We start from the raw sequence: 105,476 nt of genomic DNA, 5'->3' as shown, positions 1-105,476 counted from the left end.
ACTTGATGAGTTAACTCATTATCTAAGCGTTCTATCCGACTCATTCGCTCTGTAATCGTTTGGCTCGCTTCTTGTAAAACAATTTGTTGTGCTGAATGAGGCAAGACCAATTCAGTCAACCAGCGAAGGTGAGGGGCACTCCAATTATCCTTTGTTTTACAATTGATATTGTTACGCAGTAACATGGCTTTGAGTTGGTACTTGGCGTCTTTTAAATCCTTCATTGCCACTTCACGCGCCCGAGATAAGTCGCGTACGGCTTCATCTTCCGGCTCTGGTACATAAATCGGCGTGAGATCTTCAGACTTAAGCAGTTTGGCTAACATCATCGCATCACGCTTATCAGTTTTAATTCTATCCCCTGGTTTTTTAGGTATGAGTGAGGGGGCAACCACATAACAGCAGTGTCTTAGGCTAGTAAGTAAACGGTAAATCCAGTAACCACAAGGACCGGCTTCATACACAAAATGTAAGGTCGCCTCAGGGTATTTAGATTCAAACTGACGAACAAGCTTTTTAATCGCAATCTTACTTGTTGCTTGCCGCCCTAGATGAGTAGGTTTTGCTCCACGTTGGTCTTCAATGTAAGCCACTTCAACGAACTCTTTGTGAGTATCAAGGCCAATAAAAAGTATGTTATGTTTACTCATGCTGCTCTCCTTTTATTAGTTTGTTTAGCGCAACTATTATGGCTCAGGCTTTTAGTTAACCTACGAAAATTGGAGAGCAGCACCTTTAAAGGTGGCTCGTGGGGAGTCATTATGTCTATATGGCAAACCAAGCATGCCCAAACTCAGAGTAGTGAAACTGCTGTCTTTAGCACAGTTGGAACAGCTAAATACGCAACGTGTTTTGGCATATTTAGATAAGCTAAACAGGTGTGAAGATTCATTGAGCAAATCAGATCTTGATGAAGAAAACATTGAACAAGTTCATGGAATTATCTTTAAGGACAGTGAAGAGTGGCAAGCTCAGTATCGTCTAGTAAAATCAGTTTTAGAAAACCGACCAAACATTTGAGGTGTGCGTCACTTGCCATATAACAAAACAAATCAACTTCACCCTTGTCAGGGGCGGACGCCAACTCGCTGGCTCTTTTTGTATTTTAGCCAGCAAGCTGGCGCCGGTTATTTGAAACGTTATATCTACTAGGTGCAGTCTTGAAGGCCATATTCTCTCTTATACTATTATTGCTTAGCAATACTGCCTTTTCAGACGATGAGAGCGGAGTTTCAAATAATCGTCTAAACAAGTACTTCCATACTGACTTAGACTACGAAGCATTCTTCAATGAGCTTAAAGCAGGTTTATTGTCTGGGGATAAAGAAAAAGTTGCTTCATTAAACCTCTACCCTATTAGAGTTAATTATCCTGAAAAAAGTGTCTACTATGATACTGTGGAAGAGTTTATTGATAATTATGACAAAATTATTCGAACAGAAATGCTAAGCAGAGTTGAGAAGCAAGAATTTAGCTCATTGTTTTATAATTACAATGGAATGCATATTGGTTTTGGTGACATTTGGTTTAGTGGTATATGCGTCGATGGTGAATCTTGTGAAAGCCTATCAATAAACGTTTGGGCATATAGTGTTTTATCAATTGAAGAAAAGTAGGTATAACAAAACAAGTCAACTTCACTCCTGTCGGGGTCGGACACAAACTCGCCGGCTCTTTTTCGATTTTAGCCAGCAAGTTTGTGCCGGTTATTTGAGACGTTGAGACTGTAGAAAAACCCCAAATAAGCTCAAAAAAACATCACTTTCACTTCCCCCCGATCACACTTTGTGATCAAATAGGTATTACCAAACAGGCTCAGGAGGCCTTGGTTATGCCACGATTTATGCCCCTCAATTATCAACAACATTCGATGGTGGTGATTAATTATCTCGACCAACTTTAGGCCGGTACGTTAGAACACGCCATTCATTATTTGATTGAAGAGAAGTTGGATTTGTCGGTGTTTTATCCGAAGTATAAAAATGATGCCACGGGGCGCTTGGCTTATGATCCCGCAGCGCTATTAAAGATTGTGTTGTTTGCTTATTCCAAAGGGATAACGTCGAGTCGAGAAATTCAATGGTGCTGTGAAACCAATATCATTTTCAAAGCCTTGTCGTGTGATAGCGTGCCGCACTTTACGACGATAGCGGCATTTATCAGCGGACGTAAAGATGAGATTGCATCAGTGTTTGAGCAAATTTTATTGATATGCCAAACGCAAGGTTTGCTGGGCAATGAGTTGTTTGCGATTGACGGGTGTAAGATGTCATCGAATGCATCAAAGGAGTGGTCGGGGACGTTTAAGGAGTTAGAGGAGAAGCGGGATAAACTAAAGCGCCACATTCGCTATCAATTGGATTTGCACGAGCGCTTAGATAACACCGATACAGCAGAGGAAGCCAAGCAGCAACGCGTTCAACAAACCATCGATACCTTGAATAAAGCACACGATAAGGTTGATAAATTTCTCAATCACAAAGACGCTACGCCGCGGATGGGCACAGGCAAGCGCCCAAGGGAAGTGAAATCCAATATCACGGATAATGCGTCAGCGAAGATGACCACCAGTAAAGGTACGATACAGGGGTATAATGTGTCCTGCACGAAGTGTTACGGCGGTGGATAAAAAGCACCAAGTAATAGTAGATGCACAAGTGTTTGGCAGTGGTCAGGAGCAGCATACCTTGAAGCCCATCCTTGATACTATTCAATCTCGTTACAAACGCTTGGGCATAAGCGACGATATATTGGGCGAGCAAACCATTGTGACCGCAGACACGGGCTTTGCCAGTGAGAGCAATATGGCGTATCTGCATGAGCCCAATATCAACGCCTACATTCCCGATAATCAATTTAGGTCACGAGACCCGAAGTTCAACGAGCAGAAAGCCAAATACGGCAAGCGTCATCAAGACAAGAAAGTCCGCAAGAAAATGACAATCCCTGCCAGTGAGTTTCAGTTTGACCCGGTGAATAAGACATGTATTTGCCCAGCAGGTGAGCAAATAAGCTTTAGAGGGATAAGAGAAAACACCGAAGGTATTCAGACAGCGTACTTCGAAGGGAAATTGTTGCAATGCCGTAACTGTGAGAAGAAACACAAATGTATGCACAACCCCAAGTCAGCAGACCATCGCAAAGGGGCGGGTAGGCAGGTGTCGTTTCGGCTAGCGACGGACAGAGAGCCAACATATACGGATTGGATGACAAATTCATCGGGAATGAATTTGAACAACGTTAGCTGGCCCCGCAGGGGGGAGTCTCATGGATGAGACGAATAACCAACGGGTAGATAGCGACAGAGGCAAACAAATCTATAGCCATCGCATGAGTGTGGTGGAGCCGGTGTTTGGCAATATCGGCACAAACAAAAAGCTCAATCGCTTTAGCTTACGCGGCAAAGACAAGGTGCAAGGACAGTGGCACTTGTTCTGTTTGATACACAATATAGAAAAGCTACACCACTACGGACAGTTAGCGGCCTGAGCTAGGATAAGTCGATATTGAGTACCCATAAAAAACGCCCTTAGACACCACAATCTACAAGGCATAGCGCCGCATTTTTTAAAACGCACCCATAAAAATCCAAATCATTGCAAAATCGGTTTTATCGAGGCAAAGTAGTGCTCATTAAGAAAACACACTCGGTGGTAGGAAATGATGATTGGATATTGGGTTTTTCTACAGCCTCGTTATGTGTACCTAAAAAGTTTGCGATGAAGTATTTTAATGGTGATAGGGTTCGAATGATTCGGCATGCTGATTGGAAACAGGATGCTATAGCAACTATTGTCTCAACAAAGCCTCTTAAGCGAGCACTGCCAGATAATACCGATGATTGGGAATACTGGATTGAATTTGATTTTCCACAATATGATTTAACCGATGAAATGAATGATGATAGGGAACGTAGCTACGATTCCTGCACAGTTTTAGAGCGTTATCTTGAGCCTATTAAAGTAGATACAACATAACAAAAACATTAAGCACGTTCGCTGCCGCTCACTGGGACGCAAACTCGCTGGCTGCTTCGCATTATAGCCAACGATTTCGCGCCCCTTCTGTTAGAAGTCATGTTTCTTAATCGTTGCGTTTCATTGCAACCTTGTAAACTTTTCCTTTGTCTCGTTTTCATACTGAAATCACAGTAACTGTAATGATCTCGTTATTAACTTCGTAAACTAAGCGGTAACCTGCTTGTCTCAGTTTGATTTTGTAAAGTTCATTGGCACCTGATAATTTAGCACTTTGTATATGTGGGTTTTCTATAACTTCAGCTAATTTTTTCTTAAATTGGTTTTGAACTGTTGCACCAAGTTTTTTCCATTCTTTAAGAGCTGATTTTTTAAATTCAAGCTCATAAGTCATTTATGTCTACCTTGATACTTGCTTCATTTTTTCGGTTTTCTGCAATAGCTGATAACTCTAAATCTTCAACATGATCCATCAAAAATTCATAAGTCTCTGCGGGTACGCAATAAAACGCTGGCTCATTTCGGTTTAATACCGCAATAGGGTCACCATTAGCACTTAAGGCAACTTTCATAGGGTTGGCTTTTAATTCACTAATACTTGCGGCGGCTTCAGTTAGTATTCTAGTTGTCATGCGTTACTCGGTGCTTTAAAGTGGTCGTTTATTAAGTCTAATTATAGCGCCCGAAACATAACAAGGCAATGCAACGGACAAAAAAAGTTGGCTTCCCTCACTTCGTTCGTTATTGTAGCCAAACTGTTTTATTGCCGCTGATTGCGCGTTATACCCTTTGAAGGAAAAGGAAACATATTATGATTTCAATAGAGTTTTTACTCACGTCTTTGGTGGTAGTTCTAATTCCCGGAACTGGAGTTTTGTATACCGTTGCAACTGGCCTTTTCATAGGGAAGAGAGCTAGTATTTTTGCCGCAATCGGATGTACTCTGGGCATCGTTCCGGCTCTCTTGGCGAGTTCATTGGGTCTTGCTGCTCTTTTTCATACCAGCGCTCTCGCCTTTGTGGTTGTAAAGTATGTTGGCGCAGCGTATTTACTTTATCTAGCGTGGCAGATGTGGAGATCGTCCTCTCCACTTTCTGTAAAAGGTGAACAACCAAACTCAAGATTTACTGGTATCGTCATAAAAGGATTTCTACTAAACATTTTAAACCCCAAACTTTCAATATTCTTTTTAGCTTTCTTGCCTCAATTCATCCCTAGTTCAGTCGATAGCGCCTTAGTCAGTATGCTTACGCTTGGTGCAGTATTCATGCTAATGACGTTTGCTGTTTTTCTTGTGTATGGTTTTTTGTCAGGCAGTTTCAGCGAGTTAATCGTAAAGTCAGAGAGAGCAAGTATTGCTCTACAAAAACTTTTTGCCACTAGCTTTGCAGCACTTGGTCTCAAGTTGGCGTTTAGTGAACGGGTATAACAGACGCTTAAGTCGTTCGCCAAGAGCGGGCTCACTGGGACACAAAGTTAGTTGCCAAAAGGAAATTTGAATTTGAAGAGTATTATTCTAGGATTGTGTTTACTGAGCTTCGTAGCATTGGCAGATAGTCCACCAGAATGTAATAGTGATTATCCGCTCAATGCGGCTGAAAAAGGGATTGAAGGCTACGTTCTAATGAAGTTTTCTATCAGCAAAGAAGGAAAGCCTGTTGATATCGAAGTGATTAATGCTGAACCGGCGAATGTTTTTGACGAAGTTTCAATATGCAGTCTTTCTAAATGGGTATACAAACCCAAGTTAGTCGACGGAAAACCAGTTAAACAAGAGGGCTTAAAAGTTCAGTTGGATTGGACATTAGAATAAGATGAAAACTAACAACAAAATCAAACCCCGCTTCGCTCGCGTATAGTTGCCATTTATTTTAAAGGTTATTTGCCGTAGTGATATCGTAGTTGCGCAATCATTATAGAATCATCGGATGCTTTATAAACGAATCGGTGCTCATCGTTGATTCTTCTAGACCAATAGCCAGCTAACCCGTGCTTTAATGGTTCAGGTTTTCCAAGTCCTTCATAAGGGCATCTAGATATATCTTTAATTAGCGTATTTACTCTTTTTAGCATCTTTTTATCTGTACTTTGCCAGTACAAATAGTCGCTCCATGCGGTAGATGAAAAAATTAGCTTCATTCAATCAGTTCCTTTTCTGAGCCCTTTCCATCTTCTAATTCGGCAATGGAGCTCAATAATTTCCTAGCGTTCTCAGGTGAACGCAGCAAATAAGTTGTTTCTTCCATTGCTTGATAATCTTCTAGAGACATCATCACAACAGAGGGTTGAGTCTTTCTTGTAATAATGACGGGAGCATGATCATTACATACTTGCTCCATCGTTGTTGCAAGTTTAGCCCTTGCTGCGGTATAACTTATAGCGTCCATAATTGCTCTCTGGTACAGTTAGTTGTACATAGTATAACGACAAATAACAAAAACTTGAAGCGGACAAAAATAAAAAGCAATTTTCGCTGTTTAAGTGAGTATTATATGCCTAGGAGCGCTAATGTCAGTAATCGCTAATACACCTAAACCTCCATACTTTGCTGTTATTTTTACATCCACAAGAACTGAGGATGATAACGGTTATGGAAAAATGGCTGATAGAATGGTCGAGCTAGTCGAGCAACAACCTGGATTTTTAGGTTTAGAATCCGCAAGAGAAGATGTTGGTATAACGGTTTCTTACTGGGCAGATCTAGATTCAATTAAAAATTGGAAAGCGAACTCTGAACATTTAGATGCTCAAAAAGCTGGTCGCAAGTCTTGGTACGATTCTTTTAAGGTTCGAATTTCAAAAGTAGAACGAGATTACGGCATATAATAAATTGTTAGCTTTATTAGGTAGTTAGATATGGATGATATGTTTTTATTAATTTCTCTCGTTATTATTATTGCTATCGATTCCGTGTTTGGCCTTGGCATATCTAGTCGGTATAAAACAAAAACGGTCTTTGATATCGAGTTTTGACGAAACAGCATATAATGACCCTCGACGTGTTGCGCAAATTATAGGGTTTGGTGTCTTTCTGACAGGCTTTTTTACTGCTATTTCAGTCATAGCTTGGGGGATGGGTATGATTTCACTTACCCATGTCGGCATCGTCTTTTGCATTGCCGTTGCTGCGCCTTTGTTTACTAGTTTGTATACTCAGCTCGTTTGTACTTGTGAAAAAAGCTAACAAAAAAATTGAAGCGGACACTGCCAAGAGCGGGTAGCCCCGCTTAATTTGGTGTTGAGGCTGTAGAAAAAGTAGACTTCGAATTTAGATATTAAAAGTGCTCTAATTTTTGAGCTGTTTTCGCGTTGCTACGTGAATATCGGATAGGTTGAACCATTAAACAGCATAAATAATTGACGTAGAACACGATATTTTTATGACGTTTTAGTTTTTCTACAGCCTCGTTATGTTTCGGTTGATACTGATTGAAGGTTCAAGTGTTTGGTAAAGGGTATAAAGTCTTTGTCAGCAAATAGCAGTGGGATACGTTTATTTATGCAAAATGTTGCAATTATAACGTCAGCGGTTTTTCTTATAGTTATGCCACGCTTTCTTAACACTCGATAATTTTCAGCTGCATTTATCGCTATTTCTGGTGAAAGCATACTAAACTGAGGTAATACTTGTAGGTGTTCTTTCGCTGTTGCATAGTCTTTGTCAGAACGAAACCCTTGAAGTATCTCTAATAAGATTAAATCACCAATGGCCACACTATCATTACTCAAAGCTGTATCTAACAAATTAGTTTCTTGTGTCTCAACACCATTAAAGTAATCAATCCAAACACTAGTGTCTACCAATATCATTCACTAGTTCTCATATCATTAAGATCGCCTTCCCAATCTAACCTTCCTCTAAGAGAGCGAATCTTAGCTTGCTTTCTGAGTCTGATTAATGCTTTCAGGCCTTCTTCTACAGCTTCTTTTTTGGTTTGTAGACCAGTCGCACTAAGCGCGTCTGCCATTAATTTATCGTCGATGACAATGTTAGTTCTCATGTTGCACCTATGTGTAAAGAATGGTAAGTTTATACACATTATGACTCAGTTGAAAAAACATAACAATAGATTGAAGACGGATAAAAATAATAGAGCAAATTTTTACCGCTTAATCAGGTGTTGAGACTGTAGAATTAGTCGTTTTTGACTCCCTGAACTCGAATTTTAGGCGGCTAAAATCAGAGCGAGTGAATTATAGAAGATATAAAACACGCCAAGCAGCTAAAGCAGATATCATAGACTATATTGAACCGTTCTATAATCAAAAAGGGCGCCATGCTACGCTGGGCAATATATCGCCAGCGGAATATGAGCTAAACTATTTAAAAACAGCCTAACTGGGTGTCTAAGATCATTAGACCGTTACAGTCAGTGTGGTGTCGGGAAAAAGGACTCCATCCCGAACAAATTAACCTGTGGCGCCAAGCCTGCCCTCAATATCACTGAAGTTGAGAAGCATGCAATGACCATTTCTTAAACAGATCTGAGGTTAAGTAGTAAAGCCCTTATTTGTACACCCTTATTTCCAGTATAAATCAGTAATAAGGGCTATTTTTATGTAATGCCTAGTAACTTTTTATACTGCGCCTTTTTTTGGGCAATATGAGGGCCATTGGGTTTCAGTGCTTGTGCAGTGCATATGAGCTCATATGCTAAGTTAAGATCTACCTGTTCAAGCGATATTGCCGCTTCTTTCAGATGCGCAGCTGCTTCTATTTTTTTGCCATGGACTGCTTTTCTTTCATATGCATTAAATACGGACAACGCTTTTTTATCATCGACGTACTTTAACAAATTCCGTAATACCTTTAATTCAGTGGATGAACTCATTTTTATGGTATCTAAAGTTTTGTTGTACCTTTTGATTATCAGCTCTCTCGCGGCGTCGATATCAGGCAATAAATCATATTTAGCACACCACTTTTTAAACGTTGTATGGCGTTCACTAAATGCGCTAATAGCAATAGTTTCTGAACGTTTTGTCTCTGTAGGAGATATGTATCCATTTCTATTATTTTTAAATGCTGACTTGATGTTCCCTGCTCTCTTAGGCCGTCCGCGTAATAGCAACGAAATATATTCTTTTTGGCTTCTATACAATCTGTGCACTACAAAGAAATCTTCAGTTTTATTTTTGAAAAACGGTTCCCTTACTGCAGATGCATTTTTGTGATATTGCGGAAAATCCCATGTTCGGCCATCTGCCAAGTAGTATTTCTCATCTGGTACATAAACATTATGGATATCGACAGTACTTATTGGTAAGTGAGTAGCAAATAAGGTCTTCACTTGCCTTAGAGTGCGCCCTTTTAAATCCTCTTCATAAATGGAAGAGAAGGGTTTTTCGTTCGTTTTGCCCAACCAATTAAAAGAAAAGATATTTTTGCCAGGGTGACGTTTCAAAAAGTCTTTTACTGATATATCTTGATCTTTAGCGATCCAAAATTCATCGATATCCAAATACATTAAGTGGGTAAATTTGTTTTTCCGGGCACTTTCTAGCGCATCTGCATACACATGTTCCTGAGGGAAGCTCTTTCCATCAGCAAAATAAGTATCTGAGTCTATAAAATTAACGCTACTAAGCGTTTTAAGCTTATTTGCGATTTCCCATGTATTGTCAGTGGTATTGTTGATATGTATGTCTATTGAATCAAAGCCAACATTAAGATGATGAAATATCCATTCTGGTAAATAGGCCGCTTCATCTTTGGCAATAGCGACGAGTTTTACTCTCATTAATGAGTTGTCCTTAAGCTGTTGTTTTGCATAACGTTCGATTTGTAGAATTATACCTTAAGTTATATACAGATTGCAGGGCTGTTGAAAGTATTTCGGTAATTTTGAATAGTTAAAGATTTCGTGAATAAGTAAAAGATTCCGACTATAATCTCAGTATGGATAGCCCATACTGAATATCAAAAAAAAGGCATAAATGACAAAAGGTTATTGGATAGTAAGAGCAGATATTACCGATGCAGAAAAATACAAGGAATACGCTGCAAAGGCACCCTTGGCTGTAGCAAAATTTGGTGGGAAATTTATTGTTCGCGCAGACGAATCCATACTTGTAGAAGGAGCTACTCGGTCCCGTAATACCCTGATTGAGTTTCCATCGTATCAAGCCGCTATAGATTGCTGGGAGTCGTCAGCGTATCAAGATGCTAAAAAGTTAAGATTGAATGGTGGCGATTTGGATATCGTCATCATTAAAGGACTTACCTAAACAACGATAACCTTGCTAAATCGCAATGTTACGTTGTACATGATTTACGGAATTTGTATTTAGTGCAAGCCTTTTTAAAGACTTGCACTATAAACAGTATCTGTTTTCAAAGTGCTCTACATTGACTGAGCGCTGCGTTTCATATCGATATTTATGATTGGCTTTTTGTTAGTGCCTGATCAATATCAGCCAAAATGTCATCAATATGTTCAATACCGACCGAGATTCTTACCATGTCGTCACTCACGCCAGTACTTGCGAGTTCTTCAGAATTGAGTTGACGGTGAGTTGTACTTGCTGGGTGGCAAGCCAGTGATTTTGCATCGCCAATATTTACCAAACGTAGAATGAGTGCCAGCGCATCTATGAATTTAGCCCCAGCGACAGTACCACCCTTTATACCAAAACTAACGATACCAGCCGCTTTTCCTGCACAGATTTTGTTGCACACGTCGTTGTATTTGCTATCTGGCAGTGCTGCATAATTTACCCAACTGACTGCCGCATGTGATAGTAAATGACCCGCAACTTTTTCAGCGTTTTCGCAGTGCCTTTCCATTCTGAGTGCTAGTGTTTCAAGGCCTTGCATAATATTAAACGCACTTTGGGGTGACAATGCAGCGCCTGTATTGCGCAGTGGCACAACTCGACATCTGCCAATGTATGCAGCATCGCCAAGCGCTTCTGTATAAACGACACCGTGATATGACGGATCTGGCGTAGTCAGCATACTAAACCTGTCTGCGTTAGCCGTCCAATCGAAGTTACCTGAATCAACAATAATTCCGCCGACGGTAGTGCCATGCCCGCCGATATATTTGGTGAGTGAGTGGACAATTATGTCAGCTCCAAAATCAAATGCTCTGCATAAGATTGGTGTCGCTACAGTGTTGTCCACTATTAGAGGGACGCCCGCAGCATGTGCAATATCTGCCCATTTTTGAATGTCTACAATGTTACCAGCCGGGTTACCAATTGACTCACAGAAAACGGCGCGAGTATTACCATCAATGGCATTTGCTAATCCATCAAAATCATCAGAGCCAACAAATTTTGTTTCGATACCTTGTCTTGGAAAGGTATGAGCAAAAAGGTTGTATGTACCGCCATACAGCTGACTTACACTTACTATGTTTGTTCCTGCTTCTGCAATGGTCTCAATCGCATATCGGATAGCTGCCATACCAGAACCTACTGCTAATGCACCAATACCACCTTCTAATTCTGTAAGACGTTGCTCAAGGACGGCATTTGTCGGGTTCATTATTCGGCTATATATATTGCCCGCTACTTTTAGGTTAAATAAGTCGGCGCCATGTTGTGTATCGTCGAAAGTAAATGAGGTGGTTTGATAAATGGGTACTGCCGCTGCTTTTGTGGTTTCTTCACTTTTATAGCCTGCGTGAAGTGCAATTGTTTCTGGTTTCATGTCCTGATCCTTACGCTTGTATATGTTGTTTACAAAAATGATAGATGGAAATGGCTTAACTACTCTAAAGCAATCGGTATAATCTTCAACAAACCATCAATAACTTCGTTGTGAGTCATTTGTTTAAACCAGTCATGGCATTTGCGTTAGTTAGCGTGTTAACTGTTTTTGGCGCCATATTCGCCGAGAGTGCCGCGTGCGCGAAAGAAAATGCCACTAAGGCTGACAAGCGCATCAAAACAGAAATATCGCTCACTGTGGCTGTAGCTAGTAACTTTTTTGTTCCTTTACAACATTTGCTTGAATTGCCTTCAGCGCCCAAAGAACTAAATGTAAAGCTCGTTGTTGGTTCAAGTGGTTCACTTTATGCGCAGGCGATTCATGGCGCACCATTTGATATATTTCTTGCTGCGGATAAAGATAGGCCGCAAAGCTTAGCAAAGAAGCAGAGTAATCGAGCAGTCCCTTTTACCTATGCTTATGGGCGTTTAGTGATATACCCTGCGGAGCAAGGCATGCGTCTCGCCAAACTCAATGAGGCAAAACGGGTGGCTATTGCTAACCCTAAACTTGCGCCATACGGACAGTCTGCACATGCTTTTTTAGCTAAGCAAAATATAAGTGAGCCTAAGATAGTTTACGGTAACAATGTGTCCCATGCTTTTCAGTTTGCAGATACTGGTAATGTGGACTTTTCGATTACGGCGGAATCCTTGTTAATACATGCCTTTGCTATTTCGAAAAAGCAAAAATACCGTCGTTATCTATCACTGCCCGCCAACACTTATCCTCAGATTGAACAGCAAGGTATTATTTTGATAGGAAATAAGCGCGATGCTCACTTGTCAGCGGCAGAAGTCTTTGTCGACTTTCTGTTGTCCGGAGCTGCGCAGTCTAGATTGAGTACCTTAGGGTATGAACCCGTGAGCTCTTCAGTCCCAGGTAAATTGGGCTTGTTGAATTTTATGGTAGGGAACAAAAATTGACAGACTATTCTGCCATAGCATTAACGTTTACCTTAGCTAGTTTAACCGTTGTGATTCTGATTTTTGTTGGGTTGCCATTTGCATGGGCGTTAAGTCGCTATCAAGGAAGACTAAAACCTTATATTGAAGCACTTATTTCACTTCCACTTGTGCTACCACCCACGGTGTTGGGTTTCTATTTGTTAGTGGCATTCTCGCCAGATACTGCGCTAGGCACTTTTTGGATAATGCTGACAGGTGAGCAATTTGTATTTAGTTTTGCGGGTATTTTGGTCGGTTCAATCATATATTCCATGCCTTTTGTCATGCAGCCGTTAAATGCTGCATTTGAACAACATGCAAGTAATACATTTAGCGTTGCGACTACCTTGGGAATTAGCCGTATAAAGACGTTTTTTCTTATATTATTGCCACAGATTAAACCGTCTATCATCACTGCTATCACATTAGGTTTCGCGCATACCTTGGGAGAATTTGGTTTAATCCTAATGATTGGAGGGAATATTCCAGGAGAAACTCAAGTGGTTTCTATTGCCTTGTTTAACCACGTTGAAACGCTCAATTATGCAAGTGCACATGAACTTGCGGCCATATTGCTAGTTTCAAGTTTTGTAGTGCTCGTGTTGTTGTATCGTTTTAATCGACTCGCTAAGCCGTCTTTATCATCTCCCGCAGAAAAGCTACCTAGGCATACCAAAGGAGAGCATGAGTGAATAAAGTTTTACATCTTATGCTGAAAGTGAATGCGCATTCATTCGCAATAGATACTGAATTGGAGATAGATTTATCTCGTGGTCCAATTGGATTAATCGGTGTGTCAGCGTCGGGCAAATCGACTTTTTTGAAGTCTATTGCAGGCATTCAGTCATGTGAATCGCTAAGTGCATCATTTGCGGATTGGTCTTGGGAAGGCGGCGCCGGAGAGGCCAACCCCTGCACATATGTGTCAAACACGCATGGTTTATTTGAACATTTGTTAGTTAAAGATAATTTGCAACTCGTGGTGGACCACTCAACATTCTCAAACATAAAACCTATAGCATATGAACATATTGTGTCGCAGCTTAATTTAAGTGATTTGTTAATAAAATCTGTATCAAGTTTGTCGGGAGGAGAAACACAAAGAGTACTCATTGCGCGAGCACTGTTGTCAGGCAAACCGATATTACTCTTAGATGAAGTGTTTACAGCGATGGATTGGCGTACTCGCCAATATGTATTGCAATTGCTTCCTACATGGCAAACCGACTATGGCCGATGTTTTGTCATTGTCAGTCACGCCATTCATGATTTAGCGCAGTCATGTGCAAGTGCTTGCTTAGTAAAAAGTGGCGTGTTCAGCAAGCAATATGATATTAACTTAGCTTTGCAGCATTATTTTGAAGATAATGAAGAACATTTATTCTCAAATGTTGAGGTGCAATTTAGGCAAACGGATGACGTTTTTTGCGTACATGAATATGTGCTCTGTGGTTCGGAGCAATCAATATTTGTTAAAACAGCGCACCAATCTAAAATATGCGCTAAGCATATTGCTACCTTGCAAATCGATGCTGACAAAGTGAGTTTACGATATCCCTCTACTGTAAAATCTTCAATCTTAAACAGCTTGCAAGGTACTGTAGTTGCGCTTCAAGAACAAGCAGATAAGGCAACAGTCACTTTGGATGTCGACGGGCAGCTATTCTATTCGACCATATCAAAAAAATCACTGCATACTATGCAAATCGAATTGGGCAAGACCTTGGTTGCTGAGTTCAAAGCGTAAATTCGTATCGTTTGCCATCTGAACATATATCTACGTCGATATACGAATACCAGAATACCCATTCGTTGAGATAAACGCTCTAATTCGCTGAAATACCATATTTACTAGCTCAAGGTACAGTTATACCACGCTGTATGTTTCTCTATGATCGCCTAAATATTGGCAAATATCACAAGTATGCACATGAAATTACGTTTAGTGACAGTTAGTGAGAATGAGCAACAATTGCCAGAGTTTATTGAGAGAGCCTAATTATGCAAATGAACAAGGGATTGTTCCGGGAACAAGCAATACGTCATCAATCGGCAAAATTAGATGGTGAAGTGACTATTGCGCAGCCATTGCGAACAAATGTCCTATTAACTAGTTTGTTGCTTGTCGTCGTTGCGGTTTGTGTGTTTTTATTCACGGCTGACTTTAATCGAAAAGCAACCGTGCAGGGCTATTTAAAACCGAAAGCTGGATTAGCAAAAGTTATTAGCCCTAGACACGCAGTCATTAAAGAAATATTGGTTGAAAACGGTCAGCAAGTGAGCAAAGGTGATCCGTTAGCAGTATTGCAATCATCTACTGTATTGGCTGATGGGAACAACCTTTCGACGATACTCAGCGAATCGTTGAGCGCACAAATATCCGCATTGCGACAACGCAAAGCGGAGTACTTTTCGCAACAATCGATTCAGCATTCTTCGCTAGAAGAACAATTAAGCATTCATCATAAAGAAGCCACTGAAAATGACGCGTTGGCGAGGATACTCTCATCTCGGTTGGACATTCAAAACGCGCAGTTGGATCAGATGCTAACACTATCAAGTGAAGGTGCTGTAAGCCGCCGCGAACTGCAAGCGCAACAAGATAGCGTACTAGCAGTGAAGCAGCAGTTGTCAGGCGTGTTTACGCAACAACAACAGCTAAATTTGCGTATTAGCCAGATAGAAAATCAGTTTGCGCAGTTGCCGTCAGAAACGGCGCGTCAGGAAGCCCGGTTTGACGCTGAAGAAACAAGCCTTTTGCAGCAGAAAACAGAGGTCAATGCAAATAACCAAATATTAATTACTGCGCCCGTTGCTGGTCGAGTGACCAATTTTGCGCAGTCTGCTGGTGAAAATGTCAGCGCGCAAGCGGTGCTTTTAGCGATATTACCCGAAGGTACTCCGCTACAGGCTGTGTTACTAGTGCCAACAAGGGCTTTCGGTTTTGTGCAGGATGGACAACAAACTCGGATACGGTTTGACGCTTTTCCGTACCAACGTTTTGGTTTATTTGCTGGGCAAATAAGTCAGGCTGCGCGGCATATCGTCTTGCCTGGGGAAATGTCATTACCTGTCAATATTCAAGAGCCAGTTTACCCGGTTGAGGTGACGCTTTCTCAGCAAACGGTTCAAGCTTACGGGAACACAATGCACCTGCAATCAGGGATGCTTTTAAGCGCAGACATTGTACTTGAACAGCGTAGTTTACTGAGTTGGGTGCTAGAGCCGCTCATGAGCCTTAAGGGGACGCTGTAATACGTTTAGTTGACTAATCACTTATTACACTTAAAAGGAATTGAAATGAAACAAGCCGAAAATAAACAAATATCGACGATTGAAACAGTCTCAGCAATGAGTGAGCTGACGCACCTCGGTGATACGACCACGGTGTGCGGAGGCAGTAAATACATAGGTACAATTGACAATGGTATTTTTGAGTTACTTGGTAGTAGTCAAAATCGTTTCGCCGTTTGGCGTCAGTATCATCAAAAGCATGGTCAATGGCCGCAAGGCTTAAGTGAATTTGTGAGCATGAATGCTGATGGTTTAGCGCAAAAACATCCGTTTAATCAGCATTTTTTTACTCTGTTTAAGTAGACGGATATATAATGATTTATCAATCTGAAGCTGCAGAATGTGGCCTTGCTTGTATGGCGATGGTAGCGAATCACTTTGGGCACAAAGTTGATTTGACAACGCTTCGAAATAAATACAGCGTGTCGTTTAAAGGTGCAAATCTTCAACAATTGATGTCTTTGGCTGAACAGCTTGAATTTACTAGTCGTGCGTTGAAATTAGATTTAGATAATTTAAAAAACCTAAAAACGCCATGTATCTTGCATTGGGACATGAATCATTTTGTCGTACTTAAACGTGTAAAGCGAGCGAGCATCATCATTCTTGATCCGGCCATGGGTGAGCGCACAGTATCTATGGCCGAGGTTGACAAATCTTTTTCTGGAGTAGCGTTGGAATTGACGCCAAGTACCGAGTTTAAGAAAAAAGATGAGCGTGTCACGCTCGGTATTACGTCATTTTGGCACAAAATTGACGGGCTAATTCCTTCATTAAGTAAACTCTTTGTCTTGTCGCTTCTATTGCAGCTATTCGCAATTGCTGCGCCATATTATACCCAACTTGTCGTGGATGAAGTGTTAATCAGCCACGATAAATCATTGTTGGCAGTACTTGCGCTGGGGTTTGGTTTCTTGATGTTGGTACAAACGCTTACCCAAACCTTTAGATCGTGGGTCGTGCTGCATCTTAGTTCGGTGATGAGTGTTCAAATGTCTACTAACTTAATGCACCATGTCGTCAATTTGCCCCTTAGTTATTTTGACAAAAGGCACATGGGTGATGTGGTTTCGCGTTTCGGCTCTTTAGGCGCCATTCGTGACCTACTGACTAATAAACTCGTCGAGGGAGTGATTGATGGCTTAATGTCAATTGCGGTGCTCACCATGATGTTTTTGTATGACACAACATTGGCCTTTGTTGTTATTGCTGTCGTGGTATTGTATGCAATTTTGCGCTTCGTTCTATATAAGCCACTGCAACAGCTCACCGAAACCAGTATCATGGCATCAGCAAAAGAGCAAAGTAACTTCATGGAAACCGTGCGTGGTATGCAGAGCATAAAGTTGTTTGGACAACAAGCTCAGCGCCTAAACCTGTGGCAAAATCGGTACACCGAGGCAGTAAACCAAGAATATAAGCTCGGGCAATGGGGGATTTCTTATGAAACCATCAATGCACTTTTGTTTGGTGTGGAGAACATCCTGATTGTGTATTTAGCGGCCAGTGCCGTAATGGCCGGAGATATTAGTGTGGGTATGTTATTCGCTTTTATGGCTTACAAAAACCAATTTACCAGCAGAATGTCAGCACTAATCGGCAACTTGATAGATATCAAAATGACCGGATTGCATCTAGATCGAGTGGCAGATATCGCCTTGACAGAAAAAGAGAAAGACGGCGCTACTACACAGTTTAGAGAAATATCCGGTCAATTGAGTTTGAATAATCTACAATTTCGTTATGCAGACAACGAACCATTGTTGTTTGATGATCTTACCCTTGATATTAAAGCTGGCAGTCATATTGCTATTGTTGGCCCGTCTGGCACGGGGAAAACGACCTTAATGAAACTAATGCTAGGATTACTTTCGCCAGAAAGCGGAAAAGTCGAATCTGACAGTGTCCACATTGAACAGCTAGGTTTACGGCATTATCGCTCGCAAGTGGGCGCAGTTATGCAAGATGACCAATTGATGTCTGGTACGCTTGCAGAAAATATTAGTTTTTTTGACCCGCAAATGGACATGCAGCGCATAGCTGAATCAGCGCAATTAGCTGGTATTCATCAAGATATAGTTGCTATGAATATGGGCTACAATGCTTTAGTCGGCGATATGGGAAATGCCTTATCAGGTGGGCAAAAACAGCGCTTGTTGCTGGCTCGGGCGTTATACAGGAAACCGAAAATCCTGTTATTGGATGAAGCAACAAGCCATCTTGATTCAGCTTTAGAGCACTACGTGAACCAAGCAATGTTGCAACTCGATATGACTCGTATTGTAATCGCGCATAGAACCGAAACAATTTTGAATGCAGATACTATTTACCAATTAAATGAAGGTAAATTAACGGATATTACAGAGGAATATCGACAGATATTCATGCCAAAAGACGCAAGTTAAATGAAGGCGTTGGTAGACTGTTTTGACTTGTTCAACGCGAGCTACTGCCAACGGTTGGCGGCGTCTGTATCTTTTATATTTGCGTCTACCCAGCGCTCACCAGATTGTGTAAGCTCTTTTTTCCAAAAGGGCGCTTGGGTTTTTAGGTAATCCATTATAAATTGGGCTGCATCGAAGGCTTGTTCACGGTGTGGTGAGCTTGCGCCAACAAATACGATTTGTTCATTTACTTGCAAATCACCTACGCGATGAATCACGCTTACGTTGCCTAGTTGCCAGCGCTCTTTGGCTTGATTGACGATACCCTCAAGTGCACGTTCAGTCATACCTTCATAGTGCTCTATGTGCAAGCCTTTAACATTAAACCCTTGATTGAAATCTCTTACAAGGCCTGTAAACATTACCACTGCGCCATCTGAAGCGTTTTTTTCAATAAGGCGTTGATATTCTCTTCCTACATCAAAATCATGTTGTTGCACTGAGATCACGTTACCCTCCTGTCACAGGTGGGAACAACGCAATTTCATCGGTATTGCTTATGGGGGCTTGTTTACTGCAAAGGGTTTGATTAACCGCCACCAATAGGTCTTTGCGTTGTAACGCTTCCTGCCAATCCGAGTGTTGACTCACCAAATGCTCTATTAACCATGTAACATCTGCGTTGGATGGAATATGTATCTCCATTTCAGCGCATTTAAGTTGTTCTCTAAGGGATGCAAAAAACTTTATACAAGCCATTATTTAGCATCACTTTCATTTGGATGGGTCCAATCACCAGTTTTTCCACCCGTTTTACTCAATACACGAATACCTTCCATACGCATGGCTGGGTCTGACGCTTTGCACATATCAAATAAAGTGAGTAAGGCTACATTTACTGCCGTGAGCGCTTCCATTTCAACCCCGGTTTTGCCTGACAACTTGCACATTGATGTGACGCGTAAACGAGAATTCTCAGGTTCGATATCAATCCCTACGTCTACTTTTGAGAGCATGAGTGGGTGGCAAAGGGGAATAAGGTTACTGCACTGTTTCGCAGCCATAATGCCAGCAATTTTAGCCGTCGTAATAACATCCCCTTTTTTATTTTGGTGATGAATAATTTCGTCAAGTGTTGCGGCGTTCACGTAAATAAAGCCTTCTGCGGTGGCAATACGCGTTGTTGCCATCTTAGCCTCGACATCGACCATATTAGCATTGCCTTGGGTATCTACATGTGTGAGTTTACTCAATGTTGGCCTCGTGATAGCAAATGGCCAACAAAGTTACATGGTTTGTTGGTGCTATTTAGTTGGGGAGAAATGAGCGCCCAACCGGTTTTACAAGCGCCGGTAGAGCCGGGCAAGCAAAATATCGCGGTGTAATTCGATAGACCCGCAAGCGCGCGAGATTGGATGGTTGATGTCCCAATTTCATCGTAACTCTTCGCTCTGAATAATTCGCCAAAACCGTCGACTGTTTTGTCAAATAATGGGCTGATTGCTTCAGGTGTAGAGTCTCTAAACGTAAAACCGGTGCCCCCTGTCGTAACGATCGCTGTAATGCGCTCGTCGGCAATCCACTGTGAAATAATTGCACGCATTTGATAAATATCGTCTTTTACTATGGTTTTAGCCGCAATCTTATGGCCGTCATTTTCTATTGCTTCAACGAGATATCTGCCACTGGTGTCAGTATCTTCGTTGCGGGTGTCTGAAACGGTAAGTACCGCAATGTTCAAAGAAGCTTGTTCGCTCACTTTTTGTCCTCTTTAAGCCGTTTAATTCTGTGCCTGGCGCCGTGCTACTTGATAGTCACTTGGTTGGTTAATATTAATCCAATCGCCGCAACTATTGTCTAGTTTTTTTGCCTCAATTGCGTTGTAAAGCATACGTAGTGAAGGCCCTTTAGCATTTTTCGGTGGTAATATTGTGTTTAACCAGTTCAGGGCATTTTCAGTGTCATAAATAAACACAGGTAAATACAAATTCCCATAGTAGCAACTGGTTTTATGTGTTTGTCCATATTCTATTAGTTGCTGTAGTGCTGATGATGGCATGAAAGGCGTATCTACTGCGCTTACTAATAACGGTGTGGTACTCATATCTTTTTCAAGCCATGATAATGCTGCGTGAATACCGCTTGTAGGGCCCTTGTCAGTGTGAATGTCAGGAATGCAATTTGTTAATGTATTGTGGTTTATGAGTACATCCTCACAAGCACATGACAACAATAAGCGTTTGGTATGCTCAATAAACGACAAGCCATTAATATCTAATAATGCCTTGTCTTCACCCATACGACTGGATTTACCGCCAGCAAGAATCAGCCCCTTCATTTAACCGCCGAGCATCGCTAAGTGCGTCGTTGCGCCAGTGAATCGTTCATGAAGCTCATGCGATAGCTTTTTTATGCCCATTGCATTTTGCAATACTCGCGTAGTCGCTTCAATATCTCCGGAAATAAGAGATTGGCGGAGTGAAATCCCTTGTTCAGCAAACAGGCATAGATGCAATTTACCGAGTGCCGAAACGCGTAAGCGATTACAAGTGTTACAAAAATCTTTGGCGTAAGGCATGATAAGCCCGATACTGCCAGCATAATCGGGATGTTTATAGACTTTAGCTGGGCCAGCAAGCGCGTCTCTTGGCTCTTCTATCCAGCCACGAGAAAACAATTGTGTTTGAATGAACGCGCCAGACAAGTGATTTTTTTCAAAATATTCAGCGTTGTCACCCGTTTCCATTAATTCGATAAAGCGAATCGATATCGGGCGCGATTTTATATATTTGAAGAAAGCGTCGAGTTGTTGAGGCGTGTAGTCTTTTAGTAATACGGCATTTAGTTTTACTTCTTGAAGTCCTAGCGCAGTGGCTTTATCAATGCCGTCTAAAATACTGGTGAGTTGTTTAGAACCTGTAATACTCTCAAAGGCTCTAGGGTCGATACTATCTACGCTAACATTCAGGTGTGTTAAGCCAGCATCTCGCCATGTTTGAATATCACGTTCGAGCTTGTAGCCATTGGTGGTAAGCGCAACTCGTTCAATGCCTGGCGTGTGTGCACAAAATTCAATAATGTCAGGTAGGTCTTTACGTAAACTCGGTTCTCCACCGGTTATTCTGATTTTTTTAGTGCCTAATTCGGCAAATGCGCTCACGAGTGTTTTGATTTCTAACATTGAAAGGAAGTCGCGGGAAGAACCACATTGATAGCCATCAGGTAAACAGTAGTCACACCTAAAGTTGCATACATCGGTGATTGATAAGCGTAAATATTCAAATTTACGACCAAAGTTATCCGTTAACATTAATTCTCCGCAGTTTATCCCATGTTATTCATACATCAGCAATACTCGCACTGATAACACTCACGCGGGTTTTCTCTCTTACGTGAGCGACCCATCGTTGGGATTACTTAGGACAACAAGCCCTACACATTGCATCTTAATGAAAATGAGTGTTAATACAACACTACAAATATTAAGGTTGTTATGCAGATTTTACCACAAACTGCATAGGTCAACACGTCTTAGATAAACCGTAACTCATTAGTTTGGAAGTTTTCCAAATTAGGGAACGTATTTGCAATTTCTTCCTCACTTAAACCAAACCAACGGCCTAGAGGGGACGCAAATTGTTCGATTGAAACACTGGGAATAAGCCTACCGTTACCCGCGTCTTTATCATGCTCAAAGGCGGGCGGCGGGATGTCACCTAAAATCTGTTGACCAATGACTGCATCACCGACTACAAAGTGGTGCCCCCCCCAGCCATGGTCTGTGCCGTCACCATTTACGGTAAGTGTGCGTCCAAAGTCAGATGCCGTGAAAAGTGTTACATCTGAACCTAACCCCAACGACTGCATAGACCGGTAAAATGCGTCGATACTTTCGTCAACTTGTTCAAGCAATTTAGGTAAGTTTGAGGCTTGATCAGAATGCGTATCAAAATTACCAATGCCTACGAAAAACACTTGCCGATTCACATTTAGATTGTTGCGCATTGAAATACTTTCGGCAATGACTCGTAGCTGCTGTCCCAGGGGAGAGGCAGGAAAGCTTGTAGTTAATGGCTCAGATTCATTTTTTGAACGATTGTACTTTTCATTTGCCGCCAATGAATTTTGCATCAAATTGATGACATCTTGTGTGATTAAATGGCTTGTCTCATTAATTTCACCTGAAAAGTGCGCACGAAGTTGTTGGTACAATCGTTGGTCGAAGGTATCTTCGGAGTTTTCGAATCGTTTAAGTAATTGAATACTCGCGGCTCCATCAGTACTGATTTGGTATGGTCTCGCAAGTGTTCCGGTCAGGAATAAAGCATCTGAGCTACTGCTGATTGTACTAAAATCAACGCTTTGCGCAGGGTTTTGCGCAATGGCAGCATCGGCAAATAGACCACCCCACCCAAATTGAGCACCCTCGGGAGCATTTGCTTGCCACACGGACTGCTGATCATTGTGAGAAAATAAGCGCGGCGGCAGTAATACACTGTTTTCCTCAAAGCTCTTACGATCAGTCGGTCTTATTAATGGCCCTACATTACCAATTATCGCGGCATTGCCCTCGTCAAACAGTTTTTTAATCCTGCTCAACTCTGGCGGCAAGGCAAATTCTCTAGCGCCAAATGTACTTTGATTTAAAGGAAACAAGGGCAGTAAGTTTTCTCGCTCTCTATTTGCCCCTTGAGGACTTAGTAAACTTTCTCTAATTGCTGCATAGGCTTGCCAGTTTTCTTCATCATAGGGCAGAACTACTTCGTGATTGTCTAAGCCGCCAAACAAGAAGACACATACGAGCGCTTTGTAATCGTCATTCTCTTGAGCAGAGGCACTAAACGATGTTAGTGTGCTAGTGACGGTGCTTAAACTTGCCAGAGATAGCGCACTAGCGCTAGTTGCTTTTAGGAATTTACGTCGGTCGAGTTTTTTCATTTTATACTTTCCTAAATATGCTGCTAGCGTTGAACGACAAAATCTGTCGATGTTAGCACCATCACAATCGCCAAAAATACTCTGAGCTGTGGCCCGTCATTTTCAAGAGGAATAAGGGAAATGGTGTCAGAAATATGTTGTTTTGTTGCGAGCGACATTCGGTCGTATGTGAGCAATAAATCCAATCTATCTAGTAACGCGTCTATATCGTTTGCAAGGTCTAGTTCATCATCATAATTTGCAACAAAACTATTTAAGGCATTGCGTGCGTCTATCGCTATTGATTCATCATCAAATGCTTGTTGGAGTGCGTTGACCTCGTCTTCAGTTAAATCGGCGTGTCCGCCGCTGACAAACCATGCCATGAAATTGGTGAATCCGGGAATGGTCGACGCATTCATGATTTGTAATTCTGGCACTGTAAGCGCTTGTTCTCCAGACACACTATTGGGCGCAATATAGCCCGGGCGATAAAAATTGAAGACAGAGCGAGGTCTGATAGGGTGCTGTCCTAATGCCCCTGAACCACTCGTGTACCAAAGCGGCATAGTAAATTCTGGCGTCACGTTTTCTACGTCAAAAGCCCGTGCCCAATTGGCAAATCGAATAACGGGTTCGCGAATTTTTCCGAACACATTTACAGGTGTTTCAGGGAGTGCTTCGTTCCTGGCATCTGGATCAAATAAGATAGCAGCGATTGTCGCTTTGAGGTCGCCTTTGCGTTTGTCACCAATTTGCCGGCCATCGGGTAGGGTAAATTCGCCGATTTCAAAAGCGGTGGCGACACGTTCGATATATTGTGGCGACGGATGACTAGTTGTAAATCGCTGAATGAGTTGGCGACTTACAAAGGGGGCAACGCTTGCCTGTGACATTATATGGTCAAGCGCAATGTTTATGCTTTCGCGTGCACCAGTGTTTGCTGGGATGGTGAGTCCTAGAAAGGATTTTTCGAGTGTAGAATGATTTTCAGGGTATATTGCCAATGCCCTTGCATACAATTGCGTGCGCTGGGTAAAAAAGTCATCTCGTCTGTCCGCACTGGCAAAGTCTAGGTGCAGGCCTGTAAACACTTTAGCCAAGCCAGTAATATCCTCATTTGTGTACAACTCAATGACTTCATTTTGTGCATTAGTCGCCAAGCGACCGTCCATTTCCAATGCTAATAAGCCAATAGTAAATAGCTGCAATAGTTCTCTAGCGTAATTTTCATCGGGTACTCGCCCGGTAGTAGGATCACCTTTTTCATTACCTAAATAGGTTAAATAATTTGCCATTGCTGGGGAGAAGGTAATGGCTTCCAATAGGTCACGATAATTGCCAAAGGCATGTTCATTGAGAATATCTAAGTAGAGGCCAACTGCTTCCGGCACATCATGCAAAACGTCGCCACCATTACTCGAAACAACCAATAATTGAGAAAGTGCAAATACCATCCGCTGTCGTAATTGGTCTTCCCCATTTATCGCACTTGTCCAAAACGTGAACGTCGTCGTCGCAGACGAATAACGATTTTGCTCGTTGTTGGGGGCAGCGCTTTTGTAATCTGCAATTCTAGAGAGATGAGTGTCTATTGGTAATTCAAATTGAGCGAGTAACCATGCAGACGCGGAGCTTTCAGTCAGTTTAATAATATTGTCGTATTTTGGACCAAATGTGGCTTGGGTTAAGAAGCGAGCTGTCTGTGCTTGGTTGGCAAATGTGCTATCTACTTCTAACTCGGGCGAAGGTTCAGGCATTGGTACCGGTGCCGGGTTTGAAGGTGAAGGATTGGCAGGTAAGGGAGTATCGCTATTTCCGCCGCCACAGGATACGACGTTCAATGACAGGCAAAATACCACGGCACCAAAATATGCCTTTTTGCTTTGTATACAAGTAAATATCACGTCAAGTTATTTCCCAAGTTAGTCAAATTAGCAATCTGCACCTTCGTTTTTCCTATTGTTTACATGGAATGACACATAGAACAACGTCGGAGCAATATTCGAGCCAAAATACAAGATTTGCCTGTGATGATTAGTAGACCGCTTTCTTGTCACAATTTATACACTAAACGGTCATTTTTCTGAAAAAAATCTTTAAATAATCATTCATTTAAACGTAATCGAAAATTCACGGGGTTTCTCTAATGTTTGCGCCGTTTATACGAAACACACATTCTCAGGGAAACAACATGTACAATAAAAAAACATATTTAGCAATATTGGTAGCGGCGACATTTTCGCACCAAGTATATGCTGAAGCGGCAGACGCAAGCGAAGCAAATGTAGAGCAAATCTCTATCGTTGGTAAAAGTACTGCATTCGCAAACAGTGTTGCTGATGAGGCAATGGTCAATCAACAGTCAAATATTTCTAGCGTACTTGCTGTGATAGACAATTTGCCAGGCGTGCTCATCAACGAAGGTGATACTTTTGGTGCTGATGATTGGTCTACCTCAATTTCTATTCGTGGTTTTCAGGTAGATTTAAGCCAACAACAAATCGGCATTACTATCGACGGTATCGCCAATGGAAACTCAAATTACGGCGGTGGTGCAAAAGCTAATCGTTACATTGATACAGAGAACTTAGGGACTGTTGAAGTCTCACAAGGTACTGCTGATATTTCTTCTCGCTCAAATGAAGCACTCGGCGGTACACTCGATTTCAGTACTTACGATCCGACAGACACTGAACAAGTCGTGACTAGTGTAAGCCTAGGTGATTTTGGTGCACAAAAATACTTTGTGCGTTACGAGACAGGAGAAATCTTTAAAGATACGTATGCATGGGTAAGTGTTTCATCACGTGAAAGCAGCGATTGGATGGACGGCGTTGCTGAAAACCAAGGCGACCATATGGCCGCTAAAGTTGTTTCAATAACAAACAATGGTCAAATCAGTGCTTATTTGGCCTATGATGACGTACACGAGGACAACTACCAGCGTATTTACGGCTTAGAACAATATGCACAAAATCCAGAATGGGACCAGTTAACAAGCGATTGGAGCGGCATTCCCTATGTGGACCAAGCTTATCGTCGTGGTTGGTCAACCTTGCGTGAAAACTTATTTGGTTATTTGCAAGGGGAGTGGGATTTTGCCGCAGTTAGTGTTAAAGCAAATGTGTACTTTCACCAAAACGAAGGCCGTGGGGACTGGGTACCGCCGTATCTTGTTGATGTGACTGACAATGGCACTGAAGGACATTCTGAGCTAATTGGTGGCAATACGGCATTGGGCGGTGCAGCACTTGGTCAAATTTACTTTGTGGATGGCAGCGGCAGTACCTTATCGCCAATTGCCGGTTGTGAAAGTTCGCTGACTTTTCCATATGGCGGAGGTGGTGCACAATTTGATCCCGCTTGTCACGTAGACAACGCAATTCCAGTAGGCTCGTACAGACATACGCATTATCAAAAAGACCGTTACGGCTTTAACGCTGATTTCATTTGGGATACGCAAATTGGCGATTTCAATAATACCTTACGCGGGGGTATTTGGTATGAGGACTATAATCGTGAGGAGTATCGTGATTGGCACAAGATCATCGATTCAAAAACGTCATTCCGCTTTGATCACCGACCTTATTGGATTCAGTATGACCGAGAATTCCCAGTAGAAACCTTGATGTACTATCTACAAAATGACATCGACTTAGAGTTTGCTACAGTATCTTTGGGTGTTAAGAAGTTTAATGTAGATGTGAGTAAAAATGACAACTTTAATGCTGTAAACGACTTGGATGTTTCTTCTGATTCTGATGCTTTGCTTTCATTTGGTGTGGTTGCGCCTGTCAGTGATAGTGTTGAACTTTTTGCTGGCTATCAAGAAAACTTTGCTGCTATAAAAGACGCCGTTCTAGAGCGCGATGATGCTGATGTTAGCATCGTAGAGCCTGAGACTGCAGAAAACATGGATTTCGGCTTACGTTACACAGGCGATAGCTTAAATGCGAGCATTACATACTATTCTATTGAATTTGACAATCGTATTCGCTTTGTCAGTAATGAAACGGTTGACGGCATCGACTTCTTAGAATCGGCTGCCGGCGGATATATTAACGACGGCGGTGTTGAATCTTCAGGAATCGAAGCGTCGCTTAAGTACCAGATGACAGATAACTGGTCGTTTTATACCTCCTTTACCTCCAACGATTCAGAATACACAGATGCAGATATTGCAGGAAACACTGTGCTTGGCTCTGCTGAAGAGTTATTTGTATTTAGTTTTGATTGGGCAAAAGATGACTACTTTGCTGGCTTAAGCACAAAGCACGTGGGCGACCGCTTCTTAAACCAAGAAAACACGGTTGAAGTCGATGGTTACACCATTAGCGATTTATACATTGGTACAAACGTCGCGTTAAGCGGCGGTGTTGAGAATATAGACGTCAGGCTAACAGTGAATAACCTGTTTGATGCTAACTACCTAGGCACAGTTGCGTCGAATGCTGCATGGTTAGGCGCACCAAGAACTGCGGTTATCAATGTTCAAGTGACATTTTAACCGTCTACAATAATAACCCTCGCTGAGGCGAGGGTTTTGGTGTCTATATGAAACATATATTGTCGATTTTTGTCATTGTTACATGCTTTGCTAGTAAGGGCGTTTTAGCTAATACTGCTTCGGTAAACAAGGCTTTTCAGGCGCCAAAGCTCATTTTAATTACGATTGATGGATTGCGCACACAAGAAGTATTTAATGGCATCGATGAGCGCCTTTATCAACATGAAAAGTATGTCAGTAAAAAAGCGCAATTGGCGAACACGTACTGGCATGAAGACTCAAAAAAACGTCAGCAAAAATTACTTCCATTTATTGCAACAACTATCGTTAATGATGGTGTTCTGCTAGGTAGCTCCTTAGAGGGAGAGCGAATTACTGTCGCGAACAACATGAATTTTTCTTATCCAGGATATCATGAAATTTTTACTGGTAAACTGGATGCTAGCATTACAAGTAATGCAAAAATAGTAGCTAAGTATCCGTCATTTCTTGAAGTGCTGGCCGACAAATACCCCAAAGAATTTAAGCCAGCAGCATTTGCGAGCTGGGATGTATTTCCTTATATATTGAGACGTGGTTTGCACGACGTCTATATTAACGCAGGGTTTGAACCCTATGAAGTGGCGGATGCAAACACCGCTATTCCACTTGTTGAACGCAATAGGCTTAGCTTATTAAATCGCCTGCAAGTGGATACGCCTAGCCCTTGGGCGACAGTGCGGCTAGATGCGTTTACCCATGCATACGCGATGCATCATTTGAAATCCCATAAGCCAAGAGTAATGAGCATTAGTTATGGGGATACTGATGATTTTGCGCATGACGGTAAATATGATGAGTACATATTAGCAAGTACTCGTACAGACCGATTTATAAAAGAAGTTTGGGATTACCTACAATCTGATACGTTTTATGCTAATAAAACAAATCTCATTATTACGACGGACCATGGTCGTGGTGTTTCACCGGATGACTGGCAACATCATGCATCGGTAGTTGCTGTTAAGGGGTATATGAAAGCACTAGGACATTTTGAACACGGTATTGTTGGATCTGAAAACGTATGGATTGCGGCAATTGGCCCAAATATTCGAAAACCGCTATCAAGTGAATTTTCAGCCAGTACAATCCAAATCACACCAACTATTTACAGTCTTTTAGATAAATGTGAGCTTGCAGCAAAACAAGACCACAAAGCCATTGACATCATTAAGGAAAACCCATGCGAATGAGATTGTCGAACGCATTTTTTTATACACGTTTAATTTTCCTGATAGGGTGTTTAGCTAGTGCTTATACATTTGCGGAAGAGCGGACGTTGATTGCTTTTGGTAGCTGTTCACATCAAGATAAGCCGTTAAATATACTGAGTACGATTGCTCGAGAAAAGCCAGATGCTATGCTTTTTTTAGGCGATAATGTTTACGGTGATACCGATGATTTTGATGTGCTAGTGAAAAAATATGAAACACTAGGTAACAATCCAAATTTTAAAACGCTCAAACGTGGAACGCGTATTCACGCAATATGGGATGATCATGATTTTGGATTAAATGACGGCGGTAAAGCGTTTGAATTTAAGGCGCAGGCTAAAGTCGCTTTTCTAGATTTTTGGCAAGTACCAAAAAATGATCTTAGATACAAGCAAGACGATGGTATTTATCACAGTCAATGGTTGCGCAATGATAATGGGCGGACCGTGCATATTATCTTTCCAGATTTACGTTGGAATCGAGACGATATTCAAAGCGTCGGTCGGCTAGATTACATGGCCAAACGTAAACCTAAAAATATGGGACCCTATAGTCACGACGAAACTAAGCAAAAGACGATGCTAGGACGCCAACAATGGACCTGGTTAGAAGCAGAGTTGGCGAAACCCGCAGACATAAAAATATTGGCGTCTAGTTTACAGGTATTGTCTGATCATACGGGTTGGGAGGCGTGGAAAAATTTTCCCTATGACTTCGAACGACTAAGCAAAAATATTCAACAAAACAAGCTGGACAACATGTTGTTGATAAGTGGTGATACGCATTGGGCCGAAATATCGAAGCAAACGCTCACTAATGGTCAAACGCTGTGGGAAGTAACTTCATCAGGTTTAAGTGAGGAGTGGAAAGCCATTAGCCCGAACAAACATAGAGCCAGCGAGGCTTATTACAAGAATAATTATGGCTTAATTGACGTGCGTTGGGGGCACGACAAGGCTGATGTTCTTTTTGGCTTTAAAGATATAAATGGTGAATACGTATCAAAGAAAGCGTTAAACCTTAAGCTGGACGCACACTAACTTTTGTTTGATCTAAACTACAGTGGAGAGCCTAAGGTCGCCACTGTAGTTATTCGAATGTATGGTATTAAACTATGGTGTGTAGACACCCGACAAGGTAGCTGTGGCTAGAATATTGTCTTTATAGCGTTCATTGAACTGGCTTCTGGTAAAGTTTGGTTCCCCCTCAATCGTTGGCATCATGTCATCTAAGGCGTAGATAGTCGTTTTGTAGGTATGTTTACTGGGTGGGCACGGGCCAGTATATCCCACTTCGTCACGCCAATTAAGACCTTCGATGGCACCTTCAATTAACGCTAAATCTATATTCTCATCTAACATAGTGATGTTACTTGGTATGTTGAATAAAGCCCAATGCTTACAAGCGTTAGCGCCACTGCCACAAGGACTAACTTCATCATCCATTATTAATGCAAAAGTAGCGGTTTCATCGGGAAAGTCAGTCCATGCAAAGTTAGGCGATGCATTATTTCCACCTTGTTCTGTACAAGCATGTAGAATTGGAATTTCATCCCCTTCTTCAAAGTTCACCGACTCCAATACCATCATTGTTGGTTCTGGTTCTGGTTCTGGTTCTGGTTCTGGTTCTGGTTCTGGTTCTGGGGTAGGTGTTGGTGCTGGACTCGGTGGTGGCTCGGGTATTAAGGTATTGTTGTCACTTGAGTCATTGCAAGCACTCAGTGATAAACAAAGAAAGATAGTAAGTACCAAAGAGCATTTCATATTTTAGATTCCTTTTTGATGAGTAGGTAAGGCACAATTTTATTGAACGTTGTGCGAGGCAATACACTAAAGAAATCGCCCAAATGAGAGCCACTTAAATGTTCTTAAATATTCTTAAATTGTTGATTTTTAAATGATAAGTTATCTTTAGATATCAGTTGAGGCATTTAATCGTTGTTGCGTGTCTTTGTATATGGTTTCAACACTTAGCAACTTGTATGTAGTAAAAAGAAAGTCTGCTTCGGCGAAGGCTGCTTTAGATGCAGCAACATTGTTATTTTCGAAATGTAAGTTAGCAAGATGCAAATGTGTGCGGGTTCTGCCAATTGGACAATAGACGTCTCCGTAGTGCTTCAGTGCTGACGTGAATGATGCGCTAGCCTTTACGTACTGACTTTGCGACGTATAAATTAGGCCTTTTAAGTCAGCAATGTAGGCTTGATAAAGCCAGTCGCTATGCGCGTCTGCGACCTTATTGGCTTTCTCTAAAGTAGCTAACGACTGAGAGTATGCATTCTGATGATAGTCGATTAAGCTGAGCCAGTAGTACATCCTGCCTTTTTCAATAGCATATCTACCCGTAGCTAGCGGTAAACTTTCTTGCAGACTTTCTTTTGCTGCGTGAGGTTGACCAATATAAGCTAGTGTTTCAGCGTATTTCCGCCTAGCGATTAAGTTGTGTGGTTCTACCGCAATTACGCTATTAAAAAAACTATTTGCTTCTTTGTATTGTTGTTGTTCATATGCATTGAATGCGCGTGAGATAAGTTCGCTGCGGAAGTCAGATTCATACGTTTTATCAATGTCTGCAGAGTCTTTTGTGCCAGTATGAGTACTAACGACATTTGCAAACTGCAATAATAACTTATCTATGTTTGTATCAAAAATAACACCCCTTTTTGTAGCACTTTTAGCGTGGATAACGAAGTTCAATCGATACTCTTCTACATTGCCAGAAAGGTTTGCCTCTACCACCATGGCAGCATCGGTCACCTTAAATATGTTTGGGACCAGCTTGTTTTGTTGGGGGTTGTTGATTTGCCCTATTAATTCAAGGACTATCTCTGTGCTTCGCACTATCTGTTGGCTGTTTTCCTTGAGTATTGCGATTACTTGATCCATGGCACCTAAGCGCACCCATTGATGATCTTGGCTTTGAATATTGCTTGAAAAAGGCAGCACTATTATTGAGCCATCTAGCGACATTTGAGCGTTGGAGCTGTCTGGCAGCGTAGTGGCATCTGAGGTCATTCCAATTTTATCAGTGTGGATGGCTGCAAGGCTGATTGTACCAATGAGCAACAAGGCGACAATCGGTATTCTGCTATTTATTTCGCGGGTAAATTTTTTCGTAATACCATGTGGTGGCAAAAATTTATGTTGGTGTAAGGTGACTTGATCAATCCACGCGTACCCTTTACGGGGATAATTTTTGATAATTTCTGGTTGCTTGAAAAGTAACCGTAATTCTCTAATCGATTGAAACAACACTTGTTCATCTACGGTAACGTCATCCCAGATAGCATCCAATAACAGTTGCTTACTTATTAACTGTTTAGGCGACCTTAAAAAAATGAGCAGTAATTCAAAGGTGCGCGCCCTAACAGGTGTTGTCTCACCGTCTTTTTCAATAGTGCGTCGTTGGGGATCAATAATGTAGCCAGCACTTGAAAAAAATTCAGACATAACCGTCCTCGGCAAATAGTGAGCGTAGATATTTAGAGCATAGCAATTATAAATATCAGAAATCGCCAGTGCAAACAAAAGCGTTGAGTCGAATAACAGACTGGCTTTACTATACAACTGTGGCCAATACTACTTGACCACTGCATAAAGCACTACTTGTATGTCTCCCTAGAGCAACTCAGATTTATATGTCGGACTAAAACTGCAGCCGTTTAAAATATTCACTTGCGGTGTTCGTCAAACTAGTTGTCGCTAAATATCATCTGATATTGCATTTAATATGGCGATCATCGATGCATGGATGACGTCGGTGTTTTCTCCGACACCACAAAAACGCTGCCCTTCAATACTGACTTGCACATAAGCAATTGCTTTAGCATTTTCGTCTTGTCCAAGGGTATGCTCTGTGTAGTCGACTAAGATGATACTTTTCTTGTAGTAATGGCAAAGCCCATGCACAAACGCAGATAAAATACCGTTACCTTTGCCCGATATCGTAATATCTTTAGCGCCGCTTCGAGGCGTGAACGCTACGGTTAATTCTTCTTGATTATTACGCCGAGAGATATCGTAACGAGATATTTTTTTGTTTGTCTCCAAATACACGCGAGTAAATAGCTCGATAATTTGGATGGGACTAATTTCGCTGGCAAAGGTTTCAGATAGGTGTTGCACATGTTGACTAAAATCAATTTGCAACCAACGTGGTAATTTTAGTTGGTAGTGCTGGTCAAGAATGTACGCCACCCCTCCTTTACCCGATTGGCTATTGATACGAATAACTTGCTGGTAATCCCGTCCTAAATCCTTTGGGTCAATCGGCAAATAGGCAACGTTCCAGTGGGCATTTGGGTCGTCCTTACGTTTGCTATCATCGACACTTAAGCACTTGTTAATAGCATCTTGGTGGCTACCTGAAAAGGCAGCAAAGACTAACTCTCCTACATAGGGATGGCGAGGGTGCACGGCGAGCTGAGTACATTGCTCCACGACATTGATAATCTTGTCTGTGTTGCTAAGGTTTAACTTGGGATCGATACCTTGGCTATATAGATTCATCGCCATGGTCACGATGTCCATATTGCCTGTACGTTCACCATTCCCTAGCAAGGTACCTTCGATGCGATCAGCGCCCGCCATCACGCCTAACTCCGCCGCCGCGACTCCACATCCTCGGTCATTGTGAGTATGCAAACTAACTATGATGCGATCTCTACGTGCAATTTGTTCGCAAATCGTTTCCACTTGGTCGGCATAAATATTCGGGGTGCTCATTTCAACCGTTGCTGGCAAATTGATAATTACGGGCAATTGAGTGACTAAGACTTGTTTAGCGTGTGCTTCTGTTTGCCAAATCGCCGTCACAGCATCAATCACTTCTATAGCGTACGACATTTCAGTGCCAGTAAAACTCTCTGGCGAATATTGAAATTGCCACTGCGTTTTGGGTTGCTTGGCTGCATATGAGTTTAACCAGTGGGCGCCTTGAGTTGCGATTTTCTTTATTTCTTGTTTAGACTTCTTAAATACTTGCTCTCGTTGCGCAAGCGAGGTGGAATTATACAAATGCACAATGGCTTTTTTTACGCCTTTTAAGGATTCAAAAGTACGCGCAATTAATGTCTCTCTGGCTTGCACCAACACTTGAATAGTAACGTCGTCAGGAATCAAAGACTGCTCTATTAATTGGCGAACAAAATTAAAATCAGGGGCAGAAGCAGAAGGAAACCCCACTTCTATTTCTTTAAAACCAATATCCACTAATAATTTGAACATAATGAGTTTTTGCTCAATATTCATAGGTTCCATTAAGGCTTGATTGCCGTCTCGTAAATCGACACTACACCATAGAGGAGCATGCTCAATAAGCTTGTCAGGCCATTGACGGTTCACCTTTTTAAGCGGAGGGAATGCGCGGTATTTTTTGTGATTAAATGCACTAGTGGCGTTTGGTTGATTACTCATCACTCTTTACTTGAACCTTAACGAAGTTATTGGCGCTATTATTAATAAAGTCAATGAGTGTTAATCAGTTATATTTGTGCTTAATTCAACAAATCATGAATTATATCTCTAATATATGTAATTTTTAGGGCTATAATGACTATTAAAGTCATATTCTATAAAACACACATGAAGTTAGATGACACTGACAAAGCCATTTTGCGGCATATGCAAAACAATGGGCGTATTACTAACTTAGAGCTCGCAGAGTTAGTTAACTTGTCCCCCACACCCTGTGCTCGCCGGGTAAAAAGACTAGAAGAGTCCGGCATCATTGATAAAACTGTTACTATTTTAAAACCGCAAATGCTTGGTTTAAATTTAATCGCCATGGTGGGGATTTCAATGGATCGTCACACCCACGACCGCTTTATTACCTTCGAAAATGCGGTTAAAAACATGCCTGAGGTACTCGAATGTATGGTGGTAACTGGGCAGACGGCCGATTTTTTATTGAAAGTTATTGTGAGAGACATGCAGCACTATGAAACGTTTCTCTTGAACAAATTAACGAAATTAGAAGGTGTGGTAGGCGTGCATTCTAGTTTCGTATTACGGGATGTTATCTGCAGAACGGCCTTGGATGTATAGTTCATATGAAACAAGCCTAAATAATACTACTTAGACTCCCATACCAATTTCATATCACCCGCATCAATACCATGTATGTTGATCAAACTACGTAATCCCTCAGTTTCGGTTTCCGTGAAAAAGATTTGTAGTAGCCCTGTCTCTTTTGTTTTAAATATTTGAGGGTGTCGAGGTAATTTTTGAATGTCGAATGCCGGTATTTTTAGTCTGCCCGAACGCGTCAAAACACTTTTTTGTATATCCGTTATACCATCCAGCACATTTGTCACAACATAGCTATACCAAGTATTCCCCTCAACATTAATCGGAATCAAGTCGCCAAACTGTTTCAAGTAATCCCCAATGGTTTCGCGTACTCTTTCGTTCACAATAACGTTTCCAGCGACCAAGTATCCTATATCAGCGATTTTTAAAGGTTTGCCTTTATATTTTTTTTGATTGTGCGTTGCACTCCCTAAAATTAAGTTAGGAGGTTCTTTCGACATAGTTTCGCTGTAATTTTTCATATCAGCAAACCGATCTTGATAAAGGTCAATTTCATTTTTAGCTACAAATGTCATGTAGCCATTACCACCGCCTCTAAGTTCAAAAACTCTCATCGAACAATCCAACTAAAAAATGCCATTTGCAATCTCATCCGCCATATCAAGCAACTCATCTCCAATCGATTCTTCTATATCTGTTCCGTCGTCTTGCGATACATAGTTGGCTAACAACAGACGCCTATCAACTTCCATGTAATATTCACTTGTATGCATTGGACGATGTTTCTCTTTCGCTAAATTGACTCCATTGCGAAAATCGTTAATGCCGATACCGGCCGAAAACATGACTTTGCGTGATGTTTGTGCGCGCGCGTCTTTTGCTGCCACAATATGATGTGTGTCTTCGTCACGACCTTTTTTTACATCTAAATTGTGTTTTTTAGCTTGGCTTTGCATATTCCGCCAAAGCTTACTCGAATGACTAATGTCTCTCACTGCTTCTAAGTGAAGCGCTAGCGCAGATTTTGATTTAGCTTTACCGTGAGAATACAAACGTTTTGAACGTTGTTTGTGAAGAAGAGAATTAAACAGTTCATATGGGTTATCGTATCCAAGGTCACTTGATACTCGCTGAACTAATAAAGCCTTGAATGTAGGATCGATAAATTCCTCATACTCTATTTCAGTATAGCTACTGCTATTTTGCGTTTTTGCCACTTTTGTATTCCTTCCGCTTTAGCAAGACAAATGGTTTTTTGCCTATTCAGAGTAGACTACAAAAGCCAGTCGTTCAACGCCGTCCAATGTTTGAAAAGCCTACTGTTATATATGTGGTGTTCATATTCTCCGTATGCGCTAAGCCAATGATTCGCCGCTTCTTACATCGCCCGATAGTAGCAATGGATGAGAGATTTCCTAACTTCTTCGGATAAGGTCCTATCTTTCCATGTGAAGTTATTGTGATATTGGCGCCACAGGTTTGGCTATTGTCAAGACACTTTCGCCTTCTTTTATTGCTGGGCCCATCAGTCCATATAAGCCAAAACCATCCGATGGCGCTTTAACAATTTCAAGTGTATTGCCAAAGTAGTCTTTTAATACACCTAAGGTTTCTCCTTCTTTGACAACCCTGCCGCCAACCTGTTTAGGAAACCATAAACCGGCATGTTTTACTGGTACAGATTGTGTGCTATCAAAGTACGTAATTGTTGTATTTGGTGTTTCTACCTTTTTACTGCTTATACCTACCAATGATAAAGCATTTGAAAGCCCAAATTTCATGGCATTTACGTGTTCTTGCACTTTAGAGCCGTTCTCACCAATTTCAACTAAAATGGTTGGGATTTGACTGGCTACACCTTGTCGATTAAGTGAACGGCGGCGATCTACTTGTTCTTTTGATTTCATTTTATATGTAACGACGTTCGGAAAATTGAACCCTTTCGCTACTGACAACGCTAATTCGTAATTACTTGCTAAAGGTCCACCATATACACCAATGAAGGGTGATAACCACTCAGCACCGTCGCCGCTATGCAAATCAATTAAAAAGTCTGCGTTTGCGACTATGTTTTGTGAAATAGCCCAAGCAACCCTTTCGGTTTGTGTGCCGTCTGCTCTTCCAGGAAAACTCCGATTCAGGTTCTTCCGGTCATATGGGTTGACATAAATAGACCGGTCTTCGAACGCAGATACATGAGCAACTCTCACTGCGATGACGGTGCCGCTCATCGATGCAGGATCTAGCGTTTTAATCCACTCTTCCATTGCCAATATTGATGTATATTCGTAGCCATGTACCCCTGCAACTGTTGCAATTATAGGCCCTTTTTGGCTACCGTGAATAACGGAAATGGGAATAATGGTCGCAGGGTCTTTCTCACCTTTTGGTACTTCAATATTTATATCCAAGTGGCTATTGGGAGCAATAGAATACCCTCCGATGTTGATAGTGGTATTTTCATCAGCAATACACAAAGTGGAAAGTAGAAAGCCGAATACTGCTAACCAAATTTTCATTTTACGTTTACCTTATTAGTGTGCGTCAAGTATGACTGAAAATTTATGTTGTAATGATATAACAATACAATGAACCTTAAGTAATAACAATTACTTAAGATAAAGTGATATTTAGTGATAGTTAAGGTGATGAATGATATGGGCGTTCAAGTTGAAATTATCTTTTGAGCAGCGCTATAAGTTTATGTATTCCTGTCGCAAACTTCTCGATACTCATACCCGCAAAACCAATGCGTATATGTTCATCAGATGAATCCATAGGATTCACAATAAACTGCTGTTGGTGCTGAATACATATATTGTGAAGTAATGCTTTTTCAGCTAGCGCTTTTGCTGATGTAATATTACCGCTTTTTCGTTTCAATTTAAGCCACAATGCCATGCCACCGTCAGGCACTACAAATTCAAAGCAATTTAGTTCTCGTAAAAGCTCAACTGCATGGTCACGTTTTTGTAGATTTTGCCTTGTTGTGCGGCGCAGATGACGCTCAAAACCGCCAGAGGACATCCACTTGGCGAGCGACGCCTGCATAAGCACATTGCTTTTATGACTAATCATTAAGCGATATTCTGCAATGGCTGTTGCTAATCGTTTATTTACTGCCATTACGCCAATACGAGCGCCTGGAAACATAATTTTTGAAAAGCTAGATAGGTAAATTACGAGTTGTGCTGGGTCGTCTGCAGCCAATGGCGCAAGGGGTTGGCAGCGATAGTGAAATTCGTGATCGTAGTCGTCTTCGACAATCGGAATTTTATACTTTGTAGCAAGTTGATATATTGCTTGTCGATGTTTAATCGGTAGCGTTACCGTGGTTGGATACTGGTGCAACGGGGTCAAGTATATTAGCTTGATGTTGCCAAATCGAATCTGAGCCTCTAAGGTCAGTGGGCACATACCGTTCTTGTCTAAGCGAATACCGACAAGATCGGCACCCGCGCTTTTAAATGCTGCAATTGCGGGTGGATATCCCAATGCCTCTACAGCCACTTGATCGCCTGCTTGTAAAAATAATTGAGCGATAATGTATAACGCTTCTTGGGAGCCGTTAGTCACTACAACGTCCCGATTTAAGATCGAACGTGTTTGGCGTAAATACTCTTTTAGCTGATGCACTAGCTCAGGGCTGCCAGCACTATCTCCATATGTATATTGGCTTAGATCAGGGCGTGTTAACACGTCTGACATTGCGCGTTTGTACTCATGAAATGGAAACTGGCTGATATCTGGCAAGCCGCCTGAAAAATTGTAAGCGTATTCACTAGCTGACTTTTCGGGCAATGCAGTGCCTTGTCTTACAAATTTGTACTCAATGGCTACTGCTTGGATATTTTTTGAATCCGCGATTGTAGAATGTTCTATCGGTAAATTTTCTACCACGCGGTAACCTACGCGTTCCAGCCCAATTAACCAACCTTCAGCGACAAGCTCGCCCAAGGCTTTCATTACCGTATGCCTATTCAATCGCGTGTCAGTACTGATGGACTTAACCGAAGGCAATTTGTCATTTGGCAACAATTGTCCTGTCTTGATGGCGTGACGAATACAATTTGCCAACTGCAAATACTTCGCTTGACTACTATCTATCTTACTGAAATCTAATAATTTCATTTTCGATTATTTCAAATATATTTTTAGGTCTAATTAAAAAATTAAAATTGGTTGATTTAATTAGACCAGAAATAAGCGATGCTAGCAAAGCATAAATATACAAGTTATTAGCCTTAGGAGAAATAAACATGAACGACAACTCCATGTTTGATCAAAACATCATATTAGAAGATGATTATGTCGCGCTTTCGCCCATGGAACAAAGGCATGTTGATGCTTTACATGAGGCTGGCAAATACAGTGAGATTTGGCGTTGGACAACATCTCAGTATTGCTATACCCATGATTCAACATCTGCGTGGGTGTCAGAATGTATTGAAAAACGAATGAATAAATCCCAGTATCCCTTTGTTATTTATGACAAAGTAAGCAAGGCAATAGTAGGATCTTCCAGTTATTTAAACATCAGCGCCAAACATAAAGTGATTGAAATTGGTTATACTTTCTTAACGCCAAGCGCACAAAAAAGTTTTGTTAACCGCCGATGTAAATTCTTACTACTGTCTTACGCCTTTGATGTACTAAACGTAAATAGAGTCGCCTTTCAAACATCAGAAAAGAATACTTGTTCTCGAAAAGCAATACTAGGATTGGGCGCAGTATTTGAAGGCATTAACCGCCATTGCCGCGTCTTAGAAAATGGCGACTTAAGAAGCTCGGCTGTTTATAGTGTGATAAGTGATGAATGGGATGACGTAAAACAAAACCTAAAGTCTAAATTGACAAGGCCAACCTTAGGTAAAGACGATGTGTATCATAACCAAAATGTTCTGAAGGCGCATTGATATGCATGTATCAAAGCCATTTAAGATGGCCGATTTGAATCAGCAGTTAGATTTTATAGATAAACACAGTTTTGGCGTGCTCACGTCATGCGCAACAAATAGTCCAAATATAGAGGGCGAAAATTTATTACAAGCGACACATCTACCGTTTTTGTTGGATAAATATCAAGGAAGTAAAGGGACGTTGTATACTCACATCGCGAAAGCGAATTCACATGTAAAAATGTTGGATAAGCAAGATGCCTTAATAATCTTTAATGGGCCGCACGGTTATATTTCGCCAACTTGGTACTTGTCTCAACCTGCTGTTCCGACTTGGAATTATGCCGCGGTTCATGTGTATGGAAAGGTCGAGCTGCTAAGCGCGGCATCTACACTTGATGTTATTAATCGAACGATAGCGAAATACGAACCGGGTTTGAATGACGATAAAGCGACTATTCCAGACGCGTATAAACAAAAATTGCTGGGCGCAATTGTAGGTTTAAAAATCACGATTTCATCTATCGAAGGTCAGCAAAAGTTAAGTCAAAACAGGAATAGGGATGAGCAGTTAGCACTTGTGTCTACCTTAGAGAATTCACGCAATTTGGAAGACGTAGCACTTGCAAAACATATGAAGGAGGCTTTGTGCCTGTAGAGTGAAATACTTTTCTTTCTGGCGGGTATATTGGCGTTCAAACGCGCCTTGAAGCAATTGAATGTATTCAATATAGTGGATAAAGAAAATCTCTGCCTTTCCAAAAATACATAAGGTCGCCACATGAACGTAACGGATATTAAGGCATTTGTTCCAAGCAAAGATTACGAAATATCTAAATCATTTTATTCTGACATTGGTTTTGAAGCAGAATATGTCACGGATGATTTAACCCTGTTTAAAAACGGTGATGTCATGTTTTTTCTTCAACGCTTTTACAATGAAGAATTTGCAAATAATTTTATGCTACAAATCTGTGTTGCAGATATTGAAGAGGCGTTTCATTTGTGTTCACGCGCCAAACACAAAACTAAAATAACCACAGTGCAGCAAGAGCCTTGGGGAAAAGTTTTTTATCTATGGGGGCCTGCGGGTGAGTTGTTGCATGTGTCAGAGTTGAACTGTTACTAAGGTGAAAAACAAATATGTAGGAACAGTTGATGCATAAGTCTTATCGTTTGGGTTTATTCATTGTCGCAATAGCTCTATTCGCCATGATTTATGCTGTTAATCACAAAGAGCATGACGCCAAACCAGCACCCGTCAAGTTATTACAAACAACAGAGCAAGTAGATGCAAAAGAAAGCCAGTACCTACCTGAAACGGCACATACACGTTCTGGGAATACAAATGAACAGTCGGCAAAATCAACGGATCCTCAATCTAGTACCATTGAAATATATAAAGTCGCTAAACTAGCTTTTTCTTGCAGAAATATACCGGCGAATGAAAATGAACTGGCAGACTGGATTGATAGTGCAAATCAAAACAACGAGTTATCTACAACAATTGAGAGTGTTACTTCAAGATACGAAAACTGTGTAAATGTCGACAGAAATACAATTTACGTAGACCTATTGTTAGAAGCGTCAAAGAAAGGCTCTGATGATGCAATTGACATACTTTGGTTTCTGAACAATAAGGACTTGATTCAAGGATTGGGTTTAGGGAGTTTGTCGCGTGATGAGCTGGTAGAGCAACTAACAAATTTTACAGTTGAAAAATATGAAATAACGGAAAAAACAGCGCTTTTAGGTGGTGAAAAATCGATACTGAGACTCATACAGGGTTATCGCCAGTTCGACCCCGCAACGCAGGGGCAAAGCTTTGAAAAGTCATTAGCATATACCTATTTGTTACTAGAAACCACAAGCGACGATGATAACTACCGGAGGGCAGATTGGTTTAAAGCGTCGTTACAAAAACGCATGACCTTAGATGAAATTAGTCATGCAACGGTGCTTGCGGACGAATTATTGTTAAAATATCAAAAAGACTATTAGGCATTTGCTATGTGTACAAGCATTAAAATCTTTGTCCGTGTTTTGGCGCTACTTTCCTCATAACCCTGCTGTAATGCAGCATTTATCAATCGTTACTGATGGCAGCACCAAAAAAGCCTGGAGATTTACCAAAGGTAATTACGATTTAAATGGCGAGAACAATAAGAAAGCCTTGTTCATGGAATGTGAATTATCAAACGACGAAGCTAGCCGAGACATAGATGAGCTAAGAAGTTATTGGGGCTTTTGTACCCTAAAATAGGTTAGAGTTAAGGGAGAATAGATAAGACCAACACTGCATTCAAGTGCTAAGTAAATGGAAAGTTTGCATGATAAATGCTTTGTATCGAATGTGGTTTTTAGCCATACTTCTTTTCCATGGCTTCCACGTCTTTGGCAATCAAAACCGTCAATACATCGATCTGAATGTCTGCAAGTTTATTGATATAGAGGCATGCCTTACTGGTTTTATGTTTGCCCAGCGCTGGTAATAAGTCAGGCGCAAGTTCCATTCCCGCTTTTAAATACAAACTAAGGTTTTGTTTTCTAGGTGAAAAACCATGCCTGAGAAAGGTTTCTTCTTTGCCCACTTTGGTTATATAGCTATATTCGCCAAACCCCACAATACTAGGCCCCCACATAACGGGTTTAAGTCCCGTAATTTGTTTGTAAAGGTCTAGCAAGACAAATGCGTCAGCTTTACGCACAGGGTGCGCAACAGCATCAATAAAAGCCTCTACATTGCTATTTGTGGCGCGTGTCTTCAGTCCTACCATGCTCATGGTCTCTGACAATATATATCTACTGAACAATATACAACAAATAGATGCGTGCGGCACTTTTGCCTCTGCCAATACTGATGTAAGTGCATTTTGCCGATTCAATGAGAACGCATACAACCAATAAAGGTTATAAACCAACACAAGAGCGATTAAATAAGATCATTAGACGTTTTTAGTGTGGTAACCACTGCGTTCGTATTCTATATTTTTTGCTTCTTTCTCTAATATATAGTTGAGGCAAGTAAAGATAAATCGATAAAACCGCAACCTTGACTATAAAGCATATGCGCTTCAATAAAACTCAATATTTTTCTCATCATGCTTACCAACTAATTTGTTTGATGCAGCAATACTTGCCGAGACGCTATTGGATTTTTTTGTGGCTCTACCAGGTTTCGCTTTTGATTCATTTTCTAAATTAACTCATGGCTGTACTAACGAGTCGATGTTTGGCACCAAATGCATGCGAGTCTAAGCGTCTGATTTAGTATTGCTACGCGCTTTGCTTGCTAGTTTAAGAGATTACCTGTCCCTACTGGAAACCCGTATTGAAATAGCGAAGCTTTTTGACGTTAGATTAATATAACACCTTCAAAATACTTCATCGTTATCTTCTTAGTCAGTTTTTAAACTCGCCGCTCTAAATATCGCATAAATAACGTGACACTATGGTTGTAAGCGCTCGAATTAGCGTTTATTCTTCCGTCCATGAATTAAATCATTTTTTCAGGTGCTTATTCTAAGGCCTGATAACTATTAGGAAAGAGTAATGGCGGCGTTTGGTACAGTATTTATGCCTGAAATGGCAATAACCAAATTTGAAAATGGTGAATGGACTAGCACAAAAAATGTGCCTTCCGATAGCATTCCCATGCACCCCGGCGCACATGTCTTGCACTATTCAAGTACTTGTTTTGAAGGTTTGAAAGCGTTCAGACACAAAGACGGTGGAATTTACCTTTTTCGTATGGATCAAAACGTCAAACGTTTCCAGCAAAGTAGCGAACTTTTAAAGTTACCAGCATTCGACGCAAAGCAAGTTGAAGAAATGATCGTCAATATTGTACGCCAATACGCAGATGAAGTACCTGCGCCGCCGGGATCTATGTATGTAAGACCGACGCACATTGGGACTGAAGCTTCTATTGGTAAAGCGGCTGCCCCCTCGTCAAGTTCTTTGTTGTATGTTCTGTTATCGCCGGTTGGTGATTATTTTGCAGGTGGTGCAAAACCACTACGTGTGTTGTTGGATGAAACCGGCATGCGCTGTGCGCCGCACATGGGTATGATAAAAAGTGGTGGGAACTACGCAAGTGCACTAGGGCCTATTCTGTCAGCAAAGGACGATGTACAGGCTGATCAAATCCTATTTTGCCCAAATGGTGACGTACAGGAAACTGGCGCGGCAAATTTTATTCTTATTGACGGCAATGAAGTTATTACTAAAGGACTTGATACTAGTTTTTTACACGGCGTAACTCGCGACTCGATACTTACCATTGCCTCAGATATGGGTATGACAGTGAGTGAAAGAGATATTACTGTCGACGAATTATTGGAACGTGCTGCTAAACCTAATGTAGAAGCCGCCTTGTCTGGCACCGCTGCTGTATTAACCCCAGTAGGTACATTCATTTACAACAATAAAGAATATACGGTAGGAAGCGGTGAAGCAGGTGCGACAACAACGAAGCTAAGACACGCACTCAATGATATCCAATGGGGTAATGCAGAAGATAAGCATGGTTGGTTGGTTCAAGTCTAACTAAGTGCTTAAACAGGCATTAGTGGTACTGCAAGTGGAATCATCCAAGTAGTTGTTTCGTTTGAGCTGTCGTTCACGTCATTTAGGTGCGTTGTCTATTATTCTAAGCACATAGTAGGTTATTGCTGCGCAAACTATACCTAATACAATCCCGATGAATCCAATCTTGAGACTAATGATTGTGAAAAAACCAAGCATTTGCAACCACATCAAGTATTTTCCTACTTTGTAGTAATTACTTGATGTGTCTTGGCTGCCCAGAAACAAAAATAGCGAAGATGCCAAGCCTAAAAGGGCTATGTATCTAAATTCTGAGTATTCTGTATAAATCAGCAGTATAAGGCTCAAAGTAAGGACTGAGATACTTATTGCATGTCGTTCAAGTTTTCTATTCAACGTAATCTCCTATAGAAGAACCCCAAAAAATAAAATTTTCATTTATTTCGTCAAACACTACAACTTTACGGTGAAACAGCTCTCATTTATCTGGTTTTAGATTTTTATAGTGTTGAAGTACAATACCTAGTAAGGGATTTTTGCTATTGTTGCTGCTAAATTATTAAATACGCTTAAATGTTGACTATTAACTTCCGAACTAAATTTCTCCCAGAGCGCGCGTTGCAAAGTGCAAAACGAAATAGCGATGTTTCTATTGAATCTCTTGAGCGTGCTTATGAAAGTGATCGTGGCCGCATTTTAAATTCTGTAGCTATTCGTCGTTTACAGCAAAAAACGCAAGTGTTTCCGCTTGAGCGCAATGCTGCCGTGCGTAGCCGCCTTACTCACTCGCTGGAAGTGATGCAAGTCGGACGTTACATCACGCGCAAAGTGTTTGCTGAATTGCCGTTAACATTACAACATCAATATGGATTAGATGGCTTAGCGCGCATTTTTGAAACGGTTGTTGAAATGTCTTGTTTGTTGCATGACGTCGGCAATCCGCCATATGGTCACTTTGGTGAAGATACAATTGTCAGCTGGTTTACACAGCATTTAGATGAGCTAATTGCCGAGTCAGGCAGTCATTTGAGTGCGGCGCAAAAGCAAGATTTAGTTAGTTTTGAAGGCAATGCCCAAGCTATTCGGATTGTACATAGCTTACAATCGCTAAACTTAACTTATACGCAAATCGCCGGCATCTTGAAGTATACTCGATGTGCTTCTGAGCCAAAGCCCGAAGCTAATTATCTCCAGAAAAAGCCTGGTTACTATTTATCAGAAAAACCCTTAGTGCAAGATATTCAACAGGCCTTAAACATCGATGTCGGATGCCGACATCCGGTGTCTTATATTATGGAAGCGGCGGACGATATTGCATATTGTATTGCTGATTTAGAAGATGCCGTTGAAAAAGGCATCATGTCTATTGATACCTTGTCATCTAAATTGTTATTGCGCTACAAAGATATTACTGAAGATTTTGGCATTAACGATGTGTCTTCGCTAAAGCGGATGGAATCAATTGTTACCCGAGCGCTTAAAAAAGCGAATGAAAACAAAATTGTTACCAATAGCGAATACTTTGTCACCTTGCGTGTAAATTCTCAGCATACGATGGTTGAGCACGCGGCGAAGCGCTTTATTGACAACATCGAAGATTGTTATCACGGTCGTTTTAACGCTGCGCTCTTGGAAGACAAATCTATGGCGCATGCTATATCTGCTGCGTTTAAAGCAGTTGCATTTGAGTATGCTTTTAGCCACCACGAAGTCGAACAAAGTGAGCTACAGGGATATCAGATTATTACTGGCCTATTAAACAAGTATGGAAAAATACTTCGTCTCAGCCAGCGCCAGTTTGCATCTTTGTTTGAAGGAAAGTGCGCATTTTCGCTTGAAAAACGACTCTTAAATAAGGTCGCAAATAAACACGTTAATGCATATAAGGCGGCTGTTGAAGTATCGCCAGAAGATGAATTTTATTATCGTTGTCGGATGCTACAAGATAACGTGAGTGGCATGACAGACCACTTTGCTTACGACGACTACTGCGCATTATACGTTAGCATGTGACCGAATGAATCAATCTTTTGAGTGCCAATAAAAACGGCAGGTACTTAATCTGACTGTTGGCTTTTATGCCATAAAGACTAAGCGCTGCCGGGTAGGAAAAGTAAATCTCTAAAGTGCTTCGTAGCGCCTTTCCACTTTACTCATGAGCGATTCATCATCAAATTCGAACTCAACTTCACGATACACAATGATCTTGCCGTCAACGCTTGATGAACTGTCGATGACAACCTTAGATGGTTTGTTGTACCAACTGCTATTGCGTTTTCGTTTGCCACTTAAAATGATGTCACCTTTAACATGACTGCCGTTTTGCACATAAATATTGCCATTTACCGTTTCAATGTTCTTATCAACGGTTGTGCCGCTAAGCTCAATTGAGCCATTTACCGTTTCTATTTTTCCTTTTACTTTACTATTGTTGCCAACTTTTATTTTGCCGTTAATTGTTTCAATGTTTTGACCAACGCTGGCGTTGTCATCAATAACGACTTTTCCGTTCACGCCTTCTATATTCCTGGCAATTGAAGCGCCTTCACCTATTCTGATTGTACCGTTCACACTGGATATTTCGTCCGCAGTAACATCGTCGCCAATATCTAGGGAACCGTTATTTGAAGTGATTTCTTTGGCCGTTACTCGATTGCCTACGCGCACACTACCATTTGTGCTCGATATTTCATCTGTAGTAACACCGTCCTGTACGTTCACACTCTTGTTTGCGCTCGTATAACTATTGCTTGATTTGTAATAATGCTTCTTTTCATGATTGTCTTCGTAGTCAGATGCACCTACGTGAATAACACATCCAGCAAGCAAAAAGCTGGCGACAACAGCTGAAATAAAAGTAAATACTGGTGTTTTTGTTTGGCGAATCATTTGATCATCCTTTTTAATTTCTAACGCGGTGTTGGTTTTGTTCAACTAGTTTTAAGCTAATATTGGTCGTATATAGCATTTGGTATACCAACAATAAATTTACCTTAAAAACAAGTGGTTAGTGTTTCTTACGGTTGTTTTAGCAATGTTGTTTTTGTCAAAATAACGAAAAATTGAGCAAATTGATTACATTTTGAGATTTATGCATTGTGCTCGTATAAATCTTAGTCGACGCAGGTGATTGAATGGTTTAAGTCGCTCGAAAAAAAATGTTAGGGCGTGTTGCCCCGCGAAAAGCAACACGCCCTAATTAGATAGAGAATTTTAAGTATTTGTTTATTGTTAACAACACATGATTTATGGTTTAGGATATCTTAAAATTTAACAATAAAATGCAAAGTGTTTAACATGGTTTACGTTGCTTCTGGTAAACGTTTGCGGGCTAACCATTTGCCAAGGTGCACTTTTACTAAGTAAAACACGGTGGCTAAGATGATGATGTTGGAAGGTAAGTCAATGAGCCATTGGTCAACATATTGTGAAAGGTCTATCGATTTTAAACCTTGCTCCATAAATGAGCCAATAGCGATAAATAACGAGAAGCACATGCGCCATAAATGACGGGCTAGGCGGCTTGGTCCTTTAAGCCCTTTTGTGATTAGCATACGGATGTCAAATAACGTGGCAATGCTAGCGGGGACAGCCATAAAAAGATAGGGGCCAGCCGGGTAATTATAGTATAAACCGTCGGGTGACAAATTGGCTTGGTAAGCGAAGTACCCGCTGATTGCGGCAATAGTTAGACCAACAACTGGATAGATATAGTCATACTGTCTAATTGTGTTTGGCGGGTTTTTTACCAACGTCCAAGAAGACACAATTAAATAAATAGTGAGGACACTGCCAATGAATGTGATCGGCATTGATAAGATAATCGATAGAATGGCACCCGTAATTGCCATGAGGATCATGCTATAAAAGAACCAACGGCCAGATTGTCGGTGGGTTTTTTTCCCTTTTTTTACAAAGAGTGCAATGACGCCTGCTATAACTGCGATACTGCCGGTAATAATGTGAAAAACTAAGCTTATTGAAAATTCCATATTGCATCCTTTTTTTTGCGACTTGGACAGTCAAATAATGCAATGTAGAGCGACTGTTGTCGTCCGTGAGGGTAAGAACGGACATTTTTTTGGAGATATTTATTTGAACGAACATGTTTTAGTGGCTGTTAGTATGATGTCTGTTGGTCAAGCGGCATTGTGTATTACTTTACTGATTGGCCGAACGATGAAGCATCCTTCGAATATCCCATTGTCGTTATTTTTCTTCGTTAGCGGAATTATTGCCATCACGCCAGTGATTGCTAAAATTTCACCAACGTTTTTAGTCCCTTATTTTGCGTTAAGTTTGTTTGCATGGTTGAGTATTTCGCCTATTTTATGGTTATACATTAGCGGCCTAACCTCACAAACACCTTGGCAACTTCGAAAACAAGATGGTTTGCATTTCATCCCATTAGTATTTGCGCTTGGCGTAAGCTTATTGATGTTAAATCTTTCAACCGCGGAAGAGCACGCTATATTTGTCGAAGGACAAGAGATTAACAGTGGCTATCCTTTAGTGGTTGTAATGAGTGTTTTCATATCCATACTATTTTGGTTAGTTCAGTCGAGTGTTTATGCTGTCAAAATAGTGCGCCGTTTACTCGCATATCAGCGCCAATTAAAACAACTTTTTGCAAATAATGAAAACCGCGAACTCGCATGGGTATACTGGGTTTTGGGTGTTGTTGGTTTAGCTTGGTTAAGTATGGTGGTCATGATCTTGGCTGATATGCTGGGTAACGTCTATCTATTTGGTTCAATACTTGGGGCATTGTTATCTCTTACGTTAGTATGGACATTTGCTCTATGGGGACTTAGACAAAAACCAGGGTTTGATGGTCGTTATCTTTCTCAACTAGAAATAAAAGCCACTGAAGAGATAAGACCAATTGACAGCCTGAGCACCAACGATACGGACACCTCAACTATAAAGGAATCTAACCATCAGGCGACAGAATATATAAACCAAAAACAGAATACTCAAAATAAAAAGTATGCGAGATCTGCACTGGGAGAAGCACAATCAAAGCGCATTGCAGAAAAGATAAATCTAGCGATGATAGAAGACGAACTGCATTTAGATCCAAGTATTTCATTGCATAAGTTGGCCAGGCATGTGGCGATATCACCTAATTATATTTCTCAAACGCTAAATGAAACAATGGATACAAACTTTTTTGATTTCATCAATAAATGGCGTATCGAAACCGCCAAACCAAAAATAATTGCAAATGAAGACAGTGTGTTGAACATTGCATATGAAGTCGGGTTTAACGCACGTTCATCGTTTTACAAAGTATTTAAGCGAGAAACGGGAAAAACACCGACTGAGTACAGAAAACTGCATGCCGCGTAAGTAAATTATTTTTGACGAACGTGCGTTAACTCGTAATCAAATTCGTCGGGAGAGATAACTAAGCCATCTTCGTCGGGGTTGGGAAACACCGCAATAGAAACGTCGTCATCCGCTAAGCCATCGGTCCATCGCTCATGCCAAATGCTCAGGGGAATCGCTTGTGGTTTACAATGCGCCCAGTCTCCCGTCGCCCAGTCATCGGCAAATTCTTTACTTGGCCAAACAGGTACACAGTCCTCATCTTCAGTATTTAGCATCACGCATCCATGTTCATCGGTGAGTATCCAAATATCTTGGTTGGCCACTACATGCTTGAGTAAATAGTGATAGCGTTTTTCTTGTGGTTGGTTTTTGATTTGTGAGGAGTCAGTAGTCATGTCTAAAATGCCTGTTAATCAGAATCGGCTTGTTGTTTAATAGTAAGGTAATATGCCTAGTTTTGGTAATAATTCAGACATTAAGTTATCAGGAATATTCAGCTACATATGTGTTCAAAGAGGCTAATACATTCATGCTAATGGATATAGATTACGATCCACAACAAGGTCGTGTCACCCAAGCGGGTGCATATAGGCATTTTTTACCGCCATCGCCACTAAATTACTGGGTGCAGAGTTTTTGGCAACTCAATGTGCCCTCAGGTCAGTTTTCTTATCGCGGTGTGCCAGATAACTGTGTGGACTGGATAATTAACCTAAACAACGTTGAAGACAATATTATTGTTCCTCCGTTTTTATCGCCAATCGAATTTACGCTAGCCGGGCAGGTATCGTATTTTGGTATTCGCTTTCGCGTGCTAGGACATCAGAGCTTAATTTCTGTACCATTAGGTGAATGGTGTTTGAACAATGGCGTAGCTCACGCGATGGACTTATTGTCAAATACCTTGTTGCACACCGCTTTTGAGCGTCTTGAAAGAGCTCAGAGTTTTGATGAGCGCTGTAAATGTTTGTCTACGCTGCTGCTTTCTGTGGTTAAGCGTACTACTGTCGATATGCGTGTTGCTCACTACATCCGGTATTGCCATCGCAATACAACTTCCTGTATTAATCTGTCGGATCAACAGTGTTCTGAATTCGGCGTGTCTTCGCGACAACTTCGGCGTTTGACGCAATTATATTTAGGCGCAACGCCGAAAGATTTTGCAAGAGTCTTACGTTTTCAAGGGACACTTAATACTATGGATGTAGATAAAAAAAATGTCGCTTGGGCTGCTCATTATTACGACCAATCCCATTATATTAGAGAGTTTAAGCGCTTGTCTGGGTTCACTCCCACTGAGTTCAAAAATTTGTCCGTTTTATCCAATCAACGTGCTAACGGTTGAACAATACTATTATCTACTTAATTAAATGATTGTAGGAGAAAGTTCAATGATAGAAATCGAAGCGATGTTTCCGGTGATGGTGACGACTGATTTAGAAAGCGTAAAACAATTTTATGAGTCTGTTTTTGGTTTTAATGCTGTCTTTTTTGACCCCAATTTTTATTTGCACCTTGTATCCCCAAGCACAGGCGCTCAGTTGGGATTTTTAATGCCTAATCATGCGACTCAGCCAGAGTTTCTTCATGCGATGATGTCTAAGGATGGATACGTTATTTCATTGGAAGTAAGAGATGCTGAGCAAGCGTATGCTGAAGCGCAGAGAATGAGTTTAGACGTTGTAATGACACTAAAGCAGGAAGTTTGGGGGCAAATACACTTTATGTTACAAGATCCGGCTGGCTTCCGCGTAGATGTTGTGCAACACATTGAGGCAAATACGAATTAAAGTAAATAACCACAGGAGTATACATGTCGTTTGAGAGAATAATGGGTTTAGAGGTTATCAATGATAGCGAGTACCAACTTTACCGCGAAAATATGGCGCCGATACTCCATTCATTTGGTGGAAGCTTTGGATTCGACTTTGTCATTGACCGTGTATTGAAGTCGAAAACAGAGCATGTGATAAATAGGGTGTTTACGATTGATTTTCCAAGTAAGAAAATAATGGATGCGTTTTTTTCAGACCCCGCATATCTTGCGGTAAAAGAGCAATATTTTAATCGTTCAGTGAAATCGGTAACTACGATTTCGATGCATGAAAAGAGTAAGGTGAATGATTAGAATATTTAGGCAAACGTATAGTTTTGGCGATGTTTGAATATAACGGATCGTGTGCTTGCGGCAGTGTTGAGTTTACGCTGAAGCTACCTAAAGCATTAAGCGGATATAGCCCTAGGCAATGTGATTGCAATTTTTGTACAAGTCGCGGTATTTCATATTTGTCAGATCCTAAGGGCTACTTATCGCTACGGCACAGGGAGTCACTTATGGTGCATCACCAAGGAAGCGAACAAGCAGATTTTCTTTCTTGCCGAAGTTGTAAGGTCATAGTAGCTGTTTCAATTTATATTGAAGACGAGTGTTTAGGTGCTTTAAATGCAAGCTTACTTGCTTCTTCTTTGATGTTACCTTCCACAACAGTATCGCCAAAATTACTTGCGGCTGACGAAAAAATTGAAAGGTGGGCATCGGTTTGGCTACACTTACAATTGTGAATATTCTAGTTATCCAGCGTTCACGTTAGTTAGTGTGAGTTCGAACATTAATGCTGAATTGGTTTTGAGGCAGATATTACGTGCACTGTCGGGGTAAAGTCACCCAAATGTTGTGCGTATTGCCATTAAGTCCATAGTAATATTATAGGTACCTAGTAAGCCAAGTTATTTTTTGCTGGCCACCAAAATTTGAAAATAGGCAAGAATACTCATGAATCTCAAACTGATCCGATTGCAACGTCACCTTTCTCAAGAAGTACTCGCGAAGCTATCCGGCCTAAATGTTAGAACCATTCAACGTATCGAAAATGGCAATTCTGCCAGTGTCGAGTCATTAAAGTGTTTGGCAGCTGCCTTAGATATTGATGTCGCCGACTTATCAAATAATATTGATACATCTGATACTGATAAAGTGAGTGCTATCAATATGTTAAAGTACCAAGCAAACCATATATTCTACTTGTTGTCAGTTGCACTTATTTTTGTTGTAGTAGCTGCAAACGCAGTAACAGCGGGAGCAAACTCATTTGGCGCCTTACTATATTTGATGGCGGGGGGCTGTCTAGTTATTTCTGCTTACAAAATGGTGAAGCATCGGCTAGGAATGTCTTATGAATAAGAAATTATCCGATTTATTATTCAGGGAAGCTAGCATAGAAGACCTTCCGAGTTTGCGTGAATTGGAGCAAGGCGTCATTGACGCTGAAAGACCATTTAATAAACAAATAAAAAAAGAGCCAACGTACTACTACGACATAGAAGACCTCCTTTCTTCTGATGCTGCTCATTTACTCGTTGTAGAAGTAAATGGGCGAATTATAGCCACAGGATATGCGCAGATTAGAGAATCTACACCTTGTTTTACTCACAAAAAACATGCTTACCTAGGGTTTATGTACGTATTACCTGATTTTCGTGGACAAGGTGTTAACTCCAAAATCATCGAAAAGCTCTTGATGTGGAGTAAGCAACAAGATGTCGAAGACTGTTACCTCGATGTTTACGTCGAAAATACGTCCGCCATTAAAGCTTACGAAAAGGTCGGGTTTACGTCGTCTCTTATCGAAATGAAATTGGCCTTATAGGTAAACGTCAACAGATAGTTGAAGCATATCAAAATACTCGCTAACCTGAGTTCTTATCGGTTTAGATGTTTACCTAGGCAAATGAGTAATAAATTTAAATGAAAGATCTCATTGAGGAAATCCCCAAAACAATGGAAAAGTTTATGGGGTGTGCTGGCAAAATGGTAAAGCCATCACCAAATACTGTAGCGGACTTAATTGCCAATATACATAGTGGTGAATTGGCAACAATTACGCAATTAAGGGCTCAGCTGGCAAATGATTTTGAAGTGCAAACGGCTTGCCCTGCAGCGATAATGAAGTCTCTGGTTATTCTTTCAAAATCCAACCCAGATGCGCCATACTGGCGCGTAATCAAAAACAAAGGTGAATTGATTGCTAAGTTTCCAGGTGGGCTTTTACAACATGCTCAGCTACTTGAAAACGAAGGGCTTAAAATAGATCCTAATAAAAAGACGCCTGTGGTCATTGATTTTAAGTCTAAGTTGTCGACAGCGTTTAGTTAATCTACCTAGTTTGTTAAATTATCCTGTATTTGTACTTAAACAAGAGTATGTTACTGTAAATACAGCTGATATTAGCGTTGCAAATTTACGTATTTCCAGTTCACAAGCAAAGGATATCCCGTGAGACTATTAGTATCTTTATTCTTATTATTTAGTTTGAATGGCTTTGCCAGCGACAATTCTGATCGCGTTTTAGATGAATATGTTTTCTCTCCATCAGAATCTGCAATTAAAGATATTGATGAAACGTTGGCGCTAGCTAAAGCCGAGAATAAACTGGCGATGATTGTACTGGGTGCGCAGTGGTGCCATGATAGTCGAGGCTTGTCAGCTAAATTTTCGAATGCACAAATGCATGCATTACTCAAACAACACTATAAAACCTTATTCGTTGATGTGGGCTTTTTAGAAGATAAGCGACATATAACTCAGCGATTTTCTTACCCCGGATATTTTGGTACGCCAACAGTACTTATTGTTGATCCAGTAAGTGAACGCTTACTAAACTATGAATCCATCAGTAAGTGGCAAAGCGCTGATTCTGTGCCCAGTGAAGAGTATATTCGCTATTTTAGCGAGTATGCTGAAGGTGAGCATTTACTGGAAAGTGCACAAATTAAAACGCCCTACCTTGAACAAATACAACGCTTCGAACAAATACAGATACAACGATTATTTGAGGCATATAGCAAACTTGGTCCGCTACTTAAGTCTTATAAAGAAGATACACTTGAATCAGACGATGTATTCAATGATGCATGGGTCGAAGTACGCAAATTTAGATCGCAGTTACAGCAAGATTTGATCTCACTCAGGCAGCAAGCAAGATTGCAACAAGCATCTAATCAGTCGACGCCGTTAGTTTTACCTGAATACGCAGAATTTTTACACCTATAGGAATATGGAAGTATGAACGCCCTAGCATTGTCACACAAAACAAAAAAGTTTATTACCGGTGGGGTATCGTTATTTGCCCTATCGCTTAGTGCTTTCTCTAGCTCATTATATGCAGAAGAAAAAGTAGAAGAGTTGTACAAAAAAAATTGCGCATCTTGCCATGGTAAAGCACTTGGTGGTGGCATGGCTGATTCTTTTCTAAATGATAAATGGTTAAAAGACGGCTCGGCAGCGTCTCTTACGCATTTTATTAAGAAGGGCGCAACTGACCGAGGTATGCCGGCATGGGAAGCAGCGTTATCTGACGATCAAATTCGCTCTTTAGTTATTTATATTAATGAACAACGTTACAAATTGGCGCGTGAAGCAAATAAGCCAAATACAAAATCAAAAACGATTACATCCCTAGGTCACACATTCAATATTGAAAATATACACACGGCGGAAAGCATCTTATGGGCAATTGAATATTTGCCAGACGGCTCTATGCTGGCGACACAACGTGACGGCGCGTTGTTACAAATATCAGCAGACGGTAAATCAAGCAGTAAGATCAAAGATTTCCCTGCTGTCTGGCATCACGTGCAAGGGGGCCTTTTAGATATTACATTGCACCCTGACTATGCAAAAAATGGCTGGGTATATGTTGCCTATGCTGCTTCAGAAGATGGTAAGCAAGGCGCTAGCAAAATAGCCAGAGGAAAAGTAAGCAACGGTAAGTGGGTTGAGCATCAAGACATCTATACAGCGCCGAATTCTGCATATTCAGACTCTGGTCGCCATTTCGGTTCACGTATCGTATTTTCAGAAGGTTATGTTTACTTTGGGTTTGGTGAACGTGGTGACCGCCCAACGGCACAAAACATGGCTTCGCCAAACGGTAAAGTCTTTCGCTTGCATGATGACGGTCGAGTACCTAACGACAATCCGTTCGTCGGTCAAAAAGGAGCGCTACCCGGTATTTGGAGCTTAGGTCATCGTAACCCTCAAGGGATGGTGGTAGAACCAAATACTAATCGCATTTGGGAAGCAGAACATGGTCCTCGTGGTGGCGATGAAATCAACGTTATTGCACGTGGCGCAAACTATGGCTGGCCAGTCATCACCTACGGTATGAATTACAATGGAACCCCCATTACTCACCTAACTGAAAAGGAAGGAATGGAACAACCTAAACACTATTGGGTGCCGTCTATCGCAGTGGCGGGTATCACTTTTTATGATGGCGATATGTTTAGCAAATGGAAGGGTAAAATGTTGGCTGGTGGCATGGGCATTCAAGAGCTTCAACTCCTGTCCACTAAAGGTGATACGATTGACAATGTGGATGTAATTCTGTCTGACCGAGGACGTATTCGTGACGTGAGTGTTGCGCCTGACGGTGCAATCATGCTCGTTGTGACGATTGATGGGAAAGGGCATATTCTGCGCTTATCAATTTAAGCACCGCAAGTCGAATTTGTATAAGCTAATGAGGTAGGTCATGAACACAAAAAAATCAAAGGGTAACGTGAATGCGAGTGCGGCAATGACGCGATGTAGTCTAGTCGCTTTGTTGTCTTTAGTGCTTATGGCCTGCAATTCCACTTCAGCGCCCGGCGAATTAGTGGGTGAAGCGACACTGGCCGATCAAAAAACTAATGTGACGAACACTGTAGCGAAGGATGCCGCGCCAGTTAGCGATTTACATTATTATAATGTCAACGTGATAGCGTTTGAAAAGTCAATGACGCTTTATCGAGAAATACTTGGTTTTGATTTAATTGATGCGCAAGTATTAGATGGTCAGCTTGCTGAAGTATTAGTACTTACCTTACAAGCAAATGATGCCATCGTAAGGTTGCATATTCCGCCAAAAATTGCGTCTGTCGACTTGTCACAATCGAATATAGTGTTTGATACTGAATTTACTCTTGTTGCGGATGATCTGGTGTTAGTCGCCACGCGCTTAATTGCTAACGGTTATTCGTTGGAAGTCAGTACAGCACCTTCAGAAATTGATGAGAAAAAGCAGTATTTTATCGGGCCCAATGGAGAGGTGATTCACCTCTCCAACTAATTGCTTACAAATCCTTTATCAATACACGGCCAGTAGTCCAAGCGTCTAGCAATGATTCCCAATAGCTGACATCCCAATGGAGGGTTTTGCCTCGTGATATGGCTTTTTGAATGTCTTTAACCACAAGCTGCATGTCACGTTGGCTAGCATTTTTGCGCGCAACGGCTCGTAAAAAATAATATTCTGGGTTTTTTTCCTGACTTGTTTCAATACTCCTTAGGTATGCCTGCGCTTGTTCTACATCATGCAGTTCAGCGTTTTTTGCCAACAAGAGCAACTCTGCGGCTTTAAGCGTTGCATGGGGACTGCCTTCAGTTGCAGCTCTTTGATACCAAAATAAGGCTTTTTTTTCGTCATTGATCACCCATGGACTGTTTTGCAATATATGTCCTAACATATATGCTGCGGGCGCATAACCATGCTGACTAGCCGCTATTATCCACTCAATTGCTTTAGGGATGTCTCGCTGTTCTCGATACATGCGCGCGCCTAATTCAAATTGAGCGATGACATGTCCTGTTTTTGCGACCTTTTCCATTATCTCAATCGATTCATTTTCTGCCTGAGGTAACCAACGAAAGTTTTGAAGAGCGACCGCATATTGAAACAAATCCTCGATATCTTCACTCTTTTTTAGTTGCCTAGCCTTACGTTTAATATAACTAAAAATATATGCTTCTCTTTGTTGTACTTCCCATTTAGTCATGGCTGCAATACCAAGAAAGGCTCGACCGGTAAAATAGGTTCGTTTTCCGTCATACACTGGGGCTGGTGCTGAGTGCCTAGAAAGTTGTTGCAGCAGCCGTGGAATATTATAACCAAAGGTATCGACTTCTCTGATGTTTCGAATAGAGCCATCTGGGGCTAGGTCATAGTCAACGATAATGAATGGCTCAAGGTCTCTTAGTAACCTGTTTGGTGTTCTTTCTTCAAATTGCTTTTCTCTTGAAAATGGCTGTGCGGAAGAATTGTCGCTACCCCGCAAATAATTATCGTCTTCAAAGAAGCCAAATTCGTCATCAAAAGTTGTAACGCCAACAGAAAAGTCATCAAGAAATAACTCTGGATCTCTGTAGTCTATTTGCAATATACCTTCGCCACCGAAAGACAAAGTATTTGCTAGACTCTCATGCTTTATTTCGGGAAAATATTTTGATGCTAGTACAGCTTTTCCGTACTTTTCTTTATATTGAGAGACCAACTTACGTGCTGCTATTTGATCTGACGCGGGCAGGGCAGTTAATAAAGCCATAGCTGCTTTTTCGGCATCAATGAATTGGTATTCTGCCGCAAGTGAAAAGTAAACGATTGCGCTTAATAGATCTTGCTCAGTACCTAAACCTTCATAGTGAATTCTACCAAGCTGATAATATGCGTGCGGGCTGCCAAGTGGCGCAATTTCGGCGTATGCTTGTTTTGCTTTAAGGTACTCACCATTTTTATAAAATTCATCCGCGATAAACGTGCTTGTTCCATTTGCATACGCTGGGACAATAAAAAAATAGGCGGCAACTATCAGCCAAGATTTGGAAGATTTAAACATCGACATTTTGAATATCCTTCTAATTTGTCTCAATTCATCATTTTATGTTGCTTAAAAAGCGTACGCCTATTTTTGTATTTTTGCAATCAGGCGCTCGATTGTATACTTGACCCTCACGCAGCGTAATACCTCATCATGTCTACGGTTGATAAATAGAGAGTGCTTAAACATGCCAAATAAAGACAAACGTTATTCTGTCAGTCAGCTTAGTCAGGTTGCAGGTGTCAGTATTAGGACACTTCATTACTATGACGAAATTGGATTGCTCGTTGCTCATCGCAGACCACACAACGGATATCGTGAATATTCAGCGCATGATGCCGCGTGTTTGCAGCAAATATTGATCTATCGAGACCTAGACATGTCACTTGATCAGATTAAGACGATCATGACAGCAAAAGACTACGACTTAATGAATGTTCTGCATAAGCAAAAAGCGCTTTTACATCAACGGCTACTAGACACTAAATCTATGATTAATCGAATTGAGGTGACAATGAGTGCGATAAAAGGTGAAAAAAATATTGATATATTGTTTGAAGGTTTGCCAAGTGATAAAGCAAAAGTTTGGAAAGAATCACTACTTGACGATCCTAATGGCGACAAAGTGCTTGAGGCATACGGTAATTTATCAGAAGAGGAGATGTCCGAAGAAACGAGGCTAGCCAATGAATGGACGATGCGTTACGTTGACGTAGTAGGTCAACCGATAACACTCGATACGGTTCAGCACTTGGTAATAGAAGCATTTGAACTGTCAAATCGGATGTTCTATAAAACGGAATTGGAAGGATCATTTGAGGGGATTTCGTATGCGATGTACCTTGATATCGTTGATGCAACGAAAAATGACCCAGTGATGCGTGATATGTATAACCATTACGCGCCTGGATTTGCAGATCATTTACATGAGGCAATGCTTTATTTTGCTGAAAATGAGCTTAAGCACAACGAAGAAAAGTATCGAACATTAATGTAGGTATGGTTAAGGCTCGTACTTGCGAGCCTTATCTTGTTTTAGTTAATTTAGTAAAGAACACTCGGTAACCACAGTGTCAACGCTGGCACTAACATTATTAGTACCAACACGACAATTAAGGGTAATAAAAAGGGCAATGTGGCTTTAGCGCAACGCTCAATTGGGACACTCGATACTTGAGATAGAACGAACAATACCATGCCCAAAGGAGGCGTGAGTAAACCAATCATCAAATTCAAGACCATGATTACACCAAATTGCACAGGATCAATGCCTGCTGCTAAAGCGATGGGTAGCAAAATCGGCGTGAGAATGGTGATTGCTGCAATAGTTTCCATAAAGCAGCCAACAATGAAAAGGATGAGCGTAATCGCAAGCAAGACGGTGTATTTATTCCCTCCCGCAAACCCCAATGAATCAGCCACAATTTGGTGAATCCCTTGACTTGTTAATACCCACGAAAATATTGCAGCACCGCCAATAATTAGCATGATTGAACTTGTTGTTTCGATGGTATCGAAAGACACTTTAAGCAGACCTTTTAAACTCAAGCTACGATACCACAAGCTGCTAAGCAAGAATGCGTAGGCGCATGCAACGACGGCAGCCTCTGTTGCCGTGAAAAAGCCAGTTAAAATACCACCCACAATAATGACGGGCGCTAGTAAGGAAGGAAAAGCATGTTTAAAGGTGACCGCGATGCGGCCTAGTGAGAACTTTGCATCTTTCGGGTAATTCCGCTTTCGTGCATATATTGTGACCATTATTGATAGCGCCAAGGCCATTAATAAGCCGGGTATAATGCCAGCGGCGAACAATTGGCCAATGGATACACCAGCAATAACACCGTAGATGATCATAGGTAGGCTAGGTGGGATTATTGGACCAATAGTTGATGAGGCAGCGGTTAGGCCGACGGAAAAGTCCGCATCATAGCCTTTGTTGCGCATTGCTTTAATTTCGATGGCGCCCAACCCGCCTGCATCAGCCACGGCTGCGCCAGACATGCCAGAAAATAAAATCGAAGCGCCCACATTTACGTGACCCAATCCACCTCTTAACCAGCCCATTAAGGCGCCAGCAAAATCGAATATACGCTTGGTGATGCCGCCTTGATTCATTAATGCGCCAGCAAGGATGAAAAATGGAATCGACAACAGTGGGAAACTGTCCATACCACCAAGCATTTGGTGCAAGATCACTAAATCTGGAATGCTGCCCTCAATCAATATGGCGACTAAAGACGCTATTGCTAAGGCAAAAGCAATGGGAACGCCCAATAGTATAAGCAAGAATAAGGTAATAAATAGTGCGGCTATGATCATATTTTTTTACTTCTTATCCTGAGAATCTGCTAACGCTGTTGAGGTAGCTAATTGTTTGAGATCTGAAAACGTGTTTATGCCTGAACGGACTAAACATGCCGCTAAGGCAAAGCCAACCAAACCATATAAGAGGCTAATAGAAAATGAAATAGAACTCATTTCATGACTTTGCAATAAGGGAATGATTTGCATGCAGGTGTACAGTAAAAATGCTAAAAATACGGCATTGATCACGGATAACAAAAGTGTCAGTAAGGGTTTTATGCTTGCAGGCATAAATCGATGGAAATAGACGAAGCTAATATGAGATCTTTTTCGAAACCCAATGGAGGCGCCAATAAACGACAATAATACGAGTTGATAGCGCGCGACCTCTTCAGTCCATCCTAAAGGTGCATTTAGCACATAACGACTTAGTACCTGCGCTATCAATATTAAGGCAAGCGCAAAAAATAAGGCGATAGATAGCCAATCTTCAATACCAACGGTTGATGGGTCAAATGCGTCATCTTCACTGGTATCCCAATCAATTTCGCCCAATAGCGAATCGTTATTAGAGGGCTTGGATGCTTTCATAGATATCCCTGTCATAAGAAAATGTCGTGTGCTCATAAAACCCTAACACTTTTTGTCGAAAAGCACTTCGGTTTACTTGGTTGATTGTAATGCCTTGGGCCTCAAACCATGAAGAAAGGTTTTGCTCATTAAATCGAGTTTCACTTGATACCTTTTCAGCTGCTTGATTGAGTACCGTCGTAAAAATGCGCTGATCATCAGGTGATAATTCGTTCCATGTTCTGCCACTGACAACCGCCAGAATTGAGCCGAGTATATGGCCAGTAAGATTTATATGGCTTTGTACTTCATAAAACTTCTTCGCTTGAATCGTTGGTAGTGGATTTTCTTGTGCATCGACAACACCTTGCTGAATAGCTAAATATACTTCTGAAAATGAAATTGGGCTGGGTTTTGCACCTAAGGACAAGGGAAACAACTGATATACTGCCGCGCCAGGGACGCGTATTTTAAGCCCTTCAATTTGTTCGGGAGTAATTACAGGGCGATTAGATGTTAAATGGCGCTCTCCGTAATAAGTAGAGCTAACAATCACGTTTCCGCCAGATAAGCGTTTGTATTCATTAGCTAAACCAGTAAAAACAGGAGAGTTTACAAAACGCTGCCAATGCGTGTAATCCTCAAAAATATAGGGCATTTCGGATAAACCTAGTGGTTTATATATTTGTGAAGCAAAGCTTGTCCCCGTATAAATAATATCTAAGGAACCTAGGCTTAAACTTTGATTGATATGCGCTTCTTTACCTAAAGAAGATGAGGCATAGACTTCAATTTTATAGCGACCATCGGTTTGTTTATATATTTCTTCGCTAGCCCATAAGGCCCACTTATGAAGTGCATGAGAAGGTTCGTAAACGTGAGCCCAACGGACTACACGCGTGTTAGTGTCATCGCGTTTAGCGGATGTACTAGTCGAAACGCTCAGCAAAAGAATAATCGAAATGCTGGCAATGATTGCGTTGAGTATGCTCATTTAAGTTAATAGTCCGGATTTGGGCGCTTGAATAGCTGAATTGTTGCTTATATGTAAAATAAATGTTTGTGTGAAGATTATCGCAGTCCACCATACAAAAGCAACGGATATCTTACTCGATTTTAGAATGGCGGATTTTTGAACGTTCTTAGGTGTTTCGCAGACAGCGACCTTTACTCGTCGTGGAGTGCAGCATAGCCCACTAGTAATTCGCCATCTGATGTTCTCCCGATAAGTTTGGCAGTAAAATTACTGTCGTCGAGTCCTAAATCGTCTTTATTGAATAATAGTACAAGACCGTCATCATGTTGCCTTAGGCCGACTGCGCTTGCGCCGTTCCCAAAGTTAACTTTTTGGGATGCGCCAAACTGCAAGGTGTCTACGTTTATGTCGTTTTCAGGATTGAAGCCCTTTTCTTGTTTTATTAGCAAACTGACTATGCTATCCCCGTCACCCGTCATTTCGGTACCCAATATTTCGATGCGTTTAGTGACGGTTAAAGGAATTATTAAATTTTTAGAGCTATGTTTGTCGTTGGCAAAGTCTTGGCGTTTGACGGTGTCTATAGCAGCAAGTGACAAGTGCGTGGCTCGTCCAAACTTGTCTTGCAACACGTGTGGACGCTCTAGTTTGTACCAGTGAGTGCGTGTGCCATCTTCATAAACGGTACTCGTGGGCGTGTATGCAATCCCCGTTTCGAATTGCCAATGAATACCATCCTTTGAGCGCAGGTAAATGGCCCGATAGTCTAAGAACGCATTGATAATCATATGAAATTGTACGTCGTCTCGCCACATAACAGGATCTTCGTAGTTCGACTTTCGATACCATTCTGGAATCGTCTCATTGTTGTTGATCACATCTGTCAGCACTTTGTATGGGCCAAGTAAGCTGTCACTTTTAATCATCCGCCCAAACTTGCTGACAAATAGCATGCTACCATCGTCCAGTTGCACGCCTGATAAGTTCCGTTGTACTTGGTACTCTCGCTCATCACCTAAAGCGTTAGCATCATATTCGATGGTCATTTCGCCAACGAGTTCCCAAGGGCCGTTCATGGATTTAGACTTAAGTAGTGTCGGCTTCCAGTTAATTAACGAATAAAGTAAATAGCTTCCGTCATTCATTAGGATGATATCGGCGTTGTGGCCTTTACCGTTTGCGTAGTCATAAGCGGTGTCTTTTACGACGGAATAAGGACCCACTGGGTGGTCGGATACTACATGTGCTACCGTAGAATCGGACCATTCCCAATGGCCGCGTAGCGCGTTTTCAGGCCAGCGAACCACTTGCATATGATATTTGCCGTCATCGTCTAACACCGGGTTTCCGCCCCAATATGACCAGTCGGGGTGTTCCATTCCATTATGAGGATCGCGAGGGAGGACATTGTCTGCGCCCCATAAATCCGAGCGTAAACTCGATAGGATTGGCATTGGTTTAATCAAGTCAGAAAATGCAGCACCGTTTACCGCTTTTACTTGTGCAGAAATAACGTCTGACATTTTGCTAGTATTACCTGAATAATCTACCGCGCGTACCTTATAGTCATTCAATTCTTCTTTCGTTGGAATGAGATCAACAAACTTATTTTGGCGAATATTGTCCGCTAACAATATATAGCCAGAAAATGCCGAATTTTTGCGGAATACTTGATAGTAAGCCGTGTCGTTATCTGTTTTGTTCCAGCTCAGTTCGATTTCTGTGTTGAGCGGACTGATTGACAGTGTTTTTGGGGCCGTAGGTGCTTGGTTATCTGTTTGTCGGTGACTTAGCGCCGCACTTGCATTCGATTCTTTTAAATTATGCAAATAAGTAAGTACATACTTATACTCGACACCACTTATAACTGAAGTATCTTCGAAGCGTGTCGTTTTTGTATTGCCTATTTTAGTATAATTTTTATTGAATTGCGCCTTGCGATATATGTTCACTGGCGTATTTCCAGTTTTGCTCTTCCACTGCAGAAGGTTACTGCCATCTTTTGATGAAACCTGAATGTTCTGCGGAGCGGGTAGGCCTTTGTCTAAGACTTTTATATCCACATTATGGATAAAAACGGATACGCCCGCGGTCGCATTGACGTATACCCGAAAAACAGGCGTTGGACTGTTAACGTCCGCCTTCGTCATTTTATAAGTACCTGAAAAACTAGATAAAGGGGCCGGTCCGCCGTTAAGGGCACGCGGTGCAGAGAGTATGACTTCGCGGTCACCAAACATAAGGCTTAAGCTAACTGAGGCCTCTGACTTGTGCTCAGCTTTAAGCGCAATATGCCAAGATAAAGTGTCTTTATCATAAAATGTTGGATAGTCAGCACTATTCAATGCATAGGATTCAACTACCGTTAACGTTTTTCCTCGGGTAGTAAACACATTTTTTGCAACGCCCGCTTTTTGCTCGCCTTTGCTCAATGTCTCGTTTACTCGCCAATGGGGGGAATCATGCACCGCCCACCCAGGAACAAGATCGAAATCGCCATCCTTAACGTTGCCCCAAGGACTGTTGTCACCAAGTAGTACGACATCGGCCCTCACTGCACCAGCAAAGCCATTGAGGATAAATATCATGATAACTGTGACGGCAGCGCGCGTCCCTGAGAATGCAGGAAAGTGTCGGTTTTTAAGCATTGATAACATTAACATGTAAAATACTGCGTTATATATAAAAGTGTATATTTATATATACATTACACTATTTGGATTGCATCCTCCACATAAAAACACCCTATGCGTTTTGCATGTGTGTCGCCAAACATGACACCCAAATATGGTTTATAACGAAACAGTCGCGCGACGCTCGCGTATTGTCGGTATGATTGTGTACAACATAGCGTTATAAAACAACGGGCTCCTATACTTTCATGGCATGGATATTCTTTACCTTGCTTGCGGCTTTCATGCAAACGGGTCGTAACGCACTACAGAGTAAATTGAGCAGCAGTGTCAGTACTTCTGGCGTGACTTTGGCAAGGTTTTTATTCGCATCGCCCATTGCTGCAGTTTATTTATTTACTCTGTACGTTTTTTCTCCGCAAGCCATTCCTGACTTTTCCCTAACCTTCCTAGTTTATGTGGGTATTGCCGCTTGTCTGCAAATATTGGCAACCGCGTTAATGGTCGTTTTATTCAAACAAAAGAATTTTGCTATCGGTGCGGGACTAGCAAAAAGTGAAGCGTTGGTTGCTGGGGTTATCGGCATGCTTTTTTTTGGTAGTCAGTTGTCAGTGCTAGGTTGGGGTGGGATTTTACTTGGCACATTGGCGATATTTATGTTGAGTGGGCTGTTAAAGAAAGATAGTTTTAGCGTAAGAACTGTATTTATTGGACTTGCATGTGGGACGAGTTTTGCACTGACATCCTTATATGTTCGAGAGGCTTCATTAGCGTTGGATTTACCGTTTCCGCACAAAGCCGCGTGGGTATTAGTATGGGTATTGTGCGTGCAAACAGTCTTACTGCTTATCTATATTGCTTATAAAGAACCACATACATTTGTTCAATTAAAAGCGCATAAAAAGCTAACGTTAGCGACAAGTTTTACCAGTTGTATAGGGTCAATTGGTTGGTTTAGTGCAATGTCTTTACAGTATGTCGCTTACGTAAAAACCTTAGGACAAATTGAAGTACTATTCACAATTTTTCTATCAACGTTTTGGTTGAAGCAGCGAGTCAAGCGAAACGAATTGATCGGGTTGTTATTAATATCCATTGCTGCAATATTAGTGATGTGGCAATAAAAGCAACGGCATGTGGACGTACAATAACAAGTTAAAAAAATAAGACAAATTGTTAAAAACACTAATGCGTTAAGTATGTAAATACGCTATTTTAGCCTAACCTATATTTCTTGGTCGCGACTAATGCCAACCTTGTTTAAACGCAAAGTAACTCCAATTACGTCCTTTTTTAAACGTATACAACACCTTATTTTATTCAAATGCTTGCTTGCGATTGTAGCGCTTGTTTCCGTCCAGATACCCGGGTACGCACAAGGCCCTTCATTTTCTTTGGCCCCTCTTTTCGCTGACCATATGGTAATTCAAAGACAAATGCCGTTGACTATTTCTGGCAGTGCACCCATGCATCAAAGGGTTAATGTTGTCTTTAAAGGAAATGCGTATGTTACAGAGGCTGATAAAACGGGAGAGTGGTCGATTCAAGTGCCTGCGCAAACAGCAGGCGGGCCATACGATATCAGGGCCACAAGTGACGGTAACGAAATTGTCGTGTCTGATGTATATTTTGGTGATGTATGGCTTGCGTCAGGGCAATCTAATATGGAGTGGAAACTCGAATGGAAAGTGGACAACTGGCAGGCAGAAATTGACGACAGCAACTATCCCTTAGTCCGGTATTTTGGCGTAAAAAACAAATATGCGCCCATGCCACAGCAAAGGGTAACGGGCGAGTGGAAACTTGCCTCGCCTAAAGATGCAGGTGAATTTTCTGCTGTCGCGTGGTTCTTTGCAAAAAGGTTGCATCTAGATACCAAGGTGCCGGTCGGGATTATAGATGCTACATGGGGAGGCACTCCAGCTGAGGCTTGGACTCCACTGGAAGACTTATTAGGCATCAAGGAATACAAGGAAAAAGCTAACGCATACCTGGAAGAGCCACAAAAATGGCTACCAATATTTGAAAACTCCCGTTTGGAACACATTATTCAAGCCGAAAAATTAAATAGTACTGTCGGTCATTCAGAAATGAGTTATGCCTCGCTTACATTTGATGATTCTGCTTGGACTAAGACGTCTCTGCCGATGGGTGATGTGCTAAACAATATTGTTTGGGCACGAAAAACGTTTACGCTTAAGTCCATCCCTTCCGAGGCGTCCTTGAACATTGGCTGGTTACCTCCACAGGCTCAAATTTACCTCAATAATCAGATGTTAAAACAAAAAAAGGGAAGCGATAAAAACGAACCTATTACTATTGCGGCTAGCATGTTCAAAACAGGTGAAAATGTATTAGCCATACGTGCGTTAAGTACTTGGGATAACAGGGTAAATATTGGTACCAAGGGCAAACTTTTCTTACAAACTAATACCCAGAAGCTCATGCTAAACAAAGGATGGAGAATAAATAATACGCTCGAAGGGGAGCTGCCGATGCCAAAACGCTACTGGCAGCAAACTGGGACACTCTATAATGCGATGATACACCCCTTGATTCACTTCCCCATAAAAGGCGTTATCTGGTATCAGGGGGAAAGTAATGTACGTAAGGCAAACGTATATAAAACGCTTTTTTCGACAATGATTGAAAGTTGGCGTGAACGCTGGCAACAACCAGATATGCCGTTTATTTTTGCCCAATTGGCGAGTATGCACCCTCAACAGAAAAAGCCAATGGAAAGCCAATGGGCCGAATTGCGAGAAGCGCAAACCCAAACGTTATCGTTACCGAATACTGCGATGGCGGTACTCATTGATGCAGGAGATGCTTACGATATCCACCCTAGAAACAAACAGATAGTGGGTGAACGCTTATATGCTGCTGCACAAGCCACTGTTTATGGAAAAAACATCGTTTATCAAGGGCCGATGGTTGACGCAGTTAAAGTGAATAAAGGCAAGTTGTTGATAAGTTATCAACACCTAGGCTCTGGGCTTATAGTGGATGGGAATAGTTTGCTTGGCTTTGAAGTGGCCGGTAGTGACGGTGTGTATCATACCGCAGATGCTGCTATAAACGGCGATTATGTAGTGGTGGGAAGTAAAAAAGTAAGAAAACCCAAACATGTTCGATATGCTTGGGCTAATAATTCGCCTGCCAATCTATACAATCGAGAAGGGTTTCCCGCCGTTCCATTTAGGCGAGGGCGTTAGCGTCTAGTGATCTAATAACCCCGTTTTTTCCAAAATTGGATTTCACCGTCGCCATGCGCTTGTGCGACGCTGAAGGTTTTCTCTACAACAGTTTTGCCGCGATATGAAATCATCATGTGCCAATCACCTTCAGCATTACTGATTGGTTCCCATATCGTATCGCCAAGGTAAAAATCCCAGTCATTAGTACGCACATAGACTTCACCTTCAAAAGGTGCCATTGGATTGCCTTTTTTGTCGCAGACATCCGGGTGATGAATAATCCAGTCAAGGCAGATACCTTTACCTTTTTGTACATTTAAAATCAGACCAAATTCTATGTCGAGTTGTGCAGGTATTGCCGTCGTAAACGTTTTTATTTTAGGCAGCTTTTTACTTTTTTCGTCCCAGCCGTCGTAAATACCAAAGCTATGTATATCGAAGATAGGTTTTTGCTTAGCCAATGTTTTTGCTCTTTCTGCCAATAACTTGTGCGAGAGTTTACCAAGCTATTTGATTGTGCGGTTTTTTTTGAATGTAGATTGTCTCACCAATTAGTTTAACAGTCGTTGTAAAGCGGTTTCGATTTCTTTTACTGCATCAGTAGACGATACTTGTCTGGCCGTTTGTTCAGCTTTTTTGGCGCGAGTGAGCGACTTGTCTTTTAGTGGTTGTGCCACTGCTAGCAAGCTTTTCATTTCGGTAAAGTCGCCGCTACAGTGTAGCGCGATATCTGCTCCTGCCTGCAATGCGCTTGCGGCGCGCTCAGCAATGGAGCCTGAAAGGGCATGCATATTAATATCATCTGTCATAATTAAGCCATTGAAACCTATTTCATTGCGCATTACCTCGTACATGGTTGGGCTAATGCTCGCTGGTAATGATGCATCGTATGCTGAAAAAACAATGTGTGCGCTCATTGCCATTGCCTCTTCAGAAAACGCAGCAAATGGCGCGAAATCTATGCCTAGTTCCTCTTTGCTAGCAGCCACTTTGGGAAGATCAAAGTGGCTGTCAGACGTACCTCTACCATGTCCTGGCATATGCTTAATGACTGGCGCAACGCCCCCTGATTTCAAGCCATTAATAACTTCGGCGCCGAGTGCTATTACTTGTTCTTTCGTATTACCATATCCTCGCTCATGAATAATATCGGCAGCATTATCTTGCGCAATGTCGAGCATTGGCGCACAGTTTACATTAATACCGCATGCCTTTAGCTCTTGCGCAATGAGTTGGTTGTTCAAAAAACAGGCCTGTTGAGCCTCCGCTTTGTTTTTACGGTAAAGTTTTACAAATTCGCTAGGGCTCGGCGGAACTCGCCAAAATGCTTTTGGTAAGCGCGACACTCTTCCGCCTTCTTGGTCAATCAGAATAATCGGCTCATCCTGTTGAGACACTTCTTGCAATTGAGCGTGCAAGCGTTTTAGTTGTGTTGGGGATGCGATATTTCGGGAAAATAATATAAAACCCCACGGGTTGAGCTCTTTCAGTAATGCTGCTTCTCGAGGCAATATTGACAAGCCCTCGAGACCAACAATGACGTTCTGTTTATTCAAATTCACGATGTCCTAACGACGAATTATATGTTGTAGCCAGAAATTTCCAGCACAAACGCTTCTAAGTGGTAAGTGTTGCATAAATAATGTTGTAAATACACGCGCATATGCATTTACCTGAGACGAGTCGATTTTATCAATAGTCGTAACTATATGATTTTACATATGTATTTAAAAAGTAGAATAGCTATATATACCTAAGTATGGATTTTCAGGCATGCAATTTGTCGATTGAGCAATGCAAGTTTGTTATCTTGTTCATCATTGAAACGGTGAAGTTGTCGGTATATGAAATCATTCTCGAGCGGGGAAGTAGCAAATATTTGCGATGTTACATCTCGCACTGTTATTCGTTGGATCGCAGCCGGCAGACTTGAGGCATTTAAGTTGCCTGGGCGCGGCAATAATCGTGTAAGCGAAATTGCACTTATTGCATTTTTGCAAGAAAATCAAATGCCTATCCCCAATGAATTAAGACCCGAACTTGACCGGCATTGCGTGATGATGGCAGATGACCCTCATTTAACGCGTCACGTGAAGCGTATCATCCGAGATGTTGACTACATCACCTACTGTTATGATAACGGCTTAGAAGCCGGGTTTGAAATTGCGAATAAGCAACCGTCGTTGATTGTTATTGACGATGATTTGGCAGATATTTCTGCTGCTAAGATTGTGAGGCAAATTAACAGTTTAGTTGATTACGCCCCCCTAATCATCGTGTTCTCTAATGAACCCAATCAAGTGGATGTGCCGCTTGATCAATACGACATTCAAATACTAGCAAAACCTTTGGATTTGCATCATTTTTCAAATATGTTCGACCAAGCAACTGGCGAGAATGACTTGTTGTCAGCATAGCGTATAACTACACATCTTCGTCGACGTTTCTTTATACCTATTTCGTACAATATACGCTCAACAATCTATGACTTTTGTCGATATAAATGAGCATGATTTAGCTATTCGTAAACGATGTCTAGGATGAACATTTGACTATTGCTCGCAGACTAAAATTTGGTGAGGGGCCTTCTCTGCGTTTCCTACCGATAATTTTGCTCATCGTTAGCTCTCTAGTGAGCGCAAATATTGAAGAAGGTAACGGCGCATCTTTGTTGAAAGAAGCATACGCTTTGCGAAGTTCAAATCCGCCTAAATCATTGGCGCTTTTGCAACAAATTCAACGAGACAAATTAAGTAGTGCCGAAAAAGATAGGTATGATTTTGTCAACGCCTATTCTTTATTTATTAATGGGAAAGTAGACGCCTCCATAAGTGCATTTGAAACACTTGCCAAAAATGGCAGTTCAGCGAATGAGCGTTTTATTGCTCACACATCTTTGGTAAATCTATATGCCGGTAGGCAACGATGGTCTGAGGGCTTTAAAGCGCTTGACTATGTTGTTGACAATATGGTGGCCGTCGACAGTATTGATGCAGAAGAGCAAGGGCACATAGCGGTTATCAACTTTTATCAACTTATTGGCGAAAGTGAACTGCTTACTAAATACGCTGAACCTTTGCTAGATGGTCGATATAGCCTCAGATTCATTTGCACAGCGAGTTTACAGTGGTTAGGCGCAATGACGAGCACTGACATCAAAAACATTGACGAAAGTACGTTCAAAAAGGCCATAGAACGATGCCAAGGATTAGATGAACCAATTATCAATTTTGCGTTTTTTCATCAATTTGCGACGTATCAATTGGAGAGCGGCAATGTAGATTTTGCCCTCATATTACTCTTACCCCGCCTAAAAGACGTCGAATCTTTGAAATATAATCCATTGGCGATAGCTTATTACGATATTTTGAGCCAATCTTTTTTTGAAAGCAATGAATTAGATAAAGCCGTCGCCTATGCTAATTTGGTAGTTGCGGGCGAAAGCAGCAATTTTTTGTCAAAAGCTTCGATTTCAGCCTATGAGACATTGTATAAAGTAGAAGAGTTGAAAGGCTCGCATAAAGGTGCTCTGGCGTATTACAAAAAATACTCAGAAGCAAAGTCGCTAAATATTAGTAAAGAAAATGCGAAAATGTTGTCTATTCAAAAAGCAATGCGAGACAGCGTAGAAAAGTCCAGTCAAATAGCGTTACTCGACAAAGAAAACTCCTTACTGAAAGCTCGTGCAATGCTGGACGAAGAAACCGCACGCAACCGCCGTCTCATACTGGTATTTTTAGTCGTATTGGTTATTTTTGCTAGTATTTTGATTTATAAGAATCGAAGTAACTATATTAAGTTTAAAGAAATATCTCGTAAAGATGGTTTAACCGGTATCGCTAATAGGCACTATTTTACTAGTCGAGCGATAGAAATTCTGCAGAACTGCTCCGCTACCGATAGGCCGGTGACGTTAGTCATGTTTGACCTTGATAACTTTAAGAGTATCAATGACAACCATGGACATTCGACGGGGGACATTGCACTTCAAACTGCTGTTGATGCGGCACAAACAGGCTGCAGAGACAGTGATTTAATTGGTCGTTTAGGCGGGGAAGAGTTTGGTATATTGCTTGAAGGGTGTAGTGCAGATAAGGGCCAACGCATTGCCGAGTCATGTCGCAAAGAAATCGAACGTACGAATGCCGCATTGAGTCACCCATTTACGCTAACCGCTAGCTTTGGTATTGCTAGCTCGGATGCACAGAAAACCTTTAGTTTTGATGAGCTATTTGAACATGCAGACAGTGCACTTTATAGGGCAAAACATAGCGGCAAAAATACAGTGTGTTACTAGCGGTTACATACCGGCGTTTAGCTAATAATCGCTATGCCAATAGTTTTTTGTATAAAGTATTGGCTTGTTCAAATGACGATTGTTGCTCTAGTATGGCGGCTAGAAGTAACGCATCTTCATTACTTCTTCTTAATTCCAAGGCTTTATTAATCGCGCGCTGCGCAAGCGAAAAATCACCAGAGTTATACGCTAAATGCGCTAACACTGAGTAGTATTCGGGGGTTTCTGGTGTTTGTTTGATCTTATTTTCAATAAATTTAATCGCAGTAGAAGGATCCGAATGTTTCAGTTGTTTAAACAAACCTGTAAACGCAGGATGTGCTTGTTTGTTAGCAAAGGCGACTAGTTCTACTTCTGCGTCTTTTGACAAGCCTTGATCAATCAATAGTTGTACATAGCAAATTTGGTTTGCAATATCTTTTCTGGCAGCACGTGATAAGTTTGTCCATTTGTCTTTTAGTGCGTTTGCGCCGCTCTTACTGGCTATCTCTGCAAATTCGCCATGCGTTGCTTTTTGTGCCCACTCAATATAGGCAGTTCCCAACATTTTTTTGTGCTGATTGATAAGATCTTTGACGTCTGTCCACTGGTTCAATAAAGAAAATGCGCTAAGTTTTAGCATGACTACACTTTGATGCTGTTGTTCTTTGGTGCTCAATACTGAAAGCACATCGAGTGCTTTTTGCGGAAACTCTTTAAGGTGCAATTGCGCTTGTTTCAAGGTGGCGGCAAAAAATGATGTGGATTCTGTTTCAGCATGGGCAAGCATGCGGGCTGCCTTGTTGGCGTTGTCTTTGTGTAGCTCACTGGCTAATAAATAATTTGCACCATGAAAATCCCCGCCAAAACTTTTTTCAACAGATTGTTTAGCCGTGCTTATGTCGCCGACCAAAAACGCATTTAGGGCCTTATAAAACGCCTTGTTTTGCTGACGTCGACTCAAGGTACCAAACCAGTTCTTAGACCCGATCAATGCGCTAACAATGCGTTTGAATAACCACTCCAATACCCAAAATCCAATAACTGCAAAAAAACAAATAATGATGGCGCTAATAAGTGTTAGTTCAACGACATGAGATTCAGTCGCTATAACAACTCTCCCTTCGTACCCTACCAAATTATGGCCTAACAAAAGCGCGACAAATATGAGTAAAAGTACCACGATGAACTTAATCATAGCGAAGTGCCTTCTGAACTGCTCCTGTCAAAACGTATGTTAACTCGCTGCTTCACAGTCTCTTTGAGCAATGATTGTGACTGCAATTTATCGGGATATTGGCGTTCAAAGTTTGTAGCAAGCAGTTGTTGTAATGCACCTAGGTATTGCTCGACGTTAGGGGTATTGAGTTTGTAGTGTTCGATAATGAGCGCAATGGCTTCTTGTATGTTCTGTTGAAATAAGGTGACTTGTTCTGAAAGTGCCGCACTTTGCGCTCTTGAAAGCGCATGTTTTAGTTGTTGCTCTATAAGCCATTGTTGACGTTCAGCTAAATAGGGTTCTATCGGTGCCTCAATTTCATTCACGCTAAAGAAATCTCCCACTATCGATTTCCAAGTGCGGGATAGATTTTCTCGCCAATCTGCGATATCAGAAGATAGCTCAAGATCCTCATCATTGGCTGCTTCAGGCAGGGTAAAGTTATTTAAAGGTAACTCGCTTACTTGCGGCAGCATGCCACCTATTGCTAAGGCAATCGACGTAACAGACACCTGATTGATTTGTTCTAATGCGGCAATGTCTGCTGCAATCAATGTTCTTACTGGGAATAAAGATGGGTCATTTAAATCTTCAATGCGCGCATCGGCTTCTGACAACAGCGTTATGGCTGTGCGCACATCCTTCTCTAAGTACAGTTTTCTGCCAGCAAGATTAACGAGATAGTCTGCTTCAGCAAGTAGCCAATCAGAAGGGCGTCGCCCAGAAACTTCCGCCAACTGCTGCTGTAAGGCTTGATTTACTTGTTGACTGGCCTGCAATTCCTCAAGCATGGATTCAACATTTTTGGACAGTATGCTTTGTTTATCGATAATCGTATTGTCTGCATATTTACTTGTTTGCGACAAGGCATTAATTTGTTGAGTAACTTGATCAAACTTGTTTTCTTCGGTATTTGCCAGTGTTTGATATTGATGCCACGCCCAGTATATTGCTGCGCATAAACCCAAAACAAATAATAAATTGATGATGCAAATAAACCACAAGGCTTTATTACCTGGTTTAACATTCGTTGCGTTAGCACTGCTGGAATGCGTAAATTTTGCCTCGATTTCAACGGGTTCAGCTACATCTGACTCGGCTGACGTTGATTTTTTCTGGCTAAGGTCCGACATTCAACACTCCTGATAAATACTCACGAACAACCGCAGTTTAAGCAAAATTCTTAGCAATTAATTGACGGATTTTGCTTACTTAATGTTTTCGCTAATTGCAAAATAATTTGGTCGTCTGCACTTTGACTAACATGTATTTCAGAGATTCTTTTACTATGTAAATAATCTGCAATACGCTGGCTAGTAGCAATCCATTTTTTATTTTTGAGCCAGTCGCTACAAAAGCTAGCAAACAATTGCTCTACAATTTCAACACTTGTGACAATAATACACGTAATTGTTCGTTCCTCAACTTGTCTGATGAGTTTCTTGTCATGATTTGGCTGCCTTTCATACACATTAAGCACATCTACTTTGGCACCATTATCGAGAAGTGAGTTCTCTAATAATTGACGCCCACCGCGTCCCTTGACAATTAAAATGTGTTTTCCACTGACGTCTGCTAATTCAGGGATTGATAGCACTCCCTCAGAATTTTGTTGCAAAGGTTTTATAATCTTCTTAGCCCAAGGAAACTGTTTGCCAGCGAGGGCCTTTTGGGTCGCTGTGCCGATAGCGATGACGGAATGTTTGCATGCTAATGCTGGTTTTGGCGCAGTGCTAAGCCAATCTAGCGTGTAAGTACTCGTCACAATAATGTAGTCGTACACCTTATGTGGTGCGCTAATGTTCGGCACTTGCTTAATAACAATCGCTGGAAATATGCACGATAGTAAGTCTTCACTCTCAAATAGATTTTTTGTATTTGAGGCTTTGGGTTCGGGACGCGTAATCAAAAACACAATAATATGACGGCTAGTGTTGCAAGGTCGCTAAAATTTCACCTGCACCTTGTGCTAACAAATCCTCAGCAACGGTAACGCCAAGTGTCGTTGGGTCATCCATTGTCCCTAAAGCTTCGGCTCGCAGTATTGTTTTACCGTCTGGACTTGCGACTAAGCCTTTTAGGCGTATTTCTTCACCTTCCAATACTGCAAAACTACCAATAGGTACTTGGCAACCACCTTCTAGCCGGGCATTCATTGCACGTTCTGCGTTAACACGCAGTGCAGTTTCGGGATCATTTAGCGGTTTAAGGTATTCAATTAGGTCTGCGTTGTCGTTGCGACACTCAATACCAACAGCGCCTTGGCCGACGGCAGGGAGGCTTATGTTTGCTGCTATCTCATGTTTAATTCGCCCTTGCATGTCCAATCGAATAAGTCCTGCGGCAGCAAGTATGATGGCATCGTAGTTACCAGCATCCAGTTTTGCTAAACGTGTGTTTACGTTTCCCCGTAAATCCCGAATTTCAATATCTGGGCGAATATGGCGTAACTGCGATTGGCGTCGTAAACTTGAGGTCCCGACGATGGCTCCATGAGGCAGCTCAGTTAGTGAGACCACTGTATTTGAAACAAATGCATCAAAGGGATTCTCACGGGGACAGATAGCATGTAAACCAAAGCCTGCAGGAAACTGCACGGGTACATCTTTCATAGAGTGTACGGCTAGGTCAGCTTTGCCCTCTTGCATGGCAATTTCCAGTTCCTTTATAAATAGGCCTTTGCCACCTATTTTTGCTAATGGGGTATCTAAAATACGATCGCCTTGCGTAGACATTGGTATGAGCCTTACGTCGATATCGTCATGGTAGTGGCACAAACGTTCTTGCACATAGCGTGCCTGCCACATGGCTAAAGCACTTTTACGCGTCGCTATTCGGATGGTTCGTCTAGTAGACAAAGCAATTCCTTTTAATCTGGTTTACGAGGTTGAGCGAATATTACCTAAATTGTTGCTTAGGGTAACTAAGTTCCGCACAATTTTATGTCAATAGTGATTAAACTTCCTCGGATATTGTTACCGAATCGCATAATTTGAGCTATACCTATATAGAGAAATACCTGATTAAGCTGGACCAATACAAAGACGCTTCGTTTGCAGAGTAAGTATTAAATAAACAATGTAGACATTGTTTGAGGAGGACCCAATGCCAACCTTATGTAACGATATAAAAGACATTGAATTTACGGCAAAGAAAAAACGAATCAATAAAAAAGAGGGGGAAAAGGGACTATCCGCTTTTCACCGATGGCTAAAAGAGCAAAGCGACGGTTGGTGTTCGGTGGGCTTGTGTTCGTCTGGAAAGTGCGAGAGCCACTGGCAAGATGTTAGTGTTAAGTTGCTGGATGAGACAGATGAATATGTTGATGTTAAATTTAAAGTCACTATATCTTGTCGTTGTGATGGTGATGGCGTCGATGATTCAGGGGACGATGAAACCGACAACCCTAGTGGGGATGGCTCTGGTGGCAATGACTCTGGAGAGCCTAAGAAGCCATGTGTTTGCACACAAGCTGAAGAAGACGCAGAATTTCAACAGATGATTGGTTTTTACACCGCTGCAGTCACGAACGCGCGAAGTCTAGGTTACCAAGCCGCAAATGATCCTGGCTATTCGGATCCTGGCTTGGGCTTCCACAAGGTTGGTAACTGTGTGGATTGGCAGCAAGTATCATGGGGGTCATTAGTCACTAGGACTTGGAAGTGCTGGAAGGTTACTCAAATTAGAGCTCGTCAGGAATGGACACTGTTAACTTTTCATCACTTTGTTAAGTTAGAGGCCGTGTGCAGTGGTAACGTTGTATTTTTAGACCCATGGCAAACAGGCAAAGCTGAGCAATGGCCAGCCGCAAGATTTCCATTTCCAGACGGCAAAGGGTGGGCGCATACCGAAACATTGAATCACAATGCGGGTGCTGCACCCAGAGACCCTGGGAATGATTAGTTGCTCAAAAGTGTATAGAAATGGGGTTAGCTAAGCCGTTCAGTTACGAATGTAGCGATATCTTTAATTTCTGGTAAGCAAACATTGTGCTGCATCATATATTCTTTCCAAGTGACATTGAAGCCGTTTTCACTTAAGACTTGGAATGCGGCACGACCTAAAAACAATGGTACTACTTCGTCTTGTTGCCCATGACAACATAATATTGGTGTAAGTAGATTGGCGTCGTGTTTTTCGTCATCAAGCGTTTGTGGTGCACACATATATGTCGACAATGCAGCAATACCAGCTAGTGGTTTAGGGTAGCGAGTGCCTATATGCAAGGCAATCACACCGCCTTGGGAAAAGCCAGCTAGCAAAATTTTATTCGCGGGAATGCCGCTAGTTATTTCTTGCTCAATAATTTCAGTGACTAAAGTAGATGATTCTTTAACACCAACTATATCGGCACGACTTTCCATATCCATTGATTTTATGTCGTACCAAGCGCGCATTTCCATGCCATTGTTAATAGTGACAGGGCGCACTGGCGCGTGTGGAAAGATAAACTTAATCCCTAGAGCAGGGTCAAGTTTCAATTCGGATGCAATAGGGGCAAAGCCATGCCCACTATCACCTAATCCATGCAACCAAATTACGGTAGCTTTGTGTTCATCACTGGCTTCTTGGATGACAGCATCTAATTGCGTTTGAGGCATATATCTTCCTTGTTTAACTTTGTAACGCGAGTACTACGTCAAAGCCCGCTTGTTTGCTTACCGCTTCGTCCAAGAACGAGAAAAACTCTACGCCGGTGCGTTCATCTATCCATCTGCCATCGTCTTCATAGTTGAAGTGGTGGCCATTAAATTTAGTAGCCATCCATAATTGTTGTAATGGCGGTTGTTTGTTAAGTACGATCTTAGAATTGTCAGGCATGATAATAGTAAAAATATCGCCGTTGCTGTCGTAATCAAATGCTTGTTCTTGCGCATCAAGCGCATCTTCAAGCGCAATAAAAATATCATCGATTAATTGATCGTATTGGGCATCTTTCATTTCATACTCCGTAGTTTCTGCCTCGCCAATCTTTATGTATATGCTACCATAAAGAGAATCATTAAATTAAAGATAACGTGTAATCCAGTTTATGGTTCAACCTTTAGGAAATCTTTTTATTGTAGCTGCCCCGTCAGGTGCAGGTAAGTCTAGTTTAATAAATGCACTTTTGGAATCAGCACCGGAACAAGGCTTGCTAAATCCTCCTGAGTTGTCGGTATCTCATACCACACGGGCACCTCGGGAAGGTGAAGTAAATGGTGTTCATTACAACTTTGTGACGGTTGAAGAGTTTAAACTAATGATTCAACAAGATGCTTTTTATGAATATGCGGAAGTTTTTGGAAACTACTACGGAACATCAAAAGCCGCAATTAGTGATAAGTTAGATCTAGGTATTGATGTATTTTTAGACATCGACTGGCAGGGTGCGCGCCAAATTAAAGCAGTATCTCCAGATGTGATCAGCATTTTTATTTTGCCTCCCTCAATCGCCATTTTAGAAGAACGCTTAGTCGGCAGGGGTAAAGACTCTACCGAAGTGATTGCAAAACGGATGTCGCAAGCAAAAAGTGAGATGTCTCATGCAGGCGAGTTTGACTATATACTCATTAACGATAATTTTGATGAAACCCTTAAACGCTTTTCATGCATTGTGGTAGATAAGAGCCTAACAGCAGAAAAACAACGCACTAGAAACGCGGCTTTGTTAGAGACTTTGTATTAAGTGTTCATTGCAAGATATTAAATACAAATATACAGCCTTGTAAAAACCGGCAACAAGCGCTGCCGGTTTACAATGTAAATTCGCTTTATATGAGACCTTTAGTGTTGATTCATCTTTCTAAGTAACAAAATGAGGCTCAGGCCCATGAACCAAGCAAAGAGAACTTGTGGCTCAGCGACTTTTGCGACATTGCTAAACGAGATGTCATACGTGTAGGGTGTTATAAAATCGAAGAAACCTTCATTGCCGCCGACGGCTACCGTGTAAGTGCCAATACCTAAGTTCATCGCGACAATGGCTTCATTGGTTACGCTCGGTAACAATGACGACGTACCGGTAATGTAGTTCAGCGAGTTAAACAGGTCAGTGAAATTGCCATCATTGTTGAATACAATGCCAAAATCATTTGTAATAGCGCCTTCGTAGATACTGATTCCAAATGCCAAAGCACTTGAGATACTGACTTCTAAGTCAGTCGTTTCAGTTATATCTAAGATAAAGAAGTCGAGGCTATCACCAAAGGCATCCTCTAATAACCAGCCACTATCGCCAGTCACTGCTTCAGACTCTGTCGCACCAACACCACTATTAATAATCAATGCATTTACCTGAGCACTTACAAGCACTATACAACTAAGGATAAGTGTTAAAATAAAATGTTTCATGTATGTGTCTCCTAACACTTAAAGTCCGCCGTTTTCCCACGGTCCTTTGATTGCAAACGTTACCCCTGGTGATTGGATATTGACAAACAACCAACGACCGTAAAAACATGCGCCCGCCCACTCTCTGCTGGTAAAGCTGCGTCTATTTGAACCGTCAACAGAATCTCCTACGCGATCCCAAAAGTTGGCTTGAGTCCCGGGATAGATCGAATCAATCAACGCTAAATCTCCAGCATCTAGAGAGATATTGTTTTCACAGAATGGAAAAGCAGTACCAGATGTCGTTAGACCAATTAAGCGCTTGGGGTTAGAACGACCGTCTTCACATAACAACATGTTACCTCGTGGACTAATGGCGATATTGTCTGGTCCATCCATTTCAAGAGGGTCACTTGACTCGTAAACCAATGTGACTAGTTCTTTTCGTGGGTCATAACAGAAAATTTGGCCTAAGTCTGCTGCACCACCTGAGGTTGAAACGAAGTAAATTTTGCCGTCGTCATACCAGCATCCTTCACCTCGTTCGATAATGGCAGCATCGAACGCTTGATTGAAGCAACGGTCGGTCTGTGCATCTGGATCTGGTACTTCCTGCCAACTAACATCCCACGTTGAACCTACAAGCAGCCCACCACGCAAGTCAACGCGCGGTGTATTGTTAAGTACCATCGCATATAGCGTTCCGCCAGATTTTAAGTCTCCCCATTCACCTTGAGGGACAAACTTGTAAAATGCGGAGCTACCTGCATCCTCAGTTTCGTAAACGTAGCCTGTTGCAGGGTCAACCGCAGCAGCTTCATGTGAAAAACGCCCCATTTCGCGGATGGGTTGGCCATCAGATATACCGAAGCCCGGTACCTCAAAAACATAACCATGGTTAAAACCTTGTGGACCAGCATTCCAATCATGAAAAGTTTCTTCGCAGGATAACCAAGAACCCCAAGGCGTAAGTCCGCCCGCGCAGTTGCGAATTGTGCCGCCTAGGCTATTGAAAGAAGATAAAAACTTCCCTTGAACAATATCAAATAAAAGGGTGCTTGTACCGCCATGCTGTACTTCATTGTATACGCCGCGGTTTCCTCGCGGTGAAGATTTCGGTCCTTCGCCTTCTGAACACTCGTGATTTCTGACTATTGCTATAACGTTGCCTCGCACCGCAGTGACCGCCATGCCATCGTGATCAGTGGGTGTGGGCAAACCGTCTGTTTGTATTTGTCCTGTCCAACCAAAACTCGTGTATTCAAAACCTTCAGGTAGAGAAATGAGGGGTAAGCCTGTCGCTTTGTCTAGGGTGGGTGACAATGGACCATAGTCGCTGGTGTAAGGAAGTGTTGCTGCGTTTGCCTTTGTTGCCAAAGACGCAAAAGCAGTACTAGCCGCAATAGTACCCGTGCCTTTTAGCACTTGACGCCGAGAGAAAATAGCTTGTATTGGCAAATCTTCCTGTGTGTCAGATGCCAAAGGTGTTAAGTCAGTCATTCTAAGCTCCAATGTGTAAGTTAATTCTGTCATTTGTGATAGCCGACGGGCGAAGTGACGCCGTCAGATTCAATATTAATGATTAAAAATTACACAATTTGAATGCTTTAGTTACATTTACCTGACTTATTTATTGCACAAAATTTACACTATTGTGACGGCGATGATTTAGGCGCTATTGCTGAGGCGTTAGTTTGCCAATGAATAAGCAGTATCGACAATTCATACAAAAGAATAATCGGTAATCCTAATGCAATTTGAGAAATTAAATCGGGCGGAGTTAACAAGGCTGCGCACAAAAACACACCAACAATCGCGTGCCGCCGATAGCGGCGTAAGCTTTCAGGTGTGACGATGCCAGCTTTAGCCAGCACCATCAATAGGACGGGAAGCTCAAAGCACAAACCAAATGCAAGCGTTAGTTGAATAACAATGCCTAAGTATTCGCTGATTCTCGCCTCTAATTCGACGGCTACACCTTTGCTTTGATTGTTTTCGAAGCCAATAAAAAAGTCCCAAGCAAGGGGCATGACTACATAGAAAGCCAGTGCAGCTCCGGCGTAAAAGAGTATAGGCGTGGATATAAATAACGGTGAAATATTGCGTTTTTCGTGGCTATACATTCCCGGTGCGATAAAGCGCCATATTTGTATCAAGAACATTGGCATACTTACTAAGGTTGCCGTAAAAAAGGCGAGTTTTAAATAGGTGAAAAATGCTTCATGCAGGCCTGTGTATATCATGCGTCGCTGTGAAGGGTCGTCAAACGCCGCTATCAGAGGTTGCTGCAGGAATACGTAAATGGTATCTGAAAAATAATATGCGATGGCAAATACGCAGATAAACAGCGCAAAACACATAAGTATTCGGCGCCTTAACTCGATTAAATGCGTTAGCAGAGGGGTTTTGGGATCAACGCTTGCCTGCATCTTCGCGTGCTCCTTCGGTAACTTGTGTTTGTTTAAAAGCACGTTTGGCGTCTTGTTTTTGCGAATGTCTTTGTTGATGATACTCAGCAGGTTTCGAACCTGGGATAAAGTCGTCAGGCAGGCTGGATATCTCTTTTGGGAGCAAAGATTGCCAATCATCATTTGCCGTTACTTTGCCATCAGATAAATCGACTTCTTGTTGTAGTTTATGCATATGGCCTTTCATCGTATTTGACAGTTTTCTAAACTGAGATACGGTATTACTGATCCACTTAAACACTACTGGCAAGTCTTTCGGACCAATAATGACGACGGCCAATATGGCGACAAAAGCGAACTCTATCCAACTGATATCAAACATCTTGTTTTGAGTTCTCGTCGTCTTTAATTTCTTTTTTAAAGCTCTTAATACCTGCTGCAAGGTCGCCCATTAAGGCGGGAATTTTTCCCCTGCCGAACAATAAAATAAATACCAATGCAATCAGCGCTACTTGCCATATGCCAATATTCATAGCTTAGCCTCTTTATGTATGAGGCTTTAATATACACAAGGTAATGTTACAAATGGTTGAACAAATAATGAACAATTATTGAATGGTTAAAATAGGGTGTTGAGTGTGTGCATACTGAACTCACATCAAGATATTGTCACCAAAGTCTTCATGATTTTGAATGTCTCACTTAAAATGCTTGTATGCACATCTGGCTAATAACGTTTTATTTATCTAAAATTTTGATATCACTGTAAGTTGGCTACGTATTAGGATGTGGCATTAAAAATTATCCATCGGATCTATTTTCAATGCTTTTCTCTAACTTTTGTATTTTTTGGTTAAGTTGGTCTATACGGTCGCTTAGTTCCTCTTTATCTCTCGAATCTGCAGTCAAACAAAGACTAAATGTAACCGCGAATAATATCGCATATGAAGTCTCATATTGGTAAAACCCCAAAAATACAATAGCGACTAAGCCGCATAATATAAAAAATTTGAATTTCTTTGACATCGCTACCTACTCCGTAAAATAGTTGTGATGACGGGGCCGTTGAATTCGACCCCGTTAAAATTAAACTTAAGAATCACAAGGGATATATTGTGTTTCTCGGTTTTCCCAAGTACTACGATAAAACATCTATCATTATCGCTCCCAATAGTATCACCCTCAGTCGGGCTGCCTCCACCGTAACTGCTATCTTGGTTTCCTAGTGCGGGTTCAATGACTTTTTTGCGGATTTACTATTGGCAATTACTTGCGTTTTTGGTGCTAGATTTCCAAGGGAATCGAAGCACCCGACTTAACAGTTCGAATTGCAAAGTTACTCTGAATGTCTTTTACATGCGGTAGTTGCTGAATTTGTTTTAACACTACCTCATAGCCTTTGAGATCAGGCACGACAATTTCCATGCGGTAGTCTGATGCACCAGACACTTCATGGCAGCTAATAATGTTTTCAAAAAATACGACACGAGCTTCAAAGGCTGAAGTCGCTTTGTCTTTATGATTATCTAATGACACATCCACAAATACCGTCATGCCAAAGCCAACTTTTTCGCGGTTTAAGATGGCTCGATAACCTTTAATGACTTTGTCAGATTCAAGTTTTTTTACTCTTCTCAAACAAGGTGATGGTGACAGGTTTACCGCATCCGCGAGTTCTACATTTGTAAGCCTGCCATCTCGTTGCAATTGTTTTAGAATTTTGACGTCGGTTTCATTCATTTAAAAATGATATATTTCATATTAATTTATTTGAATATTGGCATGTTATGCTAAAAATGTCGACAAAAAGAGTTAAATTGGCAAGGACATGCTCTCGCTATATCGTTCATAATTAGCACTAAAATTTTCCAAATATTATCTACATTCAACGCTTTTTAATTCTGGTTTGTAAGGCGATACAAGAGGCGAGAAATGTCACAAATTGCAGTGTCAACTGAACCCGCTTATTTTAAATTTGCGAGTGGGTTAGAATTTAAATTAGGTATTGCGGCCGCAATTTTCACGACGCTAATCTGGAGTGGTTTTTTCATTGCCATGCGCGCAGGGGTTACATCTCCTTTAACGGCTTTCGATTTAGCCATCTTGCGCTTTGGTCTAGCTGCTGTCTTGCTTTTGCCGTTTACAATTAGGGCTTGGTCAACCATTATTGCTACACCTAAAATGCTGCTTCTAGGCATATTGGCGGGTGCAGGTGTCCCATTTTTTTTCTTATGTAGCATCGGTATTACCTATGCGCCTGCTTCACATGCAGGCTTGCTCGTTACTGGCACAAGCCCGCTTTTCATTGCAATCGCGGCTGTTGTTGTTTTTAAAGAAAAACTAAACAAACAAAAAGTGATAGGTTTAGCGTCTATTGGGTTGGGTGTCGCGGCACTATTATCCTTAGCATTTTGGGATGGCAACAGCGAATACCTCAAAGGTGATCTAATTATTTTGCTAGCCGCCGCATGTTGGGCAATATTTTCTATCTGTTTGCGTGTTGCATGTCTGCCACCGTTGGCTATTGCCGGTTTTCTTAGTTTAGTTTCTACATTGATATTGGCTACCTTATATATAGCCGGAGCGGTCGAGAGTGGTTTTACCGTTGCGCCTGCCAAACACATCGCCATGCAAATGGCAATACAATCAGTTTGTGTGGGCTTGCTAGCTGCATTTTCATATGGCTACGCGATCAATAAAGTGGGTGCGGAGCGCAGTTCTGCTATTGGATCGCTTACGCCCGTATTGGTTGGCTTAATGGCTATTCCTTTACTTGGCGAGACACTAACCGTGTCGGCTACTTTAGGCATGGTGTTGGTGTTCTTGGGCGTATTGCTATCAAGTGGCATAAAGGTAGCGACTATTTTACCCTTCAATTGGCGGCGACGTGAACAAGCATAATATCATTCGTTTTAGGAATTCTTGGCTATGATGACATCTCAACATGTACCTTCTCTCCCTCATGAACCGTATCCTTTGATACTAGCGCATGCCCTTGACCCAGCTTTCATCAAGCAGCTCACAGTGCATTTTGAGAACCTTAAACCTGATGAATTCAACAGTGCTGATAAACAAGCTAATAAAGAGAAAGGCGTTTGGGGGCGGCATCGCGCCTATGGCGAAATTTCTTGTGTTGAAGACAAATATATTCAACTGCCGCCAAGGCCATTTACCCAGAGTCAAGATATCAATCAAGCCAATGGTGGGGTAAATCGTTGGTTTCCGGAACTCGACGCCGCCTTAGTGGCGGATGACGTATTCGTTCATCTAGTGAAACATTTTCATCGCCATATGTTAGACGGTCAGCCGGGTGTATTGGGAATTCATTTTATTCGCACCAATTGTGTGGGCGGAGAGGGTGCGCCTGCGCCAGAAGGGCCGCATAGAGACGGTTTTGACAAGGTAGGTATGTTGACAGTAAATCGGCACAACATTAGTGGTGGGCGCACGCAGCTATTGCCACAACTTCAAGAGGGCGATCCCAAATGTGATGAGGTGCTACTAGATTCCGTTTTAGAAGAGTCGCAAGTACTGATTATTAATGATGAGCATTATCGTCACAGTGTGACGGCAATTACTGCTGACGACCCAAAACAAAAAGCGTTTCGTGATGTCATTGTCGTAACAAGTTCGTTTAAGGATTTACTGTGAAAGATTACAAAGTTCAGGGGCTTCGAACTAAATTCCCTGCGCTACATCACATACTAGATAACGCGCGAACGCCAATATACTTGGATGGCGCAGGTGGTAGTCAAGTGCCGCAGTCTGTAATAGACGCCATGAGTACAACAATGCAGCTAGGTTTATCAAATCTTGGCGGATATTTTAATGCCTCCTGCGTTGTAGGCGGGATTGTTGATGACGCAAGACAACATGCTGCAGATTTACTTAATGCGCCAAACAAAGACTGCATTGTGTTTGGCGCAAATATGACGACGATTACCCAATATATGTCGTGGATGATTGCCGCCGAGTGGCAAGCGGGAGACGAAATAATTCTGTCTGACTTGGATCACGGTGCAAATCGGAGTTTTTGGGAAATTCAAGCAGAGCTAAAAGGTGTGACTGTGCGTTACATTCCAGTAACCCCCGATGCCTGTGAATTGGATATGGCGGTGTTTGAACGTTTGATTTCAGAAAAAACGGTGTTTGTTGCCGTGACTGCTGCCAGTAATCTTACCGGAAGTATTGTCGATGTTGAGGCGATAGTAAGTGGCGCTAAAGCCGTTGGCGCAACGAGTTACATTGATGCTGTGCATTTAGTTCCCCACAAAAGGGTAGACGTTATAAAGCTGCAAGCTGATTATGTAGTGTGCTCTGCCTATAAGTTTTTTGGTCCGCATGTGGGTATTTTGTATGGTCGAGAAGAAGCGCTTGCGAGTTTGGTGCCCAATAAAGTAACACCTGCACCTAGTGCACCGCCACGTTGTTTTGAAACAGGCACACCAAATATTCCCTGCCTCGCGGGCGTTACCGCGTCTATTCAGCATATTGCGTCATTAACTGGTGAAGACAGCATATTTTCAGATGATTTAGCTGGTGGGTATTTGGCGATTCAAACCCACGAGAGCGCATTATTACAGCACTTTAAGCATAACATTGCGTCAATAAAGGGTTTGCGTTTGCTAGGGCATTCAAGTGATTCAGGCAATCGTCATACGCCAACATTTGCGCTCAGCTTTTACAAACATCATGCGTCTGATATCGCCAAATATTTGGGTGAACATGACATATACAGTTGGAACGGCCATCTTTATGCTGATCGTTTGACCCGTGCACTGGACCTTGATCAACAAGGTGGTGCTTTGCGACTGAGCCTGATGCATTACAACACGCTAGAGGAAATAGATAAGGTGTGTTGCTTACTTGAGAGCAAGCTGCTTAACAAATAGAAACTAGTGACTCATCTAGCAACTATGATGTTTAAAGCGATTGTTGTTCAACAAGAAAACTGATATTACTATTATTTGTGAATATCAGCAGTCATGACGTCAGGGACATTTTATGAAAAAGGGATTTTGTGCAGTGGTATTGAGTGCTGCTTTGAGCGCTTGTCAATCTACTGATCTTTCTACAAGCAATAAATCAGAGCGCGCGGTGACGCCCATAGATCTGACGCAAGCAGATGAATATGACGCTTTTACGCCTTATTGGACACTTGTTAAGCGTTATGATCCTCGCTATCCAACAAGAGCTGCATTAAAAGGTCATTCCGGTTGCGCGACTTTACGGTACACGATTGGTAGCGATGGTAAAGCGCATTCTATAAAAGCCATAAAATCGTACCCTCGTAATGTGTTTGATAGCAGAGCAATAAAGGCGATGCGAAAGTGGCGTTGGGAACCAACGGACTCTAATCTTGAAAAAGCACCTGTATTGGCTGAAGTCCAACTCGATTTTTCACTCGAAAAAACGAAAAATAGAAATGAGGCTGTGGCCAATTGTGGAGAATCACTCTTTCACCGGATGGAGTGATGCAAAACAAATATTCAATCAACTCTGAAACGACAACTTATAACTCAGAAAACTGTCGTCGATAATGCAAAGGCGATACTTTGAGTTGTCGTCTGAAGTGATGACGTAGGCTCTCTTCTGTGCCTAGTCCACACATTTGTGCGATGGATTTGGTGGGCAGCTCGCTTGTTTCCAATAACTCACATGCGCGTTTAATTCTTAAATTGATCAACCATTTGGCAGGGCTGGTGGCAAATTGAGCCTTAAATTGACGTAAAAAGTTACGTTCGCTCATATTTACCATGTCAGCCATGTCTTCCACGCTGTATTGGGAGGATAGATTGTTTTCTAGCGTATCCAATAAGACAGATAATTTAGTATTGTTATCTGATTTGGGGATGGGCTGCTGAATAAACTGCGCTTGTCCACCTTCTCTGTATGGCGGGATTACTAAGCGGCGAGCATAGGCGTTCGCCACATGCTGCCCGTAATCTTGTTTTACTAGGTGTAAACACATATCTAAGCCAGCAGCACTGCCAGCCGACGTTAGAATTTGGCCGTTGTCGGTGTAAAGTACATTTTCATCAAAGTGTGTATTCGGAAACTTTTCTCTAGCTTTGGCAATATATTGCCAGTGAGTTGTCGCGACTTTGTTAGCTAACAATCCAGTATAGGCAAGTAAAAATACGCCTGAGCATATTGACGCAATTCTTGCGCCGTTATTATACGCCGACAAAAGGCTATTACGTAATGCATCGCTAGGCAGAATATCTGGGCCTTGCCACCCGGGAATTATTACCAAATCCGCATCATGTATATCGCTTAGGCCTTTGGTTGTTGAGAGTACCAAATTTTCTATTGGAAGGCCTACTTGATGGCTGTCATCAGTGGCGCATACAACTGTGCTGTAGTGTTGCACCTCAAATTCTGGACGCCTTTGTGCAAACACTTCCATAGCACAGCTAAACTCGAACAGGCATAAATTCGGGTAAGCCAAAACAACGACTTTTTTGGGTGTCGACATAGCGGTTTCTCGAGGTTTTAGTGCAGTCTCGTAGTGCTTGAAGTGCATTACATGCTAATAAGGCGCTTGCAAGGTCGAAAGATGCAATTAAATAGTTTGGCGGAATATTAACGTATGTTGTCATTTACGTCAAAGCCACTTAGCGTCAAACTTACGTCCGAATCAATTTACATAAGGATGTAGACATGAACTATATAACTGAAGTCCCAGCATTAGAAAGTAGTGAGGCCTTGGCACACTTTGAAAAACGCTTACGCTATGAAGCAGATTGTTGGGATGTGCATGAAGCCTTGCAAACAGGCAATCAAGATTTTGTCGTGCTGGATGTTCGCTCTTCAGCCATGTACGAAGAAAGCCATATTCCGGGTGCAGTGAGTTTACCTCACGGTAAGATAGTCGAAGGAAAAATGAAGGCATGGTCAAAAGATACTTTATTTGTGGTGTATTGCGCAGGCCCGCACTGCAATGGCGCGAATAAAGCGGCTATTCGTTTAGCAAGGCTTGGACGTCCAGTGAAAGAACTCATTGGTGGCATGACCGGTTGGGCAGATGAGGGATTTACTTTTGCTACTGGCAGTGCGCCGGGTCGAGTATTAGACTAAGTTGATAAATTTATGCTGACGGTAAGGCGAGCGAAATTGTCTGATGTATCCGCGCTCCTAGCGTTAATGCAGGAGCTGGCGATCTACGAAGATTACATTGATGTATTTAAGGTTGATGAGAACGAGATTATTGCGCGTGGTTTTGGTGAGTCCCCTGAGTTTTCGGCGCTCGTTGCAGTAAACGAAGAATCAGGGGAGTTACTTGGCATGGCTGTCTATTACCTTATCCCGTTTACCTTTACATTACTGCCAGATATGTGTTTGAAAGAGTTTTTCATTAAGCAGGATTGGCGAGGCAAGGGGCTTGGAGACTTGATTTTTTCTGCGTTACGCGCGCAAGCGATATTATTAGGTTGCGGCCAAATTCATTGGTTGGTGATGGACGGGAATAAAGGCGCAGAAGCATTTTATCGAAAATGCGGCGCAAGTGAAGATACTAAGTGGCAACGATGGCATTGTAAAATTGGTTAGTTTCAGCCATATTAGCGACGAAATTTGTTCAAATCGTTAGACTATGAGCCCGCAGAGCTAACACTGCCACTGCATAGAAAATTACAGGTGTGGGGGCTATTATTCGAAATGTAAATACAGTATACTTCGCGACCATTTTGATTAACCCACGCAAAAATCGGAGCATTTAATGGCACGTGTAACAGTTGAAGATGCGGTAGATAAAATCGGTAACAGATTCGATTTAGTTTTGGTAGCGGCACGTCGTGCACGTCAAATCGCTACAGAAGGTAAAGATCCATTAGTAGAAATGGGTAATGATAAGCCGACAGTAACGGCTCTGCGTGAAATTGAAGAAGGTTTAGTCACCGCTGAAACTGTTGAAGCGACTGATTTGCAAGATCAACGTGAACAAGAAGCGGCTGAGTTTGCTTCTGTGGCGAGTATTTTAGCTAACAGCTAACAGCTAACAGCTAATGCGCAATTAGCGTAAATAAAACCAAAATCGCGCTGCACACATCTTTCCCAGCGTATAAAAAATATGCAAAAGTGAAACTTTTTTTACAAACGCCGAATTTATTCGGCGTTTGTCCGTTTTCAAGCGACAAAAATAAACGTATTCTTAGCCTTATCTAAAAATTAATAGTTGAATACGTGTATCTATTTGAAGGCCTAAAGGCAAAAGTTTCAGAATATCTTCCAGATGATCAGGTTGAACAAGTTCAAGCTGCGTATGTACTTGCGCGCGATGCACACGAAGGACAAACTCGTTCAAGCGGCGACCCTTATATTACCCATCCCGTTGCGGTAACAGGTATTCTGGCTGATATGCACATGGATTATGAAACCTTAATGGCGGCCTTACTTCATGATGTGATAGAAGATACGGATTATAGCAAGGAAGATTTGGCCCTCGCGTTTAATGAAACCGTTGCTGAACTAGTAGAAGGTGTAAGTAAGCTCGATAAGCTTAAATTTCAAAGTAAACAAGAAGCCCAAGCAGAAAATTTTCGGAAAATGCTGATGGCGATGGTGCAAGATATTCGAGTAATTCTCATCAAACTTGCGGATCGTACTCACAATATGCGCACTTTGGGCGCGTTGCGGCCAGATAAGCGCCGCCGGATTGCGCTCGAGACATTAGAAATCTATACCCCTATTGCACATCGCTTAGGTATCCACGACATGAAGAATGAACTCGAAGACCTCGGGTTTTTAGCAATGTACCCTATGCGTCATCGGGCACTTCATTCTGCTGTGAGTCAAGCGCGTGGTAATCGAAAAGAAGTAATAGAAAAAACACGCTTGGATTTGGCTAACAAAATAGGTGAATATGGTATTAAGGGGCGTGTCGTTGGCCGCGAAAAACATCTATATTCCATTTATCGAAAGATGCGTAACAAAGAACTTTCATTTACTGAAGTCATGGATATTTATGGTTTCCGGATCATCGTTAATTCAGTGGATAACTGTTATCGCGTGCTCGGGGCAATTCACGGAATGTACAAGCCCATTGAAAACCGGTTTAAAGACTATATTGCCATTCCAAGAAGTAACGGCTATCAATCCTTACACACTTCATTAAAAGGTCCGCATGGTATTCCGGTTGAAGTCCAAATTCGTACCGATGAAATGGACCAAATGGCAGATAAGGGCGTTGCGGCGCATTGGTTGTATAAAAAGAGTAATGACAAGACGACCACGGCGCAATTGCGCGCAAATCAATGGATGCAATCCTTAGTGGAGCTTCAACAGCGGGCAAGTACATCAGTTGAATTTATCGAAAGTGTGAAGACAGATTTATTCCCAGATGAAATTTACGTGTTTTCGCCAAAAGGTAGAATTGTTGAGTTGCCTATCGGGGCGACAGCGGTGGACTTTGCATACGCAGTACATTCTGATATTGGGAATACTTGTGTGGGGGCAAGAGTTGAGCACAAAAACTTCCCGTTAAGTAAACCTTTAGAAACAGGACAGAGTGTAGAAATTATTACGTCTCCTCGTGCAAAACCCAATGCTAACTGGCTTAACTTTGTAGTAAGTGCTCGCGCACGTTCTAACATACGCCATTTTTTAAAGCGTCAGCAATCCAAAGATGCAATCAATATGGGCAATCGCTTATTGCGTCACGCCTTAGGCACAGTGAAGCTTGACGATATTCCACAAGCGGATATAGACCGTGTGCTGGATGAAACGAAATACGAAAGTTATGAAGCGTTGCTTGCAAATATCGGTATGGGCAATGAACTTAGTGCGATGATTGCTCGCCGCTTAGTGGGCGAGAACGACGACATTTCAGATAAAAAGGGTAATGTCGCGATAAAGGGCACTGAAGGTTTGATGGTGCATTTTTCTAGATGCTGCTTCCCTATCCCCGGTGACGAAATTGTCGCAATTTTAAGCCCAGGACGCGGTGTTGTAATTCACCAAACGGGTTGTACCAATATTCGTAAACTAAGCAAAGAAGAACCACAGCGCGTGTTACCGATGGAATGGGATGATAAGCCTCAAGGTGATTTTAAAGCAAGTGTGCGTGTTGAACTGATTAATCGACAAGGCACGCTTGCCGCATTGACTGCCGCAATTGCGAGTAGCGATTCAAGTATCATCAACTTACAAACGGATGACCGCGAAGATTACAATTATTCTATTGATATTGAACTTACTACTAAGAATAGGGTGCATCTTGCGAGCATAATGCGTAAAATCCGCAGCCTGCCGGATTTGCAGCAAATTTCTAGGCATAGCCAGAACAAACAGCAATAAGATTTAATTGCTCGAAAGAACACGAGGAAGCTACCCATGTCAAAATCAGTCATTCAAACTAACGAAGCGCCAGCTGCCATTGGCACCTATAGTCAAGCCGTTAAAGCCGGCAATACCGTCTATCTCTCTGGTCAAATACCCTTGGTGCCTGAAACAATGGAAATGGTGTCTGAAGATTTTGAAGCACAAGCGGTACAAGTGTTTGAAAACATCAAGTCTGTTGTGAGTGCTGCTGGTGGTTCGATGTCTAACTTGGTTAAAGTGAATATTTTCCTCATAGATTTGGGCAATTTTGCCAAGGTCAACGAAATCATGGCGCGTTATTTTGAACAACCATATCCCGCGAGAGCAGCTGTACAAGTCAGTGCCTTACCAAAAGCTGCACAAATTGAAATTGATGCAGTTCTAGTGTTACCCGAATAATTATTCCTCATTTGTAATATGTAGCGTTGTCGGAGTAAGCCCTTGCAACAATGTATGTCACCTGAGCGTTTTGCTCGAATTCAACAAGTGTTGTCTCAGCGTCAACATGATTTGACGCTGCTAATGGAAGAAGTGCACAAACCTCATAATGTGTCGGCGATCATTCGCACCGCCGATGCTGTTGGTATCCATCAAGTGCATGCCGTTTGGGCGGGAAACCCAGAATTACGTAAAGGTACGGCCTTAGGCAGTCAGATTTGGGTAAGAAACAAGCATCATGATACTACGGCTGACGCAGTTTCCCATTTAAAATCCCAAGGCATGCAAGTGTTAGTGACTCATCTAGACAATACTGCCGTGGACTTTAGACAGGTTGACTACACAAAGCCTACCGCAATTATTATGGGCCAAGAGAAAGATGGGGCGACTGAAGAAGCAGTCGAACTAGCTGATCAATCAATCGTTGTACCCATGATTGGTATGGTGCAGTCGTTAAATGTGTCCGTTGCAGCGGCTACCGTTTTGTATGAGGCGCAACGCCAACGATCTGACGCGGGTATGTATGGTAAGGGAAAAATTCCAGAAATAGAAAAACAAGAAATACTTTTCGAGGGTGGATTTCCAGTGCTGTATCAAGAATGCTTACGTCGAAATTTGCCTATTCCGCATATTGACGACAGTGGATGCATTGACGCACCTGAAGTATGGTGGCAAGCGCTTCAATATAGCCAATAACTATGTTTAGGTTGAGGGCAGGTGCATTTTCGCGACAGCGCCAAATGTCTCGTCGTCTGAGTTGATTAGATACAGCTCACCACCGTGGTTTCTTAGTATTTGCCGACTTAGTGACAAGCCAATGCCTGAGCCCTTTTTCTTTGTAGTGTAAAAAGGTATGAATAAATTTTCAGTGTTTTGAATACCATTCCCGTGATCTTTTATTTCGATAGAAAGCATCGCATTTAACTGAATAAGCTCGATTTCAATCTCCGATACTGACGACTTTATCGATGACGCTCGATTAGCCTCATCTGCATTTTTGATCAAATTGACGAGTACTTGTTGGATTTGTTCGTTGTCGGCAAACACCTCTAGGTCACGGCCTTTAAGCGTAAACTCGCAACCTTCGAATAAGCCAATGACGTCATTGATTACCTTATATATAGACGTCACGGATTTATTTGGTTCTGGTAGTTTTGCAAGTTGCTGATAGTCTTGAATAAAGTGATTTAGGTTATGCGCGCGTTCGTTGATAACTTGTAACCCATTATTTAAGTGCTCATGAATATCATCTCGTATTTCACCCACTTTAGCGTTTGAAGTAAGAGAACTCAGCGTTTCTGCGATAGAGGCGATTGGTGCAAGCGAGTTATTTATTTCGTGGCTTAATACGCGTAAAAGCTTTTGCCATGCGCTCCGTTCTTCTTCTCTTAGAACTTGCTGGATATCAGTAATAAAAATGATGGTTTGTATCTGTCCACCTTCTAAATAAGTATCTGTTCTAACGAGCACTTTTGACGATTTTTGTGGCAAGTCGAGGCTAAATACTTCTGACGGTCTATGGTCAAATACAGCTTGTAAACCAATAGAATCTACAGGCCATGCTTGTTTCTCTTCAAAGTTGGTATCAAAGAGTGCTTCTGCCGCAGGGTTCATGAGAGTAATCGCCTTGTGTTGATTACATGCGACGATAGCCACATCAATTTGACTAATAATTTTGAATATTAATACCTGCTGCTCCTTAGATATTAAACTCTGCTGAGCAAGGCGGTCTGCTAGGCCATTGAGCAAATTGTTGAAGTCTGCAAGCGCGCCTTTTACTTCGCGATTATTGGCGCGTAAACTAAAATCGCCAGAGGCCATTGCATCAACCAAATTTGTTGATGTACGCAGTTGAAACGTTACCTCATAGCGAATGTAGAATACCATTGCAATTAGGCTAGTGAATATACCGAGTAGTAGCAGAATTTTTAGATAGATAGAAACACTGGATGCCAAGACAAAATAAGTAGCAACGCAGAATGTGAATACTGATCCAATGAGGGCAATACGGACAAGTTTGTCTTCGAATGCTAACTTTCCTGAAGACAATATGTATTTCATTGGCCCAACTTATGTTTTTCGATGCGACGGTAATATGCACTCCTACTCAAACCCAGTGAATCAGCTGTTTTTACTGGATTAAAGTCAAAGGCTTTTAGGCGGTTTTCAATGACTTCTTTTTCGATGGACTCAAGTGAAGCAGTTTGCCAATCCTTTCCTGTAAATGACTCTGCTTGAAGTGATTTTCGTATGCTTATCGCTTGCGAATTTAATGATAAATCTTCCGTGTCTAGTGTGTTTCCTTCAGCCAAGTACATTGCTTTTTCAATAATATGCCGTAATTCTCGAATGTTGCCTGGCCAATCATGTGCTTGAAGGTGTCGAATGGCCTCGTTTGACGGTTGCTTGATAGGCAGTCGATATTGTTTGGCAAAGTGACGCACAAATTGGGCGACTAATTTTGGGATATCATCCAGCCTGTCACGCAACGGCGGTAATGCTACCGTTACAGTATTTAAACGATACAGTAAATCTTGTCTGAATGTCTCTTGTTCAATCATTTGTGCCAAATCTGCATTTGTAGCAGATATCAATCTCACGTCTACTTGTTGGGTTTGACTACTGCCGACTTTTTCAAACTGGCTTTCTTCTAACACGCGTAATAATTTAGCCTGCTGGGCCATTGACAGGTTAGCTATTTCATCAAGGAAAATACTGCCATTTTCAGCAAGTTCAAAGCGCCCGATGCGGTGTGATTTTGCATCGGTAAATGCGCCTTTGACGTGACCAAATAATTCACTTTCAAACAAAGATTCCGTAATCGCTCCCATGTTTACGGATACTAAGGAGTGCTCTGCACGCGTTGAGTGCTTGTGTATATACTCTGCAAACATACTTTTACCCGTGCCATTTTCACCGGTAAGTAAGATGCTCATATCACTTGCCGCGAGCTTCTTTAACTGCCGTAATGTTTGTTGCATCGCCGGAGATTCAGCAACAACATCATCATATTCAATCCCAATTTCGGCGGTTTTTAAATGTTGTACTTCCTGGGATAAACGTGCATTTTGCGTTAACGTTTGCCCAAGTTTAATTTGGGTATTGATAATTGAAATTAGTCGTTCGTTGTTCCAAGGTTTTTCGATAAAATCTCCGGCGCCAAGTTTCATTGCTTTGACGGCGATATCGACACTGCTATACCCTGTCATTACTATAATCGGTAAGTGGCTATCGAGGGTTTTGATTGTTTCGATAGCATCCAGCCCTTCTTTACCTGAAGTAGTGTCTGCTTGATAATTCAAATCAATTAATGCAGCCGCGAATTTTCTGCGTTTAACTTGCTCAATGAGCGCCACCGGTGTCGTAACACATGTGACGCTGAATCCGTTAACAGTTAGCAGTAGTTGTAACGCGGTCAAAATACTTACGTCATCATCAGCGACTAAAATAGACGTTTCCATACAGTATAGTCCTAGTCACTAATTGTAATGAAGTGCATATGCTGGCTCTTTCTCTATAACACGTTTAGTGGGTACTAATGTGGCTAGTAACACCATGAATACAATGATCAATGGCATACCTACCATCGCGACGATCAATGTATTCAGACTAAATACCATGGTACTCGACATTAAACTGATTAACCACAAGGAGATACCAATGCCCGCGCATACACCCACAATAAGTTGCCAACTTGCTTGTACAATGAACATACGGACAATAAGGTTGTCAGGCGCACCTAAGGCTCGTCTAACGCCAATTTCCTGCGTTCTTTGTTGTACACTATTTGCAGCTACTGCATATATACCGGATGCCGCTAGAAATGCCGCCACTATCCCACAAATAAGGAAAATTTTGCTAACGGAAGCAATAAGCAAGGTCGGTTTTTTGATGAGCTCGTTGTAACTTTGAAGATTGTACATACCTACATTACTGTTTACCGTGTTGATGGCATCGATTAATGTATTGCGAGCTAATTGTTCGTGACCAACATAATGTAGCGCAATTTGCATTCTCCAAGGTCCCCAGTTATCCATGGAATGGTAAGTGTTGTATTGTGCACTAGATATATCCATTAACGAACCATGAAAAGTATCAGATACCACGCCGACGATGGTAAACCAGTCGTTGGTATTTTCTTGGGCTTGACTAGCTCTTCGCACTCTTGAGCCAACTGCATCACCCTCAGGGAAAAAATCTCGTGCAATTGATTCGTTGACTAATATGCTGCGCGCACCATCCTCAGCGTCTTGAAAGTTAAAATCACGGCCATCGACTACGCGCATACCCAGTGTGTTCAACTCGCCGTGCGATATACCTTCGTTGTTGCTGTATGGGTTTTCGTCAAACACCTCTGCGGCTCTACCTTCGATTTCAAAATAGCTGGTACCACCGCCAGTACCGGGAAGTTGGGTCATGAATATGGCATTTTCGATATTATCTCGGCGGGTCAATTCGTCTTTCAATGCATAATAAAAAGCAGAACGACGAAGGCGATCTTCATATTCGAATTCTGTGTCAGATCGAATTTCAAATTCTGAGGGCGGCAATTGCAACGTTGCTGTTAAACGGTTCTCTGTTTCGACGCCGTAATCCGCGTTACTCGCTGAATAAGTTGATATTAAAATGATACTTGCCATGATAAGTACCACACACGACAAGATTATTTCAGAAACAACCAACACTTTTGTGGTGCGCGCTGCTCTTTTACTTAAGGCACCTCGAGTGCCATCACGCAATAGTGCATTAAAGTCACTACGGAGTGATTGGGTTGCGGGAATTAGGCCGGTAACAACAATCATTAAAATCACGGTCGCCACTAGTAATGCAATGCCAGACCCGTCTATTGCCAGTGACCACCAGTAAGGCATATACCCATCAATTTTAAAGATATCGCGTAACACTGAATTTGTGATATCTAAGCCGTAACCTGCTAGCAATAAACCTAGAATTCCACCAATTGAACAAATGAATATGCTTTCAAGCAGCATTTGTAGAATAAGCCGTTGTTGCGGCACGCCCAATGCAATGCGAACGGCTACTTCCTTTATGCGTTCGTTGACTCTTGAAAGCAAGAGGTTCCCTACGTTTATACAAGCAAGTGCCAAGATCAAAATAACAACAAACATGAGTGCGATAAACATCCCGTGATACTGCAATAGATGCGCTTTTTTCATCGGCTCGATAGTGAGGTACTCGCCGTCGTCCACTAACCAGCGCCAATTGTCATCTAATGAGTTGGCAATGCTTAGGTTTGTCGTTTTGAGTACTGACCTAGCCTCATTCAAAGATATGCTATCTTTCAATTTTACAAATGATGACACCCAGCGTCTATTGCGTTTTGTCGGGGCTATGGCTTCTTCGTCAAGCGGTTGCCACATGTCGGCTATTGCAGGGAAGGCAAAGCCTTGCGGCATTATTCCTACGATTTTTGCAGGGTCATCTCCATCAATTGATACGGTCTTACCAACAATATCTTGTTCTCCGTTAAAGTAGCCTTGCCACATGTCATACCCAATAACGAGTACTTCCTCAGCGCCGTCTTCATGGTCACTTGGCAGCAAACTCCTGCCTAACATTGGTTTGATGCCGGTGAAAGAGAATAAATTAGATGACACATAAGATGCGTTAAACTTTCGAAGAGTGCCACCAGGTTCGCCGACAAACGTCGTGCCTTCAACATATAAACCGAGCTCGTCGATTATTGACGTGTCGTTTTTTAAGTTGTACAAGTCTATGGCGTTTGCCTCGCGTCGCTCCAAGTGCGTTTTGTCATAGGTGCCTTCAATGATGTACACCGGTTTATTGTCCGCAAATTTAATATCACTAAACAGCAATTGGTTTAGCAACGAATAGGTATAAAGCGTTAATCCCAAGCCGATAGCAACAATGAGGATGGTCAATGCAGTAAATCTTGGTTTTTTTGCTAGCAAGCGAGCTGCATATTTAATATCAATAGCGACAGACATAATTACATTCCTTCTCGTTGCCTTTATACAGCAATGGCTTGTGTAACTTCGTTAATTTGGTCAACAACAATTTTACCGTCGAAGATTTCAATTGTGCGTTGGGCGCGCAACGCAGATTTAGGATCATGAGTTACCATGCAAATGGTAGCGCCTTGCTGGTGTAATTGGTCGAGTAAAGACATCACAACGGCGGCATTTTTTGAATCCAGATTACCAGTGGGTTCATCCGCTAAAATGAGTGATGGATTGCCTGCAATCGCTCTTGCTACAGCCACGCGTTGCTGTTGACCACCTGATAGTTGTGATGGGTAATGATTTGCGCGATGTTGCATATCCACTTTCTGTAGCGCGTCTTCTACCATCGATTGACGTAAGGCTTTTGAAATATCATTACGGTATGTAAGAGGCAACTCTATATTTTCTGCGACGCTTAAATCACTGATGAGGTTAAATGCTTGGAATACAAACCCTATTTCTTTATTGCGGATGGCTGCGCGTTCTTCTCTACTTAAGCCGTGGGTATTGTGACCTGCTAAGGTGTACTCTCCGCCAGTCGCGGTATCGAGAAGGCCTAGTAGAGACAATAACGTCGATTTGCCACAACCCGATGGCCCTGTAATCGATATATATTCTCCCTTTGTAATTTGGAGATTTACGTCATTTAAGGCGTGGGTTTCGAGATCATCAGCGTAAAACACTTTATTGATACCAATAAGTTGCACAATTGGCAGGTCGTTGACTTTTTCCGCGTTCGGATTTGTAGATGTAGCATCAATTGACATAGTAAATTCCTAATTAATTTGTATTATTTGATTGTTTTCCCACTGCGTTGCGTCGGACACAATAATTTGTTGCCCTGCGCGAATGCCTGCAATGACTTCAATGTGCGTGCTGGTAGATTGACCGAACTCGACCATCTTTTTTTCAGCTTGCTTACCATTGCTGCTAAGTACATAAACGGGCGATGTACTTTTACTCCGCGCATATACGGGACGTTTTACAAATAAGGCATTCGCTTTTTTAGCAATTTCTATGACGCCTTCTATTGTAAGGTCTGGTCTAGCTTCTACGGGTGTAGCGCCTCGAATAGCAACATCTACTTGGACTAAGCCATTCACAACATTCGGATCGATACGGATGACATTGCCGGAAAATATTGAACTGCGAGAATCTAAGGACACAGCTTGGTTCATTAGTACATCAGAAATTTTGGATTCGGGGATTCGTAACTCTGCAATATATTCATTTCGCGAGGCAATTCTCGCGAGGTTTGCTCCTGCAGAGACTCTTTCTCCCAGTTCAACAGATAATTCTTGAACAATAGCATCAGTCTGCGAAGAAACAGTGAGTGCTTGCACACGTCGATTCAGTCGGTTAACCAACTCTCGTACTCGGTTAAGTCGAGCGTCGCTGGCTTGCATTTGCGCGCCCATATTGCGTTGTTGGCTTTCGTATCGCCGTTTTGCCAATTCCCAGCGCTGTTTGTCCTGAGCGACCTCTATTTTGCTACTTTCGAAATCAATTTGAGATACCGCATTTACTCCTTGACTCATTAGGGTTTGTTGCGCATTTAGCGTGAGTGTTGAGCGTTCATAATTTAGTTTTGCTTCAATAACGGCTGCATCAAGGTTGATGAGGTCGGTTTCAAGCGAGACTTTCAAAGCATTTTGGGTTGCAATGGCTTCTTGTAAGGCCCATTGGCTTTCTTCAAATTCTTGAACGAGGCTTGGATTATTCAGTTTTAAAATAGGTTCGCCGGCGCTAACATTTGTGCCAGCTTTAACGAATATTTGTTCGATAGAGGCGCTAACATCTGTAGAAATCCAACGTTCATTTTTGGGTGTTAGCACGCCCATTCCTCTTACCGTTACCAAAAATTCATCTTGTTTAACAACATCCAGAATCAATGCGTCTTTCTTAATTGCCGTTGTGGACGAACTAATCGAATAAACACCGAAAGAAGCGAGTAAGGCAAAAGCAACACCTGATATAGCAATAAGCCATTTTTTTTTACGTCCAGAAGATGTTTTTTTTCGTACTATATCCACAACCCATACTCCAAATTTAAGCGTGATTGATACCCTTGGATTTATGATTAGCAGGTTCTGTACCAATAATTATTATTATAAAAAACAATAATTTAGTTTATATCGTGAGCATGTTAGACAGCAGAGGTTTCGAAATCGGGACGACTAAATTATGGATGTGTTCCGATTTCGAGAGGCGATTGCATACCCAAAAGGCATTACGATGGGAATAATCTTGCGACTTCGCCGGTCATGGCAGTGAGCGTAAAACAAAGAGTGTGTCTAATTTACGCATCGAGTAACACCCCAATGACAGGCAATAAAATTTATAAAAACAAACCAATTGAGAACATAAAAAATGAGCAAACCAATAAAATATTTTATATTTAGCGTCATGGCGTTATTCAGTCTATCGACGTTTGCATTAGATCGATCAAAAGTTGCGGAAAACGCAGAAGATGTAACGCCGCTACTTAATGGTATGGCAATTCCTAACGTGATGGTTAAAACCCCGGAGGGAGATCCTGTTAGTTTAAAGGCGATGCTCTTGCAACAGCCTAGCGTTATAGTGTTCTATCGAGGTGGGTGGTGTCCGTATTGTTCTCGTCAATTGGCTGAACTTAAAGATATCGAACAAGATTTGCTTAAGGAAGGTTATCAAATCTTAGCTATTTCGCCAGAAACACCTGAAAAGTTGCAGTCACAAAAACTTGAAACGGAGTTTGCTGCGCAGTTAATTTCTGATGCAGATTTAGAGGCGATTAAAGGTTTTGGCATTGGGTTTTATGTGCCGGACGATACACGAAAATTATATAAAGATCGTATGAACGTAGAGCTAACACCAGACACGAATGAGCGTGCTGTGTTGCCAGCGCCAGCAATTTTTATTAGTGACACACAAGGCAATATCCAATTTAGTTATGTGAATCCTAATTTTAGAGTTCGCCCTTCGGCTGAGTTGGTGCTTAGTGCGGCAAAATTAGTTAAACAGCCAGCTAAGTAGTTATTTAAGTATGTATGCATGTATCCGCAGTGCGTCTGCGTATGGTGAGTAAGATAGAGAGTGATTTAGTTAGCTAAACGCAATTTACGCGAAAATAGAAAACCAAATTAGAAGGAGATTGTTGAATCCGATTTTTGTTTGGTTTTTTTATTTAATGACAATACAAAGTACAATTAAAACAAAGGATTGTGGTTTTTTGGTATTAATTGATATACCAATTTTCAATTTTCATATCTAAACATTCGTCCTCATCAGATATATTGCAACTGTCGGAATTTATGAAGTGGCAGTTATGAAAAATTATTTGTCGAGTTTATTGGTTGTTATCGTGAGTGGCTTAATGCCTATCTCCGTTAGCGCGCAAGTAAATATGACTGAATCGAACGACAGTAAATTTAAACGCAATACTTCACCTGAGGCGTTTGGCGCGACGAGCTTATTCAGTGATGTTGAAAGCTTTAACATTCAACTGAACGAAAATACTTTCCTCAGTTTACAAGCACCTGCGGCGCCAAACGATATACCTGAAAGCCGTTCAGACAAAATTTTAAATACGCTGCTTAAAGATATTCCCGTCGCGATTCCCTTTGGTGATAACTATCAATGGCAGCATATCTCAGAAACACCAAGCCTTATTAGCGCATATGAATCCACATTTAGAGTGGGTTATAGTCAACGATTTAGAGGTAGCGAAAACGCATTTTATAGCCTCGGAATGGTTTGGCTACAACCATCTGATACGAGTATTTCTTGGAACGCCGTTAACCAACATGTAGACACAGGATCTTCTCGGTTTTTAAGCTTTTCGTTTCAATCCAGCTTCTAGGATTATTTTTCTACTAAACGCCACGTCCTAACCCAATCAATTTTCATTGTATTGATGGTGTCGTCAAGTAGGTCTTCTTTGTCAGGTAAGCCACCAACCCACGACGAATCTTGAGTCCATAAGTCCCAAATTAAATGCTGCTCGAGCGTAAAAGGTTGTTTGCTTCTGATGCTGCCAGCAGGTTCACCATTTAGGTAAAATTGCACATTGTGAGCATCTTTCCACCATGCGCCATATACGTGATACGCCTCGTTCCAAGGCACACCTCTAAGTGTATTACCTTTCGATAATTTTTTATTGCTGAAGTCACCTTTATTGCGCTCTGTTTTGCCGTTTTTTACAACAAAGTATTGAGAGTGCATCTCCCAAGGATAGTGGGATTTAAACATCTTTGACGGGTTAGAGTTATTTTCGATGATATCAATTTCATCGCGGTCATCAATATCACCATTATTTAGCCAAAACGTATTGTAAGCAGAAATATGCGCAGTTTTAATACGACTTTCTGTATACATTGGATATTTAATTTTTGCTTTAGATCTGACTCTTGAGGTTTCAAACCATTGGTCTTTGCTTTGCTTATTTAACGTGGCTTTTATCCATAAGTATCCGTTAGATACGCCGGAGTTTTTATTTAGCATATTGACCGGTGTGTTACCGTAATTCCAATTCGTTTTGATCCACTTGGTGTCATTCCAATGATCAAATTCGTCTGAGAATTTATCTACCTTTTCCCAGATCATATTGTTAGGCGTAGTGTCATTAAAAGAGGTAAAACTTGGCAGGTTTGGGTCAGCAAGGTTTACATCTATTTTTTGTATTGACGTCGTTTTTGCGGCAGCACTTTGCATAACTAACAAAGTGGTGGCCGCAAATAATATAGGTGCTAAGATTTTTGATTTTTGGGGCTTTTGCATGGTGTATATCACTTGTAAGAAGAATTTTTTTGGCGCTTTTGGTTAATCTATCTAAAAAATATATGTCAAACAATGCGTATGATGTAAGTAAATGTCTTTTTAACCACTTGTAACATAAATACTCACATTGATTTGAATGTTATTTGATACTGTACCAAATGATAGGGTGTTCAGTAATTAATAGTTTGATACTCTTTACCCATGGAAACAATGAGATACTGCTTAACTAATGCGCTCTTTAGTTGATACGCCAGTCACCACATTAAAAGGGGTTGGTGCGAAAGTTGCCGAAAAATTAGAAAAACTGGGTTTGAAGACGCTACAGGACGTGGTTTTTCACCTGCCTTTACGATATGAAGATCGTACTCGTTTGTATGCCGTTGCAGATTTACATGCCTATTTGCATGTGTCAGTGCAGGGTGAAGTCATGTCTGCAGACATTAAATATGGTCGTAAGCGGATGCTCATTGTCAAACTCAATGATGGTACAGGAAGTATCAGTTTACGTTTTTTCCATTTCTCCGCCGCGCAACTAAAGGGTTTTGTTACTGGAAAAACTATCAGGGCATTTGGAGAAGTAAGAACCGGCCCGTCGGGCTTAGAAATAATGCATCCTGAATACAAGTCAGTAGAGGATGGCAGCCAAACCGGCATGGAAGAAACACTTACCCCTGTTTACCCTACTACCGAAGGTGTAAATCAACTTACCTTACGAAAGCTCACAAAACAGGCACTCCAACAGTTGAAAAAAGGGGCCTTAGTGGATTTATTGCCCACAGGTCTTTATGACAACCAGTTGTCATTGACAGAAGCACTTCAGCTTGTGCACCGGCCGACACCAGAGGTGGATCTGGAAACATTGACCGAAGGCAAGCATCCTGCTCAGCTGCGACTGATCATTGAAGAAATGTTAGCGCACCACATCAGCATGTTGAAGGTTAGAGAACTGAGTAACCAAGATCCTAGTATCAGTATTTTAGTCGACAATGGCTTAAAGCGACGATTTTTGGATACATTGCCATTTCAACCGACTGGTGCTCAGCGGCGAGTGGTTGAAGAAGTAGAACACGATTTAGCCTTGTCTTTGCCTATGATGCGCCTAGTACAAGGCGACGTAGGTTCTGGTAAGACCTTGGTCGCAGCGCTCTCGGCGCTATCTGTGATTAGTGCAGGTTATCAAGTTGCCTTGATGGCTCCAACAGAGCTACTGGCCGAACAACACGCGAATAATTTTAAAGCATGGCTAGAGCCTCTTGACATAAGCGTTGGGTGGTTAGCTGGAAAATCTAAAGGTAAAGCACGAGCAACAACCATAGAAGCACTTGAAAACGGCGAAATAGACATACTAGTGGGTACGCATGCCATCTTTCAAGAGAGTGTAAACTATAGGAATTTAGCCTTAGTGATTGTTGATGAGCAACATCGCTTTGGTGTGCATCAACGGCTAGCGTTGCGACAAAAAGGTGAAAAACAAGGTAAGTTTCCGCATCAGTTGATTATGACTGCAACCCCGATCCCTCGTACCTTGGCAATGACTGCATACGCAGATTTAGATACGTCTATTATCGACGAGTTACCGCCAGGGCGCACACCTGTGAAAACCGTTGTGTTACCTGATTCTCGGCGTGCAGACATC

Annotated in this window: 111 protein-coding genes and 2 pseudogenes (1 of these 113 cut by a window edge); 57 read left to right on the top strand and 56 right to left on the bottom strand. The window is 41.7% G+C overall.

Annotation, left to right across the window (positions count from 1 at the left end; genetic code table 11):
* The coding region (locus tag QQK00_RS01565; protein WP_284215730.1) for an IS110 family transposase at window positions 1-650 on the bottom strand (650 nt) is incomplete at its 3' end.
* Window positions 651-783: 133 nt separating this feature from the next.
* Here QQK00_RS01565 and QQK00_RS01560 point away from each other — a divergent pair.
* From QQK00_RS01560 to QQK00_RS01535, 4 genes and pseudogenes are all read left to right on the top strand, one after another.
* Window positions 784-1,020, top strand: coding sequence for a hypothetical protein (locus tag QQK00_RS01560; RefSeq protein WP_284215729.1), 237 nt, complete (start codon window positions 784-786; stop codon window positions 1,018-1,020).
* Between the two features lie 140 nt (window positions 1,021-1,160).
* On the top strand, window positions 1,161-1,616 hold the full coding sequence (locus QQK00_RS01555) for a hypothetical protein (RefSeq protein WP_284215728.1): 456 nt from the start codon (window positions 1,161-1,163) through the stop codon (window positions 1,614-1,616).
* A gap of 215 nt (window positions 1,617-1,831) precedes the next feature.
* A pseudogene (locus tag QQK00_RS20465) lies at window positions 1,832-3,489 on the top strand (transposase).
* Window positions 3,490-3,626: 137 nt separating this feature from the next.
* Window positions 3,627-3,977 carry a hypothetical protein gene (locus tag QQK00_RS01535; protein ID WP_284215724.1) on the top strand — a complete coding sequence of 117 codons (351 nt, stop codon included), beginning with the start codon at window positions 3,627-3,629 and terminating at the stop codon, window positions 3,975-3,977.
* A 157-nt stretch (window positions 3,978-4,134) separates the two neighbouring features.
* Here the strand turns inward: QQK00_RS01535 and QQK00_RS01530 are convergent, their stop codons facing one another.
* Window positions 4,135-4,371 (bottom strand): type II toxin-antitoxin system RelE family toxin, encoded by a 237-nt coding sequence (locus QQK00_RS01530; RefSeq protein WP_284215723.1) that lies wholly within the window; start codon window positions 4,369-4,371, stop codon window positions 4,135-4,137.
* Window positions 4,361-4,609 carry a type II toxin-antitoxin system Phd/YefM family antitoxin gene (locus QQK00_RS01525; protein ID WP_284215722.1) on the bottom strand — a complete coding sequence of 83 codons (249 nt, stop codon included), beginning with the start codon at window positions 4,607-4,609 and terminating at the stop codon, window positions 4,361-4,363. Before QQK00_RS01525 ends, QQK00_RS01530 begins: the two co-directional genes overlap by 11 nt.
* Window positions 4,610-4,788: 179 nt before the next feature.
* Here QQK00_RS01525 and QQK00_RS01520 point away from each other — a divergent pair, with 179 nt between their 5' ends.
* Both QQK00_RS01520 and QQK00_RS01515 read left to right on the top strand, forming a co-directional pair.
* Window positions 4,789-5,406 (top strand): LysE family translocator, encoded by a 618-nt coding sequence (locus QQK00_RS01520; protein WP_284215721.1) that lies wholly within the window; start codon window positions 4,789-4,791, stop codon window positions 5,404-5,406.
* Window positions 5,407-5,478: 72 nt separating this feature from the next.
* Window positions 5,479-5,790 carry an energy transducer TonB gene (locus tag QQK00_RS01515; RefSeq protein WP_284215720.1) on the top strand — a complete coding sequence of 104 codons (312 nt, stop codon included), beginning with the start codon at window positions 5,479-5,481 and terminating at the stop codon, window positions 5,788-5,790.
* Window positions 5,791-5,855: 65 nt separating this feature from the next.
* On the opposite strand, the gene QQK00_RS01510 is transcribed toward QQK00_RS01515, so the two are convergent.
* Entirely contained in the window at window positions 5,856-6,116 is a 261-nt protein-coding gene (locus QQK00_RS01510; RefSeq protein WP_284215719.1) for a Txe/YoeB family addiction module toxin, read from the bottom strand.
* Window positions 6,113-6,364 (bottom strand): type II toxin-antitoxin system Phd/YefM family antitoxin, encoded by a 252-nt coding sequence (locus QQK00_RS01505; RefSeq protein ID WP_284215718.1) that lies wholly within the window; start codon window positions 6,362-6,364, stop codon window positions 6,113-6,115. The genes QQK00_RS01510 and QQK00_RS01505 overlap by 4 nt, the downstream gene beginning before the upstream one ends.
* A gap of 121 nt (window positions 6,365-6,485) precedes the next feature.
* Between QQK00_RS01505 and QQK00_RS01500 the strand changes: the two genes are divergently transcribed.
* Window positions 6,486-6,803: an antibiotic biosynthesis monooxygenase family protein gene (locus QQK00_RS01500; RefSeq protein ID WP_284215717.1), complete on the top strand. Its 318-nt coding sequence runs from the start codon at window positions 6,486-6,488 to the stop codon at window positions 6,801-6,803.
* A gap of 48 nt (window positions 6,804-6,851) precedes the next feature.
* Here the strand turns inward: QQK00_RS01500 and QQK00_RS01495 are convergent, their stop codons facing one another.
* The 3 genes from QQK00_RS01495 to QQK00_RS01485 all read right to left on the bottom strand — a co-directional run bounded on the left by QQK00_RS01495 (window position 6,852) and on the right by QQK00_RS01485 (window position 7,978).
* Window positions 6,852-7,094, bottom strand: a complete 243-nt coding sequence (locus QQK00_RS01495) for a hypothetical protein (RefSeq protein WP_284215716.1) — start codon at window positions 7,092-7,094, stop codon at window positions 6,852-6,854.
* A 291-nt stretch (window positions 7,095-7,385) separates the two neighbouring features.
* On the bottom strand, window positions 7,386-7,787 hold the full coding sequence (vapC, locus tag QQK00_RS01490) for a type II toxin-antitoxin system VapC family toxin (RefSeq protein WP_284215715.1): 402 nt from the start codon (window positions 7,785-7,787) through the stop codon (window positions 7,386-7,388).
* Window positions 7,784-7,978 carry a type II toxin-antitoxin system VapB family antitoxin gene (locus tag QQK00_RS01485; protein WP_284215714.1) on the bottom strand — a complete coding sequence of 65 codons (195 nt, stop codon included), beginning with the start codon at window positions 7,976-7,978 and terminating at the stop codon, window positions 7,784-7,786. Before QQK00_RS01485 ends, vapC begins: the two co-directional genes overlap by 4 nt.
* Window positions 7,979-8,142: 164 nt before the next feature.
* Between QQK00_RS01485 and QQK00_RS01480 the strand changes: the two are divergent.
* A pseudogene (locus QQK00_RS01480) lies at window positions 8,143-8,316 on the top strand (IS3 family transposase); the annotation flags it as partial.
* Window positions 8,317-8,533: 217 nt separating this feature from the next.
* Here the strand turns inward: QQK00_RS01480 and QQK00_RS01475 are convergent.
* Window positions 8,534-9,718 (bottom strand): glycosyltransferase family 2 protein, encoded by a 1,185-nt coding sequence (locus QQK00_RS01475; protein WP_284215713.1) that lies wholly within the window; start codon window positions 9,716-9,718, stop codon window positions 8,534-8,536.
* Window positions 9,719-9,914: 196 nt separating this feature from the next.
* Between QQK00_RS01475 and QQK00_RS01470 the strand changes: the two genes are divergently transcribed.
* Complete coding sequence (locus QQK00_RS01470; protein WP_284215712.1) at window positions 9,915-10,205, top strand: DUF1330 domain-containing protein; 291 nt, start codon at window positions 9,915-9,917, stop codon at window positions 10,203-10,205.
* A 151-nt stretch (window positions 10,206-10,356) separates the two neighbouring features.
* Here the strand turns inward: QQK00_RS01470 and QQK00_RS01465 are convergent, their stop codons facing one another.
* Window positions 10,357-11,634 carry an O-acetylhomoserine aminocarboxypropyltransferase/cysteine synthase family protein gene (locus QQK00_RS01465; protein WP_284215711.1) on the bottom strand — a complete coding sequence of 426 codons (1,278 nt, stop codon included), beginning with the start codon at window positions 11,632-11,634 and terminating at the stop codon, window positions 10,357-10,359.
* A gap of 119 nt (window positions 11,635-11,753) precedes the next feature.
* Between QQK00_RS01465 and modA the strand changes: the two genes are divergently transcribed.
* The 6 genes from modA (at window position 11,754) to QQK00_RS01435 (ending at window position 18,340) form a co-directional block, all read left to right on the top strand.
* On the top strand, window positions 11,754-12,620 hold the full coding sequence (gene modA, locus QQK00_RS01460; protein ID WP_284215710.1) for a molybdate ABC transporter substrate-binding protein: 867 nt from the start codon (window positions 11,754-11,756) through the stop codon (window positions 12,618-12,620).
* The gene (gene modB, locus QQK00_RS01455; protein ID WP_284215709.1) at window positions 12,617-13,333 is read left to right on the top strand and encodes a molybdate ABC transporter permease subunit; all 717 of its coding nucleotides are present in this window, start codon (window positions 12,617-12,619) and stop codon (window positions 13,331-13,333) included. The genes modA and modB overlap by 4 nt, the downstream gene beginning before the upstream one ends.
* Window positions 13,330-14,388 (top strand): ATP-binding cassette domain-containing protein, encoded by a 1,059-nt coding sequence (locus QQK00_RS01450; protein ID WP_284215708.1) that lies wholly within the window; start codon window positions 13,330-13,332, stop codon window positions 14,386-14,388. Before modB ends, QQK00_RS01450 begins: the two co-directional genes overlap by 4 nt.
* 254 nt (window positions 14,389-14,642) lie before the next feature.
* On the top strand, window positions 14,643-15,896 hold the full coding sequence (locus QQK00_RS01445) for a beta-barrel domain-containing protein (RefSeq protein WP_284215707.1): 1,254 nt from the start codon (window positions 14,643-14,645) through the stop codon (window positions 15,894-15,896).
* Between the two features lie 45 nt (window positions 15,897-15,941).
* Window positions 15,942-16,238: a hypothetical protein gene (locus tag QQK00_RS01440; protein WP_284215706.1), complete on the top strand. Its 297-nt coding sequence runs from the start codon at window positions 15,942-15,944 to the stop codon at window positions 16,236-16,238.
* Window positions 16,239-16,249: 11 nt separating this feature from the next.
* Window positions 16,250-18,340, top strand: a complete 2,091-nt coding sequence (locus QQK00_RS01435) for a peptidase domain-containing ABC transporter (RefSeq protein ID WP_284215705.1) — start codon at window positions 16,250-16,252, stop codon at window positions 18,338-18,340.
* Between the two features lie 41 nt (window positions 18,341-18,381).
* On the opposite strand, the gene moaE is transcribed toward QQK00_RS01435, so the two are convergent.
* The 8 genes from moaE to QQK00_RS01395 all read right to left on the bottom strand — a co-directional run bounded on the left by moaE (window position 18,382) and on the right by QQK00_RS01395 (window position 25,080).
* Window positions 18,382-18,828 (bottom strand): molybdopterin synthase catalytic subunit MoaE, encoded by a 447-nt coding sequence (gene moaE / locus QQK00_RS01430; RefSeq protein WP_284215704.1) that lies wholly within the window; start codon window positions 18,826-18,828, stop codon window positions 18,382-18,384.
* 1 nt (window position 18,829) lies between these two features.
* On the bottom strand, window positions 18,830-19,078 hold the full coding sequence (gene moaD / locus QQK00_RS01425; protein ID WP_284215703.1) for a molybdopterin converting factor subunit 1: 249 nt from the start codon (window positions 19,076-19,078) through the stop codon (window positions 18,830-18,832).
* Window positions 19,078-19,572 (bottom strand): cyclic pyranopterin monophosphate synthase MoaC, encoded by a 495-nt coding sequence (gene moaC / locus QQK00_RS01420; protein ID WP_284215702.1) that lies wholly within the window; start codon window positions 19,570-19,572, stop codon window positions 19,078-19,080. Before moaC ends, moaD begins: the two co-directional genes overlap by 1 nt.
* Window positions 19,569-20,078 carry a molybdenum cofactor biosynthesis protein B gene (gene moaB, locus QQK00_RS01415; RefSeq protein ID WP_284215701.1) on the bottom strand — a complete coding sequence of 170 codons (510 nt, stop codon included), beginning with the start codon at window positions 20,076-20,078 and terminating at the stop codon, window positions 19,569-19,571. The genes moaC and moaB overlap by 4 nt, the downstream gene beginning before the upstream one ends.
* Before the next feature lie 21 nt (window positions 20,079-20,099).
* The gene (gene mobA / locus QQK00_RS01410; protein ID WP_284215700.1) at window positions 20,100-20,657 is read right to left on the bottom strand and encodes a molybdenum cofactor guanylyltransferase; all 558 of its coding nucleotides are present in this window, start codon (window positions 20,655-20,657) and stop codon (window positions 20,100-20,102) included.
* Window positions 20,658-21,629 (bottom strand): GTP 3',8-cyclase MoaA, encoded by a 972-nt coding sequence (gene moaA, locus QQK00_RS01405; protein WP_284215699.1) that lies wholly within the window; start codon window positions 21,627-21,629, stop codon window positions 20,658-20,660. It lies immediately after the preceding gene.
* A gap of 221 nt (window positions 21,630-21,850) precedes the next feature.
* Window positions 21,851-23,257, bottom strand: a complete 1,407-nt coding sequence (locus QQK00_RS01400; protein WP_284215698.1) for a DUF1501 domain-containing protein — start codon at window positions 23,255-23,257, stop codon at window positions 21,851-21,853.
* 23 nt (window positions 23,258-23,280) lie between these two features.
* Window positions 23,281-25,080, bottom strand: a complete 1,800-nt coding sequence (locus QQK00_RS01395; RefSeq protein WP_284215697.1) for a DUF1800 domain-containing protein — start codon at window positions 25,078-25,080, stop codon at window positions 23,281-23,283.
* 350 nt (window positions 25,081-25,430) lie between these two features.
* Between QQK00_RS01395 and QQK00_RS01390 the strand changes: the two genes are divergently transcribed.
* Genes QQK00_RS01390 through QQK00_RS01380 form a run of 3 tightly spaced genes read left to right on the top strand, consistent with a single transcriptional unit; the run spans window position 25,431 to window position 30,039 of the window.
* Complete coding sequence (locus tag QQK00_RS01390; protein ID WP_284215696.1) at window positions 25,431-27,746, top strand: TonB-dependent receptor domain-containing protein; 2,316 nt, start codon at window positions 25,431-25,433, stop codon at window positions 27,744-27,746.
* A 47-nt stretch (window positions 27,747-27,793) separates the two neighbouring features.
* Window positions 27,794-28,978, top strand: a complete 1,185-nt coding sequence (locus QQK00_RS01385; RefSeq protein WP_284215694.1) for an alkaline phosphatase family protein — start codon at window positions 27,794-27,796, stop codon at window positions 28,976-28,978.
* The gene (locus tag QQK00_RS01380; protein ID WP_284215693.1) at window positions 28,969-30,039 is read left to right on the top strand and encodes an alkaline phosphatase D family protein; all 1,071 of its coding nucleotides are present in this window, start codon (window positions 28,969-28,971) and stop codon (window positions 30,037-30,039) included. Before QQK00_RS01385 ends, QQK00_RS01380 begins: the two co-directional genes overlap by 10 nt.
* Before the next feature lie 72 nt (window positions 30,040-30,111).
* On the opposite strand, the gene QQK00_RS01375 is transcribed toward QQK00_RS01380, so the two are convergent.
* The 3 genes from QQK00_RS01375 to leuA all read right to left on the bottom strand — a co-directional run bounded on the left by QQK00_RS01375 (window position 30,112) and on the right by leuA (window position 34,413).
* Window positions 30,112-30,762, bottom strand: coding sequence for a YbhB/YbcL family Raf kinase inhibitor-like protein (locus QQK00_RS01375; protein WP_284215692.1), 651 nt, complete (start codon window positions 30,760-30,762; stop codon window positions 30,112-30,114).
* Between the two features lie 147 nt (window positions 30,763-30,909).
* Window positions 30,910-32,448 (bottom strand): winged helix-turn-helix domain-containing protein, encoded by a 1,539-nt coding sequence (locus QQK00_RS01370; protein WP_284215691.1) that lies wholly within the window; start codon window positions 32,446-32,448, stop codon window positions 30,910-30,912.
* A gap of 252 nt (window positions 32,449-32,700) precedes the next feature.
* Window positions 32,701-34,413 (bottom strand): 2-isopropylmalate synthase, encoded by a 1,713-nt coding sequence (leuA, locus tag QQK00_RS01365; RefSeq protein WP_284215690.1) that lies wholly within the window; start codon window positions 34,411-34,413, stop codon window positions 32,701-32,703.
* Between the two features lie 168 nt (window positions 34,414-34,581).
* Here leuA and QQK00_RS01360 point away from each other — a divergent pair, with 168 nt between their 5' ends.
* A complete protein-coding gene (locus QQK00_RS01360) occupies window positions 34,582-35,043 on the top strand; it encodes an Lrp/AsnC family transcriptional regulator (protein ID WP_284215732.1) in 462 nt (153 codons plus the stop codon).
* A 26-nt stretch (window positions 35,044-35,069) separates the two neighbouring features.
* On the opposite strand, the gene QQK00_RS01355 is transcribed toward QQK00_RS01360, so the two are convergent.
* The 4 genes from QQK00_RS01355 to pdxR all read right to left on the bottom strand — a co-directional run bounded on the left by QQK00_RS01355 (window position 35,070) and on the right by pdxR (window position 39,159).
* Entirely contained in the window at window positions 35,070-35,642 is a 573-nt protein-coding gene (locus QQK00_RS01355; protein ID WP_284215689.1) for a hypothetical protein, read from the bottom strand.
* Between the two features lie 12 nt (window positions 35,643-35,654).
* Window positions 35,655-36,245 carry an AHH domain-containing protein gene (locus tag QQK00_RS01350; protein WP_284215688.1) on the bottom strand — a complete coding sequence of 197 codons (591 nt, stop codon included), beginning with the start codon at window positions 36,243-36,245 and terminating at the stop codon, window positions 35,655-35,657.
* 237 nt (window positions 36,246-36,482) lie between these two features.
* The gene (locus QQK00_RS01345) at window positions 36,483-37,547 is read right to left on the bottom strand and encodes a M14 family metallopeptidase (protein WP_284215687.1); all 1,065 of its coding nucleotides are present in this window, start codon (window positions 37,545-37,547) and stop codon (window positions 36,483-36,485) included.
* Between the two features lie 157 nt (window positions 37,548-37,704).
* Entirely contained in the window at window positions 37,705-39,159 is a 1,455-nt protein-coding gene (gene pdxR, locus QQK00_RS01340) for a MocR-like pyridoxine biosynthesis transcription factor PdxR (protein ID WP_284215686.1), read from the bottom strand.
* Window positions 39,160-39,287: 128 nt separating this feature from the next.
* Between pdxR and QQK00_RS01335 the strand changes: the two genes are divergently transcribed.
* The 5 genes from QQK00_RS01335 (at window position 39,288) to QQK00_RS01315 (ending at window position 42,189) form a co-directional block, all read left to right on the top strand.
* Entirely contained in the window at window positions 39,288-39,944 is a 657-nt protein-coding gene (locus QQK00_RS01335; protein ID WP_284215685.1) for a GNAT family N-acetyltransferase, read from the top strand.
* A gap of 1 nt (window position 39,945) precedes the next feature.
* Window positions 39,946-40,584: an FMN-binding negative transcriptional regulator gene (locus QQK00_RS01330; protein ID WP_284215684.1), complete on the top strand. Its 639-nt coding sequence runs from the start codon at window positions 39,946-39,948 to the stop codon at window positions 40,582-40,584.
* Between the two features lie 123 nt (window positions 40,585-40,707).
* On the top strand, window positions 40,708-41,055 hold the full coding sequence (locus QQK00_RS01325) for a VOC family protein (RefSeq protein WP_284215683.1): 348 nt from the start codon (window positions 40,708-40,710) through the stop codon (window positions 41,053-41,055).
* 29 nt (window positions 41,056-41,084) lie between these two features.
* Window positions 41,085-41,927: a hypothetical protein gene (locus QQK00_RS01320; RefSeq protein ID WP_284215682.1), complete on the top strand. Its 843-nt coding sequence runs from the start codon at window positions 41,085-41,087 to the stop codon at window positions 41,925-41,927.
* Between the two features lie 37 nt (window positions 41,928-41,964).
* Window positions 41,965-42,189: a DUF6795 domain-containing protein gene (locus QQK00_RS01315; RefSeq protein WP_348521133.1), complete on the top strand. Its 225-nt coding sequence runs from the start codon at window positions 41,965-41,967 to the stop codon at window positions 42,187-42,189.
* Between the two features lie 97 nt (window positions 42,190-42,286).
* Here the strand turns inward: QQK00_RS01315 and QQK00_RS01310 are convergent, their stop codons facing one another.
* Window positions 42,287-42,811, bottom strand: coding sequence for a DUF1801 domain-containing protein (locus QQK00_RS01310; RefSeq protein ID WP_284215680.1), 525 nt, complete (start codon window positions 42,809-42,811; stop codon window positions 42,287-42,289).
* A 667-nt stretch (window positions 42,812-43,478) separates the two neighbouring features.
* Here QQK00_RS01310 and QQK00_RS01305 point away from each other — a divergent pair.
* A complete protein-coding gene (locus QQK00_RS01305; protein ID WP_284215679.1) occupies window positions 43,479-44,474 on the top strand; it encodes a branched-chain amino acid aminotransferase in 996 nt (331 codons plus the stop codon).
* A gap of 78 nt (window positions 44,475-44,552) precedes the next feature.
* On the opposite strand, the gene QQK00_RS01300 is transcribed toward QQK00_RS01305, so the two are convergent.
* On the bottom strand, window positions 44,553-44,870 hold the full coding sequence (locus QQK00_RS01300) for a hypothetical protein (RefSeq protein ID WP_284215678.1): 318 nt from the start codon (window positions 44,868-44,870) through the stop codon (window positions 44,553-44,555).
* Window positions 44,871-45,050: 180 nt separating this feature from the next.
* Here QQK00_RS01300 and dgt point away from each other — a divergent pair, with 180 nt between their 5' ends.
* Complete coding sequence (dgt, locus tag QQK00_RS01295; protein WP_431307715.1) at window positions 45,051-46,487, top strand: dGTPase; 1,437 nt, start codon at window positions 45,051-45,053, stop codon at window positions 46,485-46,487.
* A gap of 108 nt (window positions 46,488-46,595) precedes the next feature.
* Here the strand turns inward: dgt and QQK00_RS01290 are convergent, their stop codons facing one another.
* On the bottom strand, window positions 46,596-47,363 hold the full coding sequence (locus QQK00_RS01290) for a DUF4097 family beta strand repeat-containing protein (RefSeq protein ID WP_284215676.1): 768 nt from the start codon (window positions 47,361-47,363) through the stop codon (window positions 46,596-46,598).
* Between the two features lie 413 nt (window positions 47,364-47,776).
* Complete coding sequence (locus tag QQK00_RS01285; RefSeq protein ID WP_284215675.1) at window positions 47,777-48,466, bottom strand: hypothetical protein; 690 nt, start codon at window positions 48,464-48,466, stop codon at window positions 47,777-47,779.
* Window positions 48,467-48,569: 103 nt separating this feature from the next.
* Here QQK00_RS01285 and QQK00_RS01280 point away from each other — a divergent pair, with 103 nt between their 5' ends.
* On the top strand, window positions 48,570-49,826 hold the full coding sequence (locus tag QQK00_RS01280) for a helix-turn-helix domain-containing protein (protein WP_284215674.1): 1,257 nt from the start codon (window positions 48,570-48,572) through the stop codon (window positions 49,824-49,826).
* Between the two features lie 5 nt (window positions 49,827-49,831).
* Here QQK00_RS01280 and QQK00_RS01275 read toward each other — a convergent pair whose 3' ends face one another.
* Entirely contained in the window at window positions 49,832-50,203 is a 372-nt protein-coding gene (locus tag QQK00_RS01275; RefSeq protein ID WP_284215673.1) for a DUF2750 domain-containing protein, read from the bottom strand.
* A gap of 62 nt (window positions 50,204-50,265) precedes the next feature.
* On the opposite strand from QQK00_RS01275, the gene QQK00_RS01270 reads away from it, so the two are divergent.
* The 10 genes from QQK00_RS01270 to QQK00_RS01225 all read left to right on the top strand — a co-directional run bounded on the left by QQK00_RS01270 (window position 50,266) and on the right by QQK00_RS01225 (window position 56,917).
* Window positions 50,266-51,153, top strand: a complete 888-nt coding sequence (locus QQK00_RS01270; protein ID WP_284215672.1) for a helix-turn-helix domain-containing protein — start codon at window positions 50,266-50,268, stop codon at window positions 51,151-51,153.
* Window positions 51,154-51,199: 46 nt separating this feature from the next.
* On the top strand, window positions 51,200-51,598 hold the full coding sequence (locus QQK00_RS01265; protein ID WP_284215671.1) for a VOC family protein: 399 nt from the start codon (window positions 51,200-51,202) through the stop codon (window positions 51,596-51,598).
* 23 nt (window positions 51,599-51,621) lie between these two features.
* Window positions 51,622-51,936: a DUF1330 domain-containing protein gene (locus QQK00_RS01260; protein WP_284215670.1), complete on the top strand. Its 315-nt coding sequence runs from the start codon at window positions 51,622-51,624 to the stop codon at window positions 51,934-51,936.
* 29 nt (window positions 51,937-51,965) lie between these two features.
* A complete protein-coding gene (locus QQK00_RS01255; protein ID WP_284215669.1) occupies window positions 51,966-52,370 on the top strand; it encodes a GFA family protein in 405 nt (134 codons plus the stop codon).
* Window positions 52,371-52,581: 211 nt separating this feature from the next.
* Window positions 52,582-52,989 (top strand): helix-turn-helix domain-containing protein, encoded by a 408-nt coding sequence (locus tag QQK00_RS01250; RefSeq protein WP_284215668.1) that lies wholly within the window; start codon window positions 52,582-52,584, stop codon window positions 52,987-52,989.
* Window positions 52,982-53,455 carry a GNAT family N-acetyltransferase gene (locus QQK00_RS01245; RefSeq protein ID WP_284215667.1) on the top strand — a complete coding sequence of 158 codons (474 nt, stop codon included), beginning with the start codon at window positions 52,982-52,984 and terminating at the stop codon, window positions 53,453-53,455. Before QQK00_RS01250 ends, QQK00_RS01245 begins: the two co-directional genes overlap by 8 nt.
* Before the next feature lie 98 nt (window positions 53,456-53,553).
* Window positions 53,554-53,961 (top strand): MGMT family protein, encoded by a 408-nt coding sequence (locus tag QQK00_RS01240; RefSeq protein WP_284215666.1) that lies wholly within the window; start codon window positions 53,554-53,556, stop codon window positions 53,959-53,961.
* 120 nt (window positions 53,962-54,081) lie between these two features.
* Window positions 54,082-54,858 carry a thioredoxin family protein gene (locus QQK00_RS01235; protein ID WP_284215665.1) on the top strand — a complete coding sequence of 259 codons (777 nt, stop codon included), beginning with the start codon at window positions 54,082-54,084 and terminating at the stop codon, window positions 54,856-54,858.
* A 12-nt stretch (window positions 54,859-54,870) separates the two neighbouring features.
* Window positions 54,871-56,301 (top strand): PQQ-dependent sugar dehydrogenase, encoded by a 1,431-nt coding sequence (locus tag QQK00_RS01230; protein WP_284215664.1) that lies wholly within the window; start codon window positions 54,871-54,873, stop codon window positions 56,299-56,301.
* A gap of 40 nt (window positions 56,302-56,341) precedes the next feature.
* Complete coding sequence (locus QQK00_RS01225) at window positions 56,342-56,917, top strand: VOC family protein (RefSeq protein ID WP_284215663.1); 576 nt, start codon at window positions 56,342-56,344, stop codon at window positions 56,915-56,917.
* A gap of 4 nt (window positions 56,918-56,921) precedes the next feature.
* Here QQK00_RS01225 and QQK00_RS01220 read toward each other — a convergent pair whose 3' ends face one another.
* On the bottom strand, window positions 56,922-58,466 hold the full coding sequence (locus QQK00_RS01220) for a hypothetical protein (protein WP_284215662.1): 1,545 nt from the start codon (window positions 58,464-58,466) through the stop codon (window positions 56,922-56,924).
* A gap of 163 nt (window positions 58,467-58,629) precedes the next feature.
* On the opposite strand from QQK00_RS01220, the gene QQK00_RS01215 reads away from it, so the two are divergent.
* Window positions 58,630-59,439: a MerR family transcriptional regulator gene (locus QQK00_RS01215; RefSeq protein WP_284215661.1), complete on the top strand. Its 810-nt coding sequence runs from the start codon at window positions 58,630-58,632 to the stop codon at window positions 59,437-59,439.
* A gap of 47 nt (window positions 59,440-59,486) precedes the next feature.
* Here the strand turns inward: QQK00_RS01215 and QQK00_RS01210 are convergent, their stop codons facing one another.
* The 4 genes from QQK00_RS01210 to QQK00_RS01195 all read right to left on the bottom strand — a co-directional run bounded on the left by QQK00_RS01210 (window position 59,487) and on the right by QQK00_RS01195 (window position 64,958).
* Window positions 59,487-60,764 carry a TRAP transporter large permease gene (locus tag QQK00_RS01210; protein WP_284215660.1) on the bottom strand — a complete coding sequence of 426 codons (1,278 nt, stop codon included), beginning with the start codon at window positions 60,762-60,764 and terminating at the stop codon, window positions 59,487-59,489.
* Window positions 60,765-60,770: 6 nt separating this feature from the next.
* The gene (locus QQK00_RS01205; protein ID WP_284215659.1) at window positions 60,771-61,340 is read right to left on the bottom strand and encodes a TRAP transporter small permease; all 570 of its coding nucleotides are present in this window, start codon (window positions 61,338-61,340) and stop codon (window positions 60,771-60,773) included.
* The gene (locus QQK00_RS01200; protein WP_284215658.1) at window positions 61,318-62,313 is read right to left on the bottom strand and encodes a sialic acid TRAP transporter substrate-binding protein SiaP; all 996 of its coding nucleotides are present in this window, start codon (window positions 62,311-62,313) and stop codon (window positions 61,318-61,320) included. The genes QQK00_RS01205 and QQK00_RS01200 overlap by 23 nt, the downstream gene beginning before the upstream one ends.
* Window positions 62,314-62,486: 173 nt before the next feature.
* The gene (locus QQK00_RS01195; RefSeq protein ID WP_284215657.1) at window positions 62,487-64,958 is read right to left on the bottom strand and encodes a hypothetical protein; all 2,472 of its coding nucleotides are present in this window, start codon (window positions 64,956-64,958) and stop codon (window positions 62,487-62,489) included.
* Between the two features lie 218 nt (window positions 64,959-65,176).
* Here QQK00_RS01195 and QQK00_RS01190 point away from each other — a divergent pair, with 218 nt between their 5' ends.
* Together QQK00_RS01190 and QQK00_RS01185 are read left to right on the top strand one after the other, a co-directional pair.
* Window positions 65,177-66,052: a DMT family transporter gene (locus QQK00_RS01190; protein WP_284215656.1), complete on the top strand. Its 876-nt coding sequence runs from the start codon at window positions 65,177-65,179 to the stop codon at window positions 66,050-66,052.
* Between the two features lie 123 nt (window positions 66,053-66,175).
* Entirely contained in the window at window positions 66,176-68,143 is a 1,968-nt protein-coding gene (locus QQK00_RS01185; RefSeq protein ID WP_284215655.1) for a sialate O-acetylesterase, read from the top strand.
* Window positions 68,144-68,154: 11 nt separating this feature from the next.
* Here QQK00_RS01185 and QQK00_RS01180 read toward each other — a convergent pair whose 3' ends face one another.
* A complete protein-coding gene (locus QQK00_RS01180; protein ID WP_284215654.1) occupies window positions 68,155-68,586 on the bottom strand; it encodes a DUF3859 domain-containing protein in 432 nt (143 codons plus the stop codon).
* Window positions 68,587-68,676: 90 nt separating this feature from the next.
* Window positions 68,677-69,681 (bottom strand): beta-N-acetylhexosaminidase, encoded by a 1,005-nt coding sequence (gene nagZ, locus QQK00_RS01175; protein WP_284215653.1) that lies wholly within the window; start codon window positions 69,679-69,681, stop codon window positions 68,677-68,679.
* Between the two features lie 288 nt (window positions 69,682-69,969).
* On the opposite strand from nagZ, the gene QQK00_RS01170 reads away from it, so the two are divergent.
* Window positions 69,970-70,542 carry a helix-turn-helix domain-containing protein gene (locus QQK00_RS01170; protein WP_284215652.1) on the top strand — a complete coding sequence of 191 codons (573 nt, stop codon included), beginning with the start codon at window positions 69,970-69,972 and terminating at the stop codon, window positions 70,540-70,542.
* Window positions 70,543-70,673: 131 nt separating this feature from the next.
* Window positions 70,674-72,422 carry a GGDEF domain-containing protein gene (locus QQK00_RS01165; protein WP_284215651.1) on the top strand — a complete coding sequence of 583 codons (1,749 nt, stop codon included), beginning with the start codon at window positions 70,674-70,676 and terminating at the stop codon, window positions 72,420-72,422.
* Window positions 72,423-72,453: 31 nt separating this feature from the next.
* Here the strand turns inward: QQK00_RS01165 and QQK00_RS01160 are convergent, their stop codons facing one another.
* The 4 genes from QQK00_RS01160 to hemC are packed head-to-tail and all read right to left on the bottom strand — an operon-like array spanning window position 72,454 to window position 76,478.
* Window positions 72,454-73,599, bottom strand: a complete 1,146-nt coding sequence (locus tag QQK00_RS01160; protein WP_284215650.1) for a heme biosynthesis HemY N-terminal domain-containing protein — start codon at window positions 73,597-73,599, stop codon at window positions 72,454-72,456.
* Entirely contained in the window at window positions 73,596-74,753 is a 1,158-nt protein-coding gene (locus QQK00_RS01155) for a uroporphyrinogen-III C-methyltransferase (protein WP_284215649.1), read from the bottom strand. The genes QQK00_RS01160 and QQK00_RS01155 overlap by 4 nt, the downstream gene beginning before the upstream one ends.
* A 50-nt stretch (window positions 74,754-74,803) precedes the next feature.
* A complete protein-coding gene (locus QQK00_RS01150; protein ID WP_284215648.1) occupies window positions 74,804-75,535 on the bottom strand; it encodes a uroporphyrinogen-III synthase in 732 nt (243 codons plus the stop codon).
* A 13-nt stretch (window positions 75,536-75,548) separates the two neighbouring features.
* Window positions 75,549-76,478, bottom strand: a complete 930-nt coding sequence (gene hemC, locus QQK00_RS01145) for a hydroxymethylbilane synthase (RefSeq protein ID WP_284215647.1) — start codon at window positions 76,476-76,478, stop codon at window positions 75,549-75,551.
* 247 nt (window positions 76,479-76,725) lie between these two features.
* On the opposite strand from hemC, the gene QQK00_RS01140 reads away from it, so the two are divergent.
* Window positions 76,726-77,523 carry a hypothetical protein gene (locus tag QQK00_RS01140; RefSeq protein WP_284215646.1) on the top strand — a complete coding sequence of 266 codons (798 nt, stop codon included), beginning with the start codon at window positions 76,726-76,728 and terminating at the stop codon, window positions 77,521-77,523.
* A 26-nt stretch (window positions 77,524-77,549) separates the two neighbouring features.
* On the opposite strand, the gene QQK00_RS01135 is transcribed toward QQK00_RS01140, so the two are convergent.
* Window positions 77,550-78,221, bottom strand: coding sequence for an alpha/beta hydrolase (locus QQK00_RS01135; protein WP_284215645.1), 672 nt, complete (start codon window positions 78,219-78,221; stop codon window positions 77,550-77,552).
* A 13-nt stretch (window positions 78,222-78,234) separates the two neighbouring features.
* A complete protein-coding gene (cyaY, locus tag QQK00_RS01130) occupies window positions 78,235-78,561 on the bottom strand; it encodes an iron donor protein CyaY (RefSeq protein ID WP_284215644.1) in 327 nt (108 codons plus the stop codon).
* Between the two features lie 91 nt (window positions 78,562-78,652).
* Between cyaY and gmk the strand changes: the two genes are divergently transcribed.
* Window positions 78,653-79,288, top strand: a complete 636-nt coding sequence (gene gmk / locus QQK00_RS01125; protein ID WP_284215643.1) for a guanylate kinase — start codon at window positions 78,653-78,655, stop codon at window positions 79,286-79,288.
* Window positions 79,289-79,386: 98 nt separating this feature from the next.
* Here the strand turns inward: gmk and QQK00_RS01120 are convergent, their stop codons facing one another.
* The 6 genes from QQK00_RS01120 to QQK00_RS01095 form a co-directional block, all read right to left on the bottom strand.
* On the bottom strand, window positions 79,387-79,953 hold the full coding sequence (locus QQK00_RS01120; RefSeq protein ID WP_284215642.1) for a PEP-CTERM sorting domain-containing protein: 567 nt from the start codon (window positions 79,951-79,953) through the stop codon (window positions 79,387-79,389).
* An 18-nt stretch (window positions 79,954-79,971) separates the two neighbouring features.
* Window positions 79,972-81,432, bottom strand: a complete 1,461-nt coding sequence (locus QQK00_RS01115; protein WP_284215641.1) for an alkaline phosphatase PhoX — start codon at window positions 81,430-81,432, stop codon at window positions 79,972-79,974.
* Window positions 81,433-81,581: 149 nt separating this feature from the next.
* On the bottom strand, window positions 81,582-82,361 hold the full coding sequence (gene tatC / locus QQK00_RS01110; protein WP_284215640.1) for a twin-arginine translocase subunit TatC: 780 nt from the start codon (window positions 82,359-82,361) through the stop codon (window positions 81,582-81,584).
* Window positions 82,345-82,722 carry a Sec-independent protein translocase subunit TatA/TatB gene (locus tag QQK00_RS01105; protein ID WP_284215639.1) on the bottom strand — a complete coding sequence of 126 codons (378 nt, stop codon included), beginning with the start codon at window positions 82,720-82,722 and terminating at the stop codon, window positions 82,345-82,347. The genes tatC and QQK00_RS01105 overlap by 17 nt, the downstream gene beginning before the upstream one ends.
* Window positions 82,715-82,873, bottom strand: a complete 159-nt coding sequence (gene tatA, locus QQK00_RS01100; protein ID WP_284215638.1) for a twin-arginine translocase TatA/TatE family subunit — start codon at window positions 82,871-82,873, stop codon at window positions 82,715-82,717. The genes QQK00_RS01105 and tatA overlap by 8 nt, the downstream gene beginning before the upstream one ends.
* 751 nt (window positions 82,874-83,624) lie before the next feature.
* The gene (locus tag QQK00_RS01095; RefSeq protein ID WP_284215637.1) at window positions 83,625-84,080 is read right to left on the bottom strand and encodes an Lrp/AsnC family transcriptional regulator; all 456 of its coding nucleotides are present in this window, start codon (window positions 84,078-84,080) and stop codon (window positions 83,625-83,627) included.
* A 192-nt stretch (window positions 84,081-84,272) separates the two neighbouring features.
* Here QQK00_RS01095 and QQK00_RS01090 point away from each other — a divergent pair, with 192 nt between their 5' ends.
* The 4 genes from QQK00_RS01090 to QQK00_RS01075 all read left to right on the top strand — a co-directional run bounded on the left by QQK00_RS01090 (window position 84,273) and on the right by QQK00_RS01075 (window position 87,815).
* A complete protein-coding gene (locus tag QQK00_RS01090) occupies window positions 84,273-85,241 on the top strand; it encodes a DMT family transporter (protein WP_284215636.1) in 969 nt (322 codons plus the stop codon).
* Window positions 85,242-85,268: 27 nt separating this feature from the next.
* A complete protein-coding gene (locus QQK00_RS01085) occupies window positions 85,269-85,991 on the top strand; it encodes a 2OG-Fe dioxygenase family protein (RefSeq protein ID WP_284215635.1) in 723 nt (240 codons plus the stop codon).
* Window positions 85,988-87,232, top strand: a complete 1,245-nt coding sequence (locus QQK00_RS01080) for a cysteine desulfurase-like protein (protein WP_284215634.1) — start codon at window positions 85,988-85,990, stop codon at window positions 87,230-87,232. Before QQK00_RS01085 ends, QQK00_RS01080 begins: the two co-directional genes overlap by 4 nt.
* A 112-nt stretch (window positions 87,233-87,344) precedes the next feature.
* On the top strand, window positions 87,345-87,815 hold the full coding sequence (locus QQK00_RS01075; RefSeq protein WP_284215633.1) for an energy transducer TonB: 471 nt from the start codon (window positions 87,345-87,347) through the stop codon (window positions 87,813-87,815).
* A gap of 37 nt (window positions 87,816-87,852) precedes the next feature.
* Here the strand turns inward: QQK00_RS01075 and QQK00_RS01070 are convergent, their stop codons facing one another.
* Window positions 87,853-88,818, bottom strand: a complete 966-nt coding sequence (locus QQK00_RS01070) for a helix-turn-helix domain-containing protein (protein WP_284215632.1) — start codon at window positions 88,816-88,818, stop codon at window positions 87,853-87,855.
* 185 nt (window positions 88,819-89,003) lie between these two features.
* Here QQK00_RS01070 and QQK00_RS01065 point away from each other — a divergent pair, with 185 nt between their 5' ends.
* The 6 genes from QQK00_RS01065 to trmH all read left to right on the top strand — a co-directional run bounded on the left by QQK00_RS01065 (window position 89,004) and on the right by trmH (window position 93,794).
* Window positions 89,004-89,420 carry a rhodanese-like domain-containing protein gene (locus tag QQK00_RS01065; RefSeq protein ID WP_284215631.1) on the top strand — a complete coding sequence of 139 codons (417 nt, stop codon included), beginning with the start codon at window positions 89,004-89,006 and terminating at the stop codon, window positions 89,418-89,420.
* A gap of 36 nt (window positions 89,421-89,456) precedes the next feature.
* Window positions 89,457-89,891 carry a GNAT family N-acetyltransferase gene (locus tag QQK00_RS01060; protein WP_284215630.1) on the top strand — a complete coding sequence of 145 codons (435 nt, stop codon included), beginning with the start codon at window positions 89,457-89,459 and terminating at the stop codon, window positions 89,889-89,891.
* A 169-nt stretch (window positions 89,892-90,060) separates the two neighbouring features.
* Window positions 90,061-90,333, top strand: coding sequence for a DNA-directed RNA polymerase subunit omega (gene rpoZ / locus QQK00_RS01055; protein WP_284215629.1), 273 nt, complete (start codon window positions 90,061-90,063; stop codon window positions 90,331-90,333).
* Window positions 90,334-90,524: 191 nt separating this feature from the next.
* Entirely contained in the window at window positions 90,525-92,636 is a 2,112-nt protein-coding gene (gene spoT / locus QQK00_RS01050) for a bifunctional GTP diphosphokinase/guanosine-3',5'-bis pyrophosphate 3'-pyrophosphohydrolase (RefSeq protein ID WP_284215628.1), read from the top strand.
* Window positions 92,637-92,672: 36 nt separating this feature from the next.
* On the top strand, window positions 92,673-93,059 hold the full coding sequence (locus QQK00_RS01045) for a RidA family protein (protein ID WP_284215627.1): 387 nt from the start codon (window positions 92,673-92,675) through the stop codon (window positions 93,057-93,059).
* Window positions 93,060-93,113: 54 nt separating this feature from the next.
* Window positions 93,114-93,794 (top strand): tRNA (guanosine(18)-2'-O)-methyltransferase TrmH, encoded by a 681-nt coding sequence (gene trmH, locus QQK00_RS01040; protein WP_284215731.1) that lies wholly within the window; start codon window positions 93,114-93,116, stop codon window positions 93,792-93,794.
* Between the two features lie 6 nt (window positions 93,795-93,800).
* Here trmH and QQK00_RS01035 read toward each other — a convergent pair whose 3' ends face one another.
* From QQK00_RS01035 to QQK00_RS01015, 5 genes are read right to left on the bottom strand one after another with little or no spacing between them, the layout of a single operon-like run.
* Window positions 93,801-95,159, bottom strand: a complete 1,359-nt coding sequence (locus QQK00_RS01035; protein ID WP_284215626.1) for a sensor histidine kinase — start codon at window positions 95,157-95,159, stop codon at window positions 93,801-93,803.
* A complete protein-coding gene (locus tag QQK00_RS01030; RefSeq protein WP_284215625.1) occupies window positions 95,156-96,559 on the bottom strand; it encodes a sigma-54-dependent transcriptional regulator in 1,404 nt (467 codons plus the stop codon). The genes QQK00_RS01035 and QQK00_RS01030 overlap by 4 nt, the downstream gene beginning before the upstream one ends.
* An 18-nt stretch (window positions 96,560-96,577) precedes the next feature.
* Window positions 96,578-99,067: an ABC transporter permease gene (locus QQK00_RS01025; protein WP_284215624.1), complete on the bottom strand. Its 2,490-nt coding sequence runs from the start codon at window positions 99,065-99,067 to the stop codon at window positions 96,578-96,580.
* A 23-nt stretch (window positions 99,068-99,090) separates the two neighbouring features.
* Window positions 99,091-99,849, bottom strand: a complete 759-nt coding sequence (locus QQK00_RS01020; protein WP_284215623.1) for an ABC transporter ATP-binding protein — start codon at window positions 99,847-99,849, stop codon at window positions 99,091-99,093.
* A gap of 9 nt (window positions 99,850-99,858) precedes the next feature.
* The gene (locus tag QQK00_RS01015) at window positions 99,859-101,115 is read right to left on the bottom strand and encodes an efflux RND transporter periplasmic adaptor subunit (protein WP_284215622.1); all 1,257 of its coding nucleotides are present in this window, start codon (window positions 101,113-101,115) and stop codon (window positions 99,859-99,861) included.
* A gap of 337 nt (window positions 101,116-101,452) precedes the next feature.
* Between QQK00_RS01015 and QQK00_RS01010 the strand changes: the two genes are divergently transcribed.
* Entirely contained in the window at window positions 101,453-102,097 is a 645-nt protein-coding gene (locus QQK00_RS01010) for a peroxiredoxin-like family protein (RefSeq protein ID WP_284215621.1), read from the top strand.
* Window positions 102,098-102,389: 292 nt separating this feature from the next.
* Window positions 102,390-102,923 (top strand): hypothetical protein, encoded by a 534-nt coding sequence (locus QQK00_RS01005; protein ID WP_284215620.1) that lies wholly within the window; start codon window positions 102,390-102,392, stop codon window positions 102,921-102,923.
* A gap of 2 nt (window positions 102,924-102,925) precedes the next feature.
* Here QQK00_RS01005 and QQK00_RS01000 read toward each other — a convergent pair whose 3' ends face one another.
* Window positions 102,926-103,840 carry a LamG domain-containing protein gene (locus QQK00_RS01000; RefSeq protein ID WP_284215619.1) on the bottom strand — a complete coding sequence of 305 codons (915 nt, stop codon included), beginning with the start codon at window positions 103,838-103,840 and terminating at the stop codon, window positions 102,926-102,928.
* A 229-nt stretch (window positions 103,841-104,069) separates the two neighbouring features.
* Here QQK00_RS01000 and recG point away from each other — a divergent pair, with 229 nt between their 5' ends.
* Window positions 104,070-105,476, top strand: the 5' portion of a protein-coding gene (gene recG, locus QQK00_RS00995) for an ATP-dependent DNA helicase RecG (protein ID WP_284215618.1). The gene runs 669 nt beyond the window's last position; only the first 1,407 of its 2,076 coding nucleotides appear in the window; its start codon is at window positions 104,070-104,072; its stop codon lies off the right edge, out of view.

It is taken from the genome of Agaribacter marinus, from assembly GCF_030160655.1.
GTDB lineage: Bacteria > Pseudomonadota > Gammaproteobacteria > Enterobacterales > Alteromonadaceae > Glaciecola > Glaciecola marina.
The sequence above is the reverse complement of the archived record's forward strand: the minus strand, read 5'-3'. Positions and strand labels throughout refer to the sequence as shown.

Coding starts and splice junctions, on each gene's coding strand:
- QQK00_RS01560 (WP_284215729.1), top strand. CDS start 784: ATGCCCAAACTCAGAGTAGTGAAACTGCTGTCTTTAGCACAGTTGGAA.
- QQK00_RS01530 (WP_284215723.1), bottom strand. CDS start 4,371: ATGACTTATGAGCTTGAATTTAAAAAATCAGCTCTTAAAGAATGGAAA.
- QQK00_RS01525 (WP_284215722.1), bottom strand. CDS start 4,609: ATGACAACTAGAATACTAACTGAAGCCGCCGCAAGTATTAGTGAATTA.
- QQK00_RS01520 (WP_284215721.1), top strand. CDS start 4,789: ATGATTTCAATAGAGTTTTTACTCACGTCTTTGGTGGTAGTTCTAATT.
- QQK00_RS01510 (WP_284215719.1), bottom strand. CDS start 6,116: ATGAAGCTAATTTTTTCATCTACCGCATGGAGCGACTATTTGTACTGG.
- QQK00_RS01505 (WP_284215718.1), bottom strand. CDS start 6,364: ATGGACGCTATAAGTTATACCGCAGCAAGGGCTAAACTTGCAACAACG.
- QQK00_RS01500 (WP_284215717.1), top strand. CDS start 6,486: ATGTCAGTAATCGCTAATACACCTAAACCTCCATACTTTGCTGTTATT.
- QQK00_RS01495 (WP_284215716.1), bottom strand. CDS start 7,094: ATGCAAAAGACGATGCCGACATGGGTAAGTGAAATCATACCCATCCCC.
- vapC (WP_284215715.1), bottom strand. CDS start 7,787: ATGATATTGGTAGACACTAGTGTTTGGATTGATTACTTTAATGGTGTT.
- QQK00_RS01485 (WP_284215714.1), bottom strand. CDS start 7,978: ATGAGAACTAACATTGTCATCGACGATAAATTAATGGCAGACGCGCTT.
- QQK00_RS01475 (WP_284215713.1), bottom strand. CDS start 9,718: ATGAGAGTAAAACTCGTCGCTATTGCCAAAGATGAAGCGGCCTATTTA.
- QQK00_RS01470 (WP_284215712.1), top strand. CDS start 9,915: ATGACAAAAGGTTATTGGATAGTAAGAGCAGATATTACCGATGCAGAA.
- QQK00_RS01465 (WP_284215711.1), bottom strand. CDS start 11,634: ATGAAACCAGAAACAATTGCACTTCACGCAGGCTATAAAAGTGAAGAA.
- QQK00_RS01445 (WP_284215707.1), top strand. CDS start 14,643: ATGCAAATGAACAAGGGATTGTTCCGGGAACAAGCAATACGTCATCAA.
- QQK00_RS01440 (WP_284215706.1), top strand. CDS start 15,942: ATGAAACAAGCCGAAAATAAACAAATATCGACGATTGAAACAGTCTCA.
- QQK00_RS01435 (WP_284215705.1), top strand. CDS start 16,250: ATGATTTATCAATCTGAAGCTGCAGAATGTGGCCTTGCTTGTATGGCG.
- moaD (WP_284215703.1), bottom strand. CDS start 19,078: ATGGCTTGTATAAAGTTTTTTGCATCCCTTAGAGAACAACTTAAATGC.
- mobA (WP_284215700.1), bottom strand. CDS start 20,657: ATGAAGGGGCTGATTCTTGCTGGCGGTAAATCCAGTCGTATGGGTGAA.
- moaA (WP_284215699.1), bottom strand. CDS start 21,629: ATGTTAACGGATAACTTTGGTCGTAAATTTGAATATTTACGCTTATCA.
- QQK00_RS01400 (WP_284215698.1), bottom strand. CDS start 23,257: ATGAAAAAACTCGACCGACGTAAATTCCTAAAAGCAACTAGCGCTAGT.
- QQK00_RS01390 (WP_284215696.1), top strand. CDS start 25,431: ATGTACAATAAAAAAACATATTTAGCAATATTGGTAGCGGCGACATTT.
- QQK00_RS01385 (WP_284215694.1), top strand. CDS start 27,794: ATGAAACATATATTGTCGATTTTTGTCATTGTTACATGCTTTGCTAGT.
- QQK00_RS01380 (WP_284215693.1), top strand. CDS start 28,969: ATGCGAATGAGATTGTCGAACGCATTTTTTTATACACGTTTAATTTTC.
- QQK00_RS01375 (WP_284215692.1), bottom strand. CDS start 30,762: ATGAAATGCTCTTTGGTACTTACTATCTTTCTTTGTTTATCACTGAGT.
- QQK00_RS01370 (WP_284215691.1), bottom strand. CDS start 32,448: ATGTCTGAATTTTTTTCAAGTGCTGGCTACATTATTGATCCCCAACGA.
- leuA (WP_284215690.1), bottom strand. CDS start 34,413: ATGAGTAATCAACCAAACGCCACTAGTGCATTTAATCACAAAAAATAC.
- QQK00_RS01360 (WP_284215732.1), top strand. CDS start 34,582: ATGAAGTTAGATGACACTGACAAAGCCATTTTGCGGCATATGCAAAAC.
- QQK00_RS01355 (WP_284215689.1), bottom strand. CDS start 35,642: ATGAGAGTTTTTGAACTTAGAGGCGGTGGTAATGGCTACATGACATTT.
- QQK00_RS01345 (WP_284215687.1), bottom strand. CDS start 37,547: ATGAAAATTTGGTTAGCAGTATTCGGCTTTCTACTTTCCACTTTGTGT.
- pdxR (WP_284215686.1), bottom strand. CDS start 39,159: ATGAAATTATTAGATTTCAGTAAGATAGATAGTAGTCAAGCGAAGTAT.
- QQK00_RS01335 (WP_284215685.1), top strand. CDS start 39,288: ATGAACGACAACTCCATGTTTGATCAAAACATCATATTAGAAGATGAT.
- QQK00_RS01330 (WP_284215684.1), top strand. CDS start 39,946: ATGCATGTATCAAAGCCATTTAAGATGGCCGATTTGAATCAGCAGTTA.
- QQK00_RS01325 (WP_284215683.1), top strand. CDS start 40,708: ATGAACGTAACGGATATTAAGGCATTTGTTCCAAGCAAAGATTACGAA.
- QQK00_RS01320 (WP_284215682.1), top strand. CDS start 41,085: ATGCATAAGTCTTATCGTTTGGGTTTATTCATTGTCGCAATAGCTCTA.
- QQK00_RS01305 (WP_284215679.1), top strand. CDS start 43,479: ATGGCGGCGTTTGGTACAGTATTTATGCCTGAAATGGCAATAACCAAA.
- QQK00_RS01290 (WP_284215676.1), bottom strand. CDS start 47,363: ATGATTCGCCAAACAAAAACACCAGTATTTACTTTTATTTCAGCTGTT.
- QQK00_RS01285 (WP_284215675.1), bottom strand. CDS start 48,466: ATGGAATTTTCAATAAGCTTAGTTTTTCACATTATTACCGGCAGTATC.
- QQK00_RS01275 (WP_284215673.1), bottom strand. CDS start 50,203: ATGACTACTGACTCCTCACAAATCAAAAACCAACCACAAGAAAAACGC.
- QQK00_RS01265 (WP_284215671.1), top strand. CDS start 51,200: ATGATAGAAATCGAAGCGATGTTTCCGGTGATGGTGACGACTGATTTA.
- QQK00_RS01260 (WP_284215670.1), top strand. CDS start 51,622: ATGTCGTTTGAGAGAATAATGGGTTTAGAGGTTATCAATGATAGCGAG.
- QQK00_RS01255 (WP_284215669.1), top strand. CDS start 51,966: ATGTTTGAATATAACGGATCGTGTGCTTGCGGCAGTGTTGAGTTTACG.
- QQK00_RS01250 (WP_284215668.1), top strand. CDS start 52,582: ATGAATCTCAAACTGATCCGATTGCAACGTCACCTTTCTCAAGAAGTA.
- QQK00_RS01245 (WP_284215667.1), top strand. CDS start 52,982: ATGAATAAGAAATTATCCGATTTATTATTCAGGGAAGCTAGCATAGAA.
- QQK00_RS01240 (WP_284215666.1), top strand. CDS start 53,554: ATGAAAGATCTCATTGAGGAAATCCCCAAAACAATGGAAAAGTTTATG.
- QQK00_RS01230 (WP_284215664.1), top strand. CDS start 54,871: ATGAACGCCCTAGCATTGTCACACAAAACAAAAAAGTTTATTACCGGT.
- QQK00_RS01225 (WP_284215663.1), top strand. CDS start 56,342: ATGAACACAAAAAAATCAAAGGGTAACGTGAATGCGAGTGCGGCAATG.
- QQK00_RS01220 (WP_284215662.1), bottom strand. CDS start 58,466: ATGTCGATGTTTAAATCTTCCAAATCTTGGCTGATAGTTGCCGCCTAT.
- QQK00_RS01215 (WP_284215661.1), top strand. CDS start 58,630: ATGCCAAATAAAGACAAACGTTATTCTGTCAGTCAGCTTAGTCAGGTT.
- QQK00_RS01210 (WP_284215660.1), bottom strand. CDS start 60,764: ATGATCATAGCCGCACTATTTATTACCTTATTCTTGCTTATACTATTG.
- QQK00_RS01205 (WP_284215659.1), bottom strand. CDS start 61,340: ATGAAAGCATCCAAGCCCTCTAATAACGATTCGCTATTGGGCGAAATT.
- QQK00_RS01200 (WP_284215658.1), bottom strand. CDS start 62,313: ATGAGCATACTCAACGCAATCATTGCCAGCATTTCGATTATTCTTTTG.
- QQK00_RS01195 (WP_284215657.1), bottom strand. CDS start 64,958: ATGTTAATGTTATCAATGCTTAAAAACCGACACTTTCCTGCATTCTCA.
- QQK00_RS01190 (WP_284215656.1), top strand. CDS start 65,177: ATGGCATGGATATTCTTTACCTTGCTTGCGGCTTTCATGCAAACGGGT.
- QQK00_RS01185 (WP_284215655.1), top strand. CDS start 66,176: ATGCCAACCTTGTTTAAACGCAAAGTAACTCCAATTACGTCCTTTTTT.
- QQK00_RS01170 (WP_284215652.1), top strand. CDS start 69,970: ATGAAATCATTCTCGAGCGGGGAAGTAGCAAATATTTGCGATGTTACA.
- QQK00_RS01160 (WP_284215650.1), bottom strand. CDS start 73,599: ATGATTAAGTTCATCGTGGTACTTTTACTCATATTTGTCGCGCTTTTG.
- QQK00_RS01155 (WP_284215649.1), bottom strand. CDS start 74,753: ATGTCGGACCTTAGCCAGAAAAAATCAACGTCAGCCGAGTCAGATGTA.
- QQK00_RS01140 (WP_284215646.1), top strand. CDS start 76,726: ATGCCAACCTTATGTAACGATATAAAAGACATTGAATTTACGGCAAAG.
- QQK00_RS01135 (WP_284215645.1), bottom strand. CDS start 78,221: ATGCCTCAAACGCAATTAGATGCTGTCATCCAAGAAGCCAGTGATGAA.
- cyaY (WP_284215644.1), bottom strand. CDS start 78,561: ATGAAAGATGCCCAATACGATCAATTAATCGATGATATTTTTATTGCG.
- gmk (WP_284215643.1), top strand. CDS start 78,653: ATGGTTCAACCTTTAGGAAATCTTTTTATTGTAGCTGCCCCGTCAGGT.
- QQK00_RS01120 (WP_284215642.1), bottom strand. CDS start 79,953: ATGAAACATTTTATTTTAACACTTATCCTTAGTTGTATAGTGCTTGTA.
- QQK00_RS01115 (WP_284215641.1), bottom strand. CDS start 81,432: ATGACTGACTTAACACCTTTGGCATCTGACACACAGGAAGATTTGCCA.
- tatC (WP_284215640.1), bottom strand. CDS start 82,361: ATGCAGGCAAGCGTTGATCCCAAAACCCCTCTGCTAACGCATTTAATC.
- QQK00_RS01105 (WP_284215639.1), bottom strand. CDS start 82,722: ATGTTTGATATCAGTTGGATAGAGTTCGCTTTTGTCGCCATATTGGCC.
- tatA (WP_284215638.1), bottom strand. CDS start 82,873: ATGAATATTGGCATATGGCAAGTAGCGCTGATTGCATTGGTATTTATT.
- QQK00_RS01095 (WP_284215637.1), bottom strand. CDS start 84,080: ATGAATGAAACCGACGTCAAAATTCTAAAACAATTGCAACGAGATGGC.
- QQK00_RS01090 (WP_284215636.1), top strand. CDS start 84,273: ATGTCACAAATTGCAGTGTCAACTGAACCCGCTTATTTTAAATTTGCG.
- QQK00_RS01085 (WP_284215635.1), top strand. CDS start 85,269: ATGATGACATCTCAACATGTACCTTCTCTCCCTCATGAACCGTATCCT.
- QQK00_RS01075 (WP_284215633.1), top strand. CDS start 87,345: ATGAAAAAGGGATTTTGTGCAGTGGTATTGAGTGCTGCTTTGAGCGCT.
- QQK00_RS01070 (WP_284215632.1), bottom strand. CDS start 88,818: ATGTCGACACCCAAAAAAGTCGTTGTTTTGGCTTACCCGAATTTATGC.
- QQK00_RS01065 (WP_284215631.1), top strand. CDS start 89,004: ATGAACTATATAACTGAAGTCCCAGCATTAGAAAGTAGTGAGGCCTTG.
- rpoZ (WP_284215629.1), top strand. CDS start 90,061: ATGGCACGTGTAACAGTTGAAGATGCGGTAGATAAAATCGGTAACAGA.
- QQK00_RS01045 (WP_284215627.1), top strand. CDS start 92,673: ATGTCAAAATCAGTCATTCAAACTAACGAAGCGCCAGCTGCCATTGGC.
- trmH (WP_284215731.1), top strand. CDS start 93,114: ATGTCACCTGAGCGTTTTGCTCGAATTCAACAAGTGTTGTCTCAGCGT.
- QQK00_RS01035 (WP_284215626.1), bottom strand. CDS start 95,159: ATGAAATACATATTGTCTTCAGGAAAGTTAGCATTCGAAGACAAACTT.
- QQK00_RS01030 (WP_284215625.1), bottom strand. CDS start 96,559: ATGGAAACGTCTATTTTAGTCGCTGATGATGACGTAAGTATTTTGACC.
- QQK00_RS01025 (WP_284215624.1), bottom strand. CDS start 99,067: ATGTCTGTCGCTATTGATATTAAATATGCAGCTCGCTTGCTAGCAAAA.
- QQK00_RS01020 (WP_284215623.1), bottom strand. CDS start 99,849: ATGTCAATTGATGCTACATCTACAAATCCGAACGCGGAAAAAGTCAAC.
- QQK00_RS01010 (WP_284215621.1), top strand. CDS start 101,453: ATGAGCAAACCAATAAAATATTTTATATTTAGCGTCATGGCGTTATTC.
- QQK00_RS01005 (WP_284215620.1), top strand. CDS start 102,390: ATGAAAAATTATTTGTCGAGTTTATTGGTTGTTATCGTGAGTGGCTTA.
- QQK00_RS01000 (WP_284215619.1), bottom strand. CDS start 103,840: ATGCAAAAGCCCCAAAAATCAAAAATCTTAGCACCTATATTATTTGCG.